Here is a 114,555-nt window from a genome sequence, read left to right on the forward strand (position 1 = left end):
ACGGTCGCGTGGACTACACCTGGTCGCGCAACTTCGGCAACACCGAGGGCCAGGTGAAGTCGGACCTGGGTCAGAAGGATGTGTCCAAGACCCAGGACTGGGATTCGTCGTACCTGATGGAGTACGCCGGCGGCTACCTGGCCAACGACCGTCGCCACCAGCTGAAGGGCTATGGCGCCTACCAGTTCACCGACGAATGGACGGCCTCGGCCACGCTGCGGGTGATGTCCGGTGCACCCAAGACCTGCCTGGGATACTACGGCGCCGATGAGAGTGACCCGATCAGTTATGGATCGTCGTACCACTACTGCAATGGCAGCCCGTCGCGTCCTGGCGATGCCGGTCGCCAGCCGTGGACCGCCCGCTTCGACCTCGGCGTGATGTATCGCCCCGGGTTTGCGCAGAAGCGGCTCGCGTTCGGGCTGGATGTGTTCAACGTGTTCAACCAGCGCCGCCCGCTGCAGTCCGAGAGCAAGTATGAGGAGGGCCCGTACACCGTCTCCAACATCTACGGCATCGGGACCTACTTCACTGCGCCGCGCTCGGCCCGGCTGACCGCCTCGTACGATTTCTGACGATCGAACGCTGCATCGGCCACTAAAAAAAGGGCGCCCCTCCGGGCGCCCTTCCTGTTGGGGCCCAAACAGCCGGCTCAACGCCAGACGCGGATCTGTTCGGCGTCGGTACGCTGCATCGGCTGGCCCGGCTTGCAGGTGAAGCTGGCGCCGAAGGCCGGCAGGTTGGCCAGCGGGCCATTGGTGCGCCACTTGCCCGGTGCTTCGATGTCCATGCTGGCGCGTGCCGCTGCTTCGTTGGGCGACAGCTGCTGCGGCCACAGGGCGGCCCAGGCAGTGAAGAAGCCCTGCTGGTCGGCCGGCTTGGCGTTGGCTTCGACGGCGCGGTAGGCCTCCCAGGCAAGTTCCAGCCCGGCCAGGTCGGCCAGGTTGTTGTCCGCGGTGAGCGCGCCGTTGACCTTGGCACCCTTCACGCCCGGGAAATCGTAGGCGCTGTACTGCGTGGCCATGCGCGTGCCGAGCAGGGTCCAGGCGGTCTTGTCGGCCGGGGTCCACCAGCTGCGCAGTTCGCCGCGCGCGTCGATCAGCGCGCCCTTGGCGTCGATCGCACGGGTCAGCTCATGGCCGACCAGTGCGCCGTAGCTGCCAAACTTGTTGGCCGCATTGGACTGGGCGTTGAAGATCGGGCCCTGCAGGGCGGCGGCGGTGACGATCAGGCGGTTCTGCGCCAGGTCATACGCCAGCGACGGCTGCTGTGGCAGCACGTCCCAGCGACGGTCTGCGTTGCCGCGGCCGATGCGCTTCATTTCTTCGCGGTGGCGCCAAGTGGAAGCGATCAGCATGTTGCCGCCGAAGCTGCCACGACCCATCGGCTGCACGCTGTAATCCAGGTCGCGCAGCGGGGTGCCGATCTCGATCTTCAACGCGCCCAGCTTGGCTTCCGCTTCGGCCTTGGCTTCGGCGCTCAGCCAGGTGCTGCGCTTGACTGCTTCGATCTGCGTTTCGCGCAGCTTGTCGATGATCCAGGCCGCCTGGCGGCGGTCTTCGGCGCTCAGGTGTTTGGCGGCGTACTCGCGGCCGAGCATCGGGCCGGCGGCCACGTTGATCGCATCCAGGACCTGCTCCCAGCGCGCGGCGGGCAGGGTCTGTGCACGCAGCACACGGCCACGGAATTCGAACTCGGCGTCACGGTAGGCCTTGGACAGGTACGGTGCCATCGCATCGCCCACGCGCCAGCGCAGGTAGGCCTTCCACTGGTCCGGCTTGATCCGGGTGACCATGCCGTCCAGCGCCTGGAACAGCGCGGCGTCGGACAGCGACACCAGGTCGTCGTTGACGCCCTGTACCTTCAGGAACGCGTCCAGCTGCAGGTTCTTGTAGCGGCCGTTGAGGTCGCGGGTGGAGATCGGCGCGTAGTTGCGGAACGGGTTGTTGAGGTCGGCCAGCGACTGCGCGTTGCGCGCCAGCTCGGTTTCCAGCGCGATCACCGAGGCGACTTCGGCATCCAGCTTGGCCGCAGGGGTGCCGGTCAGCGCCAGGATCTGCTTGACGTAGGCGCGGTAGCGGCCCATCACCGCGACGGTGTCGGCGTCGGTGCGGGTGTAGAAGGCCGGGTCCGGCAGGCCCATGCCGCCCTGCATGAAGTAGCCGATGTGCCGGTCCAGCGCCTTCAGGTCAACGTCCGGGCTGAAGTTGAACGCCACCGGGATACCGACCTGGTGCAGGGCGGCGATCGAAGCGGGGACATCCTTGGCGCGCTTGATCGCGTTGATGCGGGTCAGCAGCGGGGCGATCGGGTTGGAGCCATCGGCTTCCACCGCCGCTTCATCCAGGCCGCTGGCCCAGAAGTCGCCGAGCAGCTTCTGCACGTTGCCCTGCGGGCTGGCCATGGCGGCGTCCAGCAGTTCGCGCTGCTGCAGGCGGCTGCGCTCGACCAGCTGCCCCAGCGCGGTGGTGGCGCCGGTCTGCGGAACCGGGTTGGCCTTCAGCCAGGCGGCATTGGCCGCGTCGTGGAAATCGGTGCACTGGGCGCTGACGGCCGGCGCACGTGCGGCCTTCTTCTTGGCGGCGAGCGCATCGTGGGCGGGGACCAGCATGACCAGGCTGACGCCCAGGGAGATGGCAAGCGGACGAAGAGTGGGCATGTAGAGCAAATCCATGATGGATTAAGGGCGGGCGAACTATAGCAAGCCGGACATGTGCACGGCATGCACGCCAGCGCCGGTCACCCCGCGGCCGGCATCGCCAACGAAAAGGCCCGGGTTTCCCCGGGCCTCGCTTTCAACGCGGCGTCAGCCGTGGCTTACCAGATCACGACCTTGGCATCGCCAGCGCGCGACATCGGCGAACCGGCCTTGCACTGGAACGCGGCGGCGAAGGTCGGCAGGTTCGACGGCGCGCCCATCGCACGGAACTGCGCCGGTGCGTGCGGATCGGTGGCCAGGCGGACCTTGGCGTTTTCCGGGGTGTACTTGGTGCGCCACACGGTGGCCCAGTTGAAGAAGAAGCGCTGGTCGCGGGTGAAGCCATCGACCTTCGGATCTTCCTTGCCGGCCGACGCCTTCTGCAGCGCATCGTAGGCGGTTGCGAGGCCGCCCAGGTCGGCGATGTTCTCGCCCAGGGTCAGGCTGCCATCGACGGCCTGGCCATCCACCTTGTACTCGTTGAACTGCTTGACCAGCTTGCCGGTCAGGCCGGAGAAGTTCTTGCTGTCCGCTTCGGTCCACCAGTTCTCGAAGTTGCCGGTCGGTCCGAAACGGCTGCCCTGGTCGTCGTAACCATGGGTCATCTCGTGGCCGATCACCGCACCGATGCCGCCGTAGTTCAGCGCGTCGTCGGCGTTGGGATCGAAGAACGGCGGCTGCAGGATGGCGGCCGGGAACACGATCTCGTTCTGCAGGGGGTTGTAGTAGGCGTTGACGGTCTGCGGGGTCATGCCCCACTCGGTCTTGTCCACCGGCTGGCCGACCTTGGCCAGGTTGAATTTGTAGTTGAAGGCGTTGGCGGCGCGGACGTTGCCGAGGAAGCTGTCACGGCCGGTTTCCAGGCCGGACCAGTCACGCCACTTGTCCGGGTAGCCGATCTTCGGGGTGAAGGTTTCCCACTTGGCGATCGCCTTGGCCTTGGTCTCATCGCTCATCCAGGTCAGGCCCTGGATGCGCTCCTTGAGCGAATCGGCCAGGTTCTTCACCAGCGTTTCCATCTTCGCCTTGGCTTCCGGCGAGAAGGCGACCTTGACGTACAGCTGGCCGAACGCTTCGCCGGCACCGTTTTCGATGGTGCCCAGCACGCGCTTCCAACGCGGCTTCTGTTCCTTCTGGCCGTTGAGGGTCTTGCCGTAGAAGGCGTAGTTCTCATTGGCGAACGCATCGCTCAGGTACGGCGATGCGCTGTCCACGGTGTGGAAGCGCAGGTAGGCGCGCCACACCGCCGGATCGGTATCACCCAGCGCCTTGCTGACTTCTTCATGGAAGGCCGGGATGGCCAGCGAGAACTTCTCCGGCGCGGCTACGCCCTGGCTCTTGAAGAACTCGGTCCAGCTGAAGTTCGGGGTCAGGGTATCGGCTTCGGCCAGGGTGACCGGGTGGTAATACAGCGAGACGTCGCGCGACAGTTCGACGCTGGACTTGGAGGCCTTGGCCAGGCGGGTTTCGAACTTGATGACCTCGGCCGCCTGGGTGGCGGCGTCGGCGGCCGGCACGCCGGCCAGCTCCAGCACCTTGGCCACGTGGGCCTGGTAGGCCTGCAGCTTGTCGGCCTTGGCCGCGTCGGTATAGAAGGTCTTGTCCGGCAGGCCCAGGCCGCCCTGGCTGGCGTAGGCCATGTTCACGGCGGAATTCTTGAAGTCCGCTTCGGCGCCGAAGCCGAACAGCACGTTCTCGCCCTTGGCGGCGGTGTCACGCAGGTAGGCCGCGATGGCGGCCTTGTCGGACAGCGCGTCGATGGCGGCCAGGTCGGCCTTCAACGGCTCGATGCCCTGGGCGTTGATCTTGGCTTCGTCCATGCCGGTGGCCCACAGGTCACCGACCACCTTTTCGATGTGGTTCGGGTTCTTGACCTGCGCGACCTGCTCGGCCAGCTGGTGCTGGGCGGCGACCGAACGCTCGTCGAGGATGGTGAACGCGCCCCAGCTGGTGCGGTCGGCCGGGATTTCATTGGCGGCCAGCCACTTGCTGTTGACGTAGTCGCCGAAGGCGGTGCACGCGTCCAGCGTGGTGTCCAGGTCGCTGGGCTGGAAGGCGTTGTACGCCGGCAGCTTGGCCTGGTCCAGGGTGTAGGTGTGGGCTTCGGTGGCGGCGGCCGGGGTGGAGGCGGCGCCTTCCTTGGCCGGGGTTTCGCTCTTGCCGCAGCCGACCAGCGCGGCCGAAACGGCCAGGGTCAGCAGGACGATCTTGGGAGTACGGGTCACTTTTGTATGGCCTCCAGGCCGCGTGATGTCTGGGAAGGTTCCCAGAGGACGATAGGCCGGACGATACGCCTCCGGCCCAGCCTGCAAGGGTGTCGAAGGTCATGCCGGGGCGCAAGGGGCTCCGGTGGACAGGCTCGGCAAACGCTGGGCGGCGCCCGCATCAAGCCGCCACGCCACGCAGGCCAGCAGCGGCACGTGACCCACCGGCTTGTATCATGGCAGCCGACCGTCTTTAAGATTCCGGAGCACCGCAGTGAACAACCCGCAACGCCGTCCCCACGCCAGCCAGGTCCAGAAAGGACTGAGCCCGCATGCGCGCATCCGCAACGTCGTCGCGGTGGGCTCGGGCAAGGGCGGGGTCGGCAAGAGCACCACCTCGGTGAACCTGGCGGTGGCCCTGCAGCAGCTGGGCGTGCGCGTGGGGCTGCTGGATGCGGACATCTACGGCCCGTCGGTGCCTGCGATGATGGGTCTGTCCGGCCGCCCGGAAAGCCCGGACAACAAGAGCATCGAGCCGCCGCGCGCGTTCGGCGTGGACACCATGTCGATCGGCTACCTGATCGAGGACGAGACGCCAATGATCTGGCGCGGGCCGATGGCCACCTCGGCGATGACCCAGTTCTTCAACGACACCTTGTGGGACGACCTGGACGTGCTGCTGATCGACCTGCCGCCCGGCACCGGCGACATCCAGCTGACCCTGACCCAGAAGATTCCGCTGGCCGGCGCGGTGATCGTCACCACCCCGCAGGACATCGCCACCCTGGATGCACGCAAGGCGCTGAAGATGTTCGAGAAGGTAGAAGTGCCGGTGCTGGGCATCGTGGAAAACATGGCCGTGCACACCTGCAGCAACTGCGGCCACGTGGAGCATCTGTTCGGCCACGGTGGCGGGGAAAAGATGGCGGCGCAGTACGGTGTGCCGCTGCTGGGATCGCTGCCGCTGCAGATCGACATCCGCGAGCAGGGCGACGCCGGTACCCCGATCACCGCCGCGCAGCCCGAGTCCACTGCAGCGCAGGCCTACCGCCAGGCCGCCAGCCGGCTGCTGGAGGAACTGGCCAAGCGTCCGCGCGCTTCCATCCCGATCCTGTCCTCGCTGCTGTGAGGCGGTCGGGCCTGTAGAATCAGCTCCCGGGCGCGCGCCCGTCCCTCCCAGCCAGGACTTAGCATGAGCATCAAGAGTGACCGTTGGATCCGCCGCATGTCCGAACAGCACGGCATGATCGAGCCGTTCGAAGCCGGGCAGGTGAAGCAGGCCAACGGCGAGCGCATCGTCAGCTATGGCACGTCCAGCTATGGCTACGACGTGCGTTGCTCGCGCGAGTTCAAGGTGTTCACCAACATCAATTCCACCATCGTGGACCCCAAGCACTTCGACCCGAAGAGCTTCGTCGACGTGGTGGGCGATGAGTGCATCATTCCGCCCAACAGCTTCGCGCTGGCCCGCACGGTGGAGTTCTTCCGCATCCCGCGCGATACGTTGGTGGTGTGCCTGGGCAAGAGCACCTACGCGCGTTGCGGCATCATCGTCAACGTGACCCCGCTGGAGCCGGAGTGGGAAGGCCACGTGACCCTGGAATTCAGCAACACCACGCCGCTGCCGGCGCGCATCTACGCCAACGAAGGCGTGGCCCAGATGCTGTTCTTCCAGGCCGACCAGGATGACATCTGCGAGACGTCCTACAAGGACCGTGGCGGCAAGTACCAGGGCCAGACCGGCGTCACCCTGCCGCGCACCTGATCATCCGTGGCGTGCCGGCCCGGTTGGACCGGCACCGCCGGGCCGTGGCTTACTTGCCGCGGCCGAACAGCATGCCGATGCCCACCGCCACCAGGCCGACCGGCCACCAGGTGGTGAGCAGGCGGGTGAAGTTCATGTTGGTCCAGCCGAGGTTGGTGGCGAGCATGAACAGCCCGACCAGGATCAGCAGGATGGCAGCGACTAGATTGAAACGCATCGGAGTCTGCGAACGCTCAAGGGTGGGGCGGATATCCTAGCTTGTCCTTCCAGTGTGCGACACGCCGTTGCAGTTCGTCGGCGTCATGCCGATGCGCCTGGCCACTGCCCCAGACCGGTCCGGGCCAGGCCGGGTCGCCTTCATGGCGGCCGATCACGTGGAAATGCAGCTGGCGCACGATGTTGCCCAGTGCGCCGATGTTGATCTTCTCCACCCCGTCTTCGGACTTCAGTGCCTTGGAGGTGCGGTTGAGTTCGGTGCGCAGCTTGTCCTGCTGCTCGCCGTCCAGTTCGATCCACTCGGTGACACCGCCCAGCCGCGGCACGATCACCAGCCACGGGAAACGTTCGTCGTTCATCAGCCTGATCTGGGACAGGGGGCCTTCGGCCACCAGCACGCTGTCATTGGCCAGGCGCGTATCCAGTTCAAAATCGCTCATCCAAGATGCTCCGTGAAGAAGTCCAGGGTGCGTTGCAGCGCCAGGGCGGCGCTGTCTGGATCATACGCATGTCCGACGTCGCGGTTGAAGCCATGGTCGGCCGGGTAGACGAAGGTCTCCATCTTCGGCAGCTTCTCGCGGTGGGCGGCGATGGCTTCCGGCGGGATGCTCTTGTCCAGCGCGCCGAAGTGGAACATCACCGGCGCCTTCGGTGTTTCATCCAGGAACTGCACGTTGCGCGCCCCGTAGTAGCTGACCGACGGCAGGCCCAGACGCAGCGCGGCGAGCAGGGCGATGCTGCCACCCCAGCAGTAGCCCACGGTGCCGACCTTGCCATGGCCGGCCAGCCGGGTAGCCGCGGCGCGGACCAGCACCAGCGACTTTTCCACGCCGATGGCGTTGACCGCATCCAGGCCTGCCTTGACCCCGTCGTTGTCGTAGGGGAGCTCCAGCGGCTTGCCGCCGTCGGCGTCGTCGAGCAGGTCGAAGAAGGACGGCACCAGCACCGCATAGCCTTCGGCGGCGAAGCGCTCGGCCACCGAGCGCATGTGTTCGTTGACCCCGAAGATTTCCTGGATGACCACCAGGCCGCCGCGCGGGGTGCCTTCCGGCAGCGCCTCCCAGGCCCGGGCCTTGCCGTGGTGGGTATCCAGGGTGATCCAGTTGCCCATGGTGTGACGCCTCTTCAGTGTGATTTCGACAGCATTATCCTCCTCTGGGACGTCAGCGCGGGGTCAGCTCAGCGGCATCCCAGGTGTTGTGGGTGCTTGCCCTGCGCCCTCAGGTCGGCAAGAAAGGCCTCGAATTTGGCCATCGCCGCCTGCAGGTTCGCCTCGACGTATTCCACGCGGCGGACCACGGGCTGGCCGTTCGCGTAAAGCCGATAGGAGCAGGTGTAATGGTTGTCAGCGGCACGGGCGCCGGGTAGGGCGGCGGCCAGCAGCACGGCGGCCAGGCAGGTGGCGGCAAAGGGTTTCATCGGGGGCTCCTGTTGAATGGATGCCGGCACCGTGCCGGCCCGGCACGCGGGCGATGTCTGTCGCGCGCCCGTCCATCCTGTGACTGTCTGGGCTGTCTGACCATGCGAAATGCTGTGGAATCCACGTAGGTGACTAGCGTGTCCTTGCCGTGACCACCTGTGGGCCGGGCAGGGTTCAGGGGCGCCCGGCGGGCCCGGTATACTTGTCCGATCCAGGCCCCCAGGCCACGCCCGGCCCAGGCCCCCAGAGTCCCGATCCATGTCCCAGCTGAACCCCAAAGTCGGCTTCGTCAGCCTTGGCTGTCCGAAGGCCCTCGTCGATTCCGAGCGCATCCTCACCCAGTTGCGGGTAGAGGGATACGACATCGTCCCGACCTACGACGCCGCCGACGTGGTGGTGGTCAACACCTGTGGCTTCATCGATTCGGCGGTGACCGAATCGCTGGATGCGATCGGCGAGGCGATGAACGCCAACGGCAAGGTGATCGTCACCGGCTGCCTGGGCAAGCGCCCGGAGCAGATCCGCGAGGCGTACCCGGACGTGCTGGCCGTGTCCGGGCCGCAGGACTACCAGAGCGTGATGGAAGCGGTGCATGCGGCAATTCCGCCGCGTCACGACCCCTTCGTGGACCTGGTGCCGGACTACGGGGTCAAGCTGACCCCGCGGCATTACGCGTACCTGAAGATTTCCGAAGGCTGCAACCACAAGTGCAGCTTCTGCATCATTCCTTCGATGCGCGGCAAGCTGGTTTCGCGGCCGGTGGATGAGGTGCTGCGCGAAGCCGAACGCCTGGTGCGTGGCGGTGTGCGCGAACTGCTGGTGGTGTCCCAGGACACCTCCGCCTACGGCGTGGACGTCAAGTACGCCGAGCGCATGTGGCGCGACAAGGCCTACCAGACGCGGATGAAGTCGTTGTGCGAAGGTCTGTCCGAGCTGGATGCCTGGGTGCGGATGCACTACGTGTACCCGTACCCGCACGTGGACGAGATGGTGCCGCTGATGGCGGAAAACCGCATCCTGCCGTACCTGGACATTCCGTTCCAGCACGCCAGCCCGCGCATCCTGCGGCTGATGAAGCGTCCGGGTGCGGTGGAAAAAACCCTGGAGCGGGTACAGAACTGGCGCCGCATCGCGCCGGACATCACCGTGCGCTCGACCTTCATCGTCGGCTTCCCCGGCGAAACCGAAACCGAATTCGAGGAACTGCTGTCGTTCCTGGATGAGGCGCAGCTGGACCGTGTCGGTGCGTTCGCGTACTCGCCGGTGCAAGGCGCCACGGCCAACGACCTGCCCGATCCGGTGCCGGAAGAAGTGAAGCAGGAGCGCCTGGCGCGTTTCATGGAAAAGCAGGCGCAGATTTCCGCCTCGCGGCTGGAAGCCAAGATCGGGACCGTGCAGCAGTGCCTGGTCGATGCAATCGAGGGTGATATCGCGGTGGCGCGTTCCAAGGCCGACGCGCCGGAGATCGATGGGCTGGTGCATATCCAGAATGCCGATGAGGTGACCCTGCGGGTCGGCGATTTCGTCGACGTGGAAATCACCGAGAGCGATGAGCACGATCTGTACGGCGATGCATTGCCGCCGACGGCTGTGCCAGGCGCCCGCAAGGCGCTCGACCTGAAGATGCTGTGACCCAGGCAGACGCGCCTGATCCCGGGTGGGTGACGACTGTGGGTCGTCACGCTGCGGAGTCCGGCGCGACCCGCCGCCGCTTCGTCGCGCCACGGCGCGAGGCGGTGGATGCGGCCCGCTTCGCGCATCCTCTGTTTGACGCACTGGCGCCGTTTACCCGGCTGCTGGCGGATGCGGAGTGGCCTTCCATCGAAATGCTCAACGCCGTGCTGCCATTGCAGGTCAAGCGGCTGGTCGAGCAGGACGCGACCTTGCTCGCCGATGGCTGGCACTATGAGCAGCGCATTGCCGAAACCGGCCAGATTGCCACGCGCGCCTGCAATTGGCACGACCTGTTCAACGCGCTGGTCTGGGCGCGCTACCCGGACATCAAGCGGGCGCTCAATACCCGCCAGTGCGTGCATATCCAGCAGATGGGCCCACACGCCCGCAACCGCGCACAAGCCGCGCTGACCCAGTTCGACGAGTCCGGCGTGATCGTGCGGGTGCGTGACGCGCGCCTGCTGGCGGCGTGGGATGCGCACGACTGGCAAGCGCTGTTCGTGCAGGGGACAGGGGACTGGGCGAGCGGCGACATCGGCGTGGCAGCGGTGATCGGTCATGCGCTGCTGGAGCAGGCATTGCTGCCGACGCGGCTGCTGGTGGGCAAATGCCTGGTGGTGCAGGGCGAGGATGACGCTGCCTGCATCGCGGCCGTGGCGCGTGCGCTGGGTGAGGGGGCGGTGCTGCAGGATCCATTGGAGCTGCGTCCGTTGCCGCTGGCCGGCATCCCGGGCTGGCACCCGGCGCAGGACGCCGGGTTGTACGAACAGACGGCGTATTTCCGTCCGTTGCGGGCCGGGCGCGGGTATCCGCCGCCGCTGTAGGTCAAGGGTTCCCCGCGCGCGTCCCGCGCGTTCTGGTAGCGCCGAGCCATGCTCGGCGGCTTTTGGGGTGGCCGCGCTATGCGCTCGCCGAGCGTGGCTCGGCGCTACCGGTCCTGCGTTCCGGCGCCGTACCGCACGGACAGGATCGCGAAGCCATGGCGGCCGCCGGGCAGTTCGACCTCGAACTCATCGTCTACGCGCTTCTTCAACAGCGCCCGTGCCAGCGGGGAGTCAATGCTGATCCAGCCGGTGGCGGCATCGGTTTCGTCCGGCCCGACGATGCGGTAACGGCTGATCTCCGCCGTGTCCACATTCTCCAATTCCACCCACGCGCCGAAGAACACCGCCTGCGGGTCGCTCGGTTCGCCATCGACCACGCGCAGCGCCTCCAGCCGCTTGCTGAGGTAGCGCACGCGGCGGTCGATCTCGCCCAGCTGCTTCTTGCGGTAGGTGTACTCGGCATTCTCCGAGCGGTCACCTTCGGCCGCCGCCGCGGCCAGCGCCTTCACCACTTCCGGGCGGCGCGCGCGCCACAGGTCCTCCAGCTCGGCTTTCAGCCGTGCATGGCCGCCGGAGGTGATCAGCGCGGTGCTCTTTTCTGCGGGGGGACGCCAACGCGACATCTACTGCTCTCTACGCAACTGCAATGCGACAGCTTACGGGCCTTCAGCGCTTTCCGCCGAAGATGCCACCGAGGATCCCGCGCACGATCTGGTTGCCCAGCCTGGTGCCCACCGTGCGCGTGGTCTGCTTGGCCATGGTTTCGATCATGCCCTGGCGTCGCTTGGTGCCGAAGATCGCATCCTTGATCGTCTGGCCGAAACCGCCGTCGTGCGCGTCGTCCTGCTCGCGCGTGCGCGCCTTGGGGGTGGCGGCCTGCTCGACGCTCTTCTGCGCGCGCTGGGCCAGCAGTTCGGCCGCCGATTCACGGTTGATGGCGGTGTCGTAGCGGCTGCCGACCGGGCTGCCGGCACGCACCTGCGTACGTTCGGCGTCGGTGACCGGCCCCATCCGGCAGCGTGGCGGGGCGATCAGGGTCTGCTGCACCGGCATCGGGATGCCTTTGTCCTGAAGGGTGGACACCAGCGCTTCGCCGGTGCCCAGCGAGGACAGCACGCGTGCCACGTCCAGCTTGGGGTTCGGCACGAAGGTTTCGGCAGCGGTCTTCACCGCCTTCTGGTCGCGCGGGGTGAAAGCGCGCAGCGCATGCTGCACGCGGTTGCCCAACTGGCCGAGGATGTTGGATGGCACGTCATCAGGGAACTGCGAGCAGAAGTACACGCCCACGCCCTTGGAACGGATCAGCCGCACCACCTGTTCGATGCGCTGCACCAGGGCAGGGGGCGCATCGTTGAACAGCAGGTGGGCCTCGTCGAAGATGAAGACCAGCTTGGGTTTTTCCAGGTCGCCCACTTCCGGCAGGGTTTCAAACAGCTCCGACAGCAGCCACAGCAGGAAGGTCGAATACAGCTTCGGCTTCAGCACCAGCTGGTCGGCGGCGAGGATGCCGATGACCCCGCGGCCATCGTGGTTGACCCGCATGATGTCGGCCAGTTCCAGTGCCGGCTCGCCGAAGAACGCTTCGCCGCCATCCTGCGACAGCCGCAGCAGGGCACGCTGGATCGCCGCCACCGACTGCGCACTGACCAGTCCGTATTCGGTTGAAATGTCCTTGCGCTCTTCGGCCACCAGCCCCAGCAGCGCACGCAGGTCGTCCAGGTCCAGCAGCAACAGGCCACGGTCGTCGGCCAGTTTGAACACGATGTCCATCACCCCGGCCTGGGTGTCGCTGAGTTCCAGGATGCGGGTGAGCAGGGTGGGTCCCATCTCGCTGACGGTGGTGCGCACCGGATGGCCCAGCTTGCCGTACAGGTCCCAGAAGATCGCCGGACTGGCGGCCGGCGCGTAGTCGGCCACGCCGATCTGCGCGGCGCGCTGCAGCAGCGTATCGCCGCCGGCGCCGGCCACGGCCAGGCCGGACACATCGCCCTTCACGTCGGCCAGGAACACCGGCACGCCGATCCGCGAGAAACCTTCGGCCAGCGTCATCAGGGTCACGGTCTTGCCGGTACCGGTGGCGCCGGCCACCAGGCCGTGGCGATTGCCGAGCTTCGGCAACAGGGTGACCGCTACGTCGTCGGTGATGCCCTTGCCGAGCAGAATCGGGTCCATGGTCCATCCCTTGTGATGAATGCGCGCAATGTTAACCGGCTGCACGGTGCGGGCCATCTCCGGGTTGCCCGGATCGTGGCGGCACCGCTACTCTGCCTGCCTGATTCGCACACAGTGCCAAAAATGCCCGTTCCTGTCCTGCTTGTTCGTGGATTGCCCGTCCTGGCCCTCGCCAGCCTGCTGCTGGCCGTCCCCGACGCCCATGCGCAACGTGTTTCCAACCGTGACCGGGCCAAGGCCGAAGCGCTGCAGCAGCGCATGGGCGTGGCCGAGAAGCGCTATACCGACGCGCTGCTGCGCGTGGCCAATGCCGATCCCAAGGGCGCCGCCGAGGCTGATGCCGCGCTGGAAGACATGGAAGACGTGCTGAGCGAGTGCGTGGTACAGAAGGGCTGCCAGATGAGCACCCTGCTGGCCACCTACAAGCGCCTGCTCAAGCGCGACGCCGACGCCGAGGGCCAAGACAGCGTCGCCGACGAAGCCGGTGACACCCTGCAGGCCGATCCGGACCACATCGGGCCGTTGGCGGCCGACGTGCCCGAAGCGGCGCGCGCGGCGGCGCTGCTCAATGACAAGCGCCACGCCTTCGACAGCATGGTGGAGTACAACCCGGCCATCCAGGCGGGTATCCGGCGCTGGCTGACCGATATGCGTCCGGCCCTGCTGACCAGCTACGAGAATTACCAGAACGTGCGCGCGGTGATGTGGCCGGAATGGGAGAAGCGCGGCCTGCCCGAAGCGCTGTTGTTCGGCATCATGGCCAAGGAGTCCAATGGCCGCGTGCACGCCTCTTCGCGTGCCGGCGCTGCCGGCCTGATGCAGTTCATGCCGGCCACCGGCCGGCGGTTCGGGCTGGGTCCGGATGGCACCGGCTTCGACACCCGCTTCGATGCGCGCAGCGCAGCCGAAGCCAGTGCGACGTACCTCAACGAGCGCATGCGCCAGCTCAACAACAACATCGAACTGTCGCTGGCCGGTTACAACGGCGGCGAAGGGCGCGCGCTGCGCGTGTTCCGGCAGAACGCTGGACAGAGCTTCTGGGTGGACAGCGTCTACAACGAGTTCCCCGCCGAGACCAAGGACTACGTGCCGATGGTCATTGCCGCAGCCTGGATTTTCCTGCATCCGCAGCAGTACGGCGTGGAGTTCCCGAAGGTCAACGCGCAGCCGGCGACGGTGCGCCTGGCCAAGTCCACCACGATCTATGAGCTGACCATCTGCCTGGGCAGTCAGGGTACGCGCGATGGCTACATGCGCACGCTGCGCAACCTCAACCCGCGTTACGAAGCGGACGGCTGGATTCCGGCCGGCACGCTGATCAACGCGACCACCCGCATCGCCGGCCTGTACACGCGCAACTGCGTGAGTGGCCCGCGCGCCGATCTGGCACGTACCTTGATCACGGCCGATCTGAACGCGGCGATCGTTCGCCCGAGCGCAGCCAGCTTCACCGGCAGCGTGGCGGTGGGCGGGGTGGTGCCGGTGGCCGCAGCGGAAGCCAGCGTGGTGGGCACCGCCCCGACCGCGCCGGTAGTGGCGCCACGTCCCGCTGCGCCGCGCGCGCAGCCAGTGCGTTCGCACAAGGTGGGCCGGGGTGAAACCCTGGGCCGGATCGCGGCGAAGTTCAGCTGCGATGTGCCAACCCTGGCCCGCGCCAATGGCCTGAAGGCCCCGGCCTACAGCCTGCGCCAGGGCCAGACACTGAAGCTGCAGGGCTGCGGCAACTGACCAACCCGGTAGTGACGGCCGCTGGCCGTCATGGGGTTCCGCTGCCGTGGTGGGTGACGACCGTTGGTCGTCACGCGGCTGGATCCCGCCGAGCATGGCTCGGCGCTACCGATTCACAGGGGGTAGTGACGGCCGCTGGCCGTCATCTGGTTCCACTGCCTTGGTGGGTGGCGACCGTCGGTCGTCACGCTGCTGGATCTAGTGCAGGTCGCGCAGGTTCAGGCGGCGCAGCGTGGGGTTCTTCCACGCCGTGATGCCCGCCACGCTGAGCACCGCAAAACCGCCCAGCACCACCGCCGGCACCAGCCCCAGCCACCTGGCCATCGTGCCGGCATAGAACGCGCCGAGTTCGTTGGACGAACTGATGAAGATGCCGTTGATCGACGACACCCGGCCGCGCATTTCTTCCGGCGTGGCCAGCTGCAGGATGGTCGAACGCACCACCACCGACACGCCGTCGAACGCACCGTAGAACAGCAGGATCAGCGCCGACAGCCAGAAGTGGTGCGACAGCCCGAAGCCGATCACGCACAGCCCGAAGCCGGCCACCGCGAACAACAGCACGCGGCCGGCATGCTTCTGCAGCGGGTGGCGGGCCAGCCACAGGCCGACCGCGATGGACCCCAGCGCAGGCGCTGCACGCAGAATGCCCAGCCCTTCGGGCCCGTAATGCAGGATCTCCTGCAGGAACGCAGGCAGCATCGCCACCACGCCACCCAGCAGCACCGAGAACATGTCCAGCGCCATCGCCCCGACCATGATCCGGTTGCCGATCACGAAGCGCGCGCCTTCGGCGATGCTGCGGAAGATCGGCGCGGCCGGGCCGGTGTGCACCGGTTCGCTGACTTTCAGCGTGGCCAGGCAGGCCATCGCCATCAACGCAAAGCCAGTCGCAGCGCCGTAGGCCACGCCCTTTCCGCCCCAGCCTACCAGTACGCCGCCCAGCGCCGGCCCCACCACCATGCCGGCCTGGAAGAACACGCTGCCCAGGCCTGCGCCGCGGGCAAACTGATGCCGCTCCAGCACCCGTGCGAACAGCGCGTTGTAGATCGGCGACAGGAAGGCGCGGACCATGCCGGTCAGCGCGATGGCGGCATAGATCGGCCACACACCGTGGAACGGCAGCCAGCCCAGCGCCACCGCGCACAACACCAGTGCGGTCGCCACCAGTCCGGCGCAGGCCACCATGCCCAGCCGGCGTCGCGGCAGATGGTCGACCAGATAGCCGGCAAACGGGGCCACGCAGAAGAACGGCAGCACTTCGGCCAACCCGACCAGGCCCAGCGAAAACGGATTGCGGGTCACTTCATAGATGTGCCAGCCCACCGTGACCGCAACCACCTGGTAGGACAGCATCGCGAAGATGCGGTAGGCCAGCAGCTGGCTGAAGCCCGGCCGCGCCAGCAGGGTACGCGCGGTCTCTTCGGTGGGGGCCGGCAGACTCACGGGCGCGTGGAGTGCAGCTGGGCCTGCGCGGTTTCGCGGATGAAGGCCAGCATCGCGGCCACGCCGTTGCTGCGGGTGGGCGACAGGTGCCGCGACAGGCCGATGTCCTGGATGTAGCTGGGTTCGGTGTCGATGATCTCCTGTGCGGAGCGCCCGGAGTACACGCGCAGGGCCAGGAAGATCAGCCCGGACACGATCGCCGAGTCACTGACCGCACGGAAGTGCAGGGCATCGGCATTGCCCTCCGGCACGATCCAGACCATCGACTGGCAACCCAGCAGGCGGTGCTCCTCGGTCTTCCATTCTTCCGGGAAGACCGGCAGCTTGCGGCCCAGGTCGATCAGGTACTGGTAGCGCTCGGACCAGTCGCCGAAGAAGGAGAACTCCTCGGCGATGGTGGTCTGGGCCTCGGCGGCGGTAGGTTCAAGCGGGAACGGGGAATCGGTCATTTCATTCTTCATCTGGCGGGGTGCGGCCGGCCGGGATGGGGCCGGCACGAGGGCGATCAGGCGCGCTTGCGCACCCAGCGCACGCCCTGCGCGGTGTCTTCCAGCACGATGCCTTCGGCGGCCAGCTGGTCGCGGATGGCGTCGGAGCGGGCGAAATCGCGTGCCTGCTTGGCCGCGCTGCGCTCATCGATCAGGGCCTGGATGCGGGCATCGTCGTCGCTGCTGCCGCCGGCGGTGCCGAACCAGGCGGCGGGATCCTGCTGCAGCAGGCCCAGCACCAGGCCGGCGCCCAGCAGGTCCTGCTTCAGCTGCATGCGCTCGGCCGGATCGGTGGCCTTGCGCGCTTCGCCGGCGATGCGGGCCAGTTCAGCCAGCGCCAGCGGTGTGTTGAGGTCATCGTCCAGCGCGGCTTCCACCACGGCCGGTATGCGTGCACTGGCCTGCAGGTCGGCGAGATCGCGCAGGGTGCCGTACAGGCGGTCCAGAGTGCGCCCGGCCTGCTCGATCACCGCATCGGACCAGTCCAGCGGTTGACGGTAATGCGCCGAAAGCAGCGCCAGGCGCAGGGCTTCGGGCGGATGCTGGCGAACCAGGTCGTGCACGCGCTCGATGTTGCCCAGTGACTTGCTCATCTTGGCGCCGCCGAAGTTCAGCATGCCGTTGTGCAGCCAGAACCGCGCGAAGATCTCACCGCCATGCGCGCACTCGCTCTGCGCGATTTCGTTCTCATGGTGCGGGAACTGCAGGTCCACGCCACCGGCATGGATGTCGATGGTCGGGCCCAGGTGGGCGGCGGCCATCGCCGAGCATTCGATGTGCCAGCCAGGGCGGCCACGGCCCCACGGCGAGTCCCAGCCGGGCAGATCGTCGCTGGAGGGCTTCCACAGCACGAAATCGCCGGCTGCGCGTTTGTAAGGGGCCACTTCGACGCGGGCGCCGGCCAGCATTTCCTCAGGATCACGGCGGGAGAGCTTGCCGTAGCCGTCGAAGGTGTCCACGGCGAACAGCACGTGGCCTTCGGCGGCGTAGGCGTGTCCGCTGTCGATGAGCCGGGCGATCATCTCGATGATCTGCGGCATGTGCGCGGTGACCTCCGGTTCGATGTCCGGCGGCACCACGCCGAGGGCGGCCATGTCCTCGCGGTAGGCGGCGGCGAACCGGTCGGTGATGGTGCTGATCGGGACGCCCTGCTCGCGCGCGGCGGTGTTGATCTTGTCATCCACGTCGGTGATGTTGCGGGCGTAGCGCAGGGTGCCGAAGCGACGGCGCAGCAGGTCGGCCAGCACCCCGAACACCACCGGGCCGCGCGCGTTGCCGATGTGCACGTAGTTGTAGACCGTGGGGCCGCACACATACAGGGTCGGACAGGCCGGATCGAGCGGAGTGAACGTTTCCAGCTGGCGTGTCAGGTTGTTGTGCAGGCGCAGGGTCATGGTGGGGGCGCTGGGGGACAAGCCGTCGATTCTAGCGCTGCAGGGGCTCCCGGGGTACCGCGCGGGGTCATTCGGGCACGCCATGGGCTGGCCCCCTGCGCCGCGGACGGGTAATGTTCAGCCCCTTGGCGTCCGTGCTGCCTACACTATCAATGTGCCCTCGAACCCGTTGCCGATGAGATACCTCTTCCTTCCTGCACTGGCTGCCTGCCTGCTGGCCGGCCCTGCCATGGCCCAGTCGGAAGAGGCCGAGCCGCGCAACCGGGTGGTGATCGTGGAGAACATCAAGCTGGATTACGCCCAGGTGCTCAACGTCGAGCCGGTGTTCCAGATCCTGCGTGCCACCCGCACCGAAGAGCATTGTGAACCGGTCACCACGCGCAACCTGCCGCCGGTCAACGTTACCGGTGAAGAGCCGGTGGAAGAGAAGGGCCGCTTCGGGCGCCTGTGGGATTCGGTGCGATCGATCTTCAAGCCCGGCGAAGAGGGCAGTGACGAGGTGGCCGCCGTGTCGGCCGGGGCCCAGCCCAGCAACGCGCCGATCCTGACCCGGGACTGCCGCATCGTGCCGGTCGGTCGCGAGTTCCGCCGGCCCATCGCCTATGACGTGGACTACGTCTACAAGGGCACCAAGTACCGCTCGCGGCTGCCCGAAGACCCTGGCAACCGGCTGAAGATCCGGGTCTCCATCACCCCGTGGGTCGGTGCGGAACAGGGTTCGCCGGCAAATCCCTGAGGGCGGGTCTTGCACCGCACCATCGGCCATGCCACCATGGGCGGAAATGAACGCAACCGACTTCCAGCACGACTCCAGCGCCGCCCGCCAGGCCAGCAGCATGACCTCGCGTGCCCGCCGACCGGAATCCCACATTTCCGCTGGGTGACCGGAGCTTCGTGCTGTCTGTTCGGTAAAAAACCCAGCCCCCCGGCTGGGTTTTTTCGTTTCCGGGTTCTGAAAAGTTGCATCCGCACCCATTCCACACCGCAAGGATCGATTGATGTCCCTCACGCACTTCCTGAACACCCAGGACTGGAGCCGCAGCGAACTCGATGCGCTGTTGACCCAGGCCGCGCTGTTCAAGCGCAACAAGCTCGGCGACCAGCTGAAAGGCAAATCGATCGCGCTGGTGTTCTTCAACCCGTCCATGCGCACCCGCACCAGCTTCGAACTGGGTGCCTTCCAGCTCGGTGCCCACGCCGTGGTGCTGCAGCCGGGCAAGGACGCCTGGCCGATCGAGTTCAACCTCGGCACCGTGATGGATGGCGATACCGAAGAACACATCGCCGAAGTTGCCAAGGTTCTGGGCCGCTACTGCGACATGATCGCGGTGCGTGCCTTCCCGAAGTTCGTGGACTGGTCGGTCGACCGCGAAGACACCGTGCTGAAGAGCTTTGCCAAGTACTCGCCGGTGCCGGTCATCAACATGGAAACCATCACCCATCCGTGCCAGGAGCTGGCCCACGCGATGGCGCTGCAGGAGCACTTCGGCACCCAGGACCTGCGTGGCAAGAAGTACGTGCTGACCTGGACCTACCACCCCAAGCCGCTGAACACCGCGGTGGCCAACTCCGCGCTGACCATCGCCACCCGCATGGGCATGGACGTGACCCTGCTGTGCCCGACCCCGGATTACATCCTGGACGAGCGCTACATGGGCTGGGCCGAGCAGAACGTGGCCGAGAACGGCGGTTCACTGCAGGTCAGCCATGACATCGAAAGCGCCTACACCGGTGCCGACGTGGTGTACGCCAAGAGCTGGGGCGCGCTGCCGTTCTTCGGCAACTGGGAACCGGAAAAGCCGATCCGCGACCAGTACAAGCACTTCATCGTGGACGAGCAGAAGATGGCGCTGACCAACAACGGGGTCTTCAGCCATTGCCTGCCGCTGCGTCGCAACGTCAAGGCCACCGATGCGGTGATGGATTCGCCGCAGTGCATCGCCATCAACGAGGCCGAAAACCGGCTGCACGTGCAGAAGGCCATCATGGCCGCGCTGGCCGGCCGCTGATTTCTTTCTGATTCGAACATTCCGCCGGGCATCACCTGGCGCTACCAGGACCTTACCCCCATGAGCAACAAAGACGTCGTCCTCGCCTTCTCCGGCGGCCTTGATACCAGCTTCTGCGTGCCCTACCTGCAGGAGCGCGGCTACAACGTGCACACCGTGTTCGCCGACACCGGCGGCGTGGATGACGAAGAGCGCGACTTCATCGAAAAGCGCGCCGCCGAGCTGGGCGTCACCAGCCATGTCACCGTCGATGGGGGTCCTGCGATCTGGGAAGGTTTCGTCAAGCCGTTCGTCTGGGCCGGTGAAGGCTACCAGGGCCAGTACCCGCTGCTGGTGTCGGACCGTTACCTGATCGTCGATGCTGCGCTCAAGCGCGCCGCCGAACTGGGTACCAACATCATCGCGCATGGCTGCACCGGCATGGGCAACGACCAGGTGCGTTTCGACCTGGCGGTGAAGGCGCTGGGCGACTACCAGATCATCGCCCCGATCCGCGAAATCCAGAAAGAACACACCCAGACCCGCGCTTACGAGCAGAAGTACCTGGAAGAGCGCGGCTTCGGCGTGCGCGCCAAGCAGCAGGCCTACACCATCAACGAGAACCTGCTGGGGCTGACCATGTCCGGCGGTGAGATCGATCGTTGGGAAGCGCCGGGCGAAGGCGCCCGCGGCTGGTGCGCACCGCGCAGCGAGTGGCCGGAGCAGGCCCTCACCGTCACCCTGAAGTTCGTCGACGGCGTTGCCGTGGCGCTGGACGGCAAGGCACTGCCGGGCGAAAAAATCCTGGCCACGCTCAACAAGCTGTTCGCTCCGTATGGCGTGGGCCGTGGCGTGTACACCGGCGACACCGTGATCGGCCTGAAGGGTCGCATCGTCTTCGAGGCGCCGGGCCTCGTGTCGCTGCTGGCCGCGCACCGTGCACTGGAAGATGCGGTGCTGACCAAGCAGCAGAACCGTTTCAAGCCGGACGTGGCGCGCAAGTGGGTCGAGCTGGTGTACGAAGGCTTCTACCACGATCCGCTGAAGACCGACATCGAAGCGTTCCTGAAGTCCTCGCAGGCCAAGGTCAACGGTGAAGTCGTGCTGGAGACCCGTGGCGGCCGCGTCGATGCGGTGGCCGTGCGTTCGCCGCACCTGCTCAACACCAAGGGCGCCACCTATGCGCAGTCGGCCGACTGGGGCGTGGAAGAGGCGGAAGGTTTCATCAAGCTGTTCGGGATGAGCTCCACCCTTTATGCGCAGGTAAATCGCGGCTGATTGCCGCTGAGGGACCTGCCGGCCGTTGGCCAGCAGGTCTTGCTGACATCGTTGCCGGCCAGCGGCCGGCACTACCGGGATCGTTGATTCATGCTGGAACAGACGCTTCATCACCTGCAGGCCCTGGTGTCTTTCGATACCCGCAATCCGCCGCGTGCGATCACCACGGGGGGAATCTTCGATTACCTGCGCGACAACCTGCCCGGCTTCCAGGTGGAGGTGATCGACCATGGTGACGGGGCGGTCAGCCTGCATGCGGCGCGTGGTGCGCCGAAGTATCTGTTCAACGTGCACCTGGATACCGTGCCGGACTCGCCCCACTGGAGCGCGGATCCGCATGTGATGCGTCGCCTGGACGACCGCGTGGTCGGGCTGGGCGTGTGTGACATCAAGGGCGCGGCCGCGGCGCTGGTGGCTGCCGCCAATGCCAGCGAAGGTGATGCGGCATTCCTGTTTTCCAGCGACGAAGAAGCCAACGATCCGCGCTGCATTGCCGCCTTCCTGGCCCGTGGCCTTCCCTACGAGGCGGTGCTGGTGGCCGAGCCGACCATGAGCGAGGCGGTGCTGGCCCATCGTGGCATCAGCTCGGTGCTGATGCAGTTCGCTGGCCGCGCCGGCCACGCGTCGGGCAAGCAGGACGCAGCTGCCAGTGCATTGCACCAGGCCATGCGCTGGGGCAACCGCGCGCTGGACCATGTGGAATCGTTGTCCTCGGCACGCTTCGGCGGGCTGACCGGGCTGCGTTTCAACATCGGCCGCGTGGAAGGCGGGATCAAGGCCAACATGATCGCGCCGGCGGCCGAGCTGCGTTTCGGTTTCCGCCCGCTGCCGTCGATGGACATCGACGCGCTGCTGGCCACATTCGCCGGACTGGCCGAGCCGCAAGCGGCGCTGTTCACCGAAACCTTCCGTGGCCCCAGCCTGCCGGCCGGGGACATCGCCGATGCCGAGAACCGGCGCCTGGCCGCGCGTGACGTGGCCGATGCGCTGGACCTTCCCATCGGCAACGCGGTGGATTTCTGGACCGAAGCCTCGCTGTTCTCGGCCGGTGGCTACACCACGCTGGTGTTCGGCCCGGGCGACATCGCCCAGGCCCATACCGCCGATGAGTTCGTGACGCTGGAACAACTCCAGCGCTATACCGACGCCGTGCACCGGATCATCAGCGCCGGCGCGTGAACCCCCCGATGCCGTCGTGCCCCGGCACGGCGGACCTGCAACGCGGCCCCCGCCGCCTGTGACGAAACCGAAATGTCCCCAGCCCTCCAGCCTCATCGCCAGACCCGCCAGACCATCGTGCGCCTGCTTTCCAGCATGGCCAGCGCGAAGGAGATCAGCCAGTACCTCAAGCGTTTTTCGCAGCTCGACGCCAAACGCTTCGCGGTGGTGAAAGTGGGTGGGGCGGTGCTGCGCGATGACCTGGAGGCGCTGACGTCCTCGCTGTCGTTCCTGCAGGAAGTCGGGCTGACCCCGATCGTGCTGCACGGTGCCGGCCCGCAGCTGGACACCGAGCTGGCCGCTGCCGGCATCGAAAAGCAGACCATCAACGGCCTGCGGGTGACCTCGCCGGAAGCGCTGGCGATCGTGCGCCAGGTCTTCCAGCAGTCCAACCTGCGGCTGGTGGAAGCGCTGCAGCAGAATGGTGCGCGTGCCACGTCCATCACCGGTGGCGTGTTCGAAGCCGAGTACATGGACCAGGCCACCTATGGATTGGTCGGCGAAGTGAAGAAGGTCAACCTGGCGCCGATCGAAGCCAGCCTGCGTGCCGGCTCGATCCCGGTCATCACCAGCCTGGGCGAAACCCGCAGCGGGCAGATCCTCAACGTCAACGCCGACTTCGCCGCCAACGAACTGGTACAGGAGCTGCAGCCGTACAAGATCATCTTCCTGACCGGCACCGGCGGGCTGCTGGACGAGGAGGGCAAGGTGATCGATTCGATCAACCTGTCCACCGAGTACGAACACCTGATGAGCCAGCCGTGGATCCACGGCGGCATGAAGGTGAAGATCGAGCAGATCAAATCGCTGCTTGACCGCCTGCCGCTGGAGTCCTCGGTGTCGATCACCCGGCCGGCCGACCTGGCCAAGGAACTGTTCACCCACAAGGGCTCGGGCACGCTGGTGCGCAAGGGCGAACGCGTGCTGCGCGCGACCTCGTGGGAGGAACTGGACCTGCCGCGCCTGCGCGGGCTGATCGAATCCAGTTTCGGCCGCGTGCTGGTGCCGGATTACTTCGACAAGACCCGCCTGCTGCGCGCGTATGTCAGCGAGAACTACCGCACCGCAGTGATCCTCACCGACGAAGCGGAAGGGGTGTACCTGGACAAGTTCGCGGTGCTGGATGATGCGCAGGGCGAGGGCCTGGGCCGGGCGGTGTGGAACGTGATGCTGGACGAGACGCCGCAGCTGTTCTGGCGCTCGCGCAACGGCAACCCGATCAACCACTTCTACTACGCCGAATCCGATGGCTGCTACAAACAGGGCACGTGGAAGACCTTCTGGTTCGGTGCCGATGGCTTTGACCGCATCAAGGCCTACGTCGACCATTGCGCGCAGCGTTCGCCGAGCCTGCTCGGATGAGCACGGTCACCGGGTGGACCGCTGCGCCGACGCTGTCAGGCCGCCATGTCTCGCTTGAACCGCTTCAGGCCGCACACGTGCCGGGCCTGCAGCGCGCCGTGGAAGGCACCGGGCTGGACCAGCTGTGGTTCACCCAGGTGCCATCGGTCGCGGGCGTGGCTGACTATGTCGAGGCGGCGCTGCAGGCGCAGGGCGAAGGCACGATGCTGCCGATGGTGATCCGTGATGCAAGCGGAGAGATCGTCGGTACCACGCGCTATTACGGACTGGATGCCAGCGTACCCAAGCTGAGCATCGGTTACACCTGGTATGCACCACGCGTGCAGCGCAGCGGGGTCAATACCGAGGCCAAACTGCTGTTGCTGCGGCATGCCTTCGAAACGCTCGGCTGCCTGGCCGTGGTGTTTGAAACCAGCTGGTTCAACCATGCCTCGCGCACGGCCATCGCGCGCCTTGGCGCCAAGCAGGACGGCGTGCTGCGCAACCATACCCGGCATCCCGACGGTACGCCGCGCGATACCGTCGTTTTCTCCATCATCGATACGGAATGGGCGGCGGTGAAACGCCACCTGCAGTTCCGCCTGGATACCCACGCATGAATGAAACAACCTTCACCCTGGGCATCGTCGGCGCCCGCGGCCACACCGGTGCGGAGCTGATCAAGCTAGTGGCCGCGCATCCGCGCCTGCAGCTGGCTTTCGTGTCCTCGCGCGAGCGCGCTGGGCAGCGGCTGGCCGGGCACCACCCGGAAATCACCGGCGAGCTGCAGTACGAAAACCTGGACGCCGATGCGGTCGCCGCCAAGGGTGTGGACGCGGTGATCCTGGCGCTGCCCAATGGCCTGGCTGCACCGTTCGTCGCCGCGCTGCAAGCCGCCAAGCCGGACACGGTCATCGTGGACCTGTCTGCTGACTACCGCTTCGAGGGAAGCTGGTACTACGGCCTGCCCGAGCTGACCCGCGGCAACTACAACGGTGAGAAGCACATCAGCAACCCGGGGTGTTATGCCACCGCGATGCAGCTGGCGATCCACCCGCTGCTGGACCTGCTGGCCGGTCCGCCGCAGTGCTTCGGTGTTTCCGGTTATTCCGGCGCCGGCACCACGCCTTCGGACAAGAACAATCCGGAACTGCTGGCCGACAACCTGATGCCGTACGCATTGACCAACCACGTCCACGAACGCGAGGTGTCCGCGCACCTGCGCGTGCCCGTGGAGTTCATGCCGCACGTGGCGCCGCACTTCCGCGGTATCACCATGACGGTCAATATCTGGCTCAACCAGGCCCAGACCCGCGAACAGATCGCCGCGCGCTTCACCGATGCCTATGCTGGTGAGCCGCTGATCGAAGTGGTCGACGAAGCGCCGTGGGTGAGCCGCATCGCCGGCCGCCACGGCGTGCAGGTCGGCGGATTCACCGTGGCGCCGGGCGGCAAGCGGGTGGTGGTGGTGACCACGCTGGACAACCTGTTGAAGGGCGCAGCCACCCAGGCCATGCAGAACCTCAACCTCGCCCTGGGCATCGACGAACTCACTTCGATCCCGCACTGATTGAATCAACGGGCGGCCCACGCCGCCGATGGAGCACAGCATGGCAGACCTTCTGTGGCAGAAGCCGGGCGTCGCGGTCGACGCAAAGATCCAGACCTTCCTGGCCGGTGATGACGTGATCCTGGATCGCGAATTCTTCCTGCATGACATCGCCGCCAGTGCCGCGCATGCCGAGGGCCTGCAGCACATCGGCATCCTCGGTGCCGACGAGCTGGCCGGGTTGCAGCGCGAACTGGAGGTGCTGGCCGATGACTTCCGCGCCGGCCGGTTCGTGCTGGACGAACAGTACGAAGACGGCCATTCGGCCATCGAAGCGCGCTTGACCGATCGCCTCGGCGATGCTGGCCGCCGCATCCACACCGGCCGCAGCCGCAACGACCAGGTGCTGGTGGCGACCCGGCTGTGGCTGAAGGAAAAGCTGCAGCGCGTGGCGCAGCTCAGCGCGGAGATCGCCAAGGTGGCGCTGGACCGTGCAGAGGCCGAGAAAGACCTGCCGATCCCGGGCTATACGCACATCCAGCGTGCCGTCGTTTCCTCCGCCGGCATGTGGTGGGCCGGCTGGGCCGAGGCGTTCATCGACAACGCCGTCCGCGCCCGCGATACCCACGCGCTGGTGGATGCCAATCCGCTGGGTACCGCCGCCGGCTACGGCGTGAACCTGCCGTTGGACCGTGAACACACCACTGCCGCGCTCGGCTTCGCGCGCATGCAGGTATCGCCGATCTACGCGCAGCTGTCGCGCGGCAAGTTCGAGATGGCCGCGTTGGAAGCACTGAGCGGCGCCACCCTGGACCTGCGCCGCATCGCATGGGACCTGTCGCTGTTCACCAGCGCGGAATTCGGCTTCGTGGCGCTGCCGGCGCAGTACACCACCGGCAGCTCGATCATGCCGAACAAGCGCAATCCCGATGTCATCGAGCTGATGCGCGCCACCCATGCCAGCGTCGCCGCTGCCCGTACCGAGATCGAGCAGTTGCTCTCGCTGCCGTCCGGCTACCACCGTGACCTGCAGGGGTCCAAGGGCGCGATCTTCCACGGCTTCGGCCGCGGCCTGGCCGCGCTGGAACTGCTGCCGGCGCTGCTGGCCAACCTGGAATGGCGCAATGACAAGCTGCTGGCTGGCATCGATTCGGGCATGTACGCCACCGATGTGGCGGTCGAGGCGGCCGTCGCCGGCGTACCGTTCCGCGAGGCCTACAAGGCCGCTGCCGCAGGTGCGGACACGGCCGGGCAGGGCCGTACGCCGGAAGGCAGCCTGGCCGCCCGGGTGTCGCCCGGCGCCGCCGCCGACCTGCGCCTGGATGTCCTGCGCGCGCGCTGGCAGGCGCTGGCCTGATGGCCGGCACCGTCTACCTGGTGATGGCGATGCGCCGGCCGGATTTCGACCCGGCGGCGGTGCAGCCGCACATCGCTTTCCTCGATGAACTGCGTGCCGCCGGCCAGCTGCAGCTGACCGGTGGCTTCAGTGACGGCAGCGGTGGCGCCTACGTGCTGTGCAACGTCGCCACCCTGGAACAGGCGCGTGCCATCGTCGCGCGCGATCCGCTGGTGACCCTGCAGTCTTCGGACCTGACCGTCCACGAATGGATCACCCGCTGAGCCCCTGATGAGCGACCCTGCCGCCATGACCGCATCGCCGTTTCCCGAACAAGCGTTGCCGGACTGGCGGCGCGCCGTGCTGAAGGTCGGCAGCAGCCTGCTCGCCGCCGATGGTGGCGGGCTGTCCCCGCGCTACGCATTGGGGCTTGCCCAGTTCGTATCGGCCAACGTACTGGCCGGCCGCGAAATGGTGATCGTGTCTTCGGGCGCGGTCGCCGCCGGCCGCGCGATCCTGCCGCGGGTGGAGGCCAATGGCGCGGCGATGGCTGCCCGCCAGGCGTTGGCCGCACTCGGCCAGGCCCAGCTGATCGGGCTGTGGCAGCGCTTCTTCGAACGTCCCGTGGCGCAGGTGCTGCTTACCCACGATGACCTGCGCAACCGCCGTCGCTACCTCAACGCCCGTGCCACGCTCAACGAGCTGCTGCGGCTGGGCGCGCTGCCGGTGGTCAATGAAAATGACACGGTATCGGTGGACGAGCTCAAGCTTGGCGACAACGACAACCTGGCCGCTACCGTGGCGGCGCTGGTGGATGCCGATGTGCTGTTCATCGCCACCGACATCGACGGCCTGTACAGCGCCGATCCGCGCCGGTATGCGTCGGCACAGCCGATCGCGCAGGTGCATGAACTGACTGCCGAGGTGCTGGCGATGGCCGGGGGCAGCGGCAGCAGCGCCGGTACTGGCGGCATGCGCACCAAACTGGAAGCCGCATCCAAGGCAGCGCGGCTGGGCATCGAGACGATCCTGTTCAATGGCCGCAACGGCGATGTGGTGCGTGCGCTGGCACAGGGGCGCTTGCAAGGAACGCGCCTGCATGCCGCGCAGAGTCGCGAGGCCGCGCGCAAGTACTGGCTGCGGCACGCACCCGTGGAACCCGGGGTGATCTGGGTCGACGATGGCGCGGTGCAGGCGATGCGGGCCAAGGGGGCTTCGCTGTTGCCCGGCGGCATCACCGGCGCGCACGGCGAGTTCCGCCGCGGCGACATGGTGGAGATCCGCTCCCGGGCGGGCGATGCAGGCAGCGAGGTCAGCGTGGCACGCGGCATCACCCAGTATGCGGCCAGCGACATACGCCGCATCGCGGGCCGCCATTCGCGCGACATCGAAGCGGCACTGGGCTACAACTATGGTGGAAACGTCGTGCACCGCGACGACCTGGTGCTGGTATGAATCACGAGGCGATTGCCATGAGTGACATCGAACAACAGGCACGCGCCTGCCGTGCGGCGGCCACGGTGGTGGCCGGGCTGGACACGGCGCAGCGCGGTGCGCTGCTGCGGGCCATGGCTGCGGCGCTGGAATCCAACGCTGGGCAGATCCTGGCCGGCAATGCGCGTGACCTTGCCGCAGCACGCGCGAAGGGCATCGGCAACGCCATGCTGGATCGACTGATGCTGGATCCGTCGCGGCTGTTCGCCATGGCCGAGGCAGTGCGCGAGGTGGCCGCACTGCCGGACCCGGTGGGCCAGGTGACGCGCGACGACGTGCGTCCCAATGGGATCCGCGTGCAGAAAGTGCGCGTGCCGTTGGGGGTGATCGCGATGATCTACGAGGCGCGGCCCAACGTCACCGCCGAGGCTGCGGCGCTGTGCCTGAGGGCCGGCAACGGGGTGATCCTGCGCGGCGGTTCGGAGGCGATCCATTCCAACACCGCCATCGCCACTGCGCTGGGCAGCGCACTGGCGGCCCACGGCGTGCCGGCGGCGGCGGTGACGGTGCTGACCGACCTGCGCCGCGAGGCGATGCTGGAACTGCTGCAGCTGCACGAGCTGATCGATCTGGCGATTCCGCGCGGAGGAGAAGGCCTGATCCGCTTCGTCGCCGAGCATGCGCGCGTGCCGGTGATCAAGCACTACAAGGGCGTCTGCCACCTGTTCGTGGATGCCAGCGCCGATATCGGCCAGGCCGTCGAACTGCTGGTTGACGGCAAGTGCAGCCGGCCCTCGGCGTGCAATTCGCTGGAAACCCTGTTGGTACATCGTGATATCGCCGAGGAATTCCTGACGCGCGCTGGCGAGGCCCTGGCTTCGCGCGGGGTGGAGCTGCGCGCCGATGCGCTGTCACAGCCGTTGCTGCCGGGCAGCACGTCTGCCTCCGAGGAGGACTACGCGGCCGAGTTCCTGGATCTGATCATCGCGGTGAAAGTGGTGGATGACGTGGAGGCTGCGATCGCGCATATCCGCCGTTACACCTCCGACCACACCGAAGTGATCGCTACGCAGGACGCCGCCAATGCCGAGCGTTTCATCCATGCGCTGCAATCGGCAGTGGTGATGGTCAATGCCTCTTCGCGCTTCTCCGATGGCGGCCAGCTCGGCCTGGGCAGCGAGATCGGCATTTCCACCACGCGCCTGCATGCGTACGGCCCGATGGGTCTGGAAGCGTTGACGGTGGAACGTTTCGTGGTGCGCGGGGAAGGGCAGGTGCGTACGGCAAAGGTGTGACGACCAACGGTCGTCACCCACCGGGGCGGGTCGTCACCCGGTAGCGCCGAGCCACTGCGGGTCGTCACCCGGTAGCGCCGAGCCATGCTCGGCGAGCGCAGCGGCAAAGCGAGCGCAGCGGCAAAGATGTGACGACCAACGGTCGTCACCCACGACGGCCAGCGGCCGCCACTACCGGAAAGCAGGTTGCATCAGCACCTGTTCGGTCATGCCGACCGGGCGTGCATCATCGTCCATGTGCAGCGTGACCGCCTTGGCGCCGGACAGCTGGCGTGCCAGCGCATCGGTGGCTCCCAGGTCACGCGCGATCTCCGGCAGTTCGACATCCACGCGCGGGGCGCGGCGCTCCTTGCCACCGAAGCGGTAGCGGTTGTACTCCGCCCACAGGATCAGCAGCGCCGCGCAACCGATCAGCAATACCGGCAGGGCGATGACCAGGAACGGATCGAGCTGCTGCTTGCGCTCGTACAGCTGGATCCAGGCCAGGCGGCCACCCACCAGCCAGGACATCAGGGTCAGCACCGGCGCCCACAGATAGAAATAGAACGCCCAGAACGCGATGGTGACGAAGCCCCATGCGGTGCGCTGCAGGCGGGGTTGCTGGCGTGGCTTCTGGATGAGGCGCGAATCGAAACGACGGGACGGCTTGTTGGCGTTCATCGAATTCCCCGGTCCGGGCTGACCCAGGTGGCGCGCTTCCTGCCCCGCTTCATCAGCGTTTTCGGCAGTGCCACCAGGGTGGTGAAGAGGCTGATCAACCAGTAGGCCATCGGGTACCAGATCACCCAGAAGTAGTTACGGCCGATGTTGATCTCGTAACGACGGTCGATGATCAGGCTGCTGGCGAACTGCAGCAGGCAGACCAGCGCCAGGATCACCCCGTGCCACTGCGGCAGCAGCGTCTGGATGTACAGCGACGGCGGCAGTTCGACGACCTTGCCCAGCGCCCACAACACGATGATCAGCAGCATCACATAGGCCCACAGCACGCTGAAGATGTACTCCACCAGCACGCCCCACATGCGCCGCTTGCGCCAGTTGAACAAGCTCATGCCATGCCGCAGCAGCACCTCCACGCCGCCCTGTGCCCAGCGCAGGCGCTGCTTCCACAGCCCGCGCAGGGTTTCCGGCATCAGGATGAAGCACAGCGCGTTGGGTTCGTAACGGATGTCCCAGTGGTCCAGCTGCAGGCGCCAGCTGATGTCGATGTCTTCGGTGACCATGTCATCGGCCCAGTAGCCGATGCGGTGCAGGGCGGTGCGGCGGAAACCGGCGATCACCCCGGAGATGGTGAAGATGCGCCCGTACACGCGCTGGGCCCGCTTGATCATGCCGATGATGGAAGAGAACTCGGCCACCTGCAGGCGGCCCAGCAGGGTGGAGCGGTTGCGGATGCGCGGGTTGCCGGTGACCGCGCCCACGCGGGAGCCACGGGTGAGATGCCAGACCATCCAGTGCATGGCGTGCTCTTCCAGCATCGCATCGCCATCGATGCACACCAGGTATTCCGAGCGCGCAGCCAGTGCCCCCATGCGCAGCGCATTGGCCTTGCCCAGGTTGCGGTCCAGGTGCACCACGCGCAGGCGCGGATGGATCGCCGCCAGCGCATCCAGGCGCGCGCCGGTGTCGTCGCCGCTGCCATCGTTGATGGCGATCACCTCGAAGTCCGGATAGCGCTGTGCCAGCGCCGCGCCGAGGGTGTCTTCCAGGTTGTCCGATTCGTTGTGGCACGGAATCAGCAGCGAAGTGAACGGGTACTCGTCCATCGGCGGCGGATCATTGCGGTCGCGCGACTTCCGCTCGCGGCGGAAAAAGTAGTACAGGCCTCCCGACATCCAGAAGAACGCCATCACCATCGGGTAGAAGAAGGCGAACTGGAACAGGTAGTAGACAGGCGTGTGGTCCATGTCACCGCTCCGGATAGGGGAAGTTGCGCGCCGACATCGCCGCGCGTGCATCGGCGGTGGACGGCTTGTCGGCGATGAAGTCATCCGGGTACCAGGCCAGGTGGCGCACGCCCTGTGCCTGCAGGCGGCGTACCTGCGCGCGCAGGCGCTCGCCGGGGATCGCGGTCTGGGTACGCCAGTCAACGGTCTGCAGCTCGAACAGGGTGTGCTTCAGCTCCGGATCGTGTTCGCGCACCGCGGCCACCAGCCGGTCCAGCCAGCGCTCGGGGTGGCGGCTGCCTTCCATCCAGGGCATCGCCATCAGGGCGGTATGGTCGTAGGCGGCGTTGAACAGGTCCAGGCGCTGGGCGAACCATGCCGCGCTCTGCGGCTCCAGCACCGGCTGCGCGTACAGGTTGCGCACGGTGCCCAGCTTCGGCCGCCAGCGCTGCGCACGGTCACGCAGGGCCAGGGTGAAGTCGATCAGCGCCTGGGTGCGGTTGCCGTCCAGGCCTTCCTGCGCCAGGCCGGTGAGTTCGGTATCGCGTACGTAGGCATCGTCGTGGAACAGCAGCCCTTCGAAGTAGGAGTTGATCGCCAGGTCTTCGTAGATGTCCAGGATGATCTGGCGCGCGGCCGGCTTGGTGAAGTCCATCCGGTACATGCCGTCTTTTTCCGGACTGGCGATGCCCAGCGCCTGCTTCTGCGCCGGATCGGGCAGTTCATAACCCAGCACCGGCAGCCACGCGTACACCTTGACGCCTGCGCGGGTCTTCAGCTGCCATGCCACGCGGTTGAACAGGTCCGCGCGCATCGGCAGGTGGCGATTGGGGAAATACAGCGCATCGGCGGTGTTGTTGCCGTCCGGGTCGGCGAAGGCCTGCAGGTAGACGTGGGTGGGGCCGATCTTCTTGACCCGGTCGATCAGCATGTCCAGGTTGCGCGCCAGCTGCGCCGGATCCTTGTCATACACCGCGTCCAGGTCGATCTGAAGGGCGCGGGTGCCGTCCAGGGTGGTGTTGCGGCGCAGTTCGAAGGCCAGTCCAGTGACGTTCGGATTGCCGCTCACCAGCAAGCGTGCCAGGCCGTGCAGGTCGCGGGTGACCGGCGTGCTGCGGCCTTCCAGGTCGAAGGACACCGGCATGCCGAGCTGCTCGGCGATCGCGTTGCTGAGCTGGTTGTAGGCCGCGTACGGCCAGACGATGGCCTGCGGGCGCACGCCGAGGTTCTTTTCAATCAGTCCGACACTGCGCGAAAGGTCATCGCGCAGGCGCTTTTCGTAGGCGGCCGCGGACTCGTAGCGGCCGGTGGCCGGGTCGTAGGCACGGGTGATCACCGCAGGAGTGGAGTTGCCCTGTGGGTTGGACTGCACCCCGTGGTGCTGGTTGTCGGTATGGCTGGCCAGCTCGATCAAGCCGCTGTCCTTCATCTCGCGCAGCTGCTCCCAGGTCAGGAAATCATCGCGACCGAACGGACGGTAGCCGTAATCGATGGTGCGATCCGGCGCCATGTCCACGTAGTCGGTGATCACCGCCACCAGAGCGGGATAGTCGTACGCACGCAGCAGCGGGTAGACCTTGCTGTAGACGCTGCGCAGGCCGTCATCGAAGGTCAGCAGTACCGGCTTGGACGGCAGCACCGCTTCCCCACGCGATGCCTTGACCAGCTGGCTCAGCGACACCGGGTGGTAGCCGTGCGCGGACAGCCAGTCCAGGTGGGCAGCGAAGTTCTGCGTGCTCACCGCGTAGGCATCCGGATCGCCCTTGGCGGCCACGTCATCGCGGATGTCGTGGTAGCTCAGCACCAGCAGGCCGTTGCCGGCCGCATCCAGTTCCGGGCGGGTCTGGGCCTGCAGCGGTGCGCACAGCGCCAGCAGCACCAGCAGGATCATCATCATCGGCAGTCGCAGGTTGCTCACTCGCATCTCATTCTCCCCAGCGCAGGCCGGCTTCCAGGCCGACATGCCGCTCGCGTTGGCCGTCATACACCGGACGCGACCAGCGCACCCCGTACTCGAAAATGCGCCCCGCGCCGATCTGCCACTCGTGGCGATACTCCACCGAGGGCACCAGTGCGCTGCCGAAGTCCTCCTGCCAGTAGTCGCCTACCGACACGGTCAGGCGGTGTCGGAAATGCTTCTCGTAGTGCCGCCACAACTGCTGGTCGATGCGCAGGCCGATCTCCACCGAGCGGTCGCGGGAGGGATTGAAGTAGGGCACGTCATCGTGGCTGCCACGGCTGGCATACAGGCTGCCCAGCCCATCCACCTGCAGGGTCGGGCGGCTCAGCAGGCGCTGTTCCACCGAGGTGCTGATGGCGTCGCGGTGGTTGCCATCGTCATAGCGGTACTGGCTGGCGCCGATCCGCCACTGCGTGCGCTCGTTGCGGGTATAGGTAGTGGCCAGCGCCACGCTGTCGGCGGTGATGCCGGACACGCGGGCCTGCATCGAGGCATCGGCATCGTTGCGTGCGGCGCTTGCGCCAATGTGCCACTGGTCGTTGAACTGCCAGCCGAGCCCCGCGCGCAGGCCGGTATCGCCAACGTCGTCATTCGGATGCAAGGCCACCAGTTCGCCGTCCAGCTGGTCGAAGCGGTAGTTCACCCCGGCGCCGAACCACCACGGGTTGATGCGCTGGTTCTGGAAGTCCACCGAACGGCGGTCGGCGAAGGCCAGCACCCGCCAACGATCAGCCAGGATCGGCGAGGACGCCTGCACGCGGTAACTGCCGTCGTCGTTGCCCAGCGGCGAAGCGCCACCCCCGCCACTGCTGCGGCCGACTTCCGCGTTGGCTTCCAGCTGCCAGCCGCGGTGTGCGCGCCAGGCGCGGTCCATGCGCTGCACCGATGGCTGGTTCGGATAGCGGGCCAGCAGGTCGTCGTGTATCGGGCGGGCACGGTCGTCGCGCTGTAGCGCGATGTGGGACTCGAACATGCCGATGCGCGGAGAGACGTCGCGCGGATCCAGCGTGTAGGCCATCTGGTGGCGTTCCAGCGCACGCCGCGGCCAGCCGCGCATCTGGTAGACGCCGCCCAGCGCAGTCTGCAGGCCCCCGTTGCCCGGCCCGGTGGCGACCAGCTGCTCCAGCTCGCCCTGTGCGGTCGGCAGGTCGTTGCTGTAGGCGCGGATCATTGCAAGGTTGAGGTCGGCCTCATAGCGGGCCCAGTTCGCGTAGGGGGCACGCGCATTCGGGCCCCAACGCCAGATCGGCTCGTCTTTCTGCCAGCTCACCAGGTAGTCGATGGCAGTGCCGGCCTGCTCGGTTTCCAGGTACGCATAAGCCAGTTCCGAGCGTGCCTGGAAGCGCGAGGGGTCATTCTTCACCGCCTGCGACAGCACCGGGATCGCCTCGTCCGGATGCTGGGTGGCCATCAGCGAATCGCCCACCGCCGGCAGCACGTAGTCGGGCAGCTCCACGCCATCGGCGCGCAGGGCGAGATATTCCTCGCGCAACTGGGCGTGGCGGGACAAGCGGTTGAGCAGGATCAGGCGGTCCAGGCGGATGCGCCGGGGGGCCTGCGCCAGTGGGGTACCGTCGCGCTGCAGGTACTGTTCCATCAGCGCCAGGGTGTCTTCGGCTTCATCCAGGCGGGTGTCTTCGCTTTCGCCGTAGGCCATGCTCCAACCCACCAGGCGGGCCAGATAGTCCGCTTCGAAGCGCTGCTTCTGAGCCGCATCGAACAGCTCCGGGCGCGCCTGGTACAGCTGCCAGGCCCGGCTGGCGTTGCCGATGTCGCCCAGGGTCAGCACCTGCAGCTTGTACAGCAGGTCATCACCGGGGCTGGACTGCTGCGCGCGCTCGATCGCCGCCAACGCGTCCAGCCACTGGGCCTGGTCGCGATGGCGGCTGATTTCAGCCATCTGCCCGGCGCGGCTGGACGGGGCAGGGGCGGCGTGCGCGCCTGTCGCCAGGACGAGGCAGGCCAGGCCGACGCAACGCGCCAGCGGACGATGGACAAACATGAAACCCCCAGAAGCTGGTTCGTGCGATGAAGAGTTAGAAAGTGTGACGCACATCACGTGCCAACGGCCTGAAGTACGGAACCGCGAAGCGCATCCTCCTCCCCAGGCGCAGTGCAGGGGCGGCTGGAAGCTCGCCCAGGAAAGGACATTCATGCTGCGGCCCCCCCCCCCGCAGAAAGACATCCTGCGGTACACGCAGGGTCAACTACTGACGTGCTGCGTCAGTTACGACGGATTATGGCGTGATTGTCGTGGCTGGATTTTTCGCCCAGCAATGTGTCTCACCACAGGTCTTCAAGCTTGCGCGGCTTGCAGGCGAACCACGACGCGCACAGCATCACCAGCGCGCAGCAGAACAGGAAGCCGAATGGCAACGTCCAGTTGCCGCTCACGTCGTGCAGCCAGCCCACCAGGAACGGACCCAGGCAGCTGAAGCTGTAGCCCACGCCCTGCATGAAGCCGGACAGGGCGGCCGATCCGGTCGGGGTGCGCGTGCGCAGGTTGATCAGCGTGAGCGCCAGCGGGAAGGTCGACGGACCGAGTCCCAGCAGGCAGGCCCACAGCAGCGGGGCCTTCATCGGCGCCAGCAGCAGCCCGGCGAAGGCCACCACGAAGGAGCCAAAGCCGATCAACACCAGCGGGAACGGGTTGGCCATGCGCACCGCAAGCGAGGGAATCACCAGCGAAGGCAGCAGGCCCAGCGCGGAGAACATCGCCACCATCACCCCACCGAAGGCCGGCGAGGCGCCCGCTTCCACCACGATGCGCGGCAACCAGGTGAACATCGAATAGGTCATCAGCGAGGTCATGCCGAACATCAGCGTCATGCCCCAGCCCAGCGAGGTCGCGGAGACCCGGCCGTGCGGCTGCGCACTCGGATCCGGGCCGTCGGTGATCACATCGTGGCGCGGGGTGCGGCGCACCAGCATCAGCCACGGCAGGGCCGCGGCCAGTGCCAGCAGCGCCCACATGCCCAGCGACACGCGCCAGCCGGCCGCGTTGGCCACCGGCACCGCCAGCAACGCAGGCAGCATGGTGCCCAGCTGCAGCGCGCTGATGTACAGCGTGCTCATCGTGCCCACCTTGTTGGCGAAGTAACGCTTCACCAGCGGGGGCACCACCACGTTGCCGATGCCCATGCCCGCCAGCGCGATGATCGAGCCGCCCAGCAGGCTGCCCACGCCGACCGCGCTGGAGCGCAGCAGCAGGCCGACCAGCGCCAGCAACATCGCCAGCAGCGTGGTGCGCTCCAGCCCGAGGCGGCGCGCCAGCATCGGCGTGCACACGCCGAACAAGGCGAACGAAGCGGTCGGGAGCATGCCGAGCACACCGGTCATGGTGGTGCCGAAGCCGAACGTCTGGCCCAGCACGTCCAGCAGGGGGGTGACCGAGGTGACCGCGGTACGCAGGTTGACCGCGGCCAGCACGATGGCCGCGAAGACCAGGGCGCGCCCGTGCAGCAGCGAAGGCGCAGGCGACGAAGCGGAGGCGGTGGGGCTCATGGTGGATCCTTGCCGGTGGCGCGCGCGGCGGCCTCCGGATGCAACGGCGGCACCGGGCGGACGCCGGTGCGGCAGGGTGGGGGAGGGCGCCATTGTACGTCGCCATAAAACGACAGGCACAAAAAAACCCGGGAGACCGTCGTCTTCCAGGTTTCTTCGTGACCAACAAGTGGTCGGGGAGACAGGATTCGAACCTGCGACCTCTACGTCCCGAACGTAGCGCTCTACCAGACTGAGCTACACCCCGAAGGGTAGCCGCCTATCATATCGATTCCCGCACTGGGCGGCAAGGGGAATCGCATTTTTCCTTCGGTCGTTCCGACCACCGGAGTGGTCGGGGAGACAGGATTCGAACCTGCGACCTCTACGTCCCGAACGTAGCGCTCTACCAGACTGAGCTACACCCCGAAGGAGCCGCCTAAGATACCGTGTGAAGGCCAAGGCGGCAACACTTTTGTTACATCATTTACCGTCGCGGCCGTCGATGCTGCCCGACTCGCGGGCTTCGAACCACATGCCGTTGAGGATGGCCACGACCGAGGCCAGGCCGGTGCCGAGGATCCAGGCGAAATACCACATGGTGTGCTCCTTCAAGAGGTGCCGGCCGTTGGCCGGCACGTGGGAATCAGTACGCGTTGGGGTTGTCTGACATGTCTTCCGCAGTGGTCTTGCCCTTCATCACCCGGTAGACCCAGGTGGTGTAGGCCAGCACGATCGGCAGGAAGATCACCGTAGCCACCAGCATGATGAACAGCGTCAGGTGGCTGGAGGATGCATCCCACACGGTCAGGCTGGAACCGGGCTGGCTGGAGGACGGCAGCAGGAACGGGAAGATCGCAAAGCCGACGGTCAGGATGATGCCGGTGATCGACGCGCCCGAGGCCAGGAACGCCAGCCCGCCACGCCGGGCACGCAGCAGCACCGCGCTTGCCAGCGCACCGAGCAGGCCGACGATCGGTGCCAGCAGCGTGGCCGGCATGCTGCTGTAGTTGCGCAGCCAGCCGCCGGCAGCGGCCCCTTCAGCGGCGGTTTTCAGCAAGGGATTGGTTGGCCCATCGGTCACCACCTGCGAGGTGATTTCATAGCCGGGCAGGCCGAAGGCCACCCAGGCGCCGGCCAGCGCAAACAGCACGAAGCTGAGCAGCGCCGCCACGCTGCCATAGCGGGCCGAGCGTTCGGCCACCGGGCCGTCGGTCTTCAGCACCAGCATGGCCGCCCCGTGTGACACCAGCATCGACACGCTGACCAGTCCGGCGATCAGCGCGAACGGGGTGAGCAGGCCGAAGAACGAGCCGGTGTAGAAGATCCGCATGCTGTCATCGAAGTGGAACGGCACGCCCAGCAGCACGTTGCCCACCGCCACGCCGGCGATCAGGCCGGGCAGCAGGCCGCCGACGAACAACACCCGGTCCCAGTTGTCGCGCCAGCGCTTGCCGGGCATCTTGCTGCGGTACTTGAAGCCCACCGGGCGCAGGATCAGCCCGAACAGCAGGGCGAAGATGGCCAGGTAGAAGCCGGAGAAGCTGACCGCGTACAGCGGCGGCCAAGCGGCGAAGATCGCGCCGCCGCCGAGCACCAGCCATACCTGGTTGCCTTCCCACACCGGGCCGATGGTGTTGATCACCAGTCGGCGTTCTTCATCGGTCTTCGCCACGAACGGCAGCAGCGTGCCGACGCCGAGATCGAAGCCGTCCATCACGGCCCAACCGATCAGCAGGATGCCCAGCAGCAACCACCAGATGATGCGCAGGGTGGTGTAATCGAGTCCAAGGAATTCCATCGGGGTTCTCCTGCCTTATGCCTGGCCTGGGGCCGGGGCGGCATTGTGGGAAACGGACACGCGCGGCGCCTGCAGGGACGGCAGGATCTCGTCGGGACCGGTGCGGATCCCCTTCAGCATCAGCTTGACCTCGATCACCAGCAGCACCGTGTACAGCAGCGTGAACACCGCCAGGGTGGTCAGGATGTCATGCAGGGCCAGGCCGGAGGCGGCGTAGAAAGTGGGCAGCACGCCATCCACGGCCCATGGCTGGCGACCGTATTCGGCAACGAACCAACCGCATTCGATGGCGATCCACGGCGCCGGCAGCGACCACAGGGCCAGCGTCAGGAACCAGCGCTTGTCCTGGAAATTGTTGCGGCAGGAGTAATAGAACGCCAGCGCGAAGAAGGCGATCAGGTAGAAACCCAGCCCGGCCATGATGCGGAAGGTCCAGAACAGCGGCGCGACCCGCGGTACCGTATCCATCGCTGCCTTGCTGATTTCTTCCGGCGTGGCGTTGCCGATGTCCTCGCGGTAGCGCTTCAGCAGCAGGCCGTGGCCCAGGTCCTGCCAGTGGCGGTCGAACATCTCGCGCGCCTGCACATCGTTCTTGTCCGCACGCACCCGCTGCAGCGCACCGTAAGCGATTTGCCCGCCGCGGATGCGATGCTCGGCCCGTTCCACCAGTTCCAGGATGCCGGGGATCGGCTGGTCCACCGAACGGGTGGCGATCAGGCCCATCAGGTACGGAATCTTGATCGCGAAATCGTTCTGCTGGGTGGTCTGGTTGGGAATGCCGAAGGCAGTGAAGTCCGCCGGTGCCTGCTCGGTCTCCCACATCGCTTCGATCGCCGCCAGCTTCATCTTCTGGTGCTCACTGGCGGCATAACCGCTCTCGTCACCCAGTACCACCACCGACAGCGAAGACAGCAGGCCGAAGGCTGCGGCCACGGCGAAGGAACGGCGTGCCATGTCACGGTGCTTGTTGCGCAGCAGGTACAGCGCGCTGATGGACATCACGAAGATCGCACCGGTTACGTAGCCGGCACTGACGGTGTGCACGAACTTGGCCTGCGCCACCGGGTTCAGCAGCACCGCGGCGAAATCCACCACCTCCATGCGCATCGTTTCCGGGTTGAATATCGCCCCGGTGGGATTCTGCATCCAGCCGTTGGCGATCAAGATCCACACCGCTGACAGGTTGGTTCCCAGCGCCATGAACCAGGTCACGGCCAGGTGCTTGACCGGCGTCAGCCGCTTCCAGCCGAAGAAGAACAGGCCGATCAGGGTGGCTTCGAGGAAGAACGCCATCAGGCCTTCGATCGCCAGCGGCGCGCCGAAGATGTCGCCGACGTAGTGGCTGTAGTACGACCAGTTCATGCCGAACTGGAACTCCATCACCAGCCCGGTGGCCACGCCGATGGCGAAGTTGATGCCGAACAGCGTGCCCCAGAACAGGGTCATCTGGCGCCAGACCGGCTTGCGGGTCATGACGTACACGCTCTCCATGATGGCCACCATGAAGGACAGGCCAAGGGTCAGCGGAACGAAGAGGAAGTGGTACATCGCGGTCAGGGCGAACTGCAGCCGCGACAGTTCTACGACTGTCGAATCAATCATGGCCTGGCTACCTCGTGGGATAGTGCCGTGGGGGTGCGGGAAGGGTGGTCTACGTGGAGCGATGATGTGACCGACTACTTCGAACAGCCTTGATTCAGATCAATGTAGAAAAGGATCCCCGCCGTGATCGTATGCCAACCGCAGTGTCCGTGCGACCGTACGCCGCAGGGGCGCGGTGAGCTGCGCCTACAATGCCCCCAGACCGTTGCCGCCGAGCCACCGTGAGCCAGGACACCGAAACCCAGCTGAGGCAAGCCCAGCGCCATGAGGCGCAGCAGCGCAGACTCCGCCAGCACTGGCTGGATACGCTGGGAGCGGCGGCAGGCGGCCGCCGCCGGCTGGCCGCCATCGCGATAAGCGTGTCCGGGGTGCTGCTGGTGGCCCAGGCCGGCGCCATTGCCTGGCTGGTCCAGCACGTGCTGCTCGAGCGGGCGCCGCTGGCCGATGGCCTGTGGGTGCTGGCCGCCCTCGGTGGGGTGCTGCTGTTGCGTACCCTGCTGGGCAGCGTGACCCAGGCGTGCGCCGGCGACGTGGCCGATGCAGCGCGACTGGCGCTGCGCGAGCGCGCCTACGCCAGCGTGCTGGGCAAGGGGCCGCTGTGGCTGCGGCAACAGCGCAGCGGCGAGTTGGGCGAAGTGATGCTGGCCCATGCCGATGCCATCGAAAATTATTACAGCGGCTTCCAGCCGGTGCGCATCGAGGTGGTGGTGGTGCCGCTGATCATCGCCCTGGCGGTGGCCTGGGTGGACTGGGTGGTGGCGATCATCTTCATCGCCACCGCGCCGCTGGTGCCGTTCTTCATGATGCTGGTGGGCTGGGGCGCCGAGGCGGCCGGGCGCGCACAACTGGGTGAACTGGCGCGGATGAGCGGGCACTTCGCCGACCGCATCAAAGGCCTGGGCCTGCTGCGCCTGTACGGCCGCGGCCAGGCCGAACTGGAGGGCGTGGCCGACGCGGCCGAGGGCGTGCGCGAGCGCACCATGAAAGTGCTGCGGATCGCGTTCCTGTCCTCCACCGTGCTGGAGTTCTTCGCATCGGTCAGCGTGGCGATGGTGGCGCTGTACCTGGGGCTGAGTTACCTCGGCATGATGTCCCTGCACGCGCAGGTGCCCACGCTGGGGGCCGGCCTGTTCTGCCTGCTGCTGGCACCGGAGTTCTATGCGCCGCTGCGCCGCCTGGCCGCGCACTACCATGATCGTGCCAACGCGCTTGCCGCCGCCGCCGAAATCGAGCGTCTGCTCGGCGCGCTGCCGGGGCCGGCTGCGGCGCTGGCTACGGTGCGGCCGCTGGCCAGCGCAGCTGCCGAGCCGCTGCAACCGCATGCTCCGTTGCTGCAGGCGCGCGCGCTGGTGCTGCGTCCCTTGGGTACCGGTCACGATGTGCTGAGGGACATCAGTTTCCAGCTTGAATCCAACCAGCGACTGGCGGTGGTGGGCCCCAGCGGCAGCGGCAAAAGCACCCTGCTGGAAGCCTTGGCCGGCTGGCTGCCGCCGCGCGAGGGCAGCCTCTTGCTACGCCCCGGAGTGGAGGTCGGCTACGCCGGCCAACGCCCCTACCTGTTCCACGGCAGCATCGCCGACAACCTGCGCCTTGCCGATCCCACCGCCAGCCTGGCCACCCTGCGCCACGCGGCCGAGGCCGCGCAGGTGCTTGCCTTCGCCGACCACCTGCCCGACGGGCTGGACACGGTGATCGGCGAGCGCGGATTCGGCTTGTCCGGCGGTGAGGCGCGGCGCATCGGGCTGGCCCGGCTGCTGCTGAGAAACCCCGGCATCGTGCTGCTGGATGAACCCACCGCATTCCTTGATCCGCATACCGAAGCGGCCCTGCTGCATGCGCTGGCGGTGTATGCGCGCGGTCGCAGCGTCATCATCGCCACCCACAGTCCGCTGGCCATCGCCTGGGCCGACAGCACCCTGCGGCTGCCCGCCGGCCACCTGCACCACGACCCGCGGCAGGTGCGCGCATGAGCGCCGCGCAACGCGACCCGCTGCGCAAGGTGTTCGCCCGGCACATGCCGCGGCTGCTGCTGACGGTACTGCTGTTATGGACCACGATGCTGGCCGGGACGGCGCTGCTCGGGCTCTCCGGCGGCTTCCTGACAGCGGCCGCGCTGGCGGGCGCGGCGGGACTGGGTAGCGGTTTCAATTTCTTCTCACCGTCTGCCGGCATCCGTGGCCTGACCATGGCGCGCATCGTGTCGCGCTACTTTGAAAAGCTGGTCGGCCACGATGTGACGTTGCGCATCGCACGCGATGCACGGGTGTGGTTCTTCCGCCGCGCCCTGCCACTGGCACCGGCGCGGCTGGGCAGCACGCGTACGGGTGAGCTGCTGGCCCGGCTGCTGGGCGACATCGCCGAGGTGGACGGTCTGTTCGTGCGCGCGCTGGGACCGCTGTGCGCGCTGGCAGCCCTGAGCCTGGTGGCCATCGGATCGGCGTGGCTGATCCTGCCGCAGGCAGCGGTGCTGCTGGCGGCCATGGCGGTGCTGGTCGGCGTGGGCGTGCCGTGGCTGGGCGTGCGCGGGCGCGCCGGCGAAGAGCGGGACCGCGCCGCGCACCGCACGCAGCTGCGCAATCTTTCCTTCGAGGGCATCGAGGGCGCTGCCGACCTGGCGGCGCTGGATGCGCTGGACCACTGGCAGGGCAGGGTGGAAGTGGCCGCACGCCAGCTGCGCGCGCGCGATCGTCGGCGACGCTGGCGCCTGTTGGCCGGCACCACGTTGCACGGCGTGGTGACCGGCGGCGGGCTGTTGGCGATGCTGGCGCTGGCGCTTTCGTCGCATGAGCAAGGGCGCGTCGATGCGCCCATGGCGGCCGGACTGGTGTTTCTCACCGTGGCCATGATCGAGCTGTGGGCCGGCCTGGGCCTGGCCTGGCAGGCACTGCAGTCCGGCCAGGTGTCAGTGTCCCGGCTGCAGGCCATCGTCGACCAGCCGCCTATGGTCAGCGAGCCTGCATTGCCGCGGCCCCTGCCGACGGTAGCGGCGGCGGTAGGCTGGGAAGCCGTTTCGTTCACCTGGAAGGACGGCGGTCGCAGCGTGCTGGACGGTGTGGACCTGCTGTTGCAGCCGGGCCGGCGCATCGCCATCCGCGGCGACAGCGGCAGCGGCAAGACAACGCTGTCCAGCCTGCTGCTGCGCCTGCATGACCCGACCAGCGGACGCATCACCCATGGCGGGACCGACATCCGCCATTACGCGCAGGACGACTGGCACCGGCAGCTGGCGTGGCTGCCGCAGCACGCCCCGGTATTCGCCGGCAGGGTGTCCGACAACCTGCGTCTGGGCGACCCCCACGCCAGCGACGCCAGATTGTGGGCAATGCTGGAGCGGGTGCGGCTGGGTGACTGGGCACGTGCGGTCGGTGGCCTGCAGGGCTGGGTCGGCGAGAACGGCGCCACGCTGTCGGCGGGGCAGGCGCGCCGCTTGGCACTGGCGCGCGCGCTGCTGCGCGATGCCCCGATCCTGATACTGGACGAACCTACCGAAGGCTTGGACGTGGATGCCGCGCATGCACTGCTGGCCGACCTGCCCGCGCTGCTTGAAGGACGCAGCCTGCTGGTCATAACCCATGATCCGCTGCCTGCCGGCGTGGTGGACCAGGTGTACCGCCTGCAGGGCGGGCGGCTGCACGCGGTGGAGCCCTCCTGAGCCCGACACCGGCAGGTGATTCCCGGAGCTGGCGCGGCAGCGTTGTCCGATGGAACCAATCCTGGCGTTCAGCACACTGGCGTTGCGCCACCCCGTGGCGTGCGCGGGCATCGGTCCGCGCCACTGTCCCAGGAGGAACCTCCATGCGCCTGACCTTGTCCCAGGCCCTCTTCGCCAGCGCTGCCTGCTCGCTGCTGCTGTCGCCCTCGGCCGCCGGTGCGCAGGCCAGCACTGATGACCCGGCGTGGTCCATCGAAAAACCACGCCAGACCCGGATCGGCCCTGGCTACTCGCAGGAGCTCATCGAAGTGAAGTTCCGCAATGCCGACCGCACGGCGCCAGGCAAGGCCGGCTGGACCTCCCGGCGCAGCGGCGCACTGCCCCGGCTTGATGCATTGACGGCCGAGGGCGGTCCGGTACTGCGGGTCACCCCCCTGTTCTCTGCGGATGTCGTGCACGACACATCCGATCGCGTGGACCTGCCTGCACTGGGCCAGTGGTATCGCATGCAGTTGAAACCGGGCCAGGACGCGGCCGTCATCATTGACCTGTTGAACGGCATGGACGCGGTGGAAATCGCCTACGCCGCACCGCTTCCGGCGCCACCGCCATCGGCCGCTCCGGCGCCCGCCACGGCGCAGTGGGCGTCACCGCTGTTCATTGAGCGGCAGGGGTATGCGCTGGCTGCCTCGTCCGGTATCGACGCCGTCCACGCACGCACGGTGCCGGGGGGCGACGGAACGGGCATACGCGTGGTCGACATTGAATACAGCTGGAACTGGCAGCACGAGGACCTGACCAAACTGCGCGTGCCGGGAACCTGGATCAGGCAGGGGGCCAGCATCTCTGATCCGTTCAATGACAACAACCACGGCACATCGGTGCTTGGCGAGATGATCGCCGATGACAACGGGTTCGGGGTGCGCGGGCTGGTCAGTGGGGCCACGCCGCACTACGTCAATGTCACCAGTCCACAGACCGGCTACAACGCAGCCAATGCCGTGGCGCTGGCGGCGGCGAAGCTGGGGCCGGGCGATGTGATCCTGATCGAACAGCAGTTCCCCGGCCCGGCGCCCTGCAACGGCTACGTGGCGCCGGAATGGATCCCCTCGATCTACGACGCGGTGGTCTCCGCGGTCAGGCGTGGCATCCACGTGGTGGAGACCGCAGGCAACGGCAACGTCAACCTGGACTCCGGCTGCTTCGGTCCGGGTTTCCCGCGCGGGCGGCCTGATTCGGGCGCCATCCTGGCGGGCGCGGGTGGCGCGGCGGCCACGCAGTGGTGCAGAGATGCCGTGGTACCCCGCTCACGACTGGGTTTCTCCACCCACGGGCGCCGGGTCAACCTGCAGGGATGGGGCGGCTGCGTGGCCACCACCGGAGGCCGCGACCTGTACAGCGGTGGGCCCAATGCGGGCTACACCCAGCGCTTCAACGGTACGTCCAGCGCGGGACCGATCGTGGCTTCGGCGGTCGCGGCGGTATCGGGTGCGGCCAAGGCCAGCGGCAAGACGCTCACGCCGCTGCAGATGCGCAGCCTGCTCGTTGAAACCGGCACGCCACAGGTCGGCAACAATGGCCACATCGGCCCTCTTCCCAACCTGCGTGCGGCACTGGACCGGCTTGCTGGCATGCCATGACAGGACGTCTACCGGCGAACCCCGATGTCTGCCAGGGCCATCTGCCCGGCAGGCGTCGGGTGTTTGCCCGAGGTCGCTTCATGGTCGAGCGCCGCACAGTCGAACTGTGTCCTTTCCCTGGAGCGCGCAATGAAACATGCAGCAGCAAACGCTCGTCGCCTGAGCTGTGTCCTGGCCCTGTGTTCAACGCTTTCCGTGGCTGCCAATGCAACTGAGCCGCTTGTCGCCGGGATCACCCGCGCAACGGACCTGCGGCTGGTCCCCTCCGCGTCGCGCGATGCGGGTGAAACCACGCCCATCGTCGTGTCTGCACAAGATGCCACCTACATCAAGGTCCATCTGGGCCGGTTCGATCTGCCGCGGGGGGTGACGCTGGAGGTTTCCAGCCCGGACGGAACGCAAGTCCACCGTTACAGCAGCCAGGCTCGTGATGCCCACACCGTTGATGCGGGCCTTGATGAGGACGGTCGCTCCCGGTTCGGTGTGATGTCCATTCACGGCGACACCGCCATCCTGCGCCTGACCGGCACGGCGGAAGAAGCGTGGGACGGCCATCGCGGCGTGCAGGTCGCGCATTATGACGAAGGGTTGCCCCTTGACCAGGTCGCCGGGCCCGCTGCGGTCAGCCCAGCGGAGGGCGCGGCCGCAGGGACACGCGCGATCTGCGGCGCCCATGACCTGCAGCCGGTCGCGTGCCTGGCAGGCAACGACCGGCAGGCGTACAACGCGGCCAGGCCGGTGGCACGGTTGCTGATCGGTGGGCGTTTGCTATGCACCGCGTGGCGGGTAAGCAGCGACAATCGCCTCTTCACCAACAACCACTGTTTCAACAGCGCCGCAGGGGTCGCCTCCACGGAGGTCTGGTTCAATCATGAGGCAGCGCGGTGTGGCAGCGGGATCCCAGCGGCGGTGACGAAAGTGAGTGGCGCCACCCTGCTGAAAACCGACGCTGCACTCGACTACAGCCTGTTCACGGTCAACCAGTTCGCGACCATCGCACGCTTTGGCCACCTCGGTCTGGATGTCGGCACGCCGCGGCCCGGGCAGGAGATCTTCGTCCCGCAGCATCCTGGCGGTCGCCTGAAAGAGCTGTCGGTCACCAGTGATGCGCAGGGTGGGGGGCGTTGCACGCTCATCAGCACCACGGTGAACAGCGGGCGCGATGCCAGCTACAGCTGCGATACCCAGGGCGGAAGCTCCGGATCGCCTGTCATCGGGCGTGCCAGCAACCGCGTGGTCGCACTCCATCACCTCGCTTGGGGAAACTGCACCAATTCCGGGGCAAGGATCGACCTGATCTGGCCGCAGGTAAAACATTACTTCAACAACGTCGTGCCGTAGGCACTAGCCGGCACGTCAGCCGAACGCGCGCAGCAGTGCCATGGTGCACGCTGCGTTTGCCACCACGCAGATCCAGAACACCTGCTGGAAGGAAACTTTCCTGTTCTTGTGGCGCAACAGCGACTGGGCAAACAGGGCGCCCGGCCAGCCGCCAAGCAGCGCAAGCACCTGCAACGTGCGCTCCGGCGTACGCTGCTGGGCGCGGGTCGCCGCGCGCTTGTCGCGCCAATAGAGGACGAAGGTCCACACGCTGGCCAGCAGCATCCAGCCAGCCAGCCACTGCGGCAGCCAGCCGGCCACCGTGCAGCCCAGCAGCATCCCGGCCACCAGCAGCGCCAGGGCGGTCCGCGGGCTCAGTGCGGGTGCAGTGGCCGCAGGCTTTGCGCGCTTGCGTGGCGCGGCGCGGCGACTCACAGTTCGCCGAGAAAGCCCCGCACCGCGGGACCGAAACGCTCGAAATCGACCAGGAATGCGTCGTGTCCCTGCGGCGAATCCAAGCCGATGAAGCGCGCTTCGGCGCCACCCGCGCGCAGCCCGTCGGCGATCTGCTGCTGCTGCTGTACCGGGAACAGGATGTCGGTATTCGCACCGATCGCCAGTGCCTTCTCCACCTTGATCCGCGCCAGGCCGGCCAGTACGTCGCCATCACCTTGGTCGGCCAGGTCGAACCAGTCCATCGAGCGGCTGAGGTACAGATAGCAGTTCGGATCGAAGAAGCGGACGAAGCGACGAGCGTGGCCTTCCAGGTAGCTTTCCACCTGGAATTCCAGCCCGAAGGGATCGTCGTCGGCCTGGTCCGAATCCAGCCGCACGCGACCGAAGCGACCATCCCACTCCAGTGCCGAGCGGTAGGTGATCACCCCCAGCTTGCGTGCCATGCGCATGCCCGATTCGGGATAGTGATCGTCATCGTACTGCCCCCCGTTCCACTGCGGATCCAGGCGGATGGCTTCGCGCTGCAGCGAGCGGATGGCGATGGAAAACGGCAGGGCCTGGGCACTGCCTGAAATGTTGACGTGGCTGCGCGCGATGCCCGGATGCAGCAGCAACAGCGCCAACGCGGTCATCCCACCCATCGAGTTGCCGACCAGGCAAGCCAACTGCGTGATGCCCAGTGCACGCACCACCTCGACAGACGCGCGTGCGCCGTCTTCGACCGACAACTCCGGGAACGTCAGGCGATAGGGCTCGCCGGTCGCCGCGTTGATGCTCGCCGGGCCGGTGGAGCCCTTGCAGCTGCCCAGCGAGTTGACGCAGATGACGAACCAGCGCTCGGTATCGATCGGCTTGCCGGGGCCAACCATGCCTTCCCACCAGCCAGCGGCCGGGTTGGCGGCGTTGCTGGCGGCGTGCGCGTCGGGCGAGAGCCCGGTGACGATCAGGATCGCATTGCCGGCATCGGCATCCAGCGTTCCCCAGGTCTCATACGCCACGCGTCCATCGATCAGCGTGCCGCCGCGCTTGAACGGGAAGGGCGAGGGCAGGGCGTGGAACAGCGTGCCGGGCGGAATGAATTCAGTCATGGCCGCATTCTATCCCCAGCGCTGTCGCCGCTGCGCTCTGCGGTAGTGACGGCCGCTGGCCGTCTCGCTGTTGTTCTGGTGTGGGTGGGTGACGACCGTCGGTCGTCACGCTGTTGCTTGCCGCTGCGCTCGCCGAGCATGGCCCGGCGCTACCGCAGCGGCAGTGGCAGACGGCCCGATCAGCGCAGCGTGGCCAGCGCCTGTCCCAGCTGCACCGCGTGTTCGGCATCCAGGTGCGGGGCGAAATCGGCCACGCCGGGCGGCAGCAGGACGATCACGGTGGAGCCATAGTTGAACCGCGCCATTTCGGCGAAGCGCTCCAGCGTGATGCCTTGGCCGCGGTAATCCTTGCGCGTGATGCGATCGCCGTAGTGCGGGATCTCCTCGCCACTCCAGACGGTCTCCACGCCGGACACCAGCAGCGCGCCGACCATCACGCTGACCATCGGACCGAAACTGGTATCGAAATGGCAGACCAGCCGCTCGTTGCGGGCGAACAGCCCGGGCACCTTGTTGACCGCCGCCGGGCCCACGCTGAACAATCGACCCGGCACGTGCACGGTTTCGCGCAGGGTGCCGGTCCACGGCATGTGCACGCGGTGGTAGTCCTTAGGCGACAGGTACACCGTGGCGAACAGGCCGTCATTGAACGGCTTCGCATCCTCGGCGCTGCCGAGCAGTTCGGCAGCGGTAAAAGACTGACCCTTGGCCTGGAAGATGCTGCCGCCTTCGATGCGGCCGAGCTGGCTGATGCGGCCGTCCGCAGGCATCACCAGGTTGCGCGGATCGGCATCGGCGACGCGCGAGCCGGGTTTCAACGCCCGGGTGAAGAACTGGTTGAACGTCTTGTAGCTGCGCGGGTCCGGGTCGGCCGCCTCGCCCAGGTTCACCCCGAACTTCGCGGTGACGGTATCGATCAACCACTGCGACACGCGCGGGTTGTCCGAGTACGCCAGCGCGCGCGCCATCGAGGACAGCAGACGGTGGGGCAGGGCGTAGCTCAGGGTGGTCATCAAGCTCATGGGGCGGATTTCTCGGTCAGCTTCTGCAGGTCGCGGGCGATCGCCGGCGCATTGAACGGGGGACGGATGATGCCGGCCAGCCGGCCTTCGGCATCCAGCACGGCCAACGTGGCCGAGTGTTCCATCGTGTAGTCCTCGGGGTCTTCATCGAATGCCTTGCCGGGCACCTTCTGGAACACAAGGCCCAGCGAGGTCGCGAACTTTTCCAGCGATGGCACGTCGCCGGTGGCGGCCAGGGTGTCCTTGTGGAAGGCGTGGACGTATTCGCCGAGCTGGGTGGCGCTGTCGCGCTGCGGGTCGACCGACACGAACAGCACGCGCGGGCGCAGGGTCTCAGGCACCGTCTCCCACTGCTTTTGCGCCTCCGCCAGTTCCAGCAGGGTGGTGGGACAGACATCCGGGCAGAACGTGAAGCCGAGGAACACAAGGGTCCAGTGGCCCTTGAGCTCGCCGGAGATGAGGCGGGTGCCGTCGGACTGGGCCAGGTTGAAGTCCGGCAGCGGTCGCGGCTGGGGATAGAACGTGATCGCTTCGGTGGCGGGCTGGCCGGTGGGCGCCTTGGGCGCGAACACCTTCTGCGCGGCCAGCAGGCCCAGGCCCGCGGCCAGGGCGATCAGCAGGATGATGCCGACGTTGCGATTGAACATGAGGGCCTGCGCTGCCGAGGGATCGGCCCCCATCATAACGGCAGCGGGGCGGCGGTTTCCCCTGCAACGGATGCCGAGGCAAGCGCCAGACCCTATAATCGGGGGCCAATCTACCCGTCGTACCGCCATGACCGCCGAACCGGCCGCCGAACTCCACACGATCATCGACCTGATCCGCTACGGCACCAGCCGTTTCAACGCCGCAGGCCTGACCTTCGGGCACAGCTACGACAATGCGCTGGATGAAGCGACCCAGCTGGTGCTGCACGGCCTGCACCTGCCGCACGACCTCGGGCCGGCGTACGGGCAGGCGCGCCTGCTGCAGTCGGAAAAGCAGGAGGTGCTGGCGCTGTTCGAGCGTCGTATCGACGAGCGCGTGCCGGCCGCCTACCTGACCGGGGAGGCGTGGTTTGCCGGGCTGAGCTTCAAGAGCGACAGCCGTGCGCTGGTCCCGCGTTCGCCGATCGCCGAGCTGATCGAAACCGGTTTCGAACCTTGGCTGGCTGGCCGCCACGTGGACCGCGCGCTGGACCTGTGCACCGGTTCGGGCTGCATCGCCATCGCCATGGGCCACTACTACCCGAACTGGGAAGTGGACGGCGTGGACCTGAGCGATGATGCGCTGTCGCTGGCCCACGAGAACAAGGAACGCCTGCAGGCACACAACGTGACCCTGCTGAAGTCGGACCTGTTCACCGGCCTGGCCGGGCGCCATTACGACCTGATCGTGACCAATCCGCCGTATGTCACCAATGACGAAACCGACGCCCTCCCGCAGGAGTATTCGTACGAGCCTGAAATGGGCCTGCGCGCCGGCGACGATGGCTTGGACCTGGTGTTGAAGATCCTGCGCGATGCGCCGCTGCACCTGAGCGAAGACGGCCTGCTGATCTGCGAAGTGGGCGAATCCGAACAGCACCTGGTCAAGCTGCTGCCGGAAGTGGACTTTGCCTGGGTGGAGTTCAAGGTCGGCCAGATGGGCATCTTCGCGGTGGAATGCCGTGAGCTGATCGCCCACAGTGCGCGCATCACCGAGCTGGCGGCGCAGCGGCCGTGAGTTCCAATTCGTTCGGCAAGCTGTTCACCGTCACCACCTTCGGCGAGTCGCACGGTCCGGCCATCGGCTGCGTGATCGACGGCTGCCCGCCGGGGTTGGCGCTGGACGCGGCCGAATTCGCCCACGACCTGCAGCGACGCGCCACCGGCAAGAGCCGGCATACGTCCGCGCGCCGCGAGGCCGATGAGGTGGAGATCCTGTCAGGCGTGTACGAGGGCTTGACCACCGGCACCCCGATCGCGCTGCTGATCCGCAATACCGACCAGCGCAGCAAGGATTACGCCAACATCGGCCAGCAGTTCCGCCCGGGCCATGCCGACTACAGCTACTGGCACAAGTACGGCATCCGCGATCCGCGCGGTGGCGGCCGCTCGTCGGCACGTGAAACCACCATGCGCGTGGCGGCCGGCGTGGTCGCCAAGAAGTGGCTGGCCGAGCGCTTCGGGGTGACCGTGCGCGGCTACCTGTCCCAGCTGGGCCAGATCACGCCGAACGGCTTCGACTGGTCGGCGGTGGAAGACAATCCGTTCTTCTGGCCCGATGCCGCGCAGGTGCCGGAGCTGGAGACCTACATGGATGCGCTGCGCAAGTCCGGTGATTCGGTCGGTGCGCGCGTGGACGTGGTGGCCGACAACGTACCGCCGGGCTGGGGTGAACCCATCTACGGCAAGCTGGATGGCGAACTCGCCTCGGCGCTGATGAGCATCAACGCAGTGAAGGGCGTGGAGATCGGCGACGGCTTTGCCAGCGCCGCGCAGAAGGGCACCGAGCACCGTGACCTGCTGACCCCGCAGGGATTTGCCAGCAACCATGCCGGCGGCATCCTCGGCGGTATTTCCACCGGGCAGCCGGTGACGGCGTCGATCGTGCTCAAGCCCACCTCCAGCCTGCGCCTTCCCGGCGCCTCGCTGGACAGCGAAGGCAAGGTCATCGAGGTGGTCACCACCGGCCGGCATGACCCTTGCGTGGGCATCCGCGCCGCACCGATCGCCGAGGCGATGATGGCGCTGGTGCTGATGGACCAGGCGCTGCGCCACCGTGCGCAGTGCGGCGATGTCGGCAGCATCACCCCGCGCATCCCGGGCCACATCGATGGCTGATGCGCGCCGCGTTGTCTGGGTCAGCCAGCCGCTCATCGATGCGGTGATCGAGCCGCTGCGTGCGCAGGTCGAACTGATCACCACCGACGCGGTGACCGCGTGGACGCCGGAACAGCTGGCAGAGCGGCTGGCGGGCGTCGACGGTGCCATCATCACCCTCAACGAACGCATTGGCGCGGCCCAGCTGGCCGCTGCCGGTCGCCTGCAGGTGATCGCCAATGTCGGCGTGGGCTACAACAACCTGGATGTCGACGCGCTGAGCGCGGCCGGCATCCTGGCCAGCAACACCCCGGACGTACTGACCGAGACCACCGCGGACATGGGCTTTGCCCTGTTGATGGCCGCCGCGCGCCGGATCACCGAATCCGAACGCTGGCTGCGCGACGGCCAGTGGGGCCAATGGTCGTTCCAGACCATGCTGGGCGCGGACATCCATGGCAGCACGCTGGGCATCCTGGGCATGGGCCGCATCGGTCAGGGCATCGCCCGCCGCGGTGCGCACGGCTTCGGGATGCGCGTGCTGTACCACAACCGCTCGCGGCTTCCGGCTGCGACCGAAGCGGACGTAGGCGCCCAGTACGCCGAGCTGGATGCCCTGCTGGCGCAGAGTGACCACCTGGTGCTGGTGCTGCCGTACACGGCAGCCTCGCACCATCTGATCGACGCGGCCGCACTGGCGAAGATGAAGCCCACCGCGACGCTGGTGAACATCGCCCGCGGCGGTATCGTCGACGAGCTGGCGCTGGCCGATGCACTGGCCCACGGCCGGCTGGCGGCGGCCGGGCTGGATGTCTACGAAGGCGAGCCGCAGGTGCGTCCGGAGCTGCTGGCGCTGCGCAACGTGGTGCTGACCCCGCATATCGGCAGCGCCTCGCTGGGCACCCGCAAGGCAATGGTGCAGCTGGCGGCGGACAACCTGTTGGCCGCGCTGGGCGTGGCCGGTGAAGCGACGCGCATGCCAAGCGCGATCAATGCCGACGCGGCGCTGGCCGCGCGCGCTGCTTCGGGCGATAAAAGCAAAAAACGATAGGGAGCCTCCGCGCCTGCACGAGGAGGTTCCCCGAACCCGGCCGCATTGCGTGAACCCCCTCCTTTTTTGAGAATGCCCCATGAGTACCGAACAACGTTCCTTCCATGTCGCCGTCGTCGGCGCCACCGGTGCGGTCGGCGAAACCATGCTGTCGATCCTGGCCGAGCGTGACTTCCCGGTCGGCACGCTGACCCTGCTCGCCTCCTCGCGCTCGGCCGGCGGCGAAGTCGAGTTCAACGGCCAGAAGTACATCATCAAGGACCTCGCCGACTTCGATCCGACCGGCGTGGACATCGCGTTGTTCTCCGCCGGTGGCAGCGTGTCCAAGGAATACGCGCCGAAGTTCGCCGCCGCCGGTGCGGTGGTGATCGACAACTCCTCGGCGTTCCGTTACGACGATGACGTGCCGCTGGTGGTCTCCGAGGTCAATCCAGACCAGGTCGCCAACCGTCCGCGCGGGATCATCGCCAACCCGAACTGCTCCACCATGCAGATGCTGGTCGCGCTGGCGCCGCTGCATCGCCGTTACGGCATCGAGCGGATCAACGTGGCGACCTACCAGTCGGTGTCCGGCGGCGGACGGTCGGCGCTGGAAGAGCTGGGCAAGCAGACCGGCCAGCTGCTCAGCTTCCAGGAAATCGACCCGCAGCGTTTCCCGGTGCAGATCGCCTTCAACCTGATCCCGCACATCGACGACTTCCTGGACAACGGCTTCACCAAGGAAGAGATGAAGCTGGTCTGGGAAACCCAGAAGATCCTCGGCGACAGCAGCATCCTGGTGAACCCCACGGCGGTGCGCGTGCCGGTGTTCTATGGCCACTCCGAAGCGGTGGCGATCGAAACCCGCGACAAGGTCACCGCCGCGCAGGCGCGTGAACTGCTTGCGCAGTCGCCGGGCGTGGAAGTGGTGGATCGCCACGAAGCGGGCGGCTACCCGACCCCGGTCACCCACGCCTCGGGCACTGATGCGGTGTACGTCGGCCGCATCCGCGAAGACCTTTCGCACCCGCGCGGCCTGAACCTGTGGATCGTCTCGGACAACATCCGCAAGGGCGCTGCACTCAATGCGGTGCAGTTGGCCGAGCTGGTCGCCGCCGAACCGCGTTGAGCAGGGCGGGGGGCGTGCCGGTCAAGACCCCCCACTTTGTGGCGGCCAGCCGTTATATTGGCCGCCATGAACAACGGGGCCCGCGGCGTCATGCGACCGCTCAAGTATCTTTCCACCCTCCTGCTGGCGCTCGCCAGCAGCTCGGCGATGGCGCTGGGGCTGGGTGACATCCGTGTGCTGTCCCGTCCCGGGCAGCCGCTGGTAGCTGAAATTCCGATCATTTCCGCCGATCCGTCCGAACTGCAGAACCTGCGGGTCGGGCTGGCTTCGCCGGTGACGTTCGAACGCGTGGGCCTGCAGCGCCCGACCGGCCTGGTCAGTGAACTGCAGTTCGAACTCACCCGTACCGCACAGGGACGGGCGGTGGTGCGCGTCACCTCGGCTTCGCCGGTGGAAACCCCCGCGCTGGCGTTCCTGATCGAGGCCGACTGGGGCCAGGGCAGGCTGGTGCGTGAGTATTCGGCGTTGATGGACGCACCGACCAGCGCGGTTGCACTGAGCGAGCCGGAGATCGAGGCGCCGGCCGGCGCGATGTCCAATGCGATCATCCGCGAGCCGCAGGCCGCACCGGCGCAGTCGCCGCCGGAAACCTCGACTGCAGCCGCTGCACCTGCCCCTGCAGCGCGCACCGCCAGCACGGCTGCACCACGCGCGCCGGTGCCCGAGGCCACCGGCGCTGCCGGCGATATCGCGGTGCGGCAGGGGCAGACCCTTTCGCAGATTGCACAGTCGCTGGCCGTCGGCCAGCAGATCAGCCGCGAACGCGCGATGATCGCCCTGCTGCGGGCCAATCCGGAAGCCTTCATCCGCGGCAACATCAACCTGCTCAAGCAGGGTGCGGTGCTGCGCGTGCCCGATGCGGCCTCGCTGGCCGCCGTTGATGGCAGCGAGGCGGCAGCGATGGTGAGGGAGCATGCTGCGCAGTGGCGGCAGTCGCGCACCATTCCGCAGCCTGCCGCAGCTGATTCGAATGTTGTGGCCGCCACGCCGGCTCCCGCCGCAGCGGCGGCCCGCGGCACCGGCGCGCGTCTTGAAATCGCTCCGGCGGTGGCGGCTGCCGCTGCCACGGCTGGCTCAACCACCGGCACCGGTGATGGCAACGAGGGTGACATGCTCGGCAACGAACAACTGCGTCAGGCAAGGGAAGACGTCGCCACGCGCGATGCCGAGATCGATGAACTCAAGCAACGCGTCGCGGATCTGGAAAAACTGAAAGCGCAGCAGCAGGCGCTGGTCAGCCTGAAGGACACCGAGATCGCGGCCGCACAGGCGCGCTTGGCAGAGGCCCCACAGCAGGCGTCCAGCGGCCCTTGGTTCTGGCTGGCGCTGCCGGTGTTGCTGCTGGTGGCCGTGGGCTGGTGGCTGTCGCGTCGCCGCAAACCCTCGCCACTGCCGCCGCTGCGCCGTGACGACCACGACGACAGCGCGCTGTCGGCCGCCGTCCCGGCCGGTGCCGGGCTGGATGTGCTGGCCGAGCGCGCGGGGTGGGAGCAGGAGCCTCGGGAACAGGCCGACGCCGAGACCGACGCCGGCAGGGTGGTCGACGTGCTGCCCGATGCGCACATCGAAAGCCGCACCGACACCGGCATTGCCGGCGAAGCGCCGGTGCATTTCGATCTGGAACCACCGGCCAGCGTTTCGACCGCGGCGCCGCCTGCCGAGGAACCCTTGCTGGAGGCAGAACCGGTCGTTGACCCGGTGCCCGCCTACGCCCGCCATGCCGAGCAGCAGGAGGCCTTCCGCGGCGTCTTCGAGCTTCCCGCAGGGGACGCGCCGGTGGCGCCGGAGATGTCGGACCATGCAGCGGCGCACGCCCCCGACACGATCGCCGCCGCGCCGGCGCATGCCGGTGGCCATGACCGCCTCGAATTGGCCATCGCCTATCTGGACCTGGGGGATGCGCAGACTGCGCGCTCACTGCTGGAAGAGGTGGCCCGCAGCGATGATCCCCATCTGCAGGCGCAGGCGCGCGAACTGTTGGCGCGCCTCGGCTGACCCCTGGGCTGTACGGAGTATCGACCATGCAACGCGACCATCGCATCGACTACATCGAATTCGCTTCGCAGGATCCGGCGGCGAGTCGCGCGTTCTTCCAGGCCGTGTTCGGCTGGCAGTTCCAGGATTACGGCCCGGACTACACCGCCTTCGATGACGGGCGGCTGCAGGGCGGCTTCTATCGTGCCGCGCCGGTGTCCACCGACACCGCAGGCGCGCCGCTGGTGGTGCTGTATGCCGACCAGCTGCAGCCGGTGATCGAGGCAGTCCTCGCTGCGGGCGGTGAGCTGCTCAAGCCGGTCTTTTCGTTTCCGGGGGGCAGCCGGTTCCACTTCCGCGAGCCCGGCGGCAATGCGCTGGCGGTATGGTCCGAGCGCGATCCAGCCGGCTGACACCGGCACCGGCGGCCGGCTTGGCGTCTTTTCACAGATTCAGAGGTAGCAGCATGCGTTACGCCTTGGGCGTGGAGTACGACGGCAGCGATTACAAGGGCTGGCAGAATCTCGGCGAAGCCGGCCCGAGCGTGCAGGCCAGCCTGGAAAAGGCGCTGTCGTCGGTCGCCGATTCCCCAGTACGCGTGGTCTGCGCCGGCCGTACCGATGCAGGCGTGCATGGTCAGTGCCAGGTCGTGCATTTCGATACCGATGCCGTGCGCGATCCGCGCGGCTGGACCCTCGGCACCACCGCGCGGCTGCCCAGGTCGATCGCGGTGCGCTGGTGCACGCCGGTCGCCGATGACTTCCATGCGCGCTTTTCCGCACGCGCACGACGCTATCGCTACCGTCTGTTGAACCGTTCGATACGACCGGCGCTGCAGCGGCAGACGCTCAGCTGGGAGCGGCGCCCGCTGGATGCCGGGCTGATGCACCAGGCCGGGCAGGCGCTGCTCGGCGAGAACGACTTCAGCGCCTTCCGCAGCATCCAGTGCGAAGCGTTGCACGCGCGTCGCCAGATGCAGTCGGTCAGCGTGCTGCGCAACGAGGAGGTGATCGAAGTGTCGGTGCAGGCCAATGCATTCCTTCATCACATGGTTCGCAATATCGTGGGTTCGCTGATCCTGGTGGGCAGCGGGGAGCGTCCGGTCGAGTGGATCGGTGAGCTGCTGGCCGGCCAGGACCGTACCGTCGCCGGGCCCACTGCACCCCCTCAGGGCCTGGTGTTCCTGGGCCCGTTGTACCCCGACAACTGGCACCTGCCTGCCGAGGTCACCCTATGAGCCGCTCCTACTACCGTACCCGCATCAAGTTCTGTGGCATGACCCGCGCCGGCGATGTCCGCCTGGCCGGCGAGCTCGGCGTGGATGCGGTGGGCTTCATCTTCGCCCGCGAGAGCAAGCGCCGCGTGGCGCCCGCCGAAGCACGTGCGATGCGCCAGGCGATCGCGCCGATGGTCGATGTGGTGGCCCTGTTCCGTGACAACACGCGTGAGGAAGTGCGTGAGGTGCTGCGCACCGTGCGTCCTACGCTGCTGCAGTTCCACGGCGATGAAGACGAGGGTTTCTGCCGCGGCTTCAACATGCCCTACCTGAAGGCCATCGCGATGGGCGGCCGCGAAGAGGTCAACGCACGCACCCTGCAGCTGCGCTACCCCAGTGCGGCCGGTTTCCTGTTCGACAGCCATGCGCCGGGCGGCGGCGGCGGGACCGGCGTTGCCTTCGATTGGACGCGCATTCCGAGCGGCCTGCACCGACCCTTCCTGCTCGCCGGCGGGCTGACCCCGGAAAACATCTTCGACGCGGCCGTGGCGACCCTGCCGTGGGGCGTGGATGTGTCCAGCGGGATCGAATCCGAGCCGGGCATCAAGGACGGTTACCTGATGCGCAAGTTCGTCGAAGAAGTCCGTCGCGCGGACTGCGCAAGTCTCGATTGAGCGCACCCTGCTGCCGGTTTACCGATCAGCAAGTTCGGCCTTCAGCCAGGCCACCAACGCATCGACACGCGGATCCGCACGGGCAGCGTGCCGCGCCAGCACCCAGGCGCCGGCGGTGGCGGTGAATCCCCACGGCGCGATCAGTCGCCCGCCTGCCACATCATCGGCAACCAGGGGTTCCGGCGCGATCGCCACGCCCAGTCCCGCCACCGCCGCTTCCAGCAGGTAATACAGGTGTTCGAAGCCCTGGCCTCGCCGTAGCGCGCGCGCGTCCAGCGCATGCGCAGCGGCCCAGGCCGGCCATGCCTGCGGCCGCGAGGTGGTATGCAGCAGTTCCTCGGGCAGCAATGCGGACGCCGGCCGACCCTGCAGGCGTGCCGCTGCCGGGTGTTGTGGGGAGAGCACCGCGCCGACCCGTTCCGGTGCCAGTTCGATCACCTCCCAGCCGTTCGGCCACGGCGGTTCAGCCAGCAGCAGCACGGCATCCAGCCGTGCCTGGGCTTCGCTGAAGCTGCCGTCCAGCGCCGACCAGTGGACGTTGAGCGCGGGCAGGGCGGCCTGCAACCGCGGCAATCGCGGGATCATCCAGCGCGCCAGCACGCTGCTGCTGCAGCCAAGCACCAGGGCGTCGTGCAGGGCCGGGCGATGCAGCTGGTCCACTGCAGCGTGCAACCGTCCAAACGCATCCTTGCAGGCGGCCTGCAGGGTCTGGCCGCTGGCGGTCAGGCGCAGGCCGCGCCCGTCGCGCTCGAACAACGCCAGGCCGAGATCTGCCTCCAGCAGTTTGATCTGCCGGCTGATCGCGCCGTGGGTGACATGCAGGGCCTGCGCTGCGCGTCCGACGCCGCCCAGCCGGGCCGTCGCTTCAAAGGCGCGCAGGGCATTGAGTGGGGGCAGCGGGCGCGTTGTCATGTGAGAAATACTGACATGATGTGGCGGAAATATCGATATTCCCCGTGCAACCCGTGCGCTAGAGTGGCGGTCCACCTGCTCGACCCGGTTGCCCTCATGTCGCTCCCCCCGATTCCTGACTTCCATGCCTATCCCGATGCCAACGGGCATTTCGGGCGTTACGGTGGCAGCTTCGTCGCCGAGACCCTGGTCGGACCGCTGCAGGAGCTTGCCGCGGCCTACGACCAGGCGCGCAAGGATCCGGCCTTCATCGCCGAATACGACCACGACCTGGCCCATTACGTGGGCCGACCCAGCCCGATCTACCATGCGCGGCGGCTCAGCGACCACGTCGGCGGCGCGCAGATCCTGCTCAAGCGCGAGGACCTGAACCACACCGGCGCGCACAAGATCAACAACACCATCGGCCAGGCGCTGCTGGCCTCGCGGATGGGCAAGAAGCGCATCATCGCCGAGACCGGCGCTGGCCAGCACGGCGTGGCCAGCGCGACGGTGGCCGCACGCCTGGGCCTGGAATGCGTGGTGTACATGGGCGCCACCGACATCGAACGGCAGAAGATCAACGTCTATCGGATGAAGCTGCTGGGCGCGACCGTGGTGCCGGTGACGTCGGGTTCGGCGACGCTGAAGGATGCCCTCAACGAAGCGATGCGCGATTGGGTCACCAACGTGCAGGACACCTTCTACATCATCGGCACCGTGGCCGGCCCGGATCCGTATCCGCGCATGGTGCGCGATTTCAACGCCATCGTCGGCCGTGAAGCACGCGAACAGATGCTGCTGGAATACGGCCGCCTGCCCGATGCGATCACCGCCTGCGTGGGCGGAGGCAGCAATGCCATCGGCCTGTTCCATGCGTTCCTGAACGACCGCGAGGTGCAGATCTTCGGCGCCGAAGCGGCCGGTGATGGCATCGAGACCGGGCGCCATGCCGCCTCCATCGCGGCAGGCCGCCCGGGTGTGCTGCACGGCAACCGCACCTATGTGCTGTGCGATGACGATGGCCAGATCATCGAGACCCATTCGGTGTCCGCTGGCCTGGATTACCCGGGCGTCGGGCCGGAGCACGCGTTCCTGGCCGACAGCGGCCGCGCCACGTATCTCGGCATCACCGATGAGGAGGCCCTGCAGGCCTTCCACCTGCTGTCGCGTACCGAGGGCATCCTGGCTGCGCTGGAGTCCAGCCATGCGCTGGCGCAGGCGATCAAGCTGGCCCGTGAGCGTCCGCGCGACCAGCTGGTGCTGTGCAACCTGTCCGGCCGCGGTGACAAGGACGTGCATACCATCGCCGCGCGCGAAGGCCTGATCCTGTGATGTCTGCCATCCCTGTATTGATCCAAGGACGTGCCTGAAATGCCTGTATTCCGACTTGATGCCCGTTTCCAGCGGCTGCGTGATGCGCAGCGCAAGGCGCTGATTCCCTTCATCACCGCCGGCGATCCGTCGCTGGAGGCCACCGTCCCGGTGATGCACGCGCTGGTCGAGGCCGGCGCCGACGTGCTGGAACTGGGCGTGCCGTTTTCCGATCCGATGGCCGATGGCCCGACCATCCAGCGCAGTTCGGAGCGTGCGCTGGCGCGCGGCGCCGGGCTGCGTTACGTGCTGCAGGCGGTGGCCGAGTTCCGCAGCCGCGACACTGAAACGCCGGTGGTGCTGATGGGCTACCTGAACCCGGTGGAGATCCACGGTTATGCCCGCTTCGCCACTGAGGCCGTTGCCGCTGGCGTGGACGGGATCCTGCTGGTCGACCTGCCGCCGGAAGAAGCGGGGGAGGCCAACGCAGCGTTCGACGCGGCGGGCCTGGCGCTGGTGCTGCTGGCCTCGCCGACCACCAGCGATGCACGTGCCGCTACGCTGCTGGGCTTGGCGCGCGGTTATCTCTATTACGTGAGTTTCGCCGGTGTTACCGGGGCATCGGACCTGCTCGACCATGAGGCGGCGGGGGCCCGCCTGCAGGCGCTGCGCGACCGGGCCAGCGTGCCGGTGGTGGCCGGGTTCGGGATCAAGGATGCGGCCAGTGCGGCGTCGATGGCGCGCCAGGCCGATGGCGTGGTGGTGGGCAGTGCGTTGGTGTCGGTGCTGGCGCAGGCGACCACGGTGGACGAAGCGGTGCAGGCGGCGGGGGCGTTCCTGGCGCCGCTGCGGCAAGCGTTGGATGCTTAAGGCGTCTGCAGGGCTAGCGGGGCGGTGGGGCGGGGCGGCCGTGCAGGACACGCCGTGAACCCGTCCTTGGGGGCTCGCTGTTGCCATCCATGGCAACACACGGTCCTGCACAGCCACCCCGCCCCACCTTCGACAGGTTCCTGATGGCCTTGGTAGCGCCGACCCATGGTCGGCGGATCATGGCGGCGGGGTGGTGGATGGCGTGGTTTTGCTGCAAACGTACGCCGGGGCACGGTTTTATGGGGGTGCACGGGTGGGGAAGGGCTGAGCTAGACTGTCGGCCTTTGCGGCCTTCGGGCCGCCCTGAACGGAAGTAGCAACCCGCATGAGTTGGCTCAGCAAGTTGATGCCGTCGGGCATCCGCACCGACAACGTCCCCAACAAGAAGCGCAGCGTGCCCGAAGGCCTGTGGGAGAAGTGCAGCAGCTGCGGCAGCGCGCTCTATGGCCCGGAGCTGGAAAAGAACCTGGAGGTCTGCCCCAACTGCGGGCACCACATGGCGATCCGCGCGCGTGCGCGGCTGGCTTCGCTGTTCGACGCCGACAGCATGACCGAGATCGCCGCGCGGCTGGGTCCGAATGATCTGCTGAAGTTCAAGGACCAGAAGAAGTACGCCGAGCGCATCAAGATCGCGCAGAAGAATACCGGCGAGTACGACGCGCTGATCGCCATGCGCGGCCTGCTCAAGGGCCGTCCGCTGGTCGCGTCTTCGTTCGATTTCGCCTTCATGGGCGGTTCGATGGGCTCGGTGGTCGGCGAGCGTTTCGCGCTGGCGGCGGAAACCGCGCTGGAGATCGGTGCACCCTACATCTGCTTCTCCGCCAGCGGCGGCGCGCGCATGCAGGAAGGCCTGTTCTCGTTGATGCAGATGGCCAAGACCTCCGCGGCGCTGGGCAAGCTGCGCGCTGCCGGCCTGCCGTATATTTCGGTGCTGACCCATCCCACCACCGGTGGCGTGTCGGCATCGTTCGCGATGCTCGGCGACATCAACATCGCCGAGCCGCAGGCACTGATCGGTTTTGCCGGTCCGCGCGTGATCGAGCAGACCGTGCGCGAGAAACTGCCGGAAGGCTTCCAGCGCTCGGAGTTCCTGCTCGAACACGGTGCCATCGACCAGATCTGTGATCGTCGCGAGCTGCGCGACCGGCTCTCCGAGCTTCTGGCGATGATGCGCCGCGAACCTGCGCCGACGGAGGCTTGATGGGAACGCGCAAGTATTTCGGCACCGACGGTATCCGTGGCCGGGTCGGCCAGGGCGTGATCTCGGCTGATTTCGTACTGCGGCTGGGCAATGCGTTCGGCCGCGTGCTGCTGGCCCAGCAGGCGGCGGGCAACCGTCGCCCGATCGTCGTCATCGGCAAGGACACGCGCATTTCCGGTTACATGTTCGAAGCGGCGCTGGAAGCCGGGCTGGTTGCTGCGGGCGTAGACGTGCAGTTGCTGGGGCCGATGCCCACGCCGGCTGTTGCCTTCCTGACCCGAACGCTGGGGGCGGACGCCGGCATCGTGATCAGCGCCTCGCACAACCCGCATCATGACAACGGCATCAAGTTCTTTTCCGCCCAGGGCGAGAAGCTGGACGATGCCACCGAACTGGCGCTGGAAGCGGGCATCGATGAGCCGTTCACCACCGCCGAATCGGAAAAGCTGGGCAAGGCGATGCGTGCGCGCGAGGCGATCGGCCGCTACATCGAATTCTGCAAGGCCAGCGTGCCGCGCGACTTCGACCTGCGCGGCGTCCGGCTGGTGCTGGATTGCGCGCATGGCGCGACGTACCACATCGCACCGCTGCTGTTCCGCGAGCTGGGGGCGGAGGTGATCGCCATCGGCGCGGCGCCGGACGGGGTCAACATCAACGACGGCGTCGGCTCGACCCACATCGACAACCTGGCGGCCAAGGTGCGCGAAACCGGTGCCGACCTGGGCATTGCCTTCGACGGTGACGGTGACCGGGTGCTGATGGCCGACGACCAGGGCAACCCGGTCGATGGCGATGACCTGCTGTTCATCCTGGCCCGCGCCTGGCAGGCCCATGGCCGCCTGCGCGGTCCCGTGGTGGGCACGCTGATGACCAACTTCGGGCTGGAACAGGCGCTGGAAAAGCTGCAGATTCCGTTCGTGCGCAGCAACGTCGGCGACCGCTACGTGCACCAGGCGCTGGTGGAAGGCGGCGGCGTGCTCGGCGGTGAGGCGTCGGGGCATCTTCTGTGCCTGGATCGCGCCACCACCGGCGATGCCATCGTCAGTGCGCTGCAGGTGCTGGTTGAACTGCGCCGCAGCGGGCAGAGCCTGCGTGAGGCCCTGCAGCCGCTGTCCCGGGTGCCGCAGAAGACGGTCAATGTGCGGCTCGGCGACGTGTCGGCCAAGGCCACCGTACAGGCTGCAAGCGTGCAGCAGGCGCTCGTCCAGGCGCAGCAGGCGGTGGCCGGCCGCGGCCGCGCGTTCCTGCGCCCGTCCGGCACCGAGCCGGTGGTGCGGGTGACTGTGGAGGCCGATGAGGCCACGCTGATGCAGGAAACGCTGGATCGCTTGTCCGATGCAGTGAAGGCCGCTGCTGCGGCCTGACCCCGTTCCGCAGCGCCGCCGGGCATCGGCGGCGTGCGCGGAGTGCGCAGGATGTGCCTCAGCGTCGGCGGAAGCGGGTCAGTTCGTCCCAGGCTTCGCGCAGGCCGGCGCTGTCTGGCTGCTGCACGGGCAACGGCAGGTAGTCCGGCCCCAGTGCCGTGCTGTTGCCGAATTTGTCGAACACATAGGTATCCGGACCCTGGCGGATGCCACGCTGCGACCAGCTTTCCACCAGCAGCGAACGCGGTGCCATCGGTGCCGGTGCCAGCAGGTCCTGGCCGGTGCTGAAGTCTTCGAGCGGGTTTTCGCAGCCCAGGGCATGCCGCATCAGCGTCGGCACCCAGTCCTCATGCGAACTGATGCGCGCCTGCCTCGATGCCGTCATTCCCGGCCAATGCAGCACGAACGGCACCTGCAGTTGGAAGTCGGAGAAATTGCCGTTGTGGCCCCAGTAGTTCAGGCCGAGGTCGTTGAATTCTTCGGCGTGGTCGCCGGTGACCAGCACGATGGTGTTGTCCTCCACGCCGGCTTCGCGCAGTGACTGCAACAACTGGCTGACCAGGCTGTCCGCATAGTGGACGGCGGTGCGGTAGCGATTGCGCTCCGGGGTGGCATCGTGGTCCTGGTCCAGCGCCAGGAAGTTGATGTCCTGGGCCATCGGCGTGTCCAGCGCAGGGTATCCCTTGGGCAGGTGGTACGGCGCATGCGTGGCATCGAGGAAGGCGAAGCCGAACCACGGCGTGCCGGAGGGGGTCGCGGTGATTTCCGCACGCAGCGTGTCGACCACGTGGCGGTCACGTTCGGCCACGCTGAGTGCCGCCGGTGCGGTCTGCAGCAGCTCCCGTACGTCGGCGAAGGCGGTGCGGTCGAACTCCGGGCTGTACAGCGGCGCGCTGCCATGCAGGTACATCGCATAGCCCTGCTGCTTGAGCACGTCGAACAGGACCGAGCCGCGCTGCTCGCCCAGCATCGGCTGCCAGTAGCCGCCGGGCAGGCCGTACAGCAGGCCGAACAGGCCGAAACGGGTGGCGTTGCCGGTGCTGTAATGGCGGTCGAACACCTGCGATTGCCGGGCCAGCGCCCAGGTGCCGGGCATCGTCTGTGGATCCAGTGCGTCGGCGCGCAGCGATTCCAGCACTACCACCAGCACGTTCGGTCGCCGGTGGCTCTGGCAACGCAGCGGGGCGCTCGGGTAGGCCAGTTCACTGAGCTTCGGATCGGTCAGTGCGGCGGCGCGATCGACCACCGGCACGCCCATCGCACGCATCTGCCGCTTGGCCGTGATCGGCTGCGCCCAAGGCAGGTAGGCCCACTGGCTGATCACCGCGCGTTCGCCGCGTGCGTCGTAGTAGGCCGTGGCGATCTGGCCTGCGGTCATCAGCACGGCCGCTGCCGTCCACCCGGCCAGCACCCAGGCGCGACGCGGACGCATTGGCAGCAGCCGCCAGCAGCCCCAGGCCAGCAGCGCCTGGGCAGCGAACACCGCCGCGACCACGCCGGCAACCTGCAGCCAGTTGCTCCAGGACAGGCTGACCTGGTCCTGCATGGCGCCGCCGAACACCATGTTCAGCACCATCGCATTGAGGTGGAAGCGATACAGCGCGAAGACCTTGGCATCCACCAGCAGCAGGCACAGCCAAAGGCCCTGCATGACCACCGCCGTGATCGTGAGCGGCCGCGCGCTGCGCGTCCACAGGCCCACCAGCAGCGCCGGCAGCATCACCAGCGCGCCGAAGGCAAGGAAATGACCGGGTACGGCCAGGGTCAGGTACAGCTTGCCGAGCATTCCGCCGGGATTGGACATCCATGGGATGTTGGCCGCGCTGATGCCGATCGCCAGCACAGCGCCCACGGCGGTCATCAAGCTCGCCCATGCAAGGCGCTGCCACTGCGGGAATGAGGTGGGGGAAGAGGGGCGTGCAGGCATCGAGGGGTTCATCGTGCAGGGGAGGGCAGCACGCAGGCGTCTGTCGTGGAGGGGGCGCATTGTATCGGCTTGTATCGCTGCGCCGATGGCCGCTGCCGGAAGGCGACGCTCAGGGGCCGGGGGGCAGGCCCTTGCGACGGGCCTTGAAGCCGTTGAACAGGGGAGCCAGTGCCGGCAGGTAGCTGCAGGCAATGCGCCTGCGCAGCCACGAAGCCGGGCGGTCGCGCACGGCGAAGCGATAGATGTGCCCGGCGTCGCCCCCGATGCGGTTGCGACCGAACGGGTGCGTCGTATGCAGGTAACGGAATCCATGCGCGCGGGCGATCTTTACGTGGTCCGCGTCGAAGTCGCCGTAGGGCCAGCACAGTGTGTCCGAGACGCTGCCCAGTTCCTGCTGAAGCACCTGGCGTGCTTTGGCCAGATCGGCATCCAGCCCGCTTCTGCGCTGGCTGCGGTCCAGGTCCGCGCGCTGCAGCCAGCGCGTGTGCGAGTGCGTGTGGCAATGCACTTCAAAGGTGCCGGCGGCGATGGCCGCGCGTGCCTCGTCCCAGCGCATCATCACCTGGTCGGCCTGCCCTTGGCGGAATATCGCCTCTTCGCATCCACGATGGTCCGGCGTGGCGGGCAGCAATGCGCCGGAGTGACCCGCGTGCGGACGTACCGGTCCCTGGCCCATCCAGCCGGTGACGACGAAGACCACGGCATGCATGCCATGTGCCTGCAGGATCGGGTGGGCGTACACCCAGTTGTCCAGATAACCGTCGTCGAAGGTGATGACGATGGACTTGCGCGGGACCGGCTTGCCCACCAGGAAGCCGGCGTACTGATCCAGTGTCAATGACGTCCAGCCGGTGTCGGCGAGCCATGCGATCTGGCTTTCGAAGTTCGCCGGGGACACGGTGATCATCCCCGGCGAAGGGCTGACGTGATGGTGCATCAACACCGGCACGCTGTGGGCCTTACGCATGTCCAAGTTCCTCCAACCATTGGTAGTAGCAGGCTTCCGTCGCGCGGCAGTGCCCGACGGGGCTGAATCGTTCGTCGCGGCGCATCCAGTCCCAGCCGGCACGGCCCATCTGCCTGCGCAGCCCCGGCTGCTCGACCAGGCGTTGCAGGGCCATGGTCAATGCGGCTGGATCACCCGGCTCGACCAGCAGCGCGTTGGAACCCTCGCGCACCATCTCCGGTACGCCGCCAACGCGCGTGGCCACGATGGGCACGCCGACGAAGGCGGCCTCCAGGAACACGGTGCCGGCCGCCTCTTTGTGCGTGGCCAGGGCAAACACGTCCAGTCCTGCCATCAGGCGCTGCGCGTCGGAACGGTGACCCAGCAGATGCACCTGCCGCTGCAGCCCCAGCCGCTGGCTGGCGGTGCGCAGTTCGGTCATGACCGGCTCGCCATCGCCGATCACCACCAGGTGAAGCGAGGGATGGGCGTGGCAGAGCGGCGCGATGGCGTGCAGCAGGTCCATGTGGCCCTTCGGGCGACGAAGCACCGCGACGCAGCCGACCGCCACATCACCGGCGACGAATCCAAGCTCGGCCCGCACCCGGGCGCGGGTATCCTGCAGGCACTGCCAAGGATCCGGTCCGCGTACACCCTGCCATTGCGGTGGAATCGCGATGGGCGGTACCACGCCGATGCGCCCCTCCTGGATGCCCCGCGCGACCAGCTGCTGCTTCACGAAACGGCTGACGGTCAGCACGCGGTGGGGCAGGCCGGTGTAGGTCAGCAGCGAGTTCACCGGACTCATCAGGTGGCGCGAGCGCACCACCAGCGGCGCGCGCGCCAGGCGTGCCCCGGCCGCGGCGATAAGGGCGTCGCGGCGGCTGGTCGTGTTCACTACGTCGAAGCGATGCGACCTTACCAGCGCGGCTACCCGGTCGATGCCCCGCAGCAGCCGGACCAACCCGCCCATCCGCAGCCGGTGCACGATGAATCCATTGGCTTGCGCCAATGCGCCCAGGCGGGCGCCTGGCTGGCATAACAGCGAGACATCATGGCCGCGCGCCCGCATCGCGATCATGTGGCGGAAGATGTAGATCTCCTGGCCACCCAGGCCCATCGCCGCTTCGGTATGCAGAATGCGCAGGGGACGTTGCATGTGAAGCCAGTGCACGCGTTCGGGGCAGGGAGGCCAGCGTGACGCGGAAGATGCGGGCGCTTGGGCGGCGGAGCGTGCGCCGGAGATCAACGATGTTCACTGCGACATACGGGGGCGATATCGGCCGGGTCGGTGGGGTGTTCCGCGTGGCCCGTCGTGCCTGATGCGACACGGTGGTGGCGCGCCTGGGGCAGCCTGGGAGGCAACGTGCCGCAGCCTGATCTGTCACAATGCGGGCACGGAAACGCGGCCCCTGGGCAGCGTGTGCCGCTGTCCAGACCCATGACCAACCAGGTACCGTTGTGAGCCAGATCCCCACCCTCGACATCACCCGCTTCGACAGCGACCGCGAGGCCTTCGTGGCCGAGCTGGGCGCCGCCTACCGCCAGTGGGGCTTCGCCGGCATCCGCAACCATGGCATTCCGCAGGCCGACATCGACGCGGCCTACGACGTCTTCAAGGCCTTTTTCGGGCTTCCGGAAGAGGTCAAGCGCCGTTACCACGTCGCCGGCAGCGGCGGCGCGCGTGGCTATACCCAGTTCGGTGTGGAAACGGCGAAGGGCTCCAGCCACTTCGACCTGAAGGAGTTCTGGCACATCGGGCGCGAGATTCCCGATGATTCCAAATACCGCGAGGTGATGGCGCCGAACCTGTGGCCGAGCGAAGTGCCGGAGTTCCGTGAGCGTGGCTATGCGTTGTACCAGGCGTTGGACCACCTGGGTTCGCGGGTGCTGTCTGCCTTGGCGCTGCACATCGGCCTGCCGCAGGATTTCTTCGCCGACAAGACCAACAACGGCAATTCGATCCTGCGTCCGATCCACTACCCGCCGATCACCACCGACGACATCCCGAACGTGCGCGCGGGCGCCCATGGCGACATCAATTTCATCACGCTGCTGGTCGGCGCCAGTGCCGCTGGCCTGGAGGTGCAGTCGCATGATGGCAAGTGGGTGCCGTTCACTTCGGATGCGGACACCATCGTGGTCAACATCGGCGACATGCTGCAGCGCCTGACCAACCACGTGTATCCCTCGACGATCCATCGCGTGGTCAATCCGCCGGGCGAGCTGGCACGCCAGCCGCGTTATTCGGTGCCGTTCTTCCTGCACCCGAACCCGGATTACCTGATCGACGTGCTGCCCTCGTGCATCACCCCGGAAAACCCGAGCCGGTATCCGGAGCCGATCACCGCCCATGGCTTCCTCGAAGAGCGCCTGCGCGAGATCAAACTGAAGTAGTGCCGGCCGCTGGCCGGCAATCAGGCAACAGCAACGTCAACGTCAACGTCAAAAGCTGCAGGGCTGTGTGTTGGGGGGGCGGGGTGGCTGTGCAGGACACGCCGCAAGTACGTCCGTGTAGGCCCGCTTTTCGCATCCATGCGAAAAGACGGTCCTGCACAACCACCCCGCCCCGCCCTCGACAGGTCCCCGGTGGCCCCGGTAGCGCCGACCCATGGTCGGCGGAATGTTCCCGCCAACGGCCCGCTGCGCTCGCCGACCATGGGTCGGCGCTACCGCTTTTTCTTTCTTTTCATACGCGGCTGGCGGCACCCGGAACCTGTCATGGGTCGGGTGGTGGGGCTGGGCGGGGGCGTTGAGCGCCATGGATGGCGCGAAACGAGGCCCGCATGGATGCAGCTTTTGCCGTCCCCCGACCAGCCCCGCCGCCCGGCCCCCAAGCACGTAGCCAGCAACAGCAGCCAGCCGCGAGGGGGTCTCACCCGTTCGACTACCCGCAAACAAGATGTAACCGGTTACGGCCCAACGGCGGATAATTTCATTCGTTATCATGTCCGGCTGATACGAAACGGAGCCACCGCCCATGCGCCGCAAGATCGTCGCCGGAAACTGGAAACTGCACGGAACCCGTGAGTTCGCCACCACCCTGGTCACCGACATCGCCAACGGGGCGCCGGAGCAGGGGGTCGAGCTGGTGATCCTGCCGCCGCTGCCGTACCTGGGCGAACTCGCCGATGATTTCGCCGATACCGCCGTTGCCTTTGGTGCCCAGGACGTCAGCAGCAACGAGAAGGGCGCCTACACCGGCGAAGTCTCGGCCAGCATGCTGCACGAAGTGGGCGCCCGTTACGGCCTGGTCGGGCATTCCGAACGCCGCCAGTACCATCACGAGAGCAGTGAGCTGGTCGCGCGCAAGTTCGCCGCCGCGCTGCACGCCGGCCTGGTGCCGGTGCTGTGCGTGGGCGAGACCCTGGAGCAGCGTGAAGCCGGCCAGACCGAGGTGGTGATCGCCAGCCAACTGGCCCCGGTGCTGGCGCTGGTGGGCGGGCAGGGCTTTGAAAACGCCGTGGTGGCCTACGAGCCGGTCTGGGCGATCGGCACCGGGCGCACCGCCAGCAAGGAGCAGGCCCAGCAGGTGCATGCCTTCATCCGTGGCGAAGTGGCCAAGGTGGATGCTAGAATCGCCGATTCCCTGACCATCCTTTACGGTGGCAGCGTGAAGCCTGACAATGCCGCCGAGCTGTTCGCACAGCCCGACGTCGATGGCGGGCTGGTGGGTGGCGCCTCGTTGGTGGCCGCCGATTTTCTGGCCATCGCCCAGGCGGCGGCTGCAACCTGATTAGAAGTAGTCCGAGGACGGATTCCAGATGCTGATGTTGATCCTCAATGTCGTTTACGTGCTGGTCGCAGTGGCCATGATCGCGCTGATCCTGATGCAGCGTGGTTCCGGTGCCGCCGCTGGCTCGGGCTTTGGTGCCGGCGCCTCGGGCACGGTGTTCGGCGCACGTGGTGCGTCCAACTTCATGTCCAAGTCCACCAAGTGGCTGGCCGTGGTGTTTTTTGGCATCAGCCTGTTCATGGCGTGGTATGCCGGCCATGGCAGCCGCCCGGCCGAGCAGCAGGGCCTCGGCCTGATGGCCGCGCCAGCCGCCAGCGTCCCGGCTGCACCGGCGGGTGAGCGTCCGGCCAGCGTGCCGGCGGCCGCTCCGGTCCCGGTGCAGCAGCCTGCCCAGCAGCCGGTTCCGGCCGCGACTGTGCCGGCTCAGGCGGAATCTTCAAATTCTGGCGAAGAAAAGCAGCCGGAAGGCTCCCAGAAAGACTGAAGACGGTTACAATACGCCGCGCACTGGATAGATAGTCCAGCGTGATCGTAAGCCCAGGTGGCGGAATTGGTAGACGCACTACCTTGAGGTGGTAGCGACTTAGGTCGTAGGGGTTCGAGTCCCCTCTTGGGCACCATTTAGTAAGTAAAGCGGGTACGTCCGGCGCGCTCTGCGCCGGGTAGCGTTGTCCCCGTCCACTCCCCCATGCCAAAGCGCCTGCAGGCGCGGCGGCAGAGGCAAGAGAGAATCGCTGTGCTGGCCGAATATTTGCCGTCTCTGCTGTTTCTGATCGTCGCTACCGGTATCGGCATCACGCTGATGCTGATTGGACGATTCCTCGGCCCACGCCGTCCCGATCTGCAGAAGCTCTCGCCGTACGAATGCGGCTTCGAGGCTTTTGAAGACGCACGCATGAAGTTCGACGTGCGTTATTACCTGATCGCGATCCAGTTCATCGTCTTCGATCTGGAAATCATCTTCATCGTGCCCTGGACCCAGGTCTTCATGGAGCTCGGCGCGCGTTCGCTGGTCACCATGGGCCTGTTCGTGGGCATGCTGTTCCTCGGCTTCATTTACGTCTGGAAGAAGGGAGCGCTGGAATGGGAGTGATCCAAACTCTCGACGGCCTGATGAACAACCCCACCCCGGAAGGGCGGGTTGACGACATCCTGCGACCGGCTGGCGATAACCCGCTGCTGGAAAAGGGCTATGTCACCACCAGTGTCGATGCCCTGTTGAACTGGGCCCGTACCGGTTCTATGTGGCCGATGACCTTCGGCCTGGCCTGCTGTGCCGTTGAAATGATGCATGCCGGTGCCGCGCGCCTGGACCTGGACCGTTACGGCGTGGTGTTCCGCCCGTCGCCGCGCCAGTCCGACGTGATGATCGTGGCCGGTACGCTGGTCAACAAGATGGCCCCGGCGCTGCGCAAGGTCTACGACCAGATGCCGGACCCGAAGTGGGTCATCTCGATGGGGAGCTGCGCCAACGGTGGCGGCTACTACCATTATTCCTATTCGGTTGTTCGCGGTTGCGATCGCGTGGTGCCGGTGGACATCTACGTCCCGGGCTGCCCGCCAACCGCCGAAGCGCTGGTGTACGGGATCCTGCAGCTGCAGAAGAAGATCTGGCGTACGCAGACCATCGCCCGCTGACCCTTCCACACTACAAGAGCGCGCCAAGCCCCCATGGCAGAGCAAGCATCCTTCATCGACCGACTTTCCGCCCGCTTCACCGGCGGCAAGGTCATCGTGGTCGAACCCCGCGGCGAAGTGACGCTGGAAGTGCCTGCCTCGGATTGGCACGCCACCGCGCTCGCGTTGCGTGACGAATTTGGTTTCGAGCAGGCCGTCGACCTGTGCGGCGTCGATTACCTCGGTTACGGTTCTGACGAATGGGACACCGCTGACGTGTCCTCGCAGGGCTTCAGCCGCGGCGTCGAGGGCAAGGGCGCCGGCCGTTTTGCCTGGGGTGAATTCCCCAGCGAAGAAGATGCCGGCGGCGCACAGCCGCAGCACATGCCGACCCAGCGCTTTGCCGTGGTCGCGCAGCTGCGTTCGTACCAGCACAACCTGATGCTGCACCTGCGCTGCTTCGCCCCGAACGAGGGCCTGCCGGTCGTGCGTTCGCTGACCGACGTGTGGCCGGGCCTGAACTGGTTCGAGCGCGAAGCGTTCGATCTGTTCGGCGTGATCTTCGAAGGCCACCCGGACCTGCGCCGCATCCTGACCGACTACGGATTCGTCGGCCATCCGTTCCGCAAGGACTTCCCGCTGATCGGCAACGTCGAAGTGCGTTACGACGAAGAGAAGAAGCGCGTGGTCTATGAGCCGGTCACCTCGGTGGAGCCGCGCGTCGGCGTGCCGCGCGTGATCCGTGACGACGCCCGCCTGCAGACCGCAGCCGGCGAGCGTTCGCAGGAGGCAATGAAGTGAGTGCACAGGTGATCAAGCCGGTCGAACAGGCGCACGGCGCCTTCGCCAGCAATGCTGCCGAGAACCGGCAGGAAATCCGCAATTACACGATGAATTTCGGCCCGCAGCATCCGGCCGCGCACGGTGTGCTGCGCCTGATCCTGGAAATGGACGGCGAAACCATCATGCGTGCCGACCCGCACGTCGGCCTGCTGCACCGTGGCACCGAAAAGCTCGCCGAATCCAAGCCGTTCAACCAGTCCATCGGTTACATGGACCGCCTGGATTACGTGTCGATGATGTGCAACGAGCACGCTTACGTGCGTGCCATCGAGACCCTGATGGGGATCGAAGCGCCGGAGCGTGCGCAGTACATCCGTACCATGTTCGACGAAATCACCCGCATCCTGAACCACCTGATGTGGCTGGGTTCCAACGCGCTCGACCTGGGCGCGATGGCGGTGATGCTGTACGCCTTCCGTGAGCGCGAAGAGCTGATGGATTGCTACGAGGCCGTGTCCGGCGCCCGCATGCACGCGGCGTACTACCGTCCGGGCGGCGTCTACCGCGACCTGCCGGACCACATGCCGAAGTACAAGGAATCGCGCTGGCACAAGGGCAACGCCCTGAAGCAGCTGAACGCATCGCGCGAAGGCTCGCTGCTCGATTTCATCGAAAACTTCACCAACGAGTTCCCGGGCCGCGTCGACGAGTACGAAACCCTGCTCACCGACAACCGCATCTGGAAGCAGCGTACGGTCGGCATCGGCGTGGTCACCCCGGAACTGGCCCACCAGTGGGGCATGACCGGCGTGATGCTGCGTGGTTCGGGCGTTGCGTGGGACCTGCGCAAGAAGCGTCCGTACGCCAAGTACGATGCCGTCGATTTCGACATCCCGCTGGGCAAGGAAGGCGACTGCTACGACCGCTACCTGTGCCGCGTGGCTGAAATGCGCGAGTCCAACCGCATCATCAAGCAGTGCGTGGCGTGGCTGAAGGCCAACCCGGGTCCGGTGATCGTCAACAACTTCAAGGTCGCGCCGCCGTCCCGCGAGGCGATGAAGGACGACATGGAAGCGCTGATCCACCACTTCAAGCTGTTCAGTGAAGGCTACTGCGTGCCGGCCGGCGAAACCTATGCCGCCGTCGAAGCGCCGAAGGGTGAGTTTGGCTGCTACCTGATGTCCGACGGCGCCAACAAGCCGTTCCGCGTGCACCTGCGTGCGCCGGGCTTCGCCCACCTGTCCTCGATCGATTCGATAGTGCGCGGCCACATGCTGGCCGACGTGGTGGCGATGATCGGCACCTACGACCTGGTGTTCGGCGAGGTCGACCGGTGAATCCGGCTGACCTGACCCTCTTTCCTGCAGGCAGCCGGCGCAAGCCGGCGCCGCAGCATATGGAATTCCAAGACATGCATTTCGCTGAGGTCGGCCGATGAAGGCGACAGGTAATTTCGAGGCGGCGCGCGACGTCGATCCGATGGTGGTGCTGAGCGACAAGACCCGTGCTCACATCGATCACTGGCTGTCCAAGTTCCCGCCGGACCGCAAGCGCTCGGCCGTGCTGCAGGGGCTGCACGCTGCGCAGGAACAGAACGCCGGTTGGCTGACCGACGAGCTGATCGCCGGCGTGGCCAAGTACCTGGACCTGCCGCCGGTGTGGGCCTACGAGGTCGCCAGCTTCTACTCGATGTTCGAGCTGGAGAAGGTCGGCCGCCACAACGTGGCGTTCTGCACCAACATCAGCTGCTGGTTGAACGGTGCCGAAGACCTGGTCGCGCACGCCGAGAAGAAACTCGGTTGCCGCACCGGTCAGTCCACCGCTGACGGACGTATCTATCTCAAGCGCGAAGAAGAGTGCCTGGCCGGTTGTGCCGGTGCACCGATGATGGTCATCAACGGCCATTACCACGAGCGCCTGACCGTCGAGAAAGTCGACGAGCTGCTGGACGGGTTGGAGTAAGCCATGGCACATCATCACGCACCCAGTGGTCCGGTCGGTCCCGCACCGCTGCCGCACCAGGTGGTCTACACCACCCTGCATTACGACACTCCGTGGTCGTACGAAAGCTACCTCAAGACCGGTGGCTACGCCGCCCTGCGCAAGATCCTCGAAGAGAAGATCTCGCCGGAGCAGGTCATCGAGATGGTCAAGCAGTCCAACCTGCGCGGCCGTGGCGGCGCCGGTTTCCCGACCGGCCTGAAGTGGTCCTTCATGCCCAAGGGCACGATGCAGAAGTACATCCTGTGCAATTCGGATGAATCCGAGCCGGGTACCTGCAAGGATCGCGACATCCTGCGTTACAACCCGCATTCGGTGGTGGAAGGCATGGCGATCGCCTGCTACGCCACCGGCAGCACCGTGGGCTACAACTACCTGCGTGGCGAGTTCCACCACGAGCCGTTCGAGAACTTCGAGCAGGCCCTGGCCGACGCGTACGCGAACGGCTGGCTGGGCAAGGACATCCTCGGCAGCGGCGTGGACATCGACATCTACGGTGCGCTGGGCGCCGGCGCCTACATCTGCGGCGAAGAAACCGCGCTGATGGAATCGCTGGAGGGCAAGAAGGGCCAGCCGCGCTACAAGCCACCGTTCCCGGCGAACTTCGGCCTGTACGGCAAGCCCAGCACCATCAACAACACCGAGACCTATGCTTCGGTGCCGGCGATCATCCGAAACGGGCCGGAATGGTTCCAGGGCCTGTCGCTGACCAAGAACGGCGGGCCGAAGATCTTCTCGGTGTCCGGCTGCGTGCAGAAGGGGGGCAACTTCGAGGTGCCGCTGGGCACCACCTTCGACGAGCTGCTGGAAATGGCCGGAGGCCTGAAGCCGGGCCGCACGCTGAAGGGCGCGGTTCCGGGCGGCGTGTCGATGCCGGTGCTGAAGGCCGAAGAGCTGAAGGGCCTGCAGATGGACTACGACACCCTGCGTGCCCTCGGCACCGGGCTGGGGTCGGGCGCCATCGTGGTGCTGGACGACAGCGTGTGCTGCGTCAAGTTCGCCTGCCGCATCAGCCAGTTCTTCCACAAGGAATCCTGTGGCCAGTGCACCCCGTGCCGTGAAGGCACCGGCTGGATGCACCGGGTGCTGGAGCGCATCGTCGCCGGCAAGGCCACGATGGAAGACCTGCACCAGTTGAAGGCCGTGGCCGGCCAGATCGAAGGCCACACCATCTGTGCGTTCGGTGAAGCGGCGGCATGGCCCATCCAGGGTTTCCTGCGCCAGTTCTGGGACGAATTCGAGTATTACATCGTCAACGGTCATTCGATGGTTGACGGCAAGAAGGTGGAGGCTGCTGCCGCATGAGCGCGCAACCCGTAACGCCCAACGTGCCACCGGACCACGTCACCGTCGAAATCGACGGCCAGTCGCTGGTGGTGCCCAAGGGTTCGATGATCATCCAGGCCGCCGACAAGGCCGGCATCCCGATCCCGCGCTTCTGCTACCACGAGAAGCTGCCGATCGCCGCCAACTGCCGCATGTGCCTGGTGGACGTGGAGAAGTCGCCGAAGCCGGCGCCTGCCTGCGCCACGCCGGTGATGGATGGCATGAAGGTTGCCACCCGCAGCGAAAAAGCGCTGAAGTTCCAGCGTTCGGTGATGGAGTTCCTGCTCATCAACCATCCGCTGGACTGCCCGGTCTGCGACCAGGGCGGTGAGTGCGAGCTGCAGGACGTATCGCTGGGCTATGGCCGTTCGGTCAGCCGCTTCAACGAGCGCAAGCGCGTGGTGGTGGACGAGGACATGGGGCCGCTGGTGGCCACCGAAATGACCCGTTGCATCCAGTGCACCCGTTGCGTCCGCTTCACCGCCGACGTTGCAGGTACCTATGAACTGGGTGGCATGTACCGCGGTGAGAACCTGCAGATCGGTACCTACGACGGCAAGCCGTTGACCACCGAACTGTCCGGCAACGTGGTGGATGTGTGCCCGGTGGGCGCGCTGACCAACAAGGTGTTCCAGTTCCGCGCACGTCCGTGGGAACTGACCGCGCGCGAATCGCTGGGCTACCACGATGCGATGGGCTCGAACCTGTTCCTGCACGTGCGTCGCGGCGAAGTGCTGCGCACCGTGCCGCGCGACAACGAGCTGGTCAACGAATGCTGGCTGTCCGATCGTGACCGCTACTCGCACCAGGGCCTGTACAGCGAAGACCGTGCGGTCAAGCCGCTGCGCAAGATCAATGGCGAGTGGAAGGAAGTGAGCTGGGCCGAAGGCCTGGCTGCTGCCGCCGACATCCTGAAGGCCAACCAGGGCGACGCCCTGGGCGTGCTGGTACACCCGTCGACCTCGAACGAGGAGGGCGCGCTGCTGGCCCGCCTGGCATCAGGCCTGGGTTCGACCAACATCGACCACCGCATCAACAACCGCGACTTCTCCGACGCGTCCACCGCCGAAGTGTTCGGGCTGCCGCTGGCCGAAATCGAAGGCGCCGACCAGATCGTGGTGCTGGGCAGCAACATCCGCCATGAGCTTCCGCTGCTGCATGCCCGCCTGCGCAAGGCGCAGACCAGCAATGGCGCGAAGATCCACGTGGTCAACCCGGTCGATTTCGACTTCGCCTTCAGCATCGCCAGCAAGCAGATCGTCGCACCGTCGACCTTCGCCGGCGCACTGGAAAACGCTGACCTGCGTTCGGCGGTGCAGGGCGGTCGCAACACCGTGCTGATCGTCGGTGGCATCGCCGAAAACCACCCGCAGGCCGCCGCGATCCGCGCCGCTACGCGTGATTTCGCTGCAGCAACCGGTGCCAAGCTGTGCCGTATTCCGCAGGGCGCCAATGCCATCGGCCTGACCCGCGCCGGCGTGCTGCCGGCCGGCAAGGATGTGGCGGGCATGCTGTCCCAGCCGCGCCAGGCCTACGTGGTCTATGGCCTGGAGCCGGGCCTGGATTTCGCCGACGCCCCCGCCGCCCGCAAGGCGCTGGCCGGTGCCCAGGTGGTGGCCTTCAGCCAGTTCGCCTGCGCCTCGACCCGCGACGTCGCCGACGTGATCCTGCCGATCGGCGCACTGCCGGAAATCGACGCCACGCTGACCAATCTCGATGGTCGCTCGCAGTCGGCACGCGCCGGCGGCAAGCTGCCGGGTGAGGCCCGCGAGGGCTGGCGCGTGCTGCGCGCCCTGGGTGGCGAAATGGCACTGGCCGGTTTCGAGTTCATCGACCTGGCCGGCCTGCGCGCCAGCCTGGCGCCGGTGAGCGTGACCGTCGCCGCTTCGTCGGCCGCTCCCGTGGCCAGCGAAGGCCTGGAAGTGGCTTCGACCGCGGCGATCTACCGCAGCGACGCGGTCGTCCGTCGCGCACCGGCGCTGCAGTCGCATCCGCTCAACACCGCCCCGCGCATCGTGCTCAATGCCACCGATGCCGCCCGCCTGCAGCTGCAGGAAGGCCAGATGGCCAAGGTCGGCACCGATGCCGGCCGCGCCACGCTGCCGGTGGTGGTCGACGCCCGCGTCGCCGTGGGTTCGGTCTGGATTGAATCGGGCCACGGTGCAACCGCACCGCTGGGTGCCGCACGCGTAACGGTGGTGGCTGCATGAACGAATTGCTGTTGAACGCAGTGGACCCGCTGCACCAGTGGCTGCTTGGCCTTGGTGAGATCGGCGCCCTGCTGTGGATCATCCTGAAGATCCTGGTGATCACCATGCCGGTGATCATCTCGGTGGCCTTCTACGTGGTCTGGGAACGCAAGCTGATCGGCTGGATGCACGTCCGCCACGGCCCGATGTACGTGGGCATGGGCATCTTCCAGGCCTTCGCCGACGTCTTCAAGCTGCTGTTCAAGGAAGTGCTGCAGCCGGCCAACGCCCACAAGGTGTTGTTCCTGCTGGCGCCGTTGATCACCCTGGCACCGGCCTTCGCGGCCTGGTCGGTGGTGCCCTTCGATGCGCAGCTGGTGCTGTCCAATGCCAACGCCGGCCTGCTGTACCTGCTGGCGATGACCTCGCTGGGCGTGTACGGCATCATCCTGGCCGGTTGGGCATCCAATTCGAAGTACGCGTTCCTGGGTGCAATGCGCGCCTCGGCGCAGATGATCAGCTACGAAATCGCCATGGGCTTTGCCCTGGTCGGCGTGATGATCGCTTCGGGCAGCCTGAACCTGACCGGCATCGTGATGGCGCAGGCCGGCAACTCCGGCTTCCTGGACTGGTTCCTGCTGCCGCTGTTCCCGCTGTTCGTCGTGTACTGGGTGTCCGGCGTGGCCGAAACCAACCGCGCGCCGTTCGACGTGGTGGAAGGCGAATCGGAAATCGTCGCCGGCCACATGGTGGAGTACTCCGGCGGTGCCTTCGCGCTGTTCTTCCTGGCCGAATACGCGAACATGATCCTGATCAGCTTCCTGATCGCGATCTTCTTCCTCGGTGGCTGGTTGAGCCCGATCCAGGGCTGGGTGAACCCGGGAGCGATCTCGCCGTTCATCGACTGGATCTGGACAGGCGGCTGGCCGTGGCTGTTCATCAAGGTGTTCTTCTTCGCCAGCGCCTACATCTGGTTCCGTGCCAGCTTCCCGCGCTTCCGCTATGACCAGATCATGCGGCTGGGCTGGAAGGTCTTCATCCCGCTGACCATTTTCTGGATCGCGGTCACCGCCTTGATGGTGTTCTTCGGCGTGATTCAAAAGGGTGTCTAACGTAATGAACAGGATTACCCATTACTTCAAGAGCCTGCTGCTGCTGGAGCTGTTGGCCGGTCTGTGGCTGACGCTGAAGTACAGCTTCAAGCCGAAGTACACCATGATGTACCCGATGGAGAAGTTCCCGCAGTCCCCGCGCTTCCGCGGCCTGCACGCCCTGCGTCGTTATCCCAACGGTGAAGAGCGCTGCATCGCCTGCAAGCTGTGCGAAGCGGTCTGCCCGGCACTGGCCATCACCATCGATTCGGCCAAGCGCGAGGACGGCACCCGCCGCACCACGCGTTACGACATCGATCTGTTCAAGTGCATCTTCTGTGGCTTCTGCGAAGAAAGCTGCCCGGTGGACTCGATCGTGGAGACCCACATCCTCGAGTACCACTTCGAGAATCGTGGCGAAAACATCGTTACCAAGCCGCAGCTGCTGGCCCTGGGTGATCGGCTTGAAACCGAAATCGCCGAGCGCCGTGCCGCCGATGCCGCTTACCGCTGAGGTCGAGACATGGATTGGGTAAATATCGCTTTCTGGGTTTTCGCCATCGCAGCCGGTGTCTCGGCCGCGGCGGTGATCAGTGCGCGCAGCCCGGTCAACGCCGTGCTCTGCCTGGTGCTGACCTTCTTCTCCGTGGCCTGCATCTGGATCCTGGTCGGGGCTGAGTTCCTCGGCGTGGCCCTGGTGCTGGTGTATGTCGGCGCGGTGATGGTGCTGTTCCTGTTCGTGGTGATGATGCTGGACATCGACACCGACAACCTGCGCGAAGGCTGGGTACGTTACCTGCCGGTCGGGCTGGTGGTCGCGGTGGTGATGCTGGTGCAGATCGTCACCCTGATCGGCGTGCGGGGCAGGGCGGTCAACCCGTTCCCGGCCGACAACGCCGCTGCGCTGGCCGCTGACACGTCCAACATCACCTGGCTGGCGCGCAGCCTGTTCACCGAATACCTGCTGCCGTTCGAGTTCGCTGCGGTCATCCTGACCGTCGCGGTGGTCGCCGCCGTGATGCTGACCCTGCGCCATCGCACCGGCATCAAGACGCAGAACCCGGGCGAGCAGACCATGGTCAAGTCGCGTGACCGCCTCACCGTGGTCAAGATGGACGTCGACCAGCCGTTCGTGCACAGCAACACCAAGGCCGCCGTCGATATGCCGGCCGCTGGCGAGGAGACCAAGCCATGATCACGTTGGGCCATATCCTGGCGCTGGGTGCGGTGCTGTTCTGCATCAGCCTGGCCGGCATCTTCCTCAACCGGAAGAACGTCATCGTCCTGCTGATGTCCATCGAACTGATGCTGCTGTCGGTGAACATCAATTTCGTCGGGTTCTCGCGCGAACTGGGTGACACGGCCGGCCAGCTGTTCGTGTTCTTCATCCTCACCGTCGCAGCCGCCGAGGCCGCCATCGGCCTGGCAATCCTGGTGACCCTGTTCCGTACACGTCGAACGATCAATGTCGGCGAAGTCGATTCGTTGAAGGGCTGATTAACAGATGGAAATCACACTCGCCAAGAGTCTGTTGATCGCAGTGGTGCTTGCACCGCTGTTCGGCAGCATCATCGCCGGCCTGTTCGGTCGTCAGGTCGGGCGCCTCGGCGCGCAGACCATCACCATCCTCGGCGTGGCGGTCAGCTGCGCCCTGTCGATGTACGTGTTCTACCAGCTGTTGTGGGGCGGCGCGCAGCCGTTCAACGAGAACCTGTACACCTTCTTCGAAGTCGGCCAGTACTCGGCGCATGTCGGTTTCATGGTCGACAAGCTCACCGCCATGATGATGGTGGTGGTGACCTTCGTGTCGCTGCTGGTGCACATCTACACCATCGGCTACATGGAAGAAGACCCGGGTTACCAGCGGTTCTTCAGCTACATCTCGTTGTTCACCTTCTCCATGCTGACGCTGGTGATGAGCAACAACTTCCTGCAGCTGTTCTTCGGCTGGGAAGCGGTGGGCCTGGTGTCCTACCTGCTGATCGGTTTCTGGTTCAAGCGGCCGACCGCGATCTTCGCCAACATGAAGGCCTTCCTGGTCAATCGTGTCGGTGACTTCGGCTTCCTGCTCGGCATCGGCGGCGTGTTGTGGGTGTTCGGCACCCTCGACTACGCCACCGTGTTCGCCAAGATCATGGACCCGGAGCTGGCCAACGGTGCCATCCAGGTGTGGTCCGGTTCGATCGACCTGTTCGGCCTGCACACCATCCAGGTACTGGAACAGCCGGTTGTCTGGGCCAGCGCCACGGTGATCTGCATCTGCCTGTTCATCGGTGCGATGGGCAAGTCCGCCCAGGTGCCGCTGCACGTCTGGCTGCCTGACTCGATGGAAGGCCCGACCCCGATCTCGGCGCTGATCCACGCCGCGACCATGGTCACCGCCGGCATCTTCATGGTCACCCGCATGTCGCCGCTGTTCGAGCTGTCGCCGACCGCACTGAACTTCGTGCTGTTCATCGGTGCCACCACTGCGTTCTTCACCGGCCTGATCGGCATCGTGCAGAACGACATCAAGCGCGTCGTTGCGTACTCCACGCTGTCCCAGCTGGGCTACATGACCGTTGCGCTGGGCGTGTCCGCGTACTCGGCCGCGGTGTTCCACCTGATGACCCACGCCTTCTTCAAGGCGCTGCTTTTCCTCGGCGCGGGCTCGGTGATCATCGCCATGCACCACGAGCAGGACATGCGCAAGATGGGCGGCCTGCGCAAGTACATGCCGATCACCTTCATCACCATGTGGATCGGCACGCTGGCCCTGGTCGGCACGCCGTTCTTCTCCGGCTTCTACTCGAAGGACACCATCATCGAGGCCGCCGAGATCCACGCCCACATGTCCAGCAGCTGGGTCGCGACCTATGCCTACTGGGCGGTGCTGGGCGGTGTGCTGGTGACCAGCTTCTACAGCTTCCGCCTGTTGTTCCTGACCTTCCATGGCAAGGAACGCTTCCGCGACGTGGCCCACGACGGCCATGGCCACGCTGCGCATGCGCACGATGACCATGCCCATGCCGTCGACGCACATGCAGCCGATGCGCATGCCGACCACGGTCATGACGACCATGGTCACGGCCATGGCCCGCATGAGCCGCACGAGACCCCGTGGGTGGTGACGCTGCCGCTGATCCTGCTGGCGATCCCCTCCATCATCATCGGCTTCTTCAGCATCGGCCCGATGTTGCATGGCACCGACTGGGCCGGACACCACGCCCATGAAGGCATCAAGGGCCAGGCCACCAACTTCTTCACCGGCATCGTGGACTTCTACGACCCGGCCAAGAACACCGTGGGCTTCCTCGGCGAGCACTTCCATGGTCCGGTGGCGTTCGCGCTGCATGGCATGACCGCCTGGCCGTTCTTCCTGACCGTGGCAGGCTTCCTGCTCGCCGTGATCTTCTACCTGTGGAAGCCGGACCTGTCGGGCCGGGCGCGCAGGACCTTCGCGCCGATCGTGTCGGTGCTGGAAAACAAGTACGGCATGGACACGCTGTGGATCGACGGCTTTGCCGGCGGCAGCGTCAAGCTGGGCAGGGTGGCACGCTGGCTCGACACGAACATCGTCGACGGCACCGTCAACCTGGTCGCACGTGGGGCGGACGTGGCAGCCAATGTGCTGCGTCGTACCCAATCCGGTTTCCTCTATCACTACGCCTTCGCGATGATCATCGGCCTGATTGCCCTCCTGGGCCTGCTGATGCATTACCTGCGTTGATGACCTGTACGGAATAAGAAAACGTGTCGAACTGGCCCCTACTTAGTGTCCTCATCTGGCTGCCGATCATCGGTGGCGCCCTGGTCCTTGCCATCCGTGATGCGCAGACCGCCCGCTGGGCGTCGCTGGGTGTCGCGCTGCTGACCTTCGCCCTGAGCATCCCGCTGCTCACCGGTTACGACCCGGGCATCGACGCGCTGCAGTTCGTCGAAACCCGCGCCTGGATCCCGGCCTACGACATCGGCTACAACCTGGGCGTGGACGGCATCGCCATCGCGCTGATCGCGCTGACCACGCTGGTCAGCGTTCTCGCGCTGATCGGCGCCTGGAGTGCCATCGACAAGCGCGTGAACCAGTACGTGGCGGCCTTCCTCATCCTGGAAGGCGTCACCGTCGGCATCTTCGCTGCCACCGACGCGATGCTGTTCTACGTGTTCTTCGAAGCGATGCTGATCCCGATGTTCCTGATCATCGGTGTCTGGGGCGGCCCGCGCCGCATCTACGCCGCGCTGAAGTTCTTCCTTTACACCTTCCTCGGCTCGGTGCTGATGCTGGTGGCCCTGGTCTACCTGTACCTGAAGGGCGGCAGCTTCCAGCTGGCCGACCTGTATGCGCTGCAGTTGACCGCCACCGAGCAGACCTGGATCTTCTTCGCCTTCCTGATCGCTTTCGCGGTCAAGGTGCCGATGTTCCCGGTGCACACCTGGCTGCCGGACGCCCACGTGGAAGCCCCGACCGCCGGTTCGGTCATCCTGGCCGCCATCGCACTGAAGATCGGTGGCTACGGCTTCCTGCGCTTCAACCTGCCGATCGTCCCGGACGCCTCGATGGAATGGGCGTGGCTGGTGATCGCGCTGTCGCTGATCGCAGTGATCTACGTCGGCCTGGTCGCCCTGGTGCAGGACGACATGAAGAAGCTGATCGCCTATTCCTCGATCGCGCACATGGGCTTCGTCACCCTGGGTACGTTCATCGCCCTGTGGCTGGTGCGGGAAGCCGGCAATGCCGACGCCGCCCGCCTGGGCCTGCAGGGTGCGATGGTGCAGATGATCTCGCACGGCTTCGTGTCCGGTGCGATGTTCTCCTGCGTGGGCGTGCTGTATGACCGCATGCACAGCCGCCGCATCGCCGATTACGGCGGCGTGGTCAACGTGATGCCGTGGTTCGCCACCTTCGCGATGCTGTTCTTCATGGCCAATGCCGGCCTGCCGGGTACCTCCGGTTTCGCAGGCGAGTTCATGGTCATCATGGCGGCCTTCCAGCGTAATCCGTGGATCGCACTGGGCGCTGCCACCACCCTGATCATCGGCGCCGCCTACACGCTGTGGCTGTACAAGCGCATCTTCTTCGGTGAGGTGGCCAACGCCCACGTCGCCGAACTGAAGGACATCAACGGCCGCGAGTGGCTGGTGCTGGGCGTGTTCGCCATTGGCGTACTGGCCCTGGGCATCTACCCCAAGCCGCTGACCGACCTGATGGAGCCGTCGATCGCCAAGCTGGCGATGCAGATTGCTTCCAGCAAATTGCTCTGATCGGCCTGCCGAGCGAACTGATTCCAGGATTTGATAATGACCACCTCGCCGTTGCTGCCACTGACCGCTGCTGACCTGCCCCCGCTCGCTCCCGAGCTGGTGCTGGTCGCGAGCGCCTTCGCCCTGATGATCCTCGATCTGTTCATCAGCAAGCAGAACAAGCTGATCACCCATCTGTTCTCGCTCGCCGCATTGGCGGTGGTGCTGGTCATGCTGGCCACCGGCACGGGCGGGCAGGGGGAGGTCTTCCACGGCATGTTCGTGCGTGACACCGCTGCCGACGTGATGAAGGTGGTGATCGTGCTGTGCAGCGGGCTGAGCCTGGTGTACGGCTGGAGCTACCTGCGCGAGCGCGACCTGTTCCAGGGCGAGATTCCGGTGCTGGTGCTGTTCGCCACCGCCGGCATGATGATCCTGGTCTCCGCCGGCAGCCTGCTGATGGTCTATCTGGGCCTGGAACTGCTGGCGCTGTGCTCCTACGCGCTGGTCGCCAGCAACCGTGACAACGGCCTGGCCTCGGAAGCAGCGATGAAGTACATCGTGCTCGGTTCGCTGGCCTCCGGCCTGCTGCTGTACGGCATGTCGCTGATCTACGGCGCTACCGGTTCGCTGCACCTGGACGCCATCAACGCGGCCATCCCGCAGTCGGACGAGCGCATGCTGCTGCTGACCGGCGCGGTGTTCATGATTGCCGGCGTGGCCTTCAAGCTGGGTGCGGCGCCGTTCCACATGTGGCTGCCCGACGTCTACCAGGGTGCCCCGGCGCCGGTCGCGCTGTTCATCAGCTCGGCCCCGAAGCTGGCTGCGTTCGGCATGGCCTACCGCCTGCTGGAAGTCGGCGTGGGTCCGCTGTCGGATGAGTGGAAGCTCCTGATCGGTGGCCTGGCGGCGCTGTCGCTGGTGATCGGCAACCTGATGGCGATCGCCCAGCACAACCTGAAGCGCATGCTGGCCTTCTCCACCGTGTCGCACATCGGCTTCCTGCTGATGGGCATCGCCGGGGGTGGTTCGCAGGGCTATGCCGCCGCGCTGTTCTATGCGGTGAGCTACGCGATCATGTCGACCGCCGGCTTCGGCGCGATCATCGCGATGTCGCGCAACGGCTTCGAAGCCGAGAACATCAACGACTACAAGGGCCTGAACGCCCGCAACCCGTGGATGGCCGCGCTGATCCTGTGCATCATGGCCTCGATGGCGGGCATCCCCCCGTTCCTGGGCTTCTGGACGAAGCTGGCCGTGCTGGGCGCGGCGGTCAACGGCGGCATGCTGTGGCTGGCGCTGCTGGGTGTGATCTGCGCGGTGATCGGTGCGTTCTACTACCTGCGCGTGATCAAGGTCATGTACTTCGATGAGCCGGTGGGCGAGCCGCTGCCGCGCAACAACGACCGCGTGCTGGGCGTGGTGCTGGGCGTGAACGCGCTGGCGCTGCTGGCCCTGGGCCTGGCCTGGAACCCCATCATGGTGTGGTGCCAGCAGGCATTTGCACATATTTCATGAAAAACGATACAAAGCTGCGCAATTAGTGTAATATTCGTTTCCTGAGTTGTGACTGCAGCGGTTCTGCCAGAACATCGTTGCAAGACGCCTCCCTCGCGGGGCAGCAATTCGACCACTTCTGATGCGGGGTGGAGCAGTCTGGCAGCTCGTCGGGCTCATAACCCGAAGGTCGCAGGTTCAAATCCTGCCCCCGCTACCAAGACGAACAAGCGACTCCGGAAACGGGGTCGCTTTTTTCGTTATGGGGATTGGATGCGCTGGCCGCGCAGGCAGAAGCCAGACAACGGCAACGGCAACGGCAACGGCAACGGCGAAAGCTGCAGGGCTGCTGGTTGGGCGGGACGGGGTGGGTTGGCGGGAACCGCCGTGAATACGTCCGTGTAGGCTCGCCATCCGCATCCATGCGGATGAGCGTTCCCGCCAACCCACCCCGTCCCACCTCCGACAGGTCCCTGGGGGCCCGGGTAGCGCCGACCCATGGTCGGCGGATGGTTTCCGCCAACGGCCCGCTGCGCTCGCCGACCATGGGTCGGCGCTACCGCTTTTTTCTTTTTTCATACGCGGCGGGCGGCCACGGAACCTGTCAGGGGCCGGGCGGTGGGGCTGGGCGGGGGCGTTGAACGCCATGGATGGCGCGAAACGAGGCCCGCATGGATGCAGCTTTTGCCGTCCCCCGGCCAGCCCCATTACCCGGCCCCAAGCATGTAGCCTGCTGTAAGCCACCAGCCGCGGGGGGGGTCTCACCCGTTCGACCAACCAACCCGACAACGGAAAAGTGGAGCAGGGTTGCGCAGCGCAGCAGAATGCTGCATAATTGCGCTTCTGGTGCGGGGTGGAGCAGTCTGGCAGCTCGTCGGGCTCATAACCCGAAGGTCGCAGGTTCAAATCCTGCCCCCGCTACCAACTAGGCATCAGACGAGAGCGATTCCGGAAACGGGGTCGCTTTTCTCGTTTCAGGGGCTTCAAAGGCGCGCGCAGCTTGCACCAACCCGGTGCAAGGTCTATCATCAGCGGGCTGGCGGTATATCTGATGGTTGGCTCTGCATGGAGCGCGATCATCCCGCCACCGGCTTCGACCAGAAGCTGGGCTTCGCAGGGGATCGCGTCAGCGCGCCCTGCGGCCGGAATCCAATGACCGGATTTCACCGGACAAAGGGCCCAGTGGGCCCTTTTGCATTTCCGGAACGGGCCCGCCGCGGTCCGGATCTCTTCCACATTCAACAACAAGGCAGGCTGTGAGCGACAAGGCAACCGAAATCGCGAATCTGCTCGGCCCCACCGTCGATGCGCTGGGCCTGGAACTGCTGGGCGTCGAGTATCTGCCCGCACCCGGCGGCGCTACGCTGCGTCTGTACATCGACGTGCTGATCGCCGAGCAGGACGAGCGCACCATCAACGTCGAGGACTGCGAGCGCGTCAGTCGCGAAGTGTCCGCGCAGATGGACGTCGAAGACCCGATCAGCGGCAATTACACGCTGGAAGTGTCTTCGCCGGGCGTGGACCGCCCGCTGTTCAACCTGGCGCAGTTCGGCCAGCACCTGGGGCAGAACGCCAAGGTGCAGCTGAAGCTGCCGCAGGACAACCGTCGCCGCCTGCAGGGCCGGATCGATTCGGTCGATGCCGAGCAGGGCACGATCAGCTTCACCGTCGACAAAACCACCCTGGTGGTGTCGGCCGACAACATCGACAAGGCACGCATCATGCCCGACTGGGTGGCGCTGGGGCTGGCCCCGAGCAAGCCGACCGGTCCGGCCAAGCGTCCGAAGCCGACCAAAAATCCATCCAACGAGCCTGCGGCCAAGAAGCCGCGCGCGGAGTGAGCCAATGAGCAAGGAACTTCTGCTGGTAGTTGACGCGGTCGCCAATGAAAAAGGCGTGCCGCGTGAAGTGATCTTCGACGCGATCGAGGCCGCCCTGGCTTCGGCGGCGAAGAAGCGCTACCCCGACGAGGAAGTGCTGGCGCGCGTGGTCATCGACCACAAGGACGGCACCTACCAGACCTTCCGCCGCTGGGAAGTGGTGGCAGACGACGTGGTCATGGAGTCCCCGGACCGCCAGATCCGCCTGATGGACGCCATCGACGAAGCCGAAGGCGTCGACGTTGGTGACTACGTCGAAGAACAGATCGAAAACCCGGACTTCGGTCGCATCGCCGCCCAGGCCGCCAAGCAGGTCATCGTGCAGCGTGTGCGCGAAGCCGAGCGGCAGCAGGTCGTCGATGCCTGGAAGGATCGCGTCGGCGAGCTGATCACCGGTGTGGTCAAGCGCGCCGAGCGCGGCAACATCTTCGTCGACCTGGGCGGCAACGCCGAGGGCTTCATTCCGAAGGACAAGGGCATTCCGCGCGACGTGCTGCGTGCCGGTGACCGCGTGCGCGGCTACCTGGCTGAAGTGCGCTCCGAACCGCGTGGCCCGCAGCTGTTCATCAGCCGCGCCGCGCCGGAGTTCATGATCGAGCTGTTCAAGCTGGAAGTGCCGGAAGTCGGCCAGGGCCTGGTGGAAATCATGGCCTGCGCCCGCGATCCGGGCGACCGCGCCAAGATCGCCGTGCTGGCCCACGATACCCGTACCGATCCGATCGGTGCGTGCATCGGCATGCGCGGTTCGCGCGTGCAGGCGGTGTCCAACGAGCTCAATGGTGAGCGCGTGGACATCGTGCTGTGGAACGAAAACCCGGCCAACTTCGTCATCAATGCGATGGCGCCGGCCGAAGTGCAGTCGATCATCGTCGATGAAGACAAGCACTCGATGGACCTGGCTGTCGCCGAAGACCGCCTGGCCCAGGCGATCGGCAAGGGCGGGCAGAACGTGCGCCTGGCCAGCCGCCTGACCGGTTGGCAATTGAACGTGATGACCCAGGACCAGGTCACCGCAAAGTCCGAAGCCGAGCAGACCTCGGCCCGCCAGCTGTTCATGGACAAGCTGGAAGTGGACGAGGAAATCGCTGGCATCCTGGTCAGCGAGGGCTTCGGTACCGTGGAAGAAATCGCTTATGTACCCGTCGGCGAACTGCTGGCGGTGGAAGGCTTCGACGAGGACATCGTCGAAGAACTGCGCGCACGTGCCCGTGACGCGCTGCTCAACGAGGCGCTGGCCGTTGAAGAAGGCCTGGAAGACGGCGTTCCTGCCGACGACCTGCTCGCCCTGGAAGGCATGGACGAGGTTACCGCCTACGCCCTGGCCAGCCATGGCGTGCGCACCGGTGAGGACCTGTCGGACCTGGCTGCCGACGAGGTGGTTGAATTCGGCATCGAGGGGCTGGACCAGGAGCGCGCCGCGGCGCTGATCCTGTCTGCCCGCGCCGAGGAGATCGCCCGACTGGAACGCGGCGAATGAGCCGGCAATGAACAGGGCCCTGAGCCGATCAGGGCGTAGAATCCGCGCTACCTCCACAAACGGGGGGGCGCCCTCAAGATCATAGGATCCGAATGTCGCAGCAAACCACCATCCGCAAGCTTGCCGAACTGGTCAATACACCGGTTGAAAAACTGCTGGAACAGCTGGCGGGTGCCGGCATGAAGTTCAGCGGTCCCGAACAGGTCGTGACCAGCACCGAGAAGGTGAAGCTCCTGGGCTTCCTTCGTCGTGCCCACGGCAAGCCCGAGCAGGCCGTCGAAGAAGCCACCGAGGCTTCCAAGAAGATCACCCTGAACCGCCGCAAGCACCAGGAAGTGACGGTGAACGCGGGTCGCAGCAAGACCACCGTGAACGTGGAAGTGCGCCAGAAGCGCACCTACGACAAGGCGGCCGCGCGCATGACCCCGGATGAGGAGCGCGCCGACATCCTGCGCAAGCTGGAGGAATCCCGCCAGCGCAATCTTGATGAACAGGCAGCGCTGGCGGAGAAGGACCGCCTGCGTGATGAAGCCATCGTGCGCAAGCGCGAGGAAGAAGTTGCCGCCAAGGAACGGGCTGAAGCCGAGAAGAAGGCTGCTGAAGAAGCCGCCATCGCCGCCAAGGCCGCCGAGGCCGCTGCCGCCAGCCGTCCGGCTGCTGCGCGTCCGGCCGATGCCGCCCCGGCCGCCCCGCGTGCGGCACGTCCGCCGGCCGGTGGCCCGTCCGCGCCGCCGCGTGGCGCTGCACCGCCGCGTTCGGACGACCGCAACAACCGCGGTCCGGCACGTACCGATCGCCCCGGTGGCGATCGTTTCGCCGGCCAGATGCATCTGTCCGCCGCCGACCGTGCGCGCCGTGGCAACAGCAACAACAACAACAACCGTGGCCGTCCGGGCAGCCGTCCGCAGCCGGGTCGTCGCGACATGCGCGGCAGCCAGAACAGTGGTCCGCACGCCTTCGAGCGGCCGACGGCGCCGGTCGTGCGTGAAGTGGCGATCGGCGACAGCATCACCGTCGCCGACCTGGCGCAGAAGCTGGCCCTGAAGGGCGGCGAAGTGGTCAAGGCCCTGTTCAAGATGGGCGTCATGGCGACCATCACCATGAGCATCGACCACGACACCGCGGCACTGGTGACCGAAGAGCTCGGCCACGTCGTGGTCCGCGCTGGCAATGACGACGTCGAAGAGGCGCTGCTGGCCGCTACCGGTGAAGAGCGCGGCGAAGCCGTATCGCGTCCGCCGGTGGTCACCATCATGGGCCACGTCGACCACGGCAAGACCTCGCTGCTGGATTACATCCGCCGCACCAAGGTCGCCACCGGCGAAGCGGGTGGCATCACCCAGCACATCGGTGCGTACCACGTGGAAACGCCGAAGGGCGTGATCAGCTTCCTGGATACCCCGGGCCATGCTGCCTTCACCTCGATGCGTGCCCGCGGCGCCAAGCTGACCGATATCGTAGTGCTGGTGGTGGCTGCCGATGACGGCGTCATGCCGCAGACCAAGGAAGCGATCCAGCACGCGCGTTCGGCGAACGTGCCGCTGATCGTGGCGATCAACAAGATCGACAAGTCTGGCGCCGACCCGATGCGGGTGAAGAACGAACTGCTCACCGAGCAGGTCGTCTCCGAAGACTTCGGTGGTGACATCCAGATGGTGGAGATCTCGGCCAAGGCCGGTCTGGGCATCGACGACCTGCTGGAAGCCATTTCCGTGCAGGCCGAACTGCTGGAACTGAAGGCCGTGGCCGACGGCCGCGCCAGCGGCGTGGTCATCGAATCCTCGCTGGACAAGGGCCGTGGCCCGGTCGCGACGGTGCTGGTGCAGCAGGGTTCGCTGAAGAAGGGCGACTACCTGGTGTGCGGCATCCAGTACGGCCGCGTGCGTGCCCTGTTCGACGAAACCGGCAAGCAGCCTGACCAGGCCGGTCCGTCGATCCCGGTGCAGGTGCTGGGTCTGTCCGGCGTGCCGGAAGCGGGCGATGATTTCGTGGTGGTCGAAGACGAGCGTCTGGCCAAGGACGTGGCGCAGCAGCGCGAAACCAAGCGCCGTGAATCGCGCCTGGTGCAGTCCGCCGGCAGCCGCATGGAAGACATCATGGCCACGCTCGGCAAGGGCGAGGGCCAGCAGGTGCTCAACCTGGTCATCAAGGCCGACGTGCAGGGTTCGGTGCAGGCACTCAGCCAGGCGCTGGTGGGTCTGTCCAACGACGACATCCGCATCAACGTGATCCACTCCGGCGTGGGCGGCATCACCGAATCGGACGCCAACTCGGCGGTGGCTTCGAAGGCTACCGTGATCGGCTTCAACGTGCGTGCGGATGCTTCGGCCCGTCGCATCATTGAATCCAACGGCGTCGACCTGCGTTACTTCTCGATCATCTATGACGTGATCGACCAGGTGAAGCAGGTGGCTTCCGGTCTGCTGGGTGTGGAGATCCGCGAAGAGATCATCGGTATCGCCGATGTGCGCGACGTCTTCCGCAGCTCGAAGTTCGGCGCTGTCGCCGGCTGCATGATCGTGGAAGGCATCGTCAAGCGGAACAAGCCGATCCGCGTGCTCCGCGACAGTGTCGTGGTGTTCGAGGGCGAGCTGGAATCGCTGCGTCGCTTCAAGGAAAACGTCGACGAAGTCCGCAATGGTACCGAGTGCGGTATCGGCGTGAAGGCGTACAACGACGTCAAGCCGGGTGACCAGATCGAGTGCTTCGAGCGTATCGAAGTGCCGCGCACCCTGTAATGCTGCAAGGGACCGGGCCGAAAGGCCCGGTCCTGCTTCAAGGCATCACCGTTCACCGTGTCACCCCCCAAATTAAAGAGCCCTGCCGCGTGCCCAAGACTTTCCATCGAACCGACCGTGTTTCCGCCCAGATCCGCCGCGAACTTGGCACCCTGGTGCATAACGCCGTGCGCGAACACGGGCTGCCCTCGGTCAGCGTGTCCGATGTGGAAATCACCCGCGACATGTCCCATGCCAAGATCTTCGTGACCGCGCTTATGGCCGAGCGCTCCGAAGAAGCGATGAAGGGCCTGAAGGAACTGGCCTGGCACCTGCGCATGGAACTGGCGCGTGCGATGAAGCTGCGCCACGTGCCCGAGCTGCATTTCCATTACGACGATTCGGTCGATCGCGGTGAGCGCATCGACAACCTGCTGCGTGAACTGCCCGACACCGTCGCGGCGGAGAAGAAGCGCGAAGGCAACGAAGAGTAAGGATCCGCTGGCGCCGGATGAAGCCCGGCGATTGCCTGCATCACGGATCCTGCCCGCCGGGGACTGCTCGGCGCTACGATGAATATCCATGACACGTATCCAATTCCGTCGCCTGGACGGCATCCTGCTGCTCGACAAGTCCAGCGGCATGAGTTCCAACGCGGCCCTGCAGGTCGCCCGGCGCCTGTTCCGTGCCGAGAAGGGCGGCCACACCGGTAGCCTGGACCCGCTGGCCACCGGCCTGCTGCCGCTGTGCTTCGGCGAGGCCACCAAGATCGCCGGGCTGCTGCTCGGCTCGGCCAAGGCCTACGACGCGGAAGTCGTGCTCGGCCAGACCACCGATACCGATGATGCCGAAGGCCAGGTGCTGCTGCAGCGTCCGGTGCCGGAGATCAGTGCCGATGCCCTTCAGGCCGCGCTTGCGGCGCTGACCGGCCACATCCGTCAGCGCGCCCCGATCTATTCCGCGCTCAAGCAGGGTGGGGAGCCGCTGTATGTGAAGGCCCGCCGTGGCGATGCCATCGAGGCGCCCGAGCGGGATGTCGAAGTGCGCTCCATCGAGGTGCTGGAGCAGCAGCCGGACCGCCTGCGGCTGCGCGTCACCTGCGGCTCGGGCACCTATATCCGCAGCATCGCCCGCGACCTCGGTGAGGCGCTGGGGTGCGGGGCGCACATCAGTGCACTGCGCCGCTTGTGGGTGGAGCCGTTCGCCGAACCGGCGATGGTCACCCTCGAGCAGCTGCGCAGCATGGCCGATTCCGGTGATGAAACCGGCATGGACGCCCTGTTGTTGCCGCTTTCGGCCGGGCTGGTGGATTACCCCCGGGTTGACCTGGATGCACAGCAGGCGGTCCGCTTCTGCCTGGGGCAGCGCCAGCGCGATACCCGCTGGCCGCAAGGGCTGGTGGTGGTTTACGGCGCCGACGGCGGCGCCTGTGGCTTGGGGCAGGTCGATGAAACCGGCCTGCTGGCGTCCCAGCGGCGCTTCAATCCGTGACATCCCCCGGGGCCATTCAGCCCCGGACCTTGTTCCGGGAGGGCGCTCCCGTTACAATTTTGCGGCCCTTTCACGGGCACCCTGCGTCCTGCAGGATCATCATCAGCCTACGGCGAGCCAAGCGGTGCGTGAACACGTTCCTGCTGGCCCCGCATCAGAAGAGAAAAGAAAATGTCGATCGACACCCAGAAGGTTATTGAAGACAACAAGCGCAGCGCCTCCGACACCGGTTCCCCGGAAGTCCAGGTCGCCCTGCTGACCGCCCGCATCGAACTGCTGACCGGCCACTTCAAGACCCACAAGAAGGATCACCACAGCCGTCGTGGCCTGCTGCAGATGGTCAACCGCCGCCGCAGCCTGCTCGACTACCTGAAGAAGAAAGACGTGACCCGTTACAAGGGTCTGATCGAAAAGCTTGGCCTGCGTCGCTAAGCAACGAATCCTCCGCGGCGCAGCGATGCGCCGCGGTTTTGTTTTGTAGCACCGTAATACCCATCGCATTCAGACCGGAACGACCGGTCACCCGCAGGCGGCACGGGTCGCCGACGGTCCATTCGCAGACAGCATCCCAAGGACACCCTCCGTGGCAAAAATCACCAAAACCTTCCAGTACGGCAAACACACCGTCACGCTTGAGACCGGCGAAATCGCCCGCCAGGCCGGCGGTGCCGTCATCGTCAAGTTCGACGATACCGTGCTGCTGGTCTCCGCCGTTGCCGCAAAGAGCGCGCGTGAGGGCCAGGACTTCTTCCCCCTGACCTGTGACTATCAGGAGAAGTTCTACGCCGGTGGCCGTATCCCGGGTGGCTTCTTCAAGCGTGAAGGCCGTGCGACCGAGAAAGAGACGCTGATTTCGCGCCTGATCGATCGTCCGATCCGTCCGCTGTTCCCCGAAGACTACAAGAACGAAGTGCAGATCATCGCCACGGTGATGTCGCTGAACCCGGACATCGACGGCGACATCGCCGCGCTGATCGGTGCCTCGGCCGCGCTGTCGCTGGCCGGCACCCCGTTCAAGGGGCCGATCGCCGCTGCCAAGGTCGGTTACAAGAACGGTGAGTACATCCTCAACCCGACCGTGACCGAACTGAAGGATTCGGAGCTGGAACTGGTTGTCGCCGGTACCGCCAATGCCGTGCTGATGGTCGAATCCGAAGCCGCCCTGCTGTCCGAAGAGGTGATGCTGGGCGCCGTGACCTTCGGTCACCGCGAGATGCAGAAGGTCATCAACGCGATCAACGAGCTGACCGTGGAAGCCGGCACCAAGCCGTCGACCTGGGTCGCCCCGGTCAAGAACGACGTGCTGATCAGCGCCCTGCAGGAAGCCATCGGCCCGCGCCTGGGCGAAGCCTTCCAGGTGCGCGACAAGCTGCAGCGCCGCGACGCCATTTCGGCGATCAAGAAGGACGTGGTCGAGTCGCTGGCGGGCCGCGTGGCCGCTGAAGGCTGGAACCCGGCTGAGCTGTCGAAGGAATTCGGCGAGCTGGAATACAGCACCATGCGCAACTCGGTGCTGGACACCAAGGTCCGCATCGACGGCCGTGCGCTGGACACCGTCCGCCCGATCGCCGTGAAGACCGGCATCCTGCCGCGTACCCATGGCTCCTCGCTGTTCACCCGCGGTGAAACGCAGGCCATCGTGACCATTACGCTGGGCACCGCCCGCGACGGTCAGGTGATCGACGCGGTGTCCGGTGAGTACAAGGACAACTTCCTGTTCCATTACAACTTCCCCCCCTACTCGGTGGGTGAGACCGGCCGCATGATGGGCCCGAAGCGTCGCGAAATCGGCCACGGCCGCCTTGCCAAGCGCGGCGTCCTCGCCGTGATGCCGTCGCTGGAAGCCTTCCCGTACACCATCCGCGTGGTGTCGGAAATCACCGAATCCAACGGCTCCTCGTCGATGGCCTCGGTGTGCGGTTCCTCGCTGGCCCTGATGGACGCCGGCGTGCCGGTCAAGTCGCCGGTGGCCGGTATCGCCATGGGTCTGGTCAAGGAAGGCGAGCGCTTCGTCGTCCTGTCCGACATCCTGGGTGACGAAGATCACCTGGGCGACATGGACTTCAAGGTGGCCGGTACCGCTGAGGGCATCTCCGCCCTGCAGATGGACATCAAGATCGAAGGCATCACCGAAGAGATCATGAAGCAGGCACTGCAGCAGGCCAAGGCCGGCCGTCTGCACATCCTGGGCGAGATGGCCCACGGCCTGACCGCGCCGCGCCAGGAGCTGTCGGACTACGCGCCGCGCCTGCTGACCATCAAGATCCACCCGGACAAGATCCGCGAAGTGATCGGCAAGGGCGGTTCCACCATCCAGGCCATCACCAAGGAAACCGGCACCCAGATCGACATCCAGGATGACGGCACCATCATCATCGCTTCGGTCAATGCCATCGCTGCGCAGGCTGCCAAGGCCCGTATCGAGCAGATCACCTCGGACGTGGAGCCGGGTCGCATCTACGAAGGCAAGGTCGCCAAGATCATGGACTTCGGTGCCTTCGTCACGATCCTGCCGGGCAAAGATGGCCTGGTGCACGTGTCGCAGATCTCCAGCGACCGCGTCGAGAAGGTCGGCGACGTGCTGAAGGAAGGCGATGTGGTCAAGGTCAAGGTGCTGGAAGTCGACAAGCAGGGCCGTATCCGCCTGTCGATGAAGGCCGTCGAAGAAGGCGAGGGTGTGTCTGCCGAGTAATCGGTGGTGGGTGACGACCGTTGGTCGTCACGCTCTTCGCTTGAACGAGAAAGCGGGCTTCGGCCCGCTTTTTCTTTGCCCGTCGTCCGGCCAATCACTCGCTGGTGATGCCTGTATCGACACAGCGCGCTGCGTCAGGGCCGCGACGAAGGAGGGGACTGCGGCGGGATGGGACGCGCCGGACAGCAGTTTCTTGGTCGAGGCGACGAATGCTGTGATCGCCTGAAAAACTGCGCCTACCGACCACCCTCCGGAAACGTAGCATCATGAAACGCAGCCCTGTGAAAGACGCCGCCACGCTGGCATTGCCATTGATTGATGACCTTGGCAGGCGGCGCATGCTGCAGCTTGCCATTGCCGGTACCTTGAGCGGCCTGCTGCCCCCCTTCCCGGTATCTGCCGGAAGCTTCCACGCCGAACCTGTGCCGGCGCATTTCATGCCTGTCCTGCCGTTGGTATCGGAGGGGCTCGCCAGTGGATTGCGCAACGTACTGCTTGCCGCCCTCAATCTGATTCCCGTCACGGGAGGCTTCCTGTCGTTCATCGGCGCGCTGTTCATACCGGGCGTGGGCAAATCCGCTGAACAGTTGTGGCGGGAATATGTAGACCGGGCTATCTCGGACGCGTTGTTCAGGCTCGTACAGAGCGACCTTGAAGGTCTCTCGGCCGTTGCTGAACTCTACCGGCAGACTGTCGATTCCGGTGACCTCAACGCGATGGGTGTGCAGAGCATCGCTGCCAACACGAGTTTCGTGACCGCCATGCCGAGCTTCCGGCTGCCACGCGAAGAAATCGCCCTGTTGCCGCTGTATACCGTTGCCGCGACGATGCACCTCGCACTGTTGCGTGACATGGCCTTGAAGGCTGATAACCTGGGCTTCGACCCGGCATTCCGCAGGAGCATCGAAACGCAGCTATCCAGATGCATAAAGGAGTACACACGATACGTCGACACGCAGGTTGCCGCCGCATTGGCAAAAGCAAAAGCGGACAACCCCAATCGGGGCACGCCGCAGACGCGCAACCAACCTTTTGCCGCCATGCTGGGTGCGAAGGCCGCGCTGCAGGTAGCGGTGATCGACATCCGGGATACCTGGTATGCGTTCGATGCTGTGAAGTACCCGGCCCGGGTACGCGTACGGTTGGACAGGGAGATCATGTACCTGGCCGGATGGTGGGACAGCCACTCCAAAGCGCCGGAGAATATTCCGCAATACCCGCTCCCCAGCAGCACCATCCGCAGCATTGAATTCTGGGAGCATGAGTTCGCGAGGCTTCTCTATCTCGCTGGTGTCTCGCTTGATTACGCGGACGGGACTCGGCTTCGCACGGGTGAGATAGCGGGAAAGCGCACCACCATCGATCTTCCAACGAGTGGCTACATCAATCGCGTCAGCATCCATTACGGGTCCGCTGTCGAGCGTGTCGAGCTCGGGTTGGGGCGCAATCGCCAATGGCGTACCGTGGGGACACGTCGTACCCAGACCGCTCCGGCGATCGTCGCGCCGGCCGACCATCGGCTTTCCTCGATGCGAAGCGCAGGTGGCGCCCGCTGGACGGATGGCAGGGACGATTGCGGCTACATCATCGGCTTCCAGCTTGTGGACCAGGTTGCCCAGCCAATGCCTCTGGAACTGTTCGACCGGATTGCGCCGAACATCGCTCCACGGCTGTTGGACTGGGTCGTGGGGGAGTGAGGAGGTGGGGCTCCACGGCCCGCGCTGCCTTCAGCGCATGCACTCGGCCGTGGAAGCCCCCGCTTCGCCGCTTCAGAAGTTTGAAGGCAGCTCGGTGCCCGCGATCCGCTGCGAAGATGATGCTTGCATCGCCAGCCATTGCATGACCTGCGGCGGTAGATCCGGTGAGAGCTGCATGAGAAGGTCTGTAGAATCCGGCGCGGCCTCCTTGTCCAGCAACTGGAATCCCGCAACGAAGCCGCTGACGGCGCCCTCGCCACTGTTTACGCCTTTTCCGATGCTGCGCAGCGAGGACAGGCGATGACCCCGGGGGGCGAAGGCGGTGATGACACGCTGGGACTCATAGGGATCAGGGCCCACCTGATGCAGTCGGTTGTCCGGGTGTGTACGCAGCTTCATTCCGCCGATGGCTGACCCGGAGTGCCCAGCGACGTTTGTCGCATAACGATCGGACATATCCAGAAGGGTTCGGGTGCCTGACATCTCTCCCGTAGTGAGCTCGGTGGAGTCCGCGTAGGTGACCTTGAAGCCGTACATCCACTCCGTCCGCCATTGTGTCCTGACCCAGAACTCGACGGACCGGATGTCCGGGGGAGCAAACCTCCACGATTTCGGAATGCCCTGCGGCGGTTTCGAGTCCCTTTCCCACCAGCCGATGATCGGACTGAATACCTGGCGGTCCAGAACGATGCGTGCGCCGTTGGGATACTTGCGGGCATCGAATGCCTTCCATGTGCTGAAGACGTCGATGACATCCAAGCTCATCTGCTTGTGGAGGGAAAGCACCGCAGTCAAGGGTTGGTTCCTGCCAGCGGGATCATTCGAATGCGGATTATCGTCAATCGCCTTGGCGACAGCCTTCTTCATGGGTTCAACAAGGTAATCGCCATAGCGCTTGATGCGCTGGGTGAGGTCTTCTTTCACCGACTCCACATTGTCATCGGACAGGCCTATCTCTTTGCCAGTGAGCGCCATGTCCCTCAGGAGCGTCATCTCAAGGGTGGCGGCGAGCGTAAAGTAGGGAAGCAAGGCAATCTCGTGCCCGCTCATCTGGAACTGCGGCAAGCGCTGGGCGAACACGGTGCGTGCCGCGATGCTCTGCGTCTTGATGGTGTCCTTGTCTCCGTCGCGTACCGCATCACGGTAGAGCCGGGCGACGTCGCTGAGCCCAGCCATGTCCGCCTTCACCAGGTTGATTACCGCTTCTTCGATTTTTGCATCTGTGTAGCGCTGCCATAGGGTTTCGGGCTTCTCCCCGGCGGTAGGAATGAAGAAGTCCCCAAGGGCGGCGAAGAATCCGCCCACCACCGGCGAGGTCTTGGCAAGGCTGGCAAGCAGAAGCGCTCTGATCGTGTCGATGGTAGGTGCACCGGCCGCAGGGTTGGCCACTGAACGCGATAGTGGCTGCCCCATCAGGTCCACAAGGCCGGGAAAGGCGTTTGCCGGCGAGGCAAGCAGGCAACCCAGGCCCGCTGCGGAGGATGCCTGGAGGAATCTCCGGCGCTTGATGTCATCAGCTGGCAACGGGCCCTGGTGGCATACGGGAGTAAACATGCGGCGTTTCATGGACGACATCCTGTGGCGGAAGAAGGGGTGCGCTTGCGCCATTCCAGTCTTCCTTGCGCTACTGGCCCGCGACAGCGGACAAGACCGCCGCCGCATAGGGTCCTTTGCGTATGCTGGCGTCAGATTCCCGCCCGTTCGATCAAGCGGGCAAACGCATCATCGGCGGCGCGTTGTCGCCTTGCTGATCCGGGGCGATGCTCACTGTGGATCGGCCCAGACACTGTTCGGATCACCATCCCGCGCGCGGCGTGCGGTGGCACGCGCCAGCACCGCGAAACCGGCCGCCATGGCCAGCGCCACCGCATCCACCCAGAACAGCGCCCAGTGGCCATGGCCCGCGCTGGTCCACCACCACCATCCACTGAGTGCGCCATGCGCCAGCGGTACCAGCGCGGTTGCCACGGCAGCCGCCCACAGCAGTTCGCGCGCGGCCTGCGCCGGGCGTCGCAGCGCGGCCCACAGCGCGCACGCACCCCAGGCCAGGAAACATACCCAGCGGATACCGGCATCCACCGCATGCGGCGCCACGCGCTCCAGTATCTGCGCCGCGACGAAGGCGGCCGAGATCGCCACCACCAGTCCAATGCAGACGCCGACCGTGGCGCGCGCCATGTTGACCTGCGCGCGGCCTTGCTCGACCTGCCGCCGCTTGCGCCGTGATTCGATCCACAACAGGTTGCCGGAGTAGAACAGGAAGGCGCCGCCCAGGCCCAGCAGGAAATACAGCCAAGCCACCACGCCATTGCCGAATTCGCCGAAGTGCAGGGCATAGGCCGCGCTCAGGGTGGCATGGTTGGCATCGCGGCGGCCCGGCAACTGGCTGGCCAGCAGGCGCCCGCTGGCGACGTCGAAGGCGACCGCGCCGGCCGGGCCGAGCGTGCCTTCGGATTCGCCGGTGATCTCGATGGTGGCCGCGGCGTCGCCGGCGTTGGCCAGCTTCAGGTAGGCCGGTTCGAAGCCCTGCACGCCCTGATCGCGGGCCACCTGCAGCGAACGCGCATGCAGGTCGGCCAGGTTGACCGCCTCGCCGGCGGTGCCGCTGGCTGCCCGGACCGGCGCGGTATCCATCGCCGACGGTACCGCCTGCATCAGCCTGCCGTTGTAGATCAGTGGATTGAGCAGGGCCATCTGCAGGAAGACCAGGCACAGCAGTGCCCCGGTGACGGCGAACATCAGGTGGAAGGGCAGGCTGAGCACGCCGATGATGTTGTGCGCGTCCTGCCAGAACTGTTTCAGGTTGCGGCCCGGGCGCAGCGCGAACAGGTCGCCGGCCAGCTTGGGCAGGTGGATCACCAGCCCGCTGAGCAGCGCCACGCCGTACAGCAGGCTGACGATGCCCATCAGGTAGATGCCGGCCACTGGCAAGCCCAGCGTGTAATGCAGTTCGTTGACCAGCTCGGCCAGACCGGTCTGTGGTGGGGTGACACTGCCGTCGTAGTGGTCCAGCCAGGCGTACTGCCAGATTCCCTTGGCGTCCTGCCAGTAGGCGATCGGCTGCGGATGGTCGCCGCCGGGGAAGGTCATGCCCATGTGCGCACGTGCGGCCGGATGGCGTTCCAGCACGCCATCCAGCAGGCGTTGCGCGTCGGCCAGGGTGGCGGCGGGCTGGTCCACCGATGCCGGGGTCTGCCACATCGGGATGTCGTGGTGGAACACGGTCAGCGCGCCGGCGTAGAAGGCCACGAACAACGCGAAGCCGGCCACCAGGCCGACCCAGGTATGCAGCGTGGTGAAGGTGCGCAGGGTCTGCGAGCTGAACTTCATTGGATCATTCTCATTGCACTGCGCCGGACAGGCGCAACAGCCACAACAGGAGGAAGCCAGCGGTGGCACAGGCGCCCATCACGCTCCATGCGCGCGCTCCGCTGCGGAAGCTGAAGGCCCACATCGCCGCCAGCATCCACAGCGGGATGAAGGTGATCAGGCTGGGCACCAGCGCGGAGGCCCAAGGGCCAGGCGGCAGCCACGCCACCAGCCCTGTGATCGCGGCGGCCACGAACAGGCCTGCGATGAGGCCGGCAAAGGCGCGCGGCCACATCAGCGCGGCTTCCTGGCCGGCAGCGCGGCCGGGCGGTGCCAGGCCGCGAGGGCAGGTAGCAGCATGGCGGCGGCCATCCATACGCACAGGGCAATCACCAACCCCGCGCCGACGCCCAGGTCAGCCATCCACAGCCACAGGCCAGCAACGGCGGCCACGGTGCCTATCTCCCGGCCCAGCCGGCCGGCGCGATGAAGTCGTGGCCAGCGGCAGTGAGGCGAAGCGGCATAGAACGCCAGTGCGGACAGTGCGGTGGCCAGCATCGCCAGCGAGCAGAAGCCCAGCGAGGACAATCCGATGGTGGGTACCTGCATCAGCGTGGGATTCCCGCCAGGTACAACGAGGGACGACGATCAGGAAGCGGGGTCATCGGGGATCCGGAGGGTAGAAGGTGCAGCGACGCACGCGTATGGTAATCATTGACTTTTGCGTGATCCAGTGTCCGCTATTCAGGCGACTGCGGCCGACGCGCTTGGGCTTTGTGCCGCGCTGGTTTAAGATCGACCACAACCAACCCACTGGATGCAGGTGGCCCGCGCCAAGCGCCGGCCGAGCGTGTGACATGAGCACTACCATCGCCCACTGCTGACCTGCACCCGAAGGCTCCCATCCAGGCGCCCTCGCGGCGCTTTTTTATTGCCCGGGCCTTGCCCGGATCCGCATACCAGCCCGCCGCGCGGGCACAGCAAGAAGCCATTTCGATGATCACGATTACTCTTCCCGACGGCAGCCGCCGCGAATTCGAACATCCCGTCAGCGTCATGGAGGTGGCCCAATCGATCGGCGCCGGCCTGGCAAAGGCCACCATCGCCGGTTCGGTCGATGGCGTGCTGGTCGATGCCAGCGACGTGATCGCCAAGGACGCGACACTGCGCATCATCACCGCCAAGGACGAGGAGGGCGTGGAGATCATCCGCCATTCCAGCGCGCACCTGGTCGGTCATGCAGTCAAGCAGCTGTATCCGGATGCCAAGATGGTGATCGGTCCGGTCATCGCCGAAGGGTTCTATTACGACATCCAGTCCGAGCGTCCGTTCACCCCGGATGACCTGGCCGCGATCGAAAAGCGCATGGGCGAGCTGATCTCGCAGGACTACGACGTGGTCAAGAAGGTGACCCCGCGTGCTGAAGTCGTGGAAATTTTCAAGGCGCGCGGCGAGGACTACAAGCTGCGCCTGATCGAAGACATGTCCGAAGACATCCAGGCGATGGGCATGTACTACCACCAGGAATACGTGGACATGTGCCGCGGCCCGCACGTGCCCAACACGCGCTTCCTGAAGGCCTTCAAGCTGACCCGCATTTCCGGTGCGTACTGGCGCGGTGATGCGCAGAACGAGCAGCTGCAGCGCATCTACGGTACCGCCTGGGCCGACAAGAAGCAGCTCGATGCGTACATCAAGCGCATCGAAGAAGCAGAAATGCGCGATCACCGCCGCATCGGCAAGCAGCAGGACCTGTTCCACCTGCAGGAAGAGGCGCCGGGCCTGGTGTTCTGGCACCCCAAGGGCTGGGCACTGTGGCAGGTGGTCGAGCAGTACATGCGCCGCGTCTACCGCAACAGCGGCTACGGCGAAGTGCGCTGCCCGCAGATCCTCGACGTGTCGCTGTGGAAGCAGTCCGGCCACTGGGACAACTACAAGGAGAACATGTTCTTCACCGAATCGGAGAAGCGCACCTATGCGGTCAAGCCGATGAACTGCCCGGGCCACATCCAGGTGTTCAACCAGGGCCTGCACAGCTACCGCGACCTCCCGATCCGCTACGGTGAATTCGGTTCATGCCATCGCAACGAGCCGTCCGGCGCGCTGCACGGCATCCTGCGCGTGCGTGGCTTCACCCAGGACGACGGCCATGTGTTCTGCACCGAATCGCAGATCGAAGACGAAGTGACCGCGTTCCACCAGCAGGCGCTGGCGGTGTACCAGCACTTCGGCTTCGAGGACATCCAGATCAAGATCGCGCTGCGTCCGGAATCGCGCCTGGGCGACGACGCAACGTGGGACAAGGCCGAGGGCGCGCTGCGCTCGGCGCTGTCCAGCTGCGGGGTGGAATGGCAGGAACTGCCGGGCGAGGGTGCCTTCTACGGCCCGAAGATCGAGTACCACCTGAAGGACGCCATCGGCCGTACCTGGCAGCTGGGCACCATGCAGGTCGATTTCATGATGCCCGGCCGCCTTGGCGCCGAGTACGTGGATGAGAACAGCCAGAAGAAGCACCCGGTCATGCTGCACCGGGCGATCGTCGGTTCGATGGAGCGCTTCATCGGCATCCTGATCGAGCACCATGCCGGCCAGTTCCCGGCCTGGCTGGCGCCGACCCAGGTGGTGGTGGCCAACATTACCGATGCCCAGGCTGAATACGTGAGCGAGGTTCGCAAATCCCTTGCGGATCAAGGCTTCCGGGTAGTCGCCGATTTGCGTAATGAGAAGATCGGTTATAAGATTCGCGAGCACACGCTTCAGCGCGTGCCGTACCTGCTGGTCATTGGTGACCGCGAAAAGGAAAACGGCGCCGTGGCGGTGCGTACGCGTTCCGGCGAGGACCTGGGCAGCATGAGTCTCCAGGCCTTCATTGAACGGCTGCAGGCCGAGGGCGCGTAATCAAAGGTCCGGTCCGTGTGCAATGGCGCGCGGACCGGTTCGATACCCCTGGGAGATTGCAATATCAGTACCCCTGACAATAAACAGAATCGAAAGAATCAGGAAATCCGCGTGCCGCGCGTACGCGTGATCGGCAGCGATGGCGAAATGATCGGCGTGCTGACGCGCGACGAAGCCTTGGCCATGGCCGAGGAAGAAGGCCTGGACCTGGTTGAAATCCAGCCGCAGGCCGATCCGCCGGTGTGCAAGGTGATGGACTTCGGCAAGTTCAAGTTCGAAGCCCAGAAGAAAGCCAGCGAAGCCAAGAAGAAGAGCAAGCAGGTCGAGATCAAGGAAGTGAAGTTCCGTCCGGTCACGGACGAGGGCGACTACCAGATCAAGCTGCGCAAGATGCGCGGTTTCCTCGAAGAGGGCGACAAGATCAAGGTCAACATCCGCTTCCGTGGGCGCGAAATGAGCCACCAGGAACTGGGTCGCGAGATGGCCAACCGGATCGAGACCGATCTGGGCGAGGACATCGTGATCGAATCCCGTCCGCGCCTGGAAGGCCGCCAGATGGTGATGATGATTGCTCCGAAGAAGAAGACATAAGGCGTGACGGGCTGCCCTTTGCGGGCGCCTGGCGGCTGAATGCAACGGGAGGAGGGCGCCGCTGGCGCCTTTCTGCTTTTCCGGGCGCGGTCCGCGCTCGCCGAGCATGGCTCGGCGCTACCGTTGCAGGGTCAGGGGGGCGTTGCCCGAGGCCCGTTTCCCCTGTATGATTGCCGGCTCGACCCATCAGGAGGGGTCGTACGCGGATCATGGCAGGACGGAAAGAGTGGCCCAGGCCACCGCCAGATCAGTCAGAAACCAGGGTCAAATCCCATCAAGGACATAGCAATGCCCAAGATCAAGACCAACCGGGCGGCGGCCAAGCGTTTCCGCAAGACCGCCTCGGGCAAGTACAAGTGCGGCCACGCCAACCGTAGCCACATCCTCACGAAGAAAGCGACCAAGCGTAAGCGTAACCTGCGTCAGACGAATCACGTCCGCGCAGAAGACGCCGGCCGTCTGGACCGCATGCTCCCTTACCTCTGAGGAATTAACACATGGCACGAGTAAAGCGTGGCGTACAGGCGCGTCGCCGCCACAAGAAAATCCTGACTCTGGCGAAGGGCTACTACAATGCCCGTCGCAAGGTCTTCCGCGTTGCCAAGCAGGCCGTCATCAAGGCCCAGCAGTACGCGTACATCGGTCGTAAGCAGAAGAAGCGTAATTTCCGCTCGCTGTGGATCACCCGTATCAATGCCGCGGCCCGCATCAATGGCCTGAGCTACAGCCGTTTCATGAACGGCCTGCTGAAGGCTGGCATCACCCTGGACCGCAAGGTGCTGGCAGACATCGCCGTGCACGACGCGGCCGGTTTTGCCGCGCTGGCTGAAAAGGCCAAGGGCGCTCTGGCGGCATAAGTCCTCCTCGGTCGTTGCCGTTGACGCAACGCCCGCAGGTAAGGCAATGCATGGGGAAGGGCGCAAGTCCTTCCCCATTCTTTTTTGTGCGGTGGCCAGCGCAATGCGCGGCGGCCGGACAGCGGTGGCGACGGGGGTCGGCCCTTCGCGCATCGCGAGGGCATATCCGACCCGAGGTTCCGGCACCCCATGAGTGACATCCAATCCCTGACCGCCCAGGCACTGGCCGATGTGGCTGCCGCCCAGAGCCCCGATGCGCTGGAACAGCTGCGCGTGGCCCTGCTGGGCAAGAGTGGCAGCATCACCTCGCAGCTGAAGCAGCTTGGCGCCTTGCCGGTCGACGAGCGCAAGGCCGCCGGCGAAGCGATCAACCGCGCGCGTGACACGCTGACCACGGCGCTGGCCGAGCGCAAGGCCGTTCTGGAAGACGCCGCGCTGGATGCGCGCCTGTCCGCTGAAGCCATCGACATCACCCTGCCGGGTCGTCGCGGTGGCCGGGGTGGGCTGCACCCGGTGACCCGCACGCTGGAGCGCATCACCGAGATCTTCGGCCGCCTGGGCTACGAGTTGTCCGAAGGCCCGGAAATCGAAGATGACTGGCACAACTTCGAAGCGCTGAACTTCCCGCCGCACCATCCGGCGCGCGCGATGCACGACACCTTCTACTTCGGCGATGGCCGCCTGCTGCGCACGCATACCTCCGGTGTGCAGGTCCGCTACATGGGGGAGCACGCGCCGCCGCTGCGCATGATCGCCGCCGGCAAGGTCTACCGCAGCGACAGCGACCAGACCCATTCGCCGATGTTCCACCAGGTCGAAGGCCTGCTGGTGGACGAGCGCTCCAACTTCGCCGATCTCAAGGGCACGCTGTCCGAGTTCGTGCGTGCGTTCTTCGAGCGCGATTTCGAGATGCGTTTCCGTCCCAGCTACTTCCCCTTCGTTGAACCAGGTGCGGAAGTGGACATCGCCTGGCAGCAGCCCGATGGCAGCACGCGCTGGCTGGAAGTGCTGGGCTGCGGCATGGTGCATCCGAACGTGCTCCGCAGCGTCGGCATCGATCCGGAACGCTACACCGGCTTTGCCTTCGGCCTGGGCGTGGAGCGGTTCGCGATGCTGCGTTATGGCGTCAACGACCTGCGCGCGTTCTTCGAGAACGACGTGCGCTTCCTGAAGCAGTTCGCGTAACGGCTGTCCGTAGCGCCGAGCCATGCTCGGCGGCACATCATCAAGGTCCAGGCGCATGCGCCGGACCCACCAGGGTGACACCATGAAATTCTCCGAAAACTGGCTCCGCAGCCACGTCCCCACCACCGCCTCGCGCGATGAGCTCAGCGCCGTGCTGACCGCCATCGGGCTGGAAGTGGAAGAGGTCGACGCGCTCGGCGGTGGCCTGGACCACGTCGTCGTTGCGCGCATCGTGGAGGCCGTGCGCCACCCGGAAGCCGACCGCCTGCAGATCTGCCAGGTCGATGCCGGTCGCGGCGAACTGCTGCAGATCGTCTGCGGCGCGCCGAACGCGCGCCCGGGCCTGGTCGCGCCGTTGGCGATGGTCGGTGCACAGATCGGCGCGTTGAAGATCAGCGCGGCCAGGCTGCGCGGCGTGGATTCCAACGGCATGCTGTGTTCGGCCAAGGAGCTGGGCCTGGATTCCGATGCGTCCGGCCTGTTCGAACTGCCCGATGACGCACCGGTGGGGCAGGGGCTGGTCGAGTATCTCGGCCTGCCCGACAGCAGCATCGAGATCAAGCTGACCCCCAATCGCGCCGACTGCTTCAGCGTGCGCGGCATCGCCTTCGACGTGGCCGCTGCCACCCGCAGCGAGGTGGTGCCGTTCGCCGCCGATGCGGTGCCGGCCACCGGCTCGCGTGAGCTGGCGATCGAACTCAATGCCGGCGCCGAAGCGCCGCGTTACCTGGGCCGGGTCATCGAAGGCGTCAACGCCGCTGCCAGGACCCCGCTGTGGATGGCCGAGCGCCTGCGCCGGAGCGGCGTGCGCCCGGTGTCGCTGCTGGTGGACATCACCCAATACGTGATGCTCGACCTTGGCCAGCCGATGCATGCCTATGACCTCGGCACGCTGAGCGGCCCGATCGGCGTGCGCCGTTCGCGCGCGGGCGAAGCCCTGAAGCTGCTGGATGGCCGCGACGCCGCGCTGGACGACAGCTTCCTGGTGGTCACCGATGCGGACCGTCCGGTCGGCCTAGCCGGCCTGATGGGCGGCCTCGACACCCGCGTGACGGACGCCACCACCGATGTCTTCCTGGAAGCGGCGCACTTCGCGCCTGCGGCGATCATGGGCCGCGGCCGCAAGCTGGGGCTGCACACCGATGCCGGCCATCGCTTCGAACGGGGCGTGGACCCGGCGCTGCCGCGAGCGGCCATCGAGCACGCCACCGCGCTGGTGCTGGAACTGGCTGGCGGCACCGCTTCTCCGGTGACCGAATCGCTGCGCGCAGACGACCTGCCGTCGCCGGCGCCGATCATGCTGCGCCGCGCACGCATCACCCGCGTGCTGGGCATCACCATCGAAGACGCCGAAGTGGAGCGCATCCTGCGCGCGCTGGGCATGGACGTGGCGGCAGCGGGCGAGGGCTGGCAGGTCACCGCGCCCAGCCGTCGTTTCGACATCGCCATCGAAGAAGACCTGATCGAAGAACTGGCCCGTATCCACGGCTACGAGCAGATCCCGACCACGCTGCCGGGCGGCGCCGCGCGCGTGGCGATGCCCAGCGAAACCCGCCTGGAAGAGCTCAGCGTGCGGCGCCAGCTGCTGGCGCGCGAGCTGCAGGAAACCATCAACTTCGCCTTCGTCGATGCGCAGCTGCTGCAGCAGTGGCAGCTGGTTGACAACCTGGTGTCGCTGGCCAACCCGCTGTCGGCCGAACTGGCGGTGATGCGTCCGGCGCTGCTGCCGGGCCTGGTCGCCACGCTGGGCCGCAACGTGGCCCGCCAGGCCGGCCGGGTGCGCCTGTTCGAGATCGGCCGCGCGTTCGCCGCGCAGGCTGGGGAAGGCGCGCCGGCGCCGCTGGAAACCCAGCGCGTGGCCGCCGTGGTATGTGGTGATGCCGACGCCGAGCAGTGGGGCCTGGCCGCACGCAAGGTCGACTTCCACGACCTGAAGGGCGACCTGGAAGCATTGGCCGCCGCCAGTGGCGCCGAGCTGACCTTCAAGCCCTCGGCCCAGCCTTACGGGCATCCGGCGCGTTCGGCCGATGTGTATCGCGGCGAGGTGCGCCTGGGCTGGATCGGGCAGATCCACCCGCGCCTGGCCAAGGCGATGGACATCGATGTGGACGTCTACGCTCTGGAGCTGGAACTGGCGCCGTTGGCCGCCCGTGAACTGCCGCGTGCCAGCGATCTGTCGCGATTCCCGGCGGTGCGTCGCGACCTGGCCGTGCTGGCCCCCGACGCGGTCGCCTGGACCGATCTGGCAGCCACTGTCCGGCTGGCCGCCGGGCCGCTGCTGCGCGAGCTGAACCTGTTCGACCGCTACGTTGGGCAGGGGGTCGAGCCGGGCTTCAAGAGTCTCGCTATGGGCTTGATTTTGCAGGACAAGTCGCGCACTCTGACGGACCGCGACGTGGACGCGGTGGTGACCGAGGTGGTCGCTGCCATCGAGCGTGAACACCACGCCCGGATCCGCGGTTGAGCGGGCAGCACCCAGGGGTATGCAGGCGATGGCACTGACCAAGGCTGAAATGGCCGAAAAACTATTCGACGAAGTGGGCTTGAACAAGCGTGAGGCCAAGGAATTCGTCGATGCGTTCTTCGATGTGCTGCGTGAAGCGTTGCAACATGGACGTCAGGTAAAGCTGTCCGGCTTTGGCAACTTCGACCTGCGGCGCAAGAACCAGCGCCCGGGTCGCAACCCGAAGACCGGTGAGGAAATTCCGATTTCCGCCCGCACGGTGGTCACCTTCCGTCCGGGCCAGAAGCTCAAGGAAAGGGTGGAAGCGTATGCTGGATCCGGGCAGTAACAGAGAGCTTCCGCCGATACCGGCCAAGCGCTACTTCACCATCGGTGAGGTCAGTGAGCTGTGCGACGTCAAGCCGCACGTGCTGCGCTACTGGGAGACCGAGTTTCCCAGCCTGGAGCCGGCCAAGCGCCGCGGCAACCGTCGCTATTACCAGCGCCATGACGTGCTGATGATCCGGCAGATCCGCAGCCTGCTGTACGAACAGGGCTATACGATCGGCGGGGCGCGGTTGCGGCTGGATGGCGCCGATGCGCGTGGCGAAGCCGCGCTCAGCCAGCAGATCATCAAGCAGGTCCGCGTGGAACTGGAAGAAGTGCTGCAACTGCTTCGCCGCTGATTCTTTTTTCGCGTTGATCCGCTATACTTCACGGCCCGCTTCAACGGCGGGGCAACATCGCAGATATTCGGGGCGTAGCGCAGCCTGGTAGCGCATCTGCCTGGGGGGCAGAGGGTCGTCGGTTCGAATCCGGCCGTCCCGACCAATTTGTGATGTTAGAACAAAGGCTTGCACTTCGCGGTGCGAGCCTTTTTTCGTTTTACACCCTATTTCCACCCTATTCCCACCCTATAAGGATGTGCGTTGGTAGCGCGTTCCCCCTGCCAGCTGAGACACTTTGTGTCGAAGTGGTTGCTATCGAATGCAGGTGATAACCTGTGGCCCGTTAGGCGCCACGATGGCTTGGAGAAACAGGATGCAGCGTGCCCAGGCAAGGACGAAGCGCCAGCACATTGTTGGCAAGAGCCGAAGTGTTAGCTCCGAGCCGCATTGCCACGAACGACCTACGCCGGCGACATACGCGCGCTTTCTTCGCGGCGACGTATCGACCAACAAGGACTTCACCTTCGTCAGCCTCTTCTCTGGGCAGGGATAGGAGACTATGGCCTGAAGCTCGCCGGCGGGCGTTGTTTGGGCGCATGCGAAATTGACCCTCATCGTAGAGCCGTGCACGAGGCAAACATCGCCGCCGAAAGACTTTGGGGGGACATTCGGGAAGATGCTCCCGCGATTGCGGCGCATTTCGCAAGCTCTGCAGTAGACCTGGTCATGCTGACGCCTCCTTGCCAAAGCTTTAGTACAGCTAATGCGCGAAGGGGTAACCGGGAGTTGCCGGATGATGCCGACAAAGATCATCGAAATGGTCTATTTTTCGTTGGATTGGATGTTGTCAAAGCTATCCGGCCTAAGGTGGTCGTCTTCGAGAACGTGCCGAACTTCCTCGAGCGTTTAGTGCGCGATCCAAGTTCCGGAAAGGTCGGCAAGATCCAGGATTTGATAGAGCTGCATCTCGAGGATTACGTCGGGATCACATTGGTCACCTGTTTTTCAAAGCCGTGTCCTCCCCGCTCGAGGTCGGCTCCACCTACCGTTTTGAGGCGGTCAAGGTCGAAGAACCAGACGCCGGGGCACAGGCGCCAGCTGATCCGGTCGAAGATGCTGCGTAAGGGCCTGGCAATGCCTACGCAACGGCCGCGAGCAAATCCGGCACGTTGTTCCTGGGCGAGTTCACGGCACGGCTGACGCGGTGGGCTTCCATCGCCGGAGGCTCGCTGATCAGAAGCATCGCCATGGCATCATCGGGCTCGGCGGCCATCCAGTCGTCCACCTGCCCGGGCTGAAGCCACACCGGCATGCGGTCGTGGACGTCGGCCGAGACGCCGCTGCTGTCGCCGGTGATGATGGTGAAGGTGCCGAGGTTCCCCTCGGCTAGCAGTGGGCTGGTGTCTTCCCACAGGCCGGCCGCCAGCAGCGGTCCGGCGGCATGGATGAACCACGGATCCTTCTTCCCTTCCTTGTGGTTGACGGGCCATTCGTAGTAGCCCGCCATCGGCACCACGCAGCGGCGCTTCTTGAAGGCAGTGCGGAACGCTGGCTTCGTGGCCACGGTTTCGATCCGCGCGTTGATCGTCGATCCCTGCAGGCCCTTGGGCTTGGCCCAGAAGGGCAGGCGGCCCCATGCCAGCCGGGTGACCTGCCTCCCCGTGCCGCAGTCGAGGATGACCGACGCGCGCTGGGTCGGCGCCCGGTTGTAGCTGGGCGGCAGCTCGAGCAGGTCCTGCGCCAAGTCGGGCAGGCCGAGCTGGTCAGGCTTGAAGATGGGGGTCTGGACGAATCGGCCGCACATGGACGCACATACTCCCCGGTGCCCCCTCTGACCTTCGCGCGTCGTGCACCTTGGCAACCGGGACGGCCAAGGACTACACCAGCGGACTGCGTTCCCCGGTGGGCTTGCCTGCCGCGGTGCTTAGACTCAATAGAACCGCATTGTTCCAGTCTTAAGAAAGCCATAGCACTTCGGCACAGAATGCACTCGATTAATGAAGGAGCTTGAGGCCTGCCGCACTGAGCCGAGATATCGGCATAACGATGACTGTCTGGCACCCGCCAGGTAAGGGAGAGGTGTAAAGTGCAGCTTTCGCCAATCCGTATGCCGTCCAGCCGCTGTAAACGGGCCCGCCACTATCACCCGCAGCACAAGCGAGGCTCGGGCCATCTATTCGCATCCAGTTGCCCGACGGGCAGGTTTCTGTCACCGCGTTGTCGCACCTTCCAGGAAAGATGTATTCATTGGTCGTGACCGTACCGCAGCTCCGTCCCGTGGCTTGACCCATGTGGCATGCCGCCCGACCTATCTCTGGCGTGCTATTCGAACTTTGAATTACCCCGCCGCAACTATAACGCGAAGTGCAATATGTACCAACGACCGGATGCCCAGAGGGGAAGGTATGCCACTGAAAGTCATTTTCTGCGCCCCAGTGTTCTGAAACCAATTCAACCGGCGCAACCACAGCTGGCAGAGTTTCGTTTGCGGCCGGATAGCTCATGTAAACCAAATCGTTAGGACAGTGCCCTGCCGTTACGACCCCTCTTACATCTGTTTCAGCGTGCTTCACTGCAAAGCCTACCGTGCAATACTGAGCAGCCCCGCCCATTAGTTGCCTACCCCCACCTACCTGCGGCAGCGCGGCCGATGACATCGACTGAATCGGCACCCTTCGCGCATGATGTTCATCTTGTTCTTCTAGTCCCTGTATGTGCTCGAGCCCAGGCCGGTCAAATCTAAGCTCCACCTCAGCGTCCAACAAGCGGCGGAGCGCGCCCGCCTCAGAGAGTGCTGACTTCGATCGTTGCTCAGGCATACCTACGTCCAGGATTACATTTCCGCTTTTCTCATCCACCCAGCCTCCCCTTAGTGTTGGAATTTGCTCAACAAGCTTAGGCATAGCCCGTCTGAGACGGGAAGTCAGGTCTTTGATCGTGGCTGGTGCACCAGTGCGGAACGTTACCATGACGGGGCCAGCGGGCGTCTGTATAAGACGATTCGGTACGGGCTCCGTACCCGTCAGTCTGATAATGACCCCATGGTCGGGATAGGGCTGCCAATAAAGTCCAGCAAGCCTTTCGGCATAAGATCTTCTCAACGCGCCTACCTCCGAACTCGCCATCTCCTCACGCTCCAAGCTAGAGATTGCGTCATTCATGCTCGCGCCCGTCCGGGTTCTATAATCGGCAACCTCTTCAGGTGTGACGATGTAGGGCTCGTCAGCCTCGATCGCTTCAGCGCCTGAACTGCCAGAAGCGCCAAACAAGAAGAGACTAAGGATCGCAACCGTTTTCCTTCTCATTTAAATCTCTCATCCTTGGTTTCTCATAGCCTAAGCGGCACAGGTTAAGACGTGGTGAGACGGGGTAGAACCCGTCGAGCTGTTCCGTGTCCTAGCTGCCGTGCCGATCCGCTGCGCCCTGGATCTCTTCACTCATCACCGCCAGGGCCTGCTGAAAGGCGGAGTGGTAGATCGGTGTGCCCCCCTTCACGCTGGCTTGTTGGTCGGCCACCTCCGGCAGCACGTGTGCCCATAGGGTCGCCAGAGCGACCGGGTCCTGGTGCTCGGCAATCACCGCGTGCAAGCCGTACTCCAAGGCCTTGATATAGCCACGTGCGGTCTGGAGTTCGAATTCCCATGTCGCTAAGCGTTCGCGGGTCTGGTCTGTGGGCTGGGTCATGCGTGGCGTCTCTGGAACGCCGGTGCGGTGATTCAACAGCCTCAGTCAGCTGCCGTTGCCTGCGTATCGGTTCATGCGACGACGCCGCATCACCATAGCTGTATGGCAAATACGAACATCAGCAAAGCACGCTGGGCGCGCGCACGCAGTGCCTCGCTCGAAGAACAGGCCAGGCTGTTGGAGCGGGAGAGGGACGGAGGGTGGGAGGCACGTGCGCGGAGGCGCAGAAGCGCTGATCGCCTGCGGACCGAGGCAGCGAAGATGAGGCAGATAGCCGTTCGTTTTGACCCCGCTGGCGCCTGCGCAGTGTCACCCTATGAGACTGTAACTATCTGATCCACATGGGCTTGGAAGGGTATGTTTGGCGCCGCCGCCGGAGGTCGGTTTTCCCATCCAATCATCCGCTTAGCCCGATCAGGGCTGCTGCCTTGGGGGCAGAGGGTCGTCGGTTCGAATCCGGCCGTCCCGACCACTGTGGTGAAGAAGAGGCTCGTGCATCAATGCGCGGGCCTTTTTCGTTTCGTTGGTAGCGCGAGCCATGCTCGGCGAGCGCAGCGGCAGGCCGAGAGCGTGACGACCAACGGTCGTCACCCACCGAAGGCGGCCGTCATTACCGGGCCATCATCGACGCCAGTTCGTGCGCCGCCAGGGGTTCGGCGAACAGGTACCCCTGCAGCTGGTCACAGCCCAGTTCGGTCAGCACCTGCCGCTGCTCCAGGCTTTCCACGCCTTCGGCCACGGTGGTGTAGCCCAGGCCCTTGGCCAGCTCGATGATGGCCTTCGCCTTCAGCCGTGCGCCCGGGTCATCG

100 protein-coding genes and 6 tRNA genes (2 of these 106 running past the window's edge) are annotated in these 114,555 nt (G+C 66.0%); 70 read left to right on the forward strand and 36 right to left on the reverse strand.

The features are described from left to right. Positions 1–575, forward strand: the 3' portion of a protein-coding gene (locus IFT63_RS03450) for a TonB-dependent receptor (protein WP_192083257.1). Its footprint begins 2,449 nt before the window's first position; the window shows 575 of its 3,024 coding nt (coding positions 2,450–3,024); its start codon lies off the left edge, out of view; the stop codon is at positions 573–575. Between the two features lie 77 nt (positions 576–652). Here IFT63_RS03450 and IFT63_RS03455 read toward each other — a convergent pair whose 3' ends face one another. Together IFT63_RS03455 and IFT63_RS03460 are read right to left on the reverse strand one after the other, a co-directional pair. Beyond that, positions 653–2,659 carry a M13 family metallopeptidase gene (locus IFT63_RS03455; RefSeq protein ID WP_192083258.1) on the reverse strand — a complete coding sequence of 669 codons (2,007 nt, stop codon included), beginning with the start codon at positions 2,657–2,659 and terminating at the stop codon, positions 653–655. A gap of 158 nt (positions 2,660–2,817) precedes the next feature. Continuing rightward, the gene (locus tag IFT63_RS03460) at positions 2,818–4,923 is read right to left on the reverse strand and encodes a M13-type metalloendopeptidase (RefSeq protein WP_101100678.1); all 2,106 of its coding nucleotides are present in this window, start codon (positions 4,921–4,923) and stop codon (positions 2,818–2,820) included. Between the two features lie 253 nt (positions 4,924–5,176). Between IFT63_RS03460 and apbC the strand changes: the two genes are divergently transcribed. Both apbC and dcd read left to right on the forward strand, forming a co-directional pair. Beyond that, positions 5,177–6,031, forward strand: a complete 855-nt coding sequence (gene apbC, locus IFT63_RS03465; protein WP_042614082.1) for an iron-sulfur cluster carrier protein ApbC — start codon at positions 5,177–5,179, stop codon at positions 6,029–6,031. Between the two features lie 63 nt (positions 6,032–6,094). Further along, a complete protein-coding gene (dcd, locus tag IFT63_RS03470) occupies positions 6,095–6,667 on the forward strand; it encodes a dCTP deaminase (protein ID WP_042614081.1) in 573 nt (190 codons plus the stop codon). A gap of 49 nt (positions 6,668–6,716) precedes the next feature. Here the strand turns inward: dcd and IFT63_RS03475 are convergent, their stop codons facing one another. From IFT63_RS03475 to IFT63_RS03490, 4 genes are all read right to left on the reverse strand, one after another. Next, positions 6,717–6,884 carry a DUF5668 domain-containing protein gene (locus IFT63_RS03475; protein ID WP_042614080.1) on the reverse strand — a complete coding sequence of 56 codons (168 nt, stop codon included), beginning with the start codon at positions 6,882–6,884 and terminating at the stop codon, positions 6,717–6,719. Between the two features lie 16 nt (positions 6,885–6,900). After that, positions 6,901–7,323, reverse strand: a complete 423-nt coding sequence (locus IFT63_RS03480; RefSeq protein WP_042614079.1) for an HIT family protein — start codon at positions 7,321–7,323, stop codon at positions 6,901–6,903. Further along, complete coding sequence (locus IFT63_RS03485; protein WP_192083259.1) at positions 7,320–7,994, reverse strand: dienelactone hydrolase family protein; 675 nt, start codon at positions 7,992–7,994, stop codon at positions 7,320–7,322. Before IFT63_RS03485 ends, IFT63_RS03480 begins: the two co-directional genes overlap by 4 nt. Before the next feature lie 68 nt (positions 7,995–8,062). Next, on the reverse strand, positions 8,063–8,302 hold the full coding sequence (locus IFT63_RS03490; RefSeq protein WP_192083260.1) for a hypothetical protein: 240 nt from the start codon (positions 8,300–8,302) through the stop codon (positions 8,063–8,065). 259 nt (positions 8,303–8,561) lie between these two features. Between IFT63_RS03490 and rimO the strand changes: the two genes are divergently transcribed. Continuing rightward, the gene (gene rimO, locus IFT63_RS03495) at positions 8,562–9,935 is read left to right on the forward strand and encodes a 30S ribosomal protein S12 methylthiotransferase RimO (protein WP_192083261.1); all 1,374 of its coding nucleotides are present in this window, start codon (positions 8,562–8,564) and stop codon (positions 9,933–9,935) included. A 38-nt stretch (positions 9,936–9,973) separates the two neighbouring features. Further along, positions 9,974–10,801 (forward strand): DUF3025 domain-containing protein, encoded by an 828-nt coding sequence (locus IFT63_RS03500; protein ID WP_192083262.1) that lies wholly within the window; start codon positions 9,974–9,976, stop codon positions 10,799–10,801. A 104-nt stretch (positions 10,802–10,905) separates the two neighbouring features. Here IFT63_RS03500 and greB read toward each other — a convergent pair whose 3' ends face one another. Further along, positions 10,906–11,424, reverse strand: a complete 519-nt coding sequence (gene greB / locus IFT63_RS03505; RefSeq protein WP_042614075.1) for a transcription elongation factor GreB — start codon at positions 11,422–11,424, stop codon at positions 10,906–10,908. A gap of 43 nt (positions 11,425–11,467) precedes the next feature. Next, positions 11,468–12,973, reverse strand: coding sequence for a helicase HerA-like domain-containing protein (locus IFT63_RS03510; protein WP_192083263.1), 1,506 nt, complete (start codon positions 12,971–12,973; stop codon positions 11,468–11,470). Positions 12,974–13,096: 123 nt separating this feature from the next. On the opposite strand from IFT63_RS03510, the gene IFT63_RS03515 reads away from it, so the two are divergent. Further along, positions 13,097–14,701: a transglycosylase SLT domain-containing protein gene (locus IFT63_RS03515; RefSeq protein WP_192083264.1), complete on the forward strand. Its 1,605-nt coding sequence runs from the start codon at positions 13,097–13,099 to the stop codon at positions 14,699–14,701. Positions 14,702–14,899: 198 nt separating this feature from the next. On the opposite strand, the gene IFT63_RS03520 is transcribed toward IFT63_RS03515, so the two are convergent. From IFT63_RS03520 to cysS, 3 genes are read right to left on the reverse strand one after another with little or no spacing between them, the layout of a single operon-like run. After that, on the reverse strand, positions 14,900–16,147 hold the full coding sequence (locus IFT63_RS03520) for an MFS transporter (RefSeq protein ID WP_192083265.1): 1,248 nt from the start codon (positions 16,145–16,147) through the stop codon (positions 14,900–14,902). Next, entirely contained in the window at positions 16,144–16,596 is a 453-nt protein-coding gene (locus IFT63_RS03525) for a SufE family protein (RefSeq protein ID WP_192083266.1), read from the reverse strand. The genes IFT63_RS03520 and IFT63_RS03525 overlap by 4 nt, the downstream gene beginning before the upstream one ends. Positions 16,597–16,652: 56 nt before the next feature. After that, complete coding sequence (gene cysS, locus IFT63_RS03530) at positions 16,653–18,029, reverse strand: cysteine--tRNA ligase (protein WP_192084119.1); 1,377 nt, start codon at positions 18,027–18,029, stop codon at positions 16,653–16,655. 175 nt (positions 18,030–18,204) lie between these two features. Here cysS and IFT63_RS03535 point away from each other — a divergent pair, with 175 nt between their 5' ends. The 11 genes from IFT63_RS03535 (at position 18,205) to IFT63_RS03585 (ending at position 29,468) form a co-directional block, all read left to right on the forward strand. Continuing rightward, positions 18,205–18,765, forward strand: coding sequence for a hypothetical protein (locus IFT63_RS03535; RefSeq protein WP_192083267.1), 561 nt, complete (start codon positions 18,205–18,207; stop codon positions 18,763–18,765). 262 nt (positions 18,766–19,027) lie between these two features. Continuing rightward, entirely contained in the window at positions 19,028–20,038 is a 1,011-nt protein-coding gene (locus tag IFT63_RS03540) for an N-acetylornithine carbamoyltransferase (RefSeq protein ID WP_192083268.1), read from the forward strand. Between the two features lie 60 nt (positions 20,039–20,098). After that, positions 20,099–21,295, forward strand: coding sequence for an argininosuccinate synthase (locus IFT63_RS03545; protein ID WP_192083269.1), 1,197 nt, complete (start codon positions 20,099–20,101; stop codon positions 21,293–21,295). A 90-nt stretch (positions 21,296–21,385) separates the two neighbouring features. Then, complete coding sequence (locus tag IFT63_RS03550) at positions 21,386–22,474, forward strand: acetylornithine deacetylase (protein WP_192083270.1); 1,089 nt, start codon at positions 21,386–21,388, stop codon at positions 22,472–22,474. A gap of 72 nt (positions 22,475–22,546) precedes the next feature. Next, entirely contained in the window at positions 22,547–23,875 is a 1,329-nt protein-coding gene (locus tag IFT63_RS03555; RefSeq protein WP_042614065.1) for an acetylglutamate kinase, read from the forward strand. After that, positions 23,872–24,474: a GNAT family protein gene (locus IFT63_RS03560; RefSeq protein ID WP_192083271.1), complete on the forward strand. Its 603-nt coding sequence runs from the start codon at positions 23,872–23,874 to the stop codon at positions 24,472–24,474. Before IFT63_RS03555 ends, IFT63_RS03560 begins: the two co-directional genes overlap by 4 nt. After that, a complete protein-coding gene (argC, locus tag IFT63_RS03565) occupies positions 24,471–25,424 on the forward strand; it encodes an N-acetyl-gamma-glutamyl-phosphate reductase (RefSeq protein WP_042614063.1) in 954 nt (317 codons plus the stop codon). Before IFT63_RS03560 ends, argC begins: the two co-directional genes overlap by 4 nt. 40 nt (positions 25,425–25,464) lie before the next feature. Next, a complete protein-coding gene (gene argH / locus IFT63_RS03570) occupies positions 25,465–26,760 on the forward strand; it encodes an argininosuccinate lyase (protein WP_042614097.1) in 1,296 nt (431 codons plus the stop codon). Next, entirely contained in the window at positions 26,760–27,023 is a 264-nt protein-coding gene (locus IFT63_RS03575; RefSeq protein ID WP_042614062.1) for a YciI family protein, read from the forward strand. The genes argH and IFT63_RS03575 overlap by 1 nt, the downstream gene beginning before the upstream one ends. Positions 27,024–27,030: 7 nt before the next feature. Beyond that, positions 27,031–28,194 (forward strand): glutamate 5-kinase, encoded by a 1,164-nt coding sequence (gene proB / locus IFT63_RS03580; protein WP_192083272.1) that lies wholly within the window; start codon positions 27,031–27,033, stop codon positions 28,192–28,194. Positions 28,195–28,211: 17 nt separating this feature from the next. Further along, positions 28,212–29,468, forward strand: a complete 1,257-nt coding sequence (locus tag IFT63_RS03585) for a glutamate-5-semialdehyde dehydrogenase (protein ID WP_192083273.1) — start codon at positions 28,212–28,214, stop codon at positions 29,466–29,468. Between the two features lie 171 nt (positions 29,469–29,639). Here IFT63_RS03585 and pgaD read toward each other — a convergent pair whose 3' ends face one another. From pgaD to IFT63_RS03635, 10 genes are all read right to left on the reverse strand, one after another. After that, entirely contained in the window at positions 29,640–30,128 is a 489-nt protein-coding gene (pgaD, locus tag IFT63_RS03590) for a poly-beta-1,6-N-acetyl-D-glucosamine biosynthesis protein PgaD (RefSeq protein WP_042614060.1), read from the reverse strand. Continuing rightward, positions 30,125–31,375: a poly-beta-1,6-N-acetyl-D-glucosamine synthase gene (gene pgaC, locus IFT63_RS03595; protein ID WP_192083274.1), complete on the reverse strand. Its 1,251-nt coding sequence runs from the start codon at positions 31,373–31,375 to the stop codon at positions 30,125–30,127. The genes pgaD and pgaC overlap by 4 nt, the downstream gene beginning before the upstream one ends. A 1-nt stretch (position 31,376) precedes the next feature. Then, positions 31,377–33,278: a poly-beta-1,6-N-acetyl-D-glucosamine N-deacetylase PgaB gene (gene pgaB, locus IFT63_RS03600; RefSeq protein WP_192083275.1), complete on the reverse strand. Its 1,902-nt coding sequence runs from the start codon at positions 33,276–33,278 to the stop codon at positions 31,377–31,379. A 1-nt stretch (position 33,279) separates the two neighbouring features. Continuing rightward, positions 33,280–35,316, reverse strand: a complete 2,037-nt coding sequence (gene pgaA / locus IFT63_RS03605; protein WP_192083276.1) for a poly-beta-1,6 N-acetyl-D-glucosamine export porin PgaA — start codon at positions 35,314–35,316, stop codon at positions 33,280–33,282. A gap of 281 nt (positions 35,317–35,597) precedes the next feature. Continuing rightward, on the reverse strand, positions 35,598–36,818 hold the full coding sequence (locus tag IFT63_RS03610) for an MFS transporter (protein ID WP_192083277.1): 1,221 nt from the start codon (positions 36,816–36,818) through the stop codon (positions 35,598–35,600). A 170-nt stretch (positions 36,819–36,988) separates the two neighbouring features. Next, positions 36,989–37,065: transfer RNA gene (locus IFT63_RS03615), tRNA-Pro, on the reverse strand. Positions 37,066–37,149: 84 nt separating this feature from the next. After that, positions 37,150–37,226: transfer RNA gene (locus IFT63_RS03620), tRNA-Pro, on the reverse strand. 54 nt (positions 37,227–37,280) lie between these two features. Then, the gene (gene cydX, locus IFT63_RS03625) at positions 37,281–37,397 is read right to left on the reverse strand and encodes a cytochrome bd-I oxidase subunit CydX (RefSeq protein ID WP_042614095.1); all 117 of its coding nucleotides are present in this window, start codon (positions 37,395–37,397) and stop codon (positions 37,281–37,283) included. 46 nt (positions 37,398–37,443) lie between these two features. Next, positions 37,444–38,598, reverse strand: a complete 1,155-nt coding sequence (gene cydB / locus IFT63_RS03630; RefSeq protein WP_042614055.1) for a cytochrome d ubiquinol oxidase subunit II — start codon at positions 38,596–38,598, stop codon at positions 37,444–37,446. A 15-nt stretch (positions 38,599–38,613) separates the two neighbouring features. Beyond that, positions 38,614–40,200, reverse strand: coding sequence for a cytochrome ubiquinol oxidase subunit I (locus IFT63_RS03635; protein ID WP_192083278.1), 1,587 nt, complete (start codon positions 40,198–40,200; stop codon positions 38,614–38,616). A gap of 221 nt (positions 40,201–40,421) precedes the next feature. On the opposite strand from IFT63_RS03635, the gene cydD reads away from it, so the two are divergent. From cydD to IFT63_RS03655, 4 genes are all read left to right on the forward strand, one after another. Continuing rightward, complete coding sequence (cydD, locus tag IFT63_RS03640) at positions 40,422–42,170, forward strand: thiol reductant ABC exporter subunit CydD (RefSeq protein WP_342450443.1); 1,749 nt, start codon at positions 40,422–40,424, stop codon at positions 42,168–42,170. Next, complete coding sequence (gene cydC, locus IFT63_RS03645; protein ID WP_042614052.1) at positions 42,167–43,852, forward strand: thiol reductant ABC exporter subunit CydC; 1,686 nt, start codon at positions 42,167–42,169, stop codon at positions 43,850–43,852. Before cydD ends, cydC begins: the two co-directional genes overlap by 4 nt. A 143-nt stretch (positions 43,853–43,995) precedes the next feature. Continuing rightward, positions 43,996–45,492, forward strand: a complete 1,497-nt coding sequence (locus tag IFT63_RS03650) for a S8 family serine peptidase (protein WP_052811977.1) — start codon at positions 43,996–43,998, stop codon at positions 45,490–45,492. A gap of 129 nt (positions 45,493–45,621) precedes the next feature. After that, positions 45,622–46,833: a serine protease gene (locus IFT63_RS03655; RefSeq protein WP_192083280.1), complete on the forward strand. Its 1,212-nt coding sequence runs from the start codon at positions 45,622–45,624 to the stop codon at positions 46,831–46,833. A gap of 15 nt (positions 46,834–46,848) precedes the next feature. On the opposite strand, the gene IFT63_RS03660 is transcribed toward IFT63_RS03655, so the two are convergent. From IFT63_RS03660 to IFT63_RS03675, 4 genes are all read right to left on the reverse strand, one after another. Continuing rightward, the gene (locus IFT63_RS03660) at positions 46,849–47,151 is read right to left on the reverse strand and encodes a DUF1294 domain-containing protein (RefSeq protein ID WP_152620651.1); all 303 of its coding nucleotides are present in this window, start codon (positions 47,149–47,151) and stop codon (positions 46,849–46,851) included. A 92-nt stretch (positions 47,152–47,243) separates the two neighbouring features. Next, positions 47,244–48,356: a homoserine O-acetyltransferase gene (locus IFT63_RS03665; protein WP_042614051.1), complete on the reverse strand. Its 1,113-nt coding sequence runs from the start codon at positions 48,354–48,356 to the stop codon at positions 47,244–47,246. 179 nt (positions 48,357–48,535) lie between these two features. Further along, a complete protein-coding gene (gene asd / locus IFT63_RS03670; RefSeq protein WP_192083281.1) occupies positions 48,536–49,378 on the reverse strand; it encodes an archaetidylserine decarboxylase in 843 nt (280 codons plus the stop codon). Next, entirely contained in the window at positions 49,375–50,025 is a 651-nt protein-coding gene (locus IFT63_RS03675; protein WP_192083282.1) for an SCO family protein, read from the reverse strand. Before IFT63_RS03675 ends, asd begins: the two co-directional genes overlap by 4 nt. Positions 50,026–50,152: 127 nt before the next feature. Between IFT63_RS03675 and prmB the strand changes: the two genes are divergently transcribed. From prmB to IFT63_RS03715, 8 genes are all read left to right on the forward strand, one after another. Then, a complete protein-coding gene (gene prmB, locus IFT63_RS03680; protein WP_042614049.1) occupies positions 50,153–51,082 on the forward strand; it encodes a 50S ribosomal protein L3 N(5)-glutamine methyltransferase in 930 nt (309 codons plus the stop codon). Beyond that, positions 51,079–52,182 (forward strand): chorismate synthase, encoded by a 1,104-nt coding sequence (aroC, locus tag IFT63_RS03685; RefSeq protein ID WP_042614048.1) that lies wholly within the window; start codon positions 51,079–51,081, stop codon positions 52,180–52,182. Before prmB ends, aroC begins: the two co-directional genes overlap by 4 nt. Continuing rightward, positions 52,175–53,212 carry a D-glycerate dehydrogenase gene (locus IFT63_RS03690; protein WP_042614047.1) on the forward strand — a complete coding sequence of 346 codons (1,038 nt, stop codon included), beginning with the start codon at positions 52,175–52,177 and terminating at the stop codon, positions 53,210–53,212. The genes aroC and IFT63_RS03690 overlap by 8 nt, the downstream gene beginning before the upstream one ends. A 79-nt stretch (positions 53,213–53,291) precedes the next feature. Then, positions 53,292–54,320 carry an aspartate-semialdehyde dehydrogenase gene (locus IFT63_RS03695; RefSeq protein ID WP_192083283.1) on the forward strand — a complete coding sequence of 343 codons (1,029 nt, stop codon included), beginning with the start codon at positions 53,292–53,294 and terminating at the stop codon, positions 54,318–54,320. Between the two features lie 66 nt (positions 54,321–54,386). Then, positions 54,387–56,315, forward strand: a complete 1,929-nt coding sequence (locus IFT63_RS03700) for a FimV/HubP family polar landmark protein (protein ID WP_192083284.1) — start codon at positions 54,387–54,389, stop codon at positions 56,313–56,315. A gap of 26 nt (positions 56,316–56,341) precedes the next feature. After that, complete coding sequence (locus tag IFT63_RS03705) at positions 56,342–56,707, forward strand: VOC family protein (protein ID WP_042614044.1); 366 nt, start codon at positions 56,342–56,344, stop codon at positions 56,705–56,707. Between the two features lie 53 nt (positions 56,708–56,760). After that, positions 56,761–57,531 (forward strand): tRNA pseudouridine(38-40) synthase TruA, encoded by a 771-nt coding sequence (gene truA / locus IFT63_RS03710; RefSeq protein ID WP_042614043.1) that lies wholly within the window; start codon positions 56,761–56,763, stop codon positions 57,529–57,531. Further along, the gene (locus IFT63_RS03715) at positions 57,528–58,184 is read left to right on the forward strand and encodes a phosphoribosylanthranilate isomerase (RefSeq protein ID WP_042614042.1); all 657 of its coding nucleotides are present in this window, start codon (positions 57,528–57,530) and stop codon (positions 58,182–58,184) included. The genes truA and IFT63_RS03715 overlap by 4 nt, the downstream gene beginning before the upstream one ends. 18 nt (positions 58,185–58,202) lie before the next feature. Here IFT63_RS03715 and IFT63_RS03720 read toward each other — a convergent pair whose 3' ends face one another. Continuing rightward, entirely contained in the window at positions 58,203–59,096 is an 894-nt protein-coding gene (locus IFT63_RS03720; RefSeq protein WP_042614041.1) for a LysR family transcriptional regulator, read from the reverse strand. 96 nt (positions 59,097–59,192) lie between these two features. On the opposite strand from IFT63_RS03720, the gene trpB reads away from it, so the two are divergent. From trpB to glmM, 4 genes are all read left to right on the forward strand, one after another. Next, positions 59,193–60,410, forward strand: coding sequence for a tryptophan synthase subunit beta (trpB, locus tag IFT63_RS03725; RefSeq protein WP_057687222.1), 1,218 nt, complete (start codon positions 59,193–59,195; stop codon positions 60,408–60,410). Positions 60,411–60,449: 39 nt separating this feature from the next. Next, on the forward strand, positions 60,450–61,259 hold the full coding sequence (gene trpA / locus IFT63_RS03730; RefSeq protein WP_042614040.1) for a tryptophan synthase subunit alpha: 810 nt from the start codon (positions 60,450–60,452) through the stop codon (positions 61,257–61,259). Between the two features lie 325 nt (positions 61,260–61,584). Beyond that, the gene (accD, locus tag IFT63_RS03735) at positions 61,585–62,460 is read left to right on the forward strand and encodes an acetyl-CoA carboxylase, carboxyltransferase subunit beta (RefSeq protein ID WP_042615364.1); all 876 of its coding nucleotides are present in this window, start codon (positions 61,585–61,587) and stop codon (positions 62,458–62,460) included. Then, positions 62,460–63,824 (forward strand): phosphoglucosamine mutase, encoded by a 1,365-nt coding sequence (glmM, locus tag IFT63_RS03740; RefSeq protein ID WP_192083285.1) that lies wholly within the window; start codon positions 62,460–62,462, stop codon positions 63,822–63,824. The genes accD and glmM overlap by 1 nt, the downstream gene beginning before the upstream one ends. A gap of 58 nt (positions 63,825–63,882) precedes the next feature. Here glmM and IFT63_RS03745 read toward each other — a convergent pair whose 3' ends face one another. The 3 genes from IFT63_RS03745 to IFT63_RS03755 form a co-directional block, all read right to left on the reverse strand. After that, a complete protein-coding gene (locus tag IFT63_RS03745) occupies positions 63,883–65,763 on the reverse strand; it encodes a sulfatase-like hydrolase/transferase (RefSeq protein ID WP_192084120.1) in 1,881 nt (626 codons plus the stop codon). A 97-nt stretch (positions 65,764–65,860) separates the two neighbouring features. Then, complete coding sequence (locus tag IFT63_RS03750) at positions 65,861–66,718, reverse strand: polysaccharide deacetylase family protein (RefSeq protein ID WP_192083286.1); 858 nt, start codon at positions 66,716–66,718, stop codon at positions 65,861–65,863. Then, complete coding sequence (locus IFT63_RS03755; protein ID WP_192083287.1) at positions 66,711–67,856, reverse strand: glycosyltransferase family 4 protein; 1,146 nt, start codon at positions 67,854–67,856, stop codon at positions 66,711–66,713. Before IFT63_RS03755 ends, IFT63_RS03750 begins: the two co-directional genes overlap by 8 nt. A gap of 302 nt (positions 67,857–68,158) precedes the next feature. Between IFT63_RS03755 and IFT63_RS03760 the strand changes: the two genes are divergently transcribed. The 28 genes from IFT63_RS03760 to IFT63_RS03895 all read left to right on the forward strand — a co-directional run bounded on the left by IFT63_RS03760 (position 68,159) and on the right by IFT63_RS03895 (position 98,111). Beyond that, complete coding sequence (locus tag IFT63_RS03760) at positions 68,159–69,094, forward strand: isopenicillin N synthase family oxygenase (protein ID WP_192083288.1); 936 nt, start codon at positions 68,159–68,161, stop codon at positions 69,092–69,094. 583 nt (positions 69,095–69,677) lie between these two features. Continuing rightward, positions 69,678–70,433: a triose-phosphate isomerase gene (gene tpiA / locus IFT63_RS03765; protein ID WP_192083289.1), complete on the forward strand. Its 756-nt coding sequence runs from the start codon at positions 69,678–69,680 to the stop codon at positions 70,431–70,433. Between the two features lie 28 nt (positions 70,434–70,461). Continuing rightward, complete coding sequence (gene secG / locus IFT63_RS03770; RefSeq protein WP_042614959.1) at positions 70,462–70,917, forward strand: preprotein translocase subunit SecG; 456 nt, start codon at positions 70,462–70,464, stop codon at positions 70,915–70,917. A 51-nt stretch (positions 70,918–70,968) separates the two neighbouring features. Continuing rightward, positions 70,969–71,053: transfer RNA gene (locus IFT63_RS03775), tRNA-Leu, on the forward strand. Between the two features lie 116 nt (positions 71,054–71,169). Further along, on the forward strand, positions 71,170–71,526 hold the full coding sequence (locus tag IFT63_RS03780; protein ID WP_042614960.1) for an NADH-quinone oxidoreductase subunit A: 357 nt from the start codon (positions 71,170–71,172) through the stop codon (positions 71,524–71,526). Next, positions 71,517–72,071: an NADH-quinone oxidoreductase subunit B gene (locus IFT63_RS03785; protein WP_042614961.1), complete on the forward strand. Its 555-nt coding sequence runs from the start codon at positions 71,517–71,519 to the stop codon at positions 72,069–72,071. Before IFT63_RS03780 ends, IFT63_RS03785 begins: the two co-directional genes overlap by 10 nt. A gap of 33 nt (positions 72,072–72,104) precedes the next feature. Beyond that, positions 72,105–72,851, forward strand: a complete 747-nt coding sequence (locus IFT63_RS03790; protein WP_042614962.1) for an NADH-quinone oxidoreductase subunit C — start codon at positions 72,105–72,107, stop codon at positions 72,849–72,851. Positions 72,852–72,940: 89 nt separating this feature from the next. Next, positions 72,941–74,170, forward strand: coding sequence for an NADH-quinone oxidoreductase subunit D (locus IFT63_RS03795; protein WP_197974278.1), 1,230 nt, complete (start codon positions 72,941–72,943; stop codon positions 74,168–74,170). Positions 74,171–74,267: 97 nt separating this feature from the next. Then, on the forward strand, positions 74,268–74,795 hold the full coding sequence (nuoE, locus tag IFT63_RS03800) for an NADH-quinone oxidoreductase subunit NuoE (RefSeq protein WP_042614963.1): 528 nt from the start codon (positions 74,268–74,270) through the stop codon (positions 74,793–74,795). Positions 74,796–74,798: 3 nt separating this feature from the next. Next, positions 74,799–76,139, forward strand: a complete 1,341-nt coding sequence (gene nuoF / locus IFT63_RS03805; protein ID WP_042614964.1) for an NADH-quinone oxidoreductase subunit NuoF — start codon at positions 74,799–74,801, stop codon at positions 76,137–76,139. Continuing rightward, positions 76,136–78,370, forward strand: a complete 2,235-nt coding sequence (nuoG, locus tag IFT63_RS03810) for an NADH-quinone oxidoreductase subunit NuoG (RefSeq protein WP_192083290.1) — start codon at positions 76,136–76,138, stop codon at positions 78,368–78,370. Before nuoF ends, nuoG begins: the two co-directional genes overlap by 4 nt. Then, complete coding sequence (gene nuoH / locus IFT63_RS03815; protein WP_042614966.1) at positions 78,367–79,461, forward strand: NADH-quinone oxidoreductase subunit NuoH; 1,095 nt, start codon at positions 78,367–78,369, stop codon at positions 79,459–79,461. Before nuoG ends, nuoH begins: the two co-directional genes overlap by 4 nt. A gap of 4 nt (positions 79,462–79,465) precedes the next feature. Then, positions 79,466–79,954, forward strand: coding sequence for an NADH-quinone oxidoreductase subunit NuoI (gene nuoI / locus IFT63_RS03820; protein ID WP_042614967.1), 489 nt, complete (start codon positions 79,466–79,468; stop codon positions 79,952–79,954). Positions 79,955–79,963: 9 nt separating this feature from the next. Beyond that, positions 79,964–80,635 (forward strand): NADH-quinone oxidoreductase subunit J, encoded by a 672-nt coding sequence (locus tag IFT63_RS03825; RefSeq protein WP_182657186.1) that lies wholly within the window; start codon positions 79,964–79,966, stop codon positions 80,633–80,635. After that, complete coding sequence (gene nuoK, locus IFT63_RS03830; protein ID WP_042614969.1) at positions 80,632–80,937, forward strand: NADH-quinone oxidoreductase subunit NuoK; 306 nt, start codon at positions 80,632–80,634, stop codon at positions 80,935–80,937. The genes IFT63_RS03825 and nuoK overlap by 4 nt, the downstream gene beginning before the upstream one ends. Positions 80,938–80,944: 7 nt before the next feature. Next, positions 80,945–83,149: an NADH-quinone oxidoreductase subunit L gene (gene nuoL / locus IFT63_RS03835; RefSeq protein WP_192083291.1), complete on the forward strand. Its 2,205-nt coding sequence runs from the start codon at positions 80,945–80,947 to the stop codon at positions 83,147–83,149. A 23-nt stretch (positions 83,150–83,172) separates the two neighbouring features. Beyond that, entirely contained in the window at positions 83,173–84,681 is a 1,509-nt protein-coding gene (locus tag IFT63_RS03840; protein ID WP_042614971.1) for an NADH-quinone oxidoreductase subunit M, read from the forward strand. A 36-nt stretch (positions 84,682–84,717) separates the two neighbouring features. Beyond that, a complete protein-coding gene (gene nuoN, locus IFT63_RS03845) occupies positions 84,718–86,178 on the forward strand; it encodes an NADH-quinone oxidoreductase subunit NuoN (RefSeq protein ID WP_192083292.1) in 1,461 nt (486 codons plus the stop codon). A 122-nt stretch (positions 86,179–86,300) separates the two neighbouring features. After that, positions 86,301–86,377 (forward strand) — tRNA-Met (locus IFT63_RS03850). Between the two features lie 627 nt (positions 86,378–87,004). Then, positions 87,005–87,081 (forward strand) — tRNA-Met (locus IFT63_RS03855). 332 nt (positions 87,082–87,413) lie between these two features. After that, the gene (gene rimP / locus IFT63_RS03860; RefSeq protein WP_042613003.1) at positions 87,414–87,998 is read left to right on the forward strand and encodes a ribosome maturation factor RimP; all 585 of its coding nucleotides are present in this window, start codon (positions 87,414–87,416) and stop codon (positions 87,996–87,998) included. A gap of 4 nt (positions 87,999–88,002) precedes the next feature. Further along, complete coding sequence (gene nusA, locus IFT63_RS03865) at positions 88,003–89,514, forward strand: transcription termination factor NusA (RefSeq protein ID WP_042613002.1); 1,512 nt, start codon at positions 88,003–88,005, stop codon at positions 89,512–89,514. A 92-nt stretch (positions 89,515–89,606) separates the two neighbouring features. Then, entirely contained in the window at positions 89,607–92,252 is a 2,646-nt protein-coding gene (gene infB, locus IFT63_RS03870; protein WP_042613001.1) for a translation initiation factor IF-2, read from the forward strand. Positions 92,253–92,341: 89 nt separating this feature from the next. Further along, positions 92,342–92,725 (forward strand): 30S ribosome-binding factor RbfA, encoded by a 384-nt coding sequence (gene rbfA / locus IFT63_RS03875; protein WP_042613000.1) that lies wholly within the window; start codon positions 92,342–92,344, stop codon positions 92,723–92,725. A gap of 88 nt (positions 92,726–92,813) precedes the next feature. Then, on the forward strand, positions 92,814–93,722 hold the full coding sequence (gene truB, locus IFT63_RS03880; protein ID WP_192083293.1) for a tRNA pseudouridine(55) synthase TruB: 909 nt from the start codon (positions 92,814–92,816) through the stop codon (positions 93,720–93,722). A 171-nt stretch (positions 93,723–93,893) separates the two neighbouring features. Beyond that, positions 93,894–94,154 carry a 30S ribosomal protein S15 gene (rpsO, locus tag IFT63_RS03885; protein WP_192083294.1) on the forward strand — a complete coding sequence of 87 codons (261 nt, stop codon included), beginning with the start codon at positions 93,894–93,896 and terminating at the stop codon, positions 94,152–94,154. Between the two features lie 151 nt (positions 94,155–94,305). Beyond that, entirely contained in the window at positions 94,306–96,414 is a 2,109-nt protein-coding gene (gene pnp, locus IFT63_RS03890; RefSeq protein WP_192083295.1) for a polyribonucleotide nucleotidyltransferase, read from the forward strand. Positions 96,415–96,680: 266 nt separating this feature from the next. Continuing rightward, the gene (locus tag IFT63_RS03895) at positions 96,681–98,111 is read left to right on the forward strand and encodes an insecticidal delta-endotoxin Cry8Ea1 family protein (RefSeq protein WP_192083296.1); all 1,431 of its coding nucleotides are present in this window, start codon (positions 96,681–96,683) and stop codon (positions 98,109–98,111) included. A 72-nt stretch (positions 98,112–98,183) separates the two neighbouring features. On the opposite strand, the gene IFT63_RS03900 is transcribed toward IFT63_RS03895, so the two are convergent. The 4 genes from IFT63_RS03900 to IFT63_RS03915 form a co-directional block, all read right to left on the reverse strand. Further along, on the reverse strand, positions 98,184–99,677 hold the full coding sequence (locus IFT63_RS03900) for an insecticidal delta-endotoxin Cry8Ea1 family protein (protein WP_192083297.1): 1,494 nt from the start codon (positions 99,675–99,677) through the stop codon (positions 98,184–98,186). A gap of 198 nt (positions 99,678–99,875) precedes the next feature. Further along, on the reverse strand, positions 99,876–101,441 hold the full coding sequence (locus tag IFT63_RS03905; protein WP_192083298.1) for a PepSY-associated TM helix domain-containing protein: 1,566 nt from the start codon (positions 101,439–101,441) through the stop codon (positions 99,876–99,878). Positions 101,442–101,451: 10 nt separating this feature from the next. Further along, the gene (locus tag IFT63_RS03910) at positions 101,452–101,715 is read right to left on the reverse strand and encodes a hypothetical protein (protein WP_192083299.1); all 264 of its coding nucleotides are present in this window, start codon (positions 101,713–101,715) and stop codon (positions 101,452–101,454) included. Continuing rightward, positions 101,715–102,029 carry a hypothetical protein gene (locus tag IFT63_RS03915; protein WP_042612992.1) on the reverse strand — a complete coding sequence of 105 codons (315 nt, stop codon included), beginning with the start codon at positions 102,027–102,029 and terminating at the stop codon, positions 101,715–101,717. Before IFT63_RS03915 ends, IFT63_RS03910 begins: the two co-directional genes overlap by 1 nt. Before the next feature lie 387 nt (positions 102,030–102,416). Between IFT63_RS03915 and thrS the strand changes: the two genes are divergently transcribed. The 9 genes from thrS to IFT63_RS03960 all read left to right on the forward strand — a co-directional run bounded on the left by thrS (position 102,417) and on the right by IFT63_RS03960 (position 110,225). Next, on the forward strand, positions 102,417–104,318 hold the full coding sequence (thrS, locus tag IFT63_RS03920; RefSeq protein WP_042612991.1) for a threonine--tRNA ligase: 1,902 nt from the start codon (positions 102,417–102,419) through the stop codon (positions 104,316–104,318). Between the two features lie 63 nt (positions 104,319–104,381). Further along, the gene (gene infC, locus IFT63_RS03925) at positions 104,382–104,909 is read left to right on the forward strand and encodes a translation initiation factor IF-3 (protein ID WP_309689600.1); all 528 of its coding nucleotides are present in this window, start codon (positions 104,382–104,384) and stop codon (positions 104,907–104,909) included. A 288-nt stretch (positions 104,910–105,197) separates the two neighbouring features. After that, the gene (rpmI, locus tag IFT63_RS03930) at positions 105,198–105,395 is read left to right on the forward strand and encodes a 50S ribosomal protein L35 (protein WP_002811096.1); all 198 of its coding nucleotides are present in this window, start codon (positions 105,198–105,200) and stop codon (positions 105,393–105,395) included. Between the two features lie 11 nt (positions 105,396–105,406). Then, on the forward strand, positions 105,407–105,766 hold the full coding sequence (gene rplT / locus IFT63_RS03935) for a 50S ribosomal protein L20 (RefSeq protein WP_003484828.1): 360 nt from the start codon (positions 105,407–105,409) through the stop codon (positions 105,764–105,766). Positions 105,767–105,955: 189 nt separating this feature from the next. After that, a complete protein-coding gene (locus tag IFT63_RS03940; RefSeq protein WP_192083300.1) occupies positions 105,956–106,951 on the forward strand; it encodes a phenylalanine--tRNA ligase subunit alpha in 996 nt (331 codons plus the stop codon). 82 nt (positions 106,952–107,033) lie between these two features. Further along, positions 107,034–109,415, forward strand: coding sequence for a phenylalanine--tRNA ligase subunit beta (gene pheT, locus IFT63_RS03945; RefSeq protein WP_192083301.1), 2,382 nt, complete (start codon positions 107,034–107,036; stop codon positions 109,413–109,415). A gap of 28 nt (positions 109,416–109,443) precedes the next feature. Then, the gene (locus IFT63_RS03950) at positions 109,444–109,743 is read left to right on the forward strand and encodes an integration host factor subunit alpha (protein WP_042612988.1); all 300 of its coding nucleotides are present in this window, start codon (positions 109,444–109,446) and stop codon (positions 109,741–109,743) included. Beyond that, positions 109,724–110,080 carry a MerR family transcriptional regulator gene (locus IFT63_RS03955; RefSeq protein ID WP_042612987.1) on the forward strand — a complete coding sequence of 119 codons (357 nt, stop codon included), beginning with the start codon at positions 109,724–109,726 and terminating at the stop codon, positions 110,078–110,080. The genes IFT63_RS03950 and IFT63_RS03955 overlap by 20 nt, the downstream gene beginning before the upstream one ends. A gap of 68 nt (positions 110,081–110,148) precedes the next feature. Next, a tRNA-Pro gene (locus IFT63_RS03960) sits at positions 110,149–110,225 on the forward strand. A 975-nt stretch (positions 110,226–111,200) separates the two neighbouring features. Here the strand turns inward: IFT63_RS03960 and IFT63_RS03970 are convergent. The 3 genes from IFT63_RS03970 to IFT63_RS03980 form a co-directional block, all read right to left on the reverse strand. Next, the gene (locus IFT63_RS03970) at positions 111,201–111,866 is read right to left on the reverse strand and encodes an SOS response-associated peptidase (protein ID WP_192083303.1); all 666 of its coding nucleotides are present in this window, start codon (positions 111,864–111,866) and stop codon (positions 111,201–111,203) included. Positions 111,867–113,458: 1,592 nt separating this feature from the next. Continuing rightward, positions 113,459–113,746: a hypothetical protein gene (locus IFT63_RS03975; protein ID WP_192083304.1), complete on the reverse strand. Its 288-nt coding sequence runs from the start codon at positions 113,744–113,746 to the stop codon at positions 113,459–113,461. A 610-nt stretch (positions 113,747–114,356) separates the two neighbouring features. Further along, on the reverse strand, positions 114,357–114,555 hold the 3' end of the coding sequence (locus tag IFT63_RS03980; RefSeq protein ID WP_197974212.1) for a sensor domain-containing phosphodiesterase. Its footprint extends 1,526 nt past the window's final position; only the last 199 of its 1,725 coding nucleotides appear in the window; the start codon falls outside the window, past its right edge; it ends in the stop codon at positions 114,357–114,359.

Source organism: Stenotrophomonas sp. CFBP 13724 (assembly GCF_014841975.1).
Classification (GTDB): domain Bacteria; phylum Pseudomonadota; class Gammaproteobacteria; order Xanthomonadales; family Xanthomonadaceae; genus Stenotrophomonas; species Stenotrophomonas lacuserhaii.

What these genes read in the sequence shown, in the direction of transcription:
- IFT63_RS03825 (WP_182657186.1), top strand. Translation starts at nt 79,964, where the DNA reads ATGGATTGGGTAAATATCGCTTTCTGGGTTTTCGCCATCGCAGCCGGT.
- IFT63_RS03940 (WP_192083300.1), top strand. Translation starts at nt 105,956, where the DNA reads ATGAGTGACATCCAATCCCTGACCGCCCAGGCACTGGCCGATGTGGCT.
- IFT63_RS03655 (WP_192083280.1), top strand. Translation starts at nt 45,622, where the DNA reads ATGAAACATGCAGCAGCAAACGCTCGTCGCCTGAGCTGTGTCCTGGCC.
- nuoK (WP_042614969.1), top strand. Translation starts at nt 80,632, where the DNA reads ATGATCACGTTGGGCCATATCCTGGCGCTGGGTGCGGTGCTGTTCTGC.
- nuoI (WP_042614967.1), top strand. Translation starts at nt 79,466, where the DNA reads ATGAACAGGATTACCCATTACTTCAAGAGCCTGCTGCTGCTGGAGCTG.
- IFT63_RS03545 (WP_192083269.1), top strand. Translation starts at nt 20,099, where the DNA reads ATGAGCAACAAAGACGTCGTCCTCGCCTTCTCCGGCGGCCTTGATACC.
- prmB (WP_042614049.1), top strand. Translation starts at nt 50,153, where the DNA reads ATGACCGCCGAACCGGCCGCCGAACTCCACACGATCATCGACCTGATC.
- rplT (WP_003484828.1), top strand. Translation starts at nt 105,407, where the DNA reads ATGGCACGAGTAAAGCGTGGCGTACAGGCGCGTCGCCGCCACAAGAAA.
- argH (WP_042614097.1), top strand. Translation starts at nt 25,465, where the DNA reads ATGGCAGACCTTCTGTGGCAGAAGCCGGGCGTCGCGGTCGACGCAAAG.
- argC (WP_042614063.1), top strand. Translation starts at nt 24,471, where the DNA reads ATGAATGAAACAACCTTCACCCTGGGCATCGTCGGCGCCCGCGGCCAC.
- IFT63_RS03485 (WP_192083259.1), bottom strand. Translation starts at nt 7,994, where the DNA reads ATGGGCAACTGGATCACCCTGGATACCCACCACGGCAAGGCCCGGGCC.
- asd (WP_192083281.1), bottom strand. Translation starts at nt 49,378, where the DNA reads ATGAGCTTGATGACCACCCTGAGCTACGCCCTGCCCCACCGTCTGCTG.
- pheT (WP_192083301.1), top strand. Translation starts at nt 107,034, where the DNA reads ATGAAATTCTCCGAAAACTGGCTCCGCAGCCACGTCCCCACCACCGCC.
- IFT63_RS03675 (WP_192083282.1), bottom strand. Translation starts at nt 50,025, where the DNA reads ATGTTCAATCGCAACGTCGGCATCATCCTGCTGATCGCCCTGGCCGCG.
- IFT63_RS03665 (WP_042614051.1), bottom strand. Translation starts at nt 48,356, where the DNA reads ATGACTGAATTCATTCCGCCCGGCACGCTGTTCCACGCCCTGCCCTCG.
- rpsO (WP_192083294.1), top strand. Translation starts at nt 93,894, where the DNA reads ATGTCGATCGACACCCAGAAGGTTATTGAAGACAACAAGCGCAGCGCC.
- accD (WP_042615364.1), top strand. Translation starts at nt 61,585, where the DNA reads ATGAGTTGGCTCAGCAAGTTGATGCCGTCGGGCATCCGCACCGACAAC.
- IFT63_RS03910 (WP_192083299.1), bottom strand. Translation starts at nt 101,715, where the DNA reads ATGTGGCCGCGCGCCTTTGCCGGCCTCATCGCAGGCCTGTTCGTGGCC.
- IFT63_RS03970 (WP_192083303.1), bottom strand. Translation starts at nt 111,866, where the DNA reads ATGTGCGGCCGATTCGTCCAGACCCCCATCTTCAAGCCTGACCAGCTC.
- IFT63_RS03535 (WP_192083267.1), top strand. Translation starts at nt 18,205, where the DNA reads ATGAGATACCTCTTCCTTCCTGCACTGGCTGCCTGCCTGCTGGCCGGC.
- IFT63_RS03700 (WP_192083284.1), top strand. Translation starts at nt 54,387, where the DNA reads ATGAACAACGGGGCCCGCGGCGTCATGCGACCGCTCAAGTATCTTTCC.
- pgaD (WP_042614060.1), bottom strand. Translation starts at nt 30,128, where the DNA reads ATGAACGCCAACAAGCCGTCCCGTCGTTTCGATTCGCGCCTCATCCAG.
- IFT63_RS03690 (WP_042614047.1), top strand. Translation starts at nt 52,175, where the DNA reads ATGGCTGATGCGCGCCGCGTTGTCTGGGTCAGCCAGCCGCTCATCGAT.
- IFT63_RS03790 (WP_042614962.1), top strand. Translation starts at nt 72,105, where the DNA reads ATGGCAGAGCAAGCATCCTTCATCGACCGACTTTCCGCCCGCTTCACC.
- nuoE (WP_042614963.1), top strand. Translation starts at nt 74,268, where the DNA reads ATGAAGGCGACAGGTAATTTCGAGGCGGCGCGCGACGTCGATCCGATG.
- IFT63_RS03720 (WP_042614041.1), bottom strand. Translation starts at nt 59,096, where the DNA reads ATGACAACGCGCCCGCTGCCCCCACTCAATGCCCTGCGCGCCTTTGAA.
- IFT63_RS03950 (WP_042612988.1), top strand. Translation starts at nt 109,444, where the DNA reads ATGGCACTGACCAAGGCTGAAATGGCCGAAAAACTATTCGACGAAGTG.
- IFT63_RS03915 (WP_042612992.1), bottom strand. Translation starts at nt 102,029, where the DNA reads ATGCAGGTACCCACCATCGGATTGTCCTCGCTGGGCTTCTGCTCGCTG.
- cydC (WP_042614052.1), top strand. Translation starts at nt 42,167, where the DNA reads ATGAGCGCCGCGCAACGCGACCCGCTGCGCAAGGTGTTCGCCCGGCAC.
- tpiA (WP_192083289.1), top strand. Translation starts at nt 69,678, where the DNA reads ATGCGCCGCAAGATCGTCGCCGGAAACTGGAAACTGCACGGAACCCGT.
- IFT63_RS03635 (WP_192083278.1), bottom strand. Translation starts at nt 40,200, where the DNA reads ATGATTGATTCGACAGTCGTAGAACTGTCGCGGCTGCAGTTCGCCCTG.
- IFT63_RS03490 (WP_192083260.1), bottom strand. Translation starts at nt 8,302, where the DNA reads ATGAAACCCTTTGCCGCCACCTGCCTGGCCGCCGTGCTGCTGGCCGCC.
- IFT63_RS03715 (WP_042614042.1), top strand. Translation starts at nt 57,528, where the DNA reads ATGAGCCGCTCCTACTACCGTACCCGCATCAAGTTCTGTGGCATGACC.
- IFT63_RS03575 (WP_042614062.1), top strand. Translation starts at nt 26,760, where the DNA reads ATGGCCGGCACCGTCTACCTGGTGATGGCGATGCGCCGGCCGGATTTC.
- trpB (WP_057687222.1), top strand. Translation starts at nt 59,193, where the DNA reads ATGTCGCTCCCCCCGATTCCTGACTTCCATGCCTATCCCGATGCCAAC.
- nuoL (WP_192083291.1), top strand. Translation starts at nt 80,945, where the DNA reads ATGGAAATCACACTCGCCAAGAGTCTGTTGATCGCAGTGGTGCTTGCA.
- IFT63_RS03555 (WP_042614065.1), top strand. Translation starts at nt 22,547, where the DNA reads ATGTCCCCAGCCCTCCAGCCTCATCGCCAGACCCGCCAGACCATCGTG.
- IFT63_RS03475 (WP_042614080.1), bottom strand. Translation starts at nt 6,884, where the DNA reads ATGCGTTTCAATCTAGTCGCTGCCATCCTGCTGATCCTGGTCGGGCTG.
- truB (WP_192083293.1), top strand. Translation starts at nt 92,814, where the DNA reads ATGACACGTATCCAATTCCGTCGCCTGGACGGCATCCTGCTGCTCGAC.
- IFT63_RS03510 (WP_192083263.1), bottom strand. Translation starts at nt 12,973, where the DNA reads ATGGACCCGATTCTGCTCGGCAAGGGCATCACCGACGACGTAGCGGTC.
- IFT63_RS03795 (WP_197974278.1), top strand. Translation starts at nt 72,941, where the DNA reads ATGAATTTCGGCCCGCAGCATCCGGCCGCGCACGGTGTGCTGCGCCTG.
- IFT63_RS03785 (WP_042614961.1), top strand. Translation starts at nt 71,517, where the DNA reads ATGGGAGTGATCCAAACTCTCGACGGCCTGATGAACAACCCCACCCCG.
- IFT63_RS03905 (WP_192083298.1), bottom strand. Translation starts at nt 101,441, where the DNA reads ATGAAGTTCAGCTCGCAGACCCTGCGCACCTTCACCACGCTGCATACC.
- secG (WP_042614959.1), top strand. Translation starts at nt 70,462, where the DNA reads ATGCTGATGTTGATCCTCAATGTCGTTTACGTGCTGGTCGCAGTGGCC.
- IFT63_RS03540 (WP_192083268.1), top strand. Translation starts at nt 19,028, where the DNA reads ATGTCCCTCACGCACTTCCTGAACACCCAGGACTGGAGCCGCAGCGAA.
- nusA (WP_042613002.1), top strand. Translation starts at nt 88,003, where the DNA reads ATGAGCAAGGAACTTCTGCTGGTAGTTGACGCGGTCGCCAATGAAAAA.
- rpmI (WP_002811096.1), top strand. Translation starts at nt 105,198, where the DNA reads ATGCCCAAGATCAAGACCAACCGGGCGGCGGCCAAGCGTTTCCGCAAG.
- IFT63_RS03525 (WP_192083266.1), bottom strand. Translation starts at nt 16,596, where the DNA reads ATGACCGATTCCCCGTTCCCGCTTGAACCTACCGCCGCCGAGGCCCAG.
- dcd (WP_042614081.1), top strand. Translation starts at nt 6,095, where the DNA reads ATGAGCATCAAGAGTGACCGTTGGATCCGCCGCATGTCCGAACAGCAC.
- nuoG (WP_192083290.1), top strand. Translation starts at nt 76,136, where the DNA reads ATGAGCGCGCAACCCGTAACGCCCAACGTGCCACCGGACCACGTCACC.
- cydB (WP_042614055.1), bottom strand. Translation starts at nt 38,598, where the DNA reads ATGGAATTCCTTGGACTCGATTACACCACCCTGCGCATCATCTGGTGG.
- IFT63_RS03560 (WP_192083271.1), top strand. Translation starts at nt 23,872, where the DNA reads ATGAGCACGGTCACCGGGTGGACCGCTGCGCCGACGCTGTCAGGCCGC.
- IFT63_RS03955 (WP_042612987.1), top strand. Translation starts at nt 109,724, where the DNA reads ATGCTGGATCCGGGCAGTAACAGAGAGCTTCCGCCGATACCGGCCAAG.
- nuoF (WP_042614964.1), top strand. Translation starts at nt 74,799, where the DNA reads ATGGCACATCATCACGCACCCAGTGGTCCGGTCGGTCCCGCACCGCTG.
- IFT63_RS03515 (WP_192083264.1), top strand. Translation starts at nt 13,097, where the DNA reads ATGCCCGTTCCTGTCCTGCTTGTTCGTGGATTGCCCGTCCTGGCCCTC.
- pgaA (WP_192083276.1), bottom strand. Translation starts at nt 35,316, where the DNA reads ATGTTTGTCCATCGTCCGCTGGCGCGTTGCGTCGGCCTGGCCTGCCTC.
- glmM (WP_192083285.1), top strand. Translation starts at nt 62,460, where the DNA reads ATGGGAACGCGCAAGTATTTCGGCACCGACGGTATCCGTGGCCGGGTC.
- IFT63_RS03755 (WP_192083287.1), bottom strand. Translation starts at nt 67,856, where the DNA reads ATGCAACGTCCCCTGCGCATTCTGCATACCGAAGCGGCGATGGGCCTG.
- cysS (WP_192084119.1), bottom strand. Translation starts at nt 18,029, where the DNA reads ATGACCCTGCGCCTGCACAACAACCTGACACGCCAGCTGGAAACGTTC.
- truA (WP_042614043.1), top strand. Translation starts at nt 56,761, where the DNA reads ATGCGTTACGCCTTGGGCGTGGAGTACGACGGCAGCGATTACAAGGGC.
- IFT63_RS03695 (WP_192083283.1), top strand. Translation starts at nt 53,292, where the DNA reads ATGAGTACCGAACAACGTTCCTTCCATGTCGCCGTCGTCGGCGCCACC.
- IFT63_RS03745 (WP_192084120.1), bottom strand. Translation starts at nt 65,763, where the DNA reads ATGAACCCCTCGATGCCTGCACGCCCCTCTTCCCCCACCTCATTCCCG.
- cydX (WP_042614095.1), bottom strand. Translation starts at nt 37,397, where the DNA reads ATGTGGTATTTCGCCTGGATCCTCGGCACCGGCCTGGCCTCGGTCGTG.
- nuoN (WP_192083292.1), top strand. Translation starts at nt 84,718, where the DNA reads ATGACCACCTCGCCGTTGCTGCCACTGACCGCTGCTGACCTGCCCCCG.
- IFT63_RS03585 (WP_192083273.1), top strand. Translation starts at nt 28,212, where the DNA reads ATGAGTGACATCGAACAACAGGCACGCGCCTGCCGTGCGGCGGCCACG.
- rimO (WP_192083261.1), top strand. Translation starts at nt 8,562, where the DNA reads ATGTCCCAGCTGAACCCCAAAGTCGGCTTCGTCAGCCTTGGCTGTCCG.
- IFT63_RS03975 (WP_192083304.1), bottom strand. Translation starts at nt 113,746, where the DNA reads ATGACCCAGCCCACAGACCAGACCCGCGAACGCTTAGCGACATGGGAA.
- infB (WP_042613001.1), top strand. Translation starts at nt 89,607, where the DNA reads ATGTCGCAGCAAACCACCATCCGCAAGCTTGCCGAACTGGTCAATACA.
- pgaC (WP_192083274.1), bottom strand. Translation starts at nt 31,375, where the DNA reads ATGGACCACACGCCTGTCTACTACCTGTTCCAGTTCGCCTTCTTCTAC.
- IFT63_RS03455 (WP_192083258.1), bottom strand. Translation starts at nt 2,659, where the DNA reads ATGCCCACTCTTCGTCCGCTTGCCATCTCCCTGGGCGTCAGCCTGGTC.
- IFT63_RS03705 (WP_042614044.1), top strand. Translation starts at nt 56,342, where the DNA reads ATGCAACGCGACCATCGCATCGACTACATCGAATTCGCTTCGCAGGAT.
- IFT63_RS03610 (WP_192083277.1), bottom strand. Translation starts at nt 36,818, where the DNA reads ATGAGCCCCACCGCCTCCGCTTCGTCGCCTGCGCCTTCGCTGCTGCAC.
- pgaB (WP_192083275.1), bottom strand. Translation starts at nt 33,278, where the DNA reads ATGCGAGTGAGCAACCTGCGACTGCCGATGATGATGATCCTGCTGGTG.
- IFT63_RS03550 (WP_192083270.1), top strand. Translation starts at nt 21,386, where the DNA reads ATGCTGGAACAGACGCTTCATCACCTGCAGGCCCTGGTGTCTTTCGAT.
- IFT63_RS03895 (WP_192083296.1), top strand. Translation starts at nt 96,681, where the DNA reads ATGAAACGCAGCCCTGTGAAAGACGCCGCCACGCTGGCATTGCCATTG.
- IFT63_RS03660 (WP_152620651.1), bottom strand. Translation starts at nt 47,151, where the DNA reads ATGCTGCTGGGCTGCACGGTGGCCGGCTGGCTGCCGCAGTGGCTGGCT.
- IFT63_RS03900 (WP_192083297.1), bottom strand. Translation starts at nt 99,677, where the DNA reads ATGAAACGCCGCATGTTTACTCCCGTATGCCACCAGGGCCCGTTGCCA.
- IFT63_RS03750 (WP_192083286.1), bottom strand. Translation starts at nt 66,718, where the DNA reads ATGCGTAAGGCCCACAGCGTGCCGGTGTTGATGCACCATCACGTCAGC.
- nuoH (WP_042614966.1), top strand. Translation starts at nt 78,367, where the DNA reads ATGAACGAATTGCTGTTGAACGCAGTGGACCCGCTGCACCAGTGGCTG.
- trpA (WP_042614040.1), top strand. Translation starts at nt 60,450, where the DNA reads ATGCCTGTATTCCGACTTGATGCCCGTTTCCAGCGGCTGCGTGATGCG.
- greB (WP_042614075.1), bottom strand. Translation starts at nt 11,424, where the DNA reads ATGTCGCGTTGGCGTCCCCCCGCAGAAAAGAGCACCGCGCTGATCACC.
- IFT63_RS03480 (WP_042614079.1), bottom strand. Translation starts at nt 7,323, where the DNA reads ATGAGCGATTTTGAACTGGATACGCGCCTGGCCAATGACAGCGTGCTG.
- IFT63_RS03650 (WP_052811977.1), top strand. Translation starts at nt 43,996, where the DNA reads ATGCGCCTGACCTTGTCCCAGGCCCTCTTCGCCAGCGCTGCCTGCTCG.
- proB (WP_192083272.1), top strand. Translation starts at nt 27,031, where the DNA reads ATGAGCGACCCTGCCGCCATGACCGCATCGCCGTTTCCCGAACAAGCG.
- thrS (WP_042612991.1), top strand. Translation starts at nt 102,417, where the DNA reads ATGATCACGATTACTCTTCCCGACGGCAGCCGCCGCGAATTCGAACAT.